Source organism: Segatella copri DSM 18205 (assembly GCF_025151535.1).
In the GTDB taxonomy this organism is placed as follows: Bacteria; Bacteroidota; Bacteroidia; order Bacteroidales; family Bacteroidaceae; genus Prevotella; species Prevotella copri.
Map to the genome: position 1 here is coordinate 1740858 of NZ_CP102288.1, position 115343 is coordinate 1856200.

Annotated in this window: 95 protein-coding genes, 1 tRNA gene and 1 pseudogene (2 of these 97 cut by a window edge); 59 read left to right on the plus strand and 38 right to left on the minus strand. The window is 47.3% G+C overall.

Going from position 1 to position 115343, the window contains the following annotated elements; genetic code table 11:
• The 3 genes from NQ544_RS07425 to NQ544_RS07435 all read left to right on the plus strand — a co-directional run.
• On the plus strand, positions 1 to 207 hold the 3' portion of the coding sequence (locus NQ544_RS07425; protein WP_006847278.1) for a DUF308 domain-containing protein. The gene continues 444 nt to the left of window position 1, outside the view; only the last 207 of its 651 coding nucleotides appear in the window; the start codon falls outside the window, past its left edge; the stop codon is at positions 205 to 207.
• Between the two features lie 27 nt (positions 208 to 234).
• On the plus strand, positions 235 to 2784 hold the full coding sequence (locus tag NQ544_RS07430; protein WP_006847277.1) for a transglycosylase domain-containing protein: 2550 nt from the start codon (positions 235 to 237) through the stop codon (positions 2782 to 2784).
• A gap of 115 nt (positions 2785 to 2899) precedes the next feature.
• Positions 2900 to 4639 carry an AAA family ATPase gene (locus NQ544_RS07435; RefSeq protein ID WP_006847276.1) on the plus strand — a complete coding sequence of 580 codons (1740 nt, stop codon included), beginning with the start codon at positions 2900 to 2902 and terminating at the stop codon, positions 4637 to 4639.
• Between the two features lie 240 nt (positions 4640 to 4879).
• Here the strand turns inward: NQ544_RS07435 and NQ544_RS07440 are convergent, their stop codons facing one another.
• From NQ544_RS07440 to NQ544_RS07455, 4 genes are all read right to left on the minus strand, one after another.
• A complete protein-coding gene (locus tag NQ544_RS07440) occupies positions 4880 to 7744 on the minus strand; it encodes a putative LPS assembly protein LptD (protein ID WP_006847275.1) in 2865 nt (954 codons plus the stop codon).
• A 16-nt stretch (positions 7745 to 7760) separates the two neighbouring features.
• A complete protein-coding gene (locus tag NQ544_RS07445) occupies positions 7761 to 8297 on the minus strand; it encodes an HDIG domain-containing metalloprotein (protein ID WP_006847274.1) in 537 nt (178 codons plus the stop codon).
• 11 nt (positions 8298 to 8308) lie between these two features.
• Positions 8309 to 10084 carry a hydroxymethylglutaryl-CoA lyase-like TIM-barrel protein gene (locus tag NQ544_RS07450; protein ID WP_006847273.1) on the minus strand — a complete coding sequence of 592 codons (1776 nt, stop codon included), beginning with the start codon at positions 10082 to 10084 and terminating at the stop codon, positions 8309 to 8311.
• A 116-nt stretch (positions 10085 to 10200) separates the two neighbouring features.
• Positions 10201 to 11049: a hypothetical protein gene (locus NQ544_RS07455; protein ID WP_040552990.1), complete on the minus strand. Its 849-nt coding sequence runs from the start codon at positions 11047 to 11049 to the stop codon at positions 10201 to 10203.
• 224 nt (positions 11050 to 11273) lie between these two features.
• On the opposite strand from NQ544_RS07455, the gene NQ544_RS07460 reads away from it, so the two are divergent.
• Positions 11274 to 12548 (plus strand): hypothetical protein, encoded by a 1275-nt coding sequence (locus tag NQ544_RS07460; RefSeq protein ID WP_050758593.1) that lies wholly within the window; start codon positions 11274 to 11276, stop codon positions 12546 to 12548.
• 653 nt (positions 12549 to 13201) lie between these two features.
• Here NQ544_RS07460 and udk read toward each other — a convergent pair.
• The 3 genes from udk to NQ544_RS07475 are packed head-to-tail and all read right to left on the minus strand — an operon-like array spanning position 13202 to position 15483.
• Positions 13202 to 13825: a uridine kinase gene (gene udk, locus NQ544_RS07465; RefSeq protein WP_006847270.1), complete on the minus strand. Its 624-nt coding sequence runs from the start codon at positions 13823 to 13825 to the stop codon at positions 13202 to 13204.
• A gap of 14 nt (positions 13826 to 13839) precedes the next feature.
• A complete protein-coding gene (locus tag NQ544_RS07470; RefSeq protein WP_006847269.1) occupies positions 13840 to 14409 on the minus strand; it encodes a uracil-DNA glycosylase family protein in 570 nt (189 codons plus the stop codon).
• A 3-nt stretch (positions 14410 to 14412) separates the two neighbouring features.
• Positions 14413 to 15483, minus strand: a complete 1071-nt coding sequence (locus NQ544_RS07475; RefSeq protein ID WP_006847268.1) for an endonuclease/exonuclease/phosphatase family protein — start codon at positions 15481 to 15483, stop codon at positions 14413 to 14415.
• A 342-nt stretch (positions 15484 to 15825) separates the two neighbouring features.
• On the opposite strand from NQ544_RS07475, the gene NQ544_RS07480 reads away from it, so the two are divergent.
• From NQ544_RS07480 to NQ544_RS07490, 3 genes are all read left to right on the plus strand, one after another.
• Positions 15826 to 16137, plus strand: a complete 312-nt coding sequence (locus tag NQ544_RS07480; RefSeq protein ID WP_006847267.1) for a hypothetical protein — start codon at positions 15826 to 15828, stop codon at positions 16135 to 16137.
• A gap of 321 nt (positions 16138 to 16458) precedes the next feature.
• Complete coding sequence (locus NQ544_RS07485) at positions 16459 to 16710, plus strand: type B 50S ribosomal protein L31 (RefSeq protein WP_006847266.1); 252 nt, start codon at positions 16459 to 16461, stop codon at positions 16708 to 16710.
• A gap of 188 nt (positions 16711 to 16898) precedes the next feature.
• Positions 16899 to 17933, plus strand: a complete 1035-nt coding sequence (locus NQ544_RS07490) for a DNA/RNA non-specific endonuclease (protein WP_006847264.1) — start codon at positions 16899 to 16901, stop codon at positions 17931 to 17933.
• Between the two features lie 72 nt (positions 17934 to 18005).
• On the opposite strand, the gene NQ544_RS07495 is transcribed toward NQ544_RS07490, so the two are convergent.
• Positions 18006 to 18722: a hypothetical protein gene (locus NQ544_RS07495; protein WP_006847263.1), complete on the minus strand. Its 717-nt coding sequence runs from the start codon at positions 18720 to 18722 to the stop codon at positions 18006 to 18008.
• A 38-nt stretch (positions 18723 to 18760) separates the two neighbouring features.
• Positions 18761 to 19357, minus strand: a complete 597-nt coding sequence (locus tag NQ544_RS07500; RefSeq protein ID WP_006847262.1) for a lipocalin family protein — start codon at positions 19355 to 19357, stop codon at positions 18761 to 18763.
• A 371-nt stretch (positions 19358 to 19728) separates the two neighbouring features.
• Here NQ544_RS07500 and NQ544_RS07505 point away from each other — a divergent pair, with 371 nt between their 5' ends.
• Both NQ544_RS07505 and NQ544_RS07510 read left to right on the plus strand, forming a co-directional pair.
• Positions 19729 to 23727, plus strand: coding sequence for a hybrid sensor histidine kinase/response regulator transcription factor (locus NQ544_RS07505; RefSeq protein ID WP_167529922.1), 3999 nt, complete (start codon positions 19729 to 19731; stop codon positions 23725 to 23727).
• A gap of 964 nt (positions 23728 to 24691) precedes the next feature.
• Entirely contained in the window at positions 24692 to 25246 is a 555-nt protein-coding gene (locus NQ544_RS07510; RefSeq protein ID WP_006847257.1) for a glutathione peroxidase, read from the plus strand.
• A 204-nt stretch (positions 25247 to 25450) separates the two neighbouring features.
• On the opposite strand, the gene NQ544_RS07515 is transcribed toward NQ544_RS07510, so the two are convergent.
• The 10 genes from NQ544_RS07515 to NQ544_RS07560 form a co-directional block, all read right to left on the minus strand.
• The gene (locus NQ544_RS07515) at positions 25451 to 26812 is read right to left on the minus strand and encodes a TrpB-like pyridoxal phosphate-dependent enzyme (protein ID WP_006847255.1); all 1362 of its coding nucleotides are present in this window, start codon (positions 26810 to 26812) and stop codon (positions 25451 to 25453) included.
• A gap of 526 nt (positions 26813 to 27338) precedes the next feature.
• On the minus strand, positions 27339 to 30752 hold the full coding sequence (gene mfd, locus NQ544_RS07520; protein ID WP_006847254.1) for a transcription-repair coupling factor: 3414 nt from the start codon (positions 30750 to 30752) through the stop codon (positions 27339 to 27341).
• Positions 30753 to 30780: 28 nt separating this feature from the next.
• Entirely contained in the window at positions 30781 to 31521 is a 741-nt protein-coding gene (locus NQ544_RS07525; RefSeq protein ID WP_006847253.1) for a polyprenol monophosphomannose synthase, read from the minus strand.
• Positions 31522 to 31615: 94 nt separating this feature from the next.
• Positions 31616 to 32374 (minus strand): lysophospholipid acyltransferase family protein, encoded by a 759-nt coding sequence (locus NQ544_RS07530; RefSeq protein WP_040552878.1) that lies wholly within the window; start codon positions 32372 to 32374, stop codon positions 31616 to 31618.
• Positions 32375 to 32427: 53 nt separating this feature from the next.
• Entirely contained in the window at positions 32428 to 33645 is a 1218-nt protein-coding gene (locus NQ544_RS07535) for a metallophosphoesterase (protein ID WP_006847251.1), read from the minus strand.
• Positions 33642 to 34463, minus strand: a complete 822-nt coding sequence (locus NQ544_RS07540; RefSeq protein ID WP_006847250.1) for a vitamin B12 dependent-methionine synthase activation domain-containing protein — start codon at positions 34461 to 34463, stop codon at positions 33642 to 33644. Before NQ544_RS07540 ends, NQ544_RS07535 begins: the two co-directional genes overlap by 4 nt.
• 45 nt (positions 34464 to 34508) lie before the next feature.
• Positions 34509 to 35843 (minus strand): dihydroorotase, encoded by a 1335-nt coding sequence (locus tag NQ544_RS07545; protein ID WP_006847249.1) that lies wholly within the window; start codon positions 35841 to 35843, stop codon positions 34509 to 34511.
• Positions 35844 to 35912: 69 nt separating this feature from the next.
• Positions 35913 to 36737, minus strand: coding sequence for a DUF4369 domain-containing protein (locus tag NQ544_RS07550; protein ID WP_006847248.1), 825 nt, complete (start codon positions 36735 to 36737; stop codon positions 35913 to 35915).
• Positions 36738 to 36887: 150 nt separating this feature from the next.
• Positions 36888 to 37313: a hypothetical protein gene (locus NQ544_RS07555; RefSeq protein ID WP_006847247.1), complete on the minus strand. Its 426-nt coding sequence runs from the start codon at positions 37311 to 37313 to the stop codon at positions 36888 to 36890.
• Positions 37297 to 37644 (minus strand): FtsB family cell division protein, encoded by a 348-nt coding sequence (locus NQ544_RS07560; protein WP_006847246.1) that lies wholly within the window; start codon positions 37642 to 37644, stop codon positions 37297 to 37299. Before NQ544_RS07560 ends, NQ544_RS07555 begins: the two co-directional genes overlap by 17 nt.
• A 68-nt stretch (positions 37645 to 37712) precedes the next feature.
• Between NQ544_RS07560 and NQ544_RS07565 the strand changes: the two genes are divergently transcribed.
• The gene (locus NQ544_RS07565) at positions 37713 to 39629 is read left to right on the plus strand and encodes a DNA polymerase III subunit gamma/tau (RefSeq protein ID WP_006847245.1); all 1917 of its coding nucleotides are present in this window, start codon (positions 37713 to 37715) and stop codon (positions 39627 to 39629) included.
• A gap of 792 nt (positions 39630 to 40421) precedes the next feature.
• Here the strand turns inward: NQ544_RS07565 and asnA are convergent.
• Positions 40422 to 41459 (minus strand): aspartate--ammonia ligase, encoded by a 1038-nt coding sequence (gene asnA / locus NQ544_RS07570; protein WP_040552876.1) that lies wholly within the window; start codon positions 41457 to 41459, stop codon positions 40422 to 40424.
• A gap of 258 nt (positions 41460 to 41717) precedes the next feature.
• Here asnA and NQ544_RS07575 point away from each other — a divergent pair.
• The 3 genes from NQ544_RS07575 (at position 41718) to NQ544_RS07585 (ending at position 45451) form a co-directional block, all read left to right on the plus strand.
• Positions 41718 to 41791, plus strand: a tRNA-Arg gene (locus tag NQ544_RS07575).
• A gap of 34 nt (positions 41792 to 41825) precedes the next feature.
• Positions 41826 to 43049, plus strand: a complete 1224-nt coding sequence (gene pepT / locus NQ544_RS07580) for a peptidase T (RefSeq protein WP_006847242.1) — start codon at positions 41826 to 41828, stop codon at positions 43047 to 43049.
• Positions 43050 to 43195: 146 nt separating this feature from the next.
• Complete coding sequence (locus tag NQ544_RS07585; RefSeq protein ID WP_006847241.1) at positions 43196 to 45451, plus strand: cation:proton antiporter; 2256 nt, start codon at positions 43196 to 43198, stop codon at positions 45449 to 45451.
• Positions 45452 to 45518: 67 nt separating this feature from the next.
• Here NQ544_RS07585 and NQ544_RS07590 read toward each other — a convergent pair whose 3' ends face one another.
• Positions 45519 to 46394: a DUF5715 family protein gene (locus tag NQ544_RS07590; RefSeq protein ID WP_040552874.1), complete on the minus strand. Its 876-nt coding sequence runs from the start codon at positions 46392 to 46394 to the stop codon at positions 45519 to 45521.
• A 232-nt stretch (positions 46395 to 46626) separates the two neighbouring features.
• On the opposite strand from NQ544_RS07590, the gene NQ544_RS07595 reads away from it, so the two are divergent.
• The 12 genes from NQ544_RS07595 (at position 46627) to miaA (ending at position 58450) form a co-directional block, all read left to right on the plus strand.
• Positions 46627 to 47613: a PhoH family protein gene (locus NQ544_RS07595; RefSeq protein WP_022120453.1), complete on the plus strand. Its 987-nt coding sequence runs from the start codon at positions 46627 to 46629 to the stop codon at positions 47611 to 47613.
• Positions 47614 to 47692: 79 nt separating this feature from the next.
• Entirely contained in the window at positions 47693 to 48643 is a 951-nt protein-coding gene (locus NQ544_RS07600; RefSeq protein WP_006847238.1) for a phosphoribosylaminoimidazolesuccinocarboxamide synthase, read from the plus strand.
• Positions 48644 to 48654: 11 nt separating this feature from the next.
• Positions 48655 to 49389 carry a bifunctional demethylmenaquinone methyltransferase/2-methoxy-6-polyprenyl-1,4-benzoquinol methylase UbiE gene (gene ubiE / locus NQ544_RS07605; protein WP_006847237.1) on the plus strand — a complete coding sequence of 245 codons (735 nt, stop codon included), beginning with the start codon at positions 48655 to 48657 and terminating at the stop codon, positions 49387 to 49389.
• Positions 49390 to 49401: 12 nt separating this feature from the next.
• Positions 49402 to 50148 (plus strand): shikimate dehydrogenase family protein, encoded by a 747-nt coding sequence (locus NQ544_RS07610; protein WP_006847236.1) that lies wholly within the window; start codon positions 49402 to 49404, stop codon positions 50146 to 50148.
• A gap of 59 nt (positions 50149 to 50207) precedes the next feature.
• Positions 50208 to 51356, plus strand: coding sequence for an AIR synthase-related protein (locus tag NQ544_RS07615; protein ID WP_006847235.1), 1149 nt, complete (start codon positions 50208 to 50210; stop codon positions 51354 to 51356).
• Positions 51357 to 51426: 70 nt separating this feature from the next.
• Entirely contained in the window at positions 51427 to 51828 is a 402-nt protein-coding gene (locus tag NQ544_RS07620) for a GxxExxY protein (protein ID WP_006847234.1), read from the plus strand.
• A gap of 30 nt (positions 51829 to 51858) precedes the next feature.
• Positions 51859 to 52968, plus strand: coding sequence for a peptide chain release factor 1 (gene prfA / locus NQ544_RS07625; RefSeq protein ID WP_006847233.1), 1110 nt, complete (start codon positions 51859 to 51861; stop codon positions 52966 to 52968).
• 55 nt (positions 52969 to 53023) lie between these two features.
• Entirely contained in the window at positions 53024 to 53866 is an 843-nt protein-coding gene (gene pyrF, locus NQ544_RS07630) for an orotidine-5'-phosphate decarboxylase (RefSeq protein ID WP_006847232.1), read from the plus strand.
• 202 nt (positions 53867 to 54068) lie between these two features.
• Positions 54069 to 55100: a UDP-3-O-(3-hydroxymyristoyl)glucosamine N-acyltransferase gene (gene lpxD, locus NQ544_RS07635; RefSeq protein WP_006847231.1), complete on the plus strand. Its 1032-nt coding sequence runs from the start codon at positions 54069 to 54071 to the stop codon at positions 55098 to 55100.
• Between the two features lie 100 nt (positions 55101 to 55200).
• Positions 55201 to 56583 carry a bifunctional UDP-3-O-[3-hydroxymyristoyl] N-acetylglucosamine deacetylase/3-hydroxyacyl-ACP dehydratase gene (locus NQ544_RS07640; RefSeq protein ID WP_006847230.1) on the plus strand — a complete coding sequence of 461 codons (1383 nt, stop codon included), beginning with the start codon at positions 55201 to 55203 and terminating at the stop codon, positions 56581 to 56583.
• Positions 56584 to 56688: 105 nt separating this feature from the next.
• Positions 56689 to 57459: an acyl-ACP--UDP-N-acetylglucosamine O-acyltransferase gene (gene lpxA / locus NQ544_RS07645; RefSeq protein ID WP_006847229.1), complete on the plus strand. Its 771-nt coding sequence runs from the start codon at positions 56689 to 56691 to the stop codon at positions 57457 to 57459.
• A gap of 91 nt (positions 57460 to 57550) precedes the next feature.
• Positions 57551 to 58450, plus strand: a complete 900-nt coding sequence (miaA, locus tag NQ544_RS07650; protein WP_006847227.1) for a tRNA (adenosine(37)-N6)-dimethylallyltransferase MiaA — start codon at positions 57551 to 57553, stop codon at positions 58448 to 58450.
• Here miaA and NQ544_RS07655 read toward each other — a convergent pair.
• Positions 58431 to 58607 (minus strand): hypothetical protein, encoded by a 177-nt coding sequence (locus NQ544_RS07655; protein WP_006847226.1) that lies wholly within the window; start codon positions 58605 to 58607, stop codon positions 58431 to 58433. The two genes, miaA and NQ544_RS07655, sit on opposite strands and share 20 nt — an antisense overlap.
• A gap of 671 nt (positions 58608 to 59278) precedes the next feature.
• The gene (locus NQ544_RS07660; RefSeq protein ID WP_006847224.1) at positions 59279 to 60187 is read right to left on the minus strand and encodes an Abi family protein; all 909 of its coding nucleotides are present in this window, start codon (positions 60185 to 60187) and stop codon (positions 59279 to 59281) included.
• A 6-nt stretch (positions 60188 to 60193) separates the two neighbouring features.
• Here NQ544_RS07660 and NQ544_RS07665 point away from each other — a divergent pair, with 6 nt between their 5' ends.
• On the plus strand, positions 60194 to 60370 hold the full coding sequence (locus tag NQ544_RS07665; RefSeq protein WP_153134126.1) for a hypothetical protein: 177 nt from the start codon (positions 60194 to 60196) through the stop codon (positions 60368 to 60370).
• A 193-nt stretch (positions 60371 to 60563) separates the two neighbouring features.
• Here the strand turns inward: NQ544_RS07665 and NQ544_RS07670 are convergent, their stop codons facing one another.
• The gene (locus NQ544_RS07670; protein WP_040552872.1) at positions 60564 to 61262 is read right to left on the minus strand and encodes an HAD family hydrolase; all 699 of its coding nucleotides are present in this window, start codon (positions 61260 to 61262) and stop codon (positions 60564 to 60566) included.
• 245 nt (positions 61263 to 61507) lie between these two features.
• Here NQ544_RS07670 and NQ544_RS07675 point away from each other — a divergent pair, with 245 nt between their 5' ends.
• The 3 genes from NQ544_RS07675 to queF all read left to right on the plus strand — a co-directional run bounded on the left by NQ544_RS07675 (position 61508) and on the right by queF (position 65281).
• A complete protein-coding gene (locus NQ544_RS07675; protein ID WP_006847221.1) occupies positions 61508 to 63754 on the plus strand; it encodes an inorganic phosphate transporter in 2247 nt (748 codons plus the stop codon).
• A gap of 338 nt (positions 63755 to 64092) precedes the next feature.
• Positions 64093 to 64785: a queuosine precursor transporter gene (locus NQ544_RS07680; protein ID WP_006847220.1), complete on the plus strand. Its 693-nt coding sequence runs from the start codon at positions 64093 to 64095 to the stop codon at positions 64783 to 64785.
• Positions 64786 to 64825: 40 nt separating this feature from the next.
• A complete protein-coding gene (gene queF / locus NQ544_RS07685; protein WP_006847219.1) occupies positions 64826 to 65281 on the plus strand; it encodes a preQ(1) synthase in 456 nt (151 codons plus the stop codon).
• 72 nt (positions 65282 to 65353) lie between these two features.
• On the opposite strand, the gene menB is transcribed toward queF, so the two are convergent.
• From menB to NQ544_RS07705, 4 genes are all read right to left on the minus strand, one after another.
• Positions 65354 to 66175 carry a 1,4-dihydroxy-2-naphthoyl-CoA synthase gene (menB, locus tag NQ544_RS07690; protein WP_006847218.1) on the minus strand — a complete coding sequence of 274 codons (822 nt, stop codon included), beginning with the start codon at positions 66173 to 66175 and terminating at the stop codon, positions 65354 to 65356.
• Between the two features lie 79 nt (positions 66176 to 66254).
• Positions 66255 to 68063, minus strand: coding sequence for a 2-succinyl-5-enolpyruvyl-6-hydroxy-3-cyclohexene-1-carboxylic-acid synthase (menD, locus tag NQ544_RS07695; protein WP_006847217.1), 1809 nt, complete (start codon positions 68061 to 68063; stop codon positions 66255 to 66257).
• Positions 68064 to 68170: 107 nt separating this feature from the next.
• Complete coding sequence (locus NQ544_RS07700; RefSeq protein WP_006847216.1) at positions 68171 to 69349, minus strand: chorismate-binding protein; 1179 nt, start codon at positions 69347 to 69349, stop codon at positions 68171 to 68173.
• A complete protein-coding gene (locus NQ544_RS07705; RefSeq protein ID WP_006847215.1) occupies positions 69346 to 69792 on the minus strand; it encodes a PaaI family thioesterase in 447 nt (148 codons plus the stop codon). Before NQ544_RS07705 ends, NQ544_RS07700 begins: the two co-directional genes overlap by 4 nt.
• A 272-nt stretch (positions 69793 to 70064) precedes the next feature.
• Between NQ544_RS07705 and lysS the strand changes: the two genes are divergently transcribed.
• From lysS to NQ544_RS07735, 6 genes are all read left to right on the plus strand, one after another.
• Positions 70065 to 71795: a lysine--tRNA ligase gene (lysS, locus tag NQ544_RS07710; RefSeq protein WP_006847213.1), complete on the plus strand. Its 1731-nt coding sequence runs from the start codon at positions 70065 to 70067 to the stop codon at positions 71793 to 71795.
• A 124-nt stretch (positions 71796 to 71919) separates the two neighbouring features.
• Positions 71920 to 72918, plus strand: coding sequence for an NAD(P)H-dependent glycerol-3-phosphate dehydrogenase (locus NQ544_RS07715; protein WP_006847212.1), 999 nt, complete (start codon positions 71920 to 71922; stop codon positions 72916 to 72918).
• A gap of 82 nt (positions 72919 to 73000) precedes the next feature.
• Complete coding sequence (locus NQ544_RS07720) at positions 73001 to 74356, plus strand: glucose-6-phosphate isomerase (protein ID WP_006847211.1); 1356 nt, start codon at positions 73001 to 73003, stop codon at positions 74354 to 74356.
• 123 nt (positions 74357 to 74479) lie between these two features.
• The gene (locus tag NQ544_RS07725; RefSeq protein WP_006847210.1) at positions 74480 to 75205 is read left to right on the plus strand and encodes an inorganic diphosphatase; all 726 of its coding nucleotides are present in this window, start codon (positions 74480 to 74482) and stop codon (positions 75203 to 75205) included.
• Between the two features lie 65 nt (positions 75206 to 75270).
• Entirely contained in the window at positions 75271 to 76380 is a 1110-nt protein-coding gene (gene gmd, locus NQ544_RS07730) for a GDP-mannose 4,6-dehydratase (RefSeq protein WP_006847209.1), read from the plus strand.
• 47 nt (positions 76381 to 76427) lie between these two features.
• On the plus strand, positions 76428 to 77636 hold the full coding sequence (locus tag NQ544_RS07735) for a GDP-L-fucose synthase family protein (protein WP_006847208.1): 1209 nt from the start codon (positions 76428 to 76430) through the stop codon (positions 77634 to 77636).
• A gap of 556 nt (positions 77637 to 78192) precedes the next feature.
• On the opposite strand, the gene NQ544_RS07740 is transcribed toward NQ544_RS07735, so the two are convergent.
• The 3 genes from NQ544_RS07740 to NQ544_RS07750 form a co-directional block, all read right to left on the minus strand.
• On the minus strand, positions 78193 to 79587 hold the full coding sequence (locus tag NQ544_RS07740; protein WP_006847207.1) for a beta-helix domain-containing protein: 1395 nt from the start codon (positions 79585 to 79587) through the stop codon (positions 78193 to 78195).
• A gap of 100 nt (positions 79588 to 79687) precedes the next feature.
• The gene (locus NQ544_RS07745) at positions 79688 to 82489 is read right to left on the minus strand and encodes a TonB-dependent receptor (protein WP_006847206.1); all 2802 of its coding nucleotides are present in this window, start codon (positions 82487 to 82489) and stop codon (positions 79688 to 79690) included.
• A 59-nt stretch (positions 82490 to 82548) separates the two neighbouring features.
• Entirely contained in the window at positions 82549 to 83622 is a 1074-nt protein-coding gene (locus NQ544_RS07750) for a metallophosphoesterase (RefSeq protein ID WP_006847205.1), read from the minus strand.
• A gap of 361 nt (positions 83623 to 83983) precedes the next feature.
• Here NQ544_RS07750 and NQ544_RS07755 point away from each other — a divergent pair, with 361 nt between their 5' ends.
• A complete protein-coding gene (locus tag NQ544_RS07755) occupies positions 83984 to 84532 on the plus strand; it encodes a hypothetical protein (RefSeq protein ID WP_006847204.1) in 549 nt (182 codons plus the stop codon).
• A 108-nt stretch (positions 84533 to 84640) separates the two neighbouring features.
• Here the strand turns inward: NQ544_RS07755 and NQ544_RS07760 are convergent, their stop codons facing one another.
• Positions 84641 to 86431: a 1-deoxy-D-xylulose-5-phosphate synthase gene (locus NQ544_RS07760; protein WP_006847203.1), complete on the minus strand. Its 1791-nt coding sequence runs from the start codon at positions 86429 to 86431 to the stop codon at positions 84641 to 84643.
• 16 nt (positions 86432 to 86447) lie between these two features.
• Positions 86448 to 86714 carry an MmcQ/YjbR family DNA-binding protein gene (locus NQ544_RS07765; RefSeq protein WP_040552866.1) on the minus strand — a complete coding sequence of 89 codons (267 nt, stop codon included), beginning with the start codon at positions 86712 to 86714 and terminating at the stop codon, positions 86448 to 86450.
• A 227-nt stretch (positions 86715 to 86941) separates the two neighbouring features.
• On the opposite strand from NQ544_RS07765, the gene NQ544_RS07770 reads away from it, so the two are divergent.
• The 5 genes and pseudogenes from NQ544_RS07770 (at position 86942) to NQ544_RS07790 (ending at position 92091) form a co-directional block, all read left to right on the plus strand.
• Positions 86942 to 87202 (plus strand): DUF4492 domain-containing protein, encoded by a 261-nt coding sequence (locus NQ544_RS07770; RefSeq protein WP_006847201.1) that lies wholly within the window; start codon positions 86942 to 86944, stop codon positions 87200 to 87202.
• 80 nt (positions 87203 to 87282) lie between these two features.
• A complete protein-coding gene (locus NQ544_RS07775; RefSeq protein WP_040552975.1) occupies positions 87283 to 88818 on the plus strand; it encodes a cytochrome ubiquinol oxidase subunit I in 1536 nt (511 codons plus the stop codon).
• Positions 88819 to 88871: 53 nt separating this feature from the next.
• On the plus strand, positions 88872 to 90008 hold the full coding sequence (gene cydB, locus NQ544_RS07780; RefSeq protein ID WP_006847199.1) for a cytochrome d ubiquinol oxidase subunit II: 1137 nt from the start codon (positions 88872 to 88874) through the stop codon (positions 90006 to 90008).
• 331 nt (positions 90009 to 90339) lie between these two features.
• A pseudogene (locus NQ544_RS07785) lies at positions 90340 to 91444 on the plus strand (aminodeoxychorismate synthase component I).
• A gap of 35 nt (positions 91445 to 91479) precedes the next feature.
• Positions 91480 to 92091, plus strand: a complete 612-nt coding sequence (locus tag NQ544_RS07790) for an aminotransferase class IV family protein (protein ID WP_006847194.1) — start codon at positions 91480 to 91482, stop codon at positions 92089 to 92091.
• A 175-nt stretch (positions 92092 to 92266) separates the two neighbouring features.
• Here the strand turns inward: NQ544_RS07790 and NQ544_RS07795 are convergent, their stop codons facing one another.
• Together NQ544_RS07795 and NQ544_RS07800 are read right to left on the minus strand one after the other, a co-directional pair.
• A complete protein-coding gene (locus NQ544_RS07795; protein ID WP_006847193.1) occupies positions 92267 to 93091 on the minus strand; it encodes an MBL fold metallo-hydrolase in 825 nt (274 codons plus the stop codon).
• Positions 93092 to 93320: 229 nt separating this feature from the next.
• The gene (locus NQ544_RS07800) at positions 93321 to 93554 is read right to left on the minus strand and encodes a hypothetical protein (protein ID WP_006847192.1); all 234 of its coding nucleotides are present in this window, start codon (positions 93552 to 93554) and stop codon (positions 93321 to 93323) included.
• A 175-nt stretch (positions 93555 to 93729) separates the two neighbouring features.
• Between NQ544_RS07800 and NQ544_RS07805 the strand changes: the two genes are divergently transcribed.
• The 13 genes from NQ544_RS07805 (at position 93730) to NQ544_RS07865 (ending at position 105758) form a co-directional block, all read left to right on the plus strand.
• On the plus strand, positions 93730 to 94926 hold the full coding sequence (locus NQ544_RS07805) for an AAA family ATPase (RefSeq protein ID WP_006847191.1): 1197 nt from the start codon (positions 93730 to 93732) through the stop codon (positions 94924 to 94926).
• Position 94927: 1 nt separating this feature from the next.
• Positions 94928 to 96022 (plus strand): 5-methylcytosine restriction system specificity protein McrC, encoded by a 1095-nt coding sequence (locus NQ544_RS07810; RefSeq protein WP_006847190.1) that lies wholly within the window; start codon positions 94928 to 94930, stop codon positions 96020 to 96022.
• Positions 96023 to 96193: 171 nt separating this feature from the next.
• Positions 96194 to 97417, plus strand: a complete 1224-nt coding sequence (locus NQ544_RS07815; RefSeq protein ID WP_153134127.1) for a hypothetical protein — start codon at positions 96194 to 96196, stop codon at positions 97415 to 97417.
• The gene (locus NQ544_RS07820; protein ID WP_006847188.1) at positions 97408 to 97536 is read left to right on the plus strand and encodes a hypothetical protein; all 129 of its coding nucleotides are present in this window, start codon (positions 97408 to 97410) and stop codon (positions 97534 to 97536) included. Before NQ544_RS07815 ends, NQ544_RS07820 begins: the two co-directional genes overlap by 10 nt.
• A gap of 190 nt (positions 97537 to 97726) precedes the next feature.
• Positions 97727 to 98719, plus strand: a complete 993-nt coding sequence (locus tag NQ544_RS07825; protein ID WP_006847187.1) for a hypothetical protein — start codon at positions 97727 to 97729, stop codon at positions 98717 to 98719.
• Positions 98720 to 98834: 115 nt separating this feature from the next.
• Complete coding sequence (locus NQ544_RS07830; RefSeq protein WP_260113648.1) at positions 98835 to 99485, plus strand: hypothetical protein; 651 nt, start codon at positions 98835 to 98837, stop codon at positions 99483 to 99485.
• A 436-nt stretch (positions 99486 to 99921) separates the two neighbouring features.
• Positions 99922 to 100317 (plus strand): hypothetical protein, encoded by a 396-nt coding sequence (locus tag NQ544_RS07835; RefSeq protein WP_153134128.1) that lies wholly within the window; start codon positions 99922 to 99924, stop codon positions 100315 to 100317.
• Positions 100318 to 100596: 279 nt separating this feature from the next.
• Positions 100597 to 102042, plus strand: coding sequence for a hypothetical protein (locus NQ544_RS07840; protein ID WP_006847183.1), 1446 nt, complete (start codon positions 100597 to 100599; stop codon positions 102040 to 102042).
• A complete protein-coding gene (locus NQ544_RS07845; RefSeq protein WP_006847182.1) occupies positions 102039 to 103133 on the plus strand; it encodes a CHC2 zinc finger domain-containing protein in 1095 nt (364 codons plus the stop codon). The genes NQ544_RS07840 and NQ544_RS07845 overlap by 4 nt, the downstream gene beginning before the upstream one ends.
• Positions 103134 to 103329: 196 nt before the next feature.
• Positions 103330 to 103554: a DUF4248 domain-containing protein gene (locus NQ544_RS07850; protein WP_006847181.1), complete on the plus strand. Its 225-nt coding sequence runs from the start codon at positions 103330 to 103332 to the stop codon at positions 103552 to 103554.
• Positions 103555 to 103814: 260 nt separating this feature from the next.
• On the plus strand, positions 103815 to 104075 hold the full coding sequence (locus tag NQ544_RS07855) for a hypothetical protein (RefSeq protein WP_153133869.1): 261 nt from the start codon (positions 103815 to 103817) through the stop codon (positions 104073 to 104075).
• A gap of 50 nt (positions 104076 to 104125) precedes the next feature.
• Entirely contained in the window at positions 104126 to 104680 is a 555-nt protein-coding gene (locus tag NQ544_RS07860; RefSeq protein ID WP_006847179.1) for an HU family DNA-binding protein, read from the plus strand.
• Positions 104681 to 104840: 160 nt separating this feature from the next.
• Entirely contained in the window at positions 104841 to 105758 is a 918-nt protein-coding gene (locus NQ544_RS07865; protein ID WP_006848425.1) for an IS982 family transposase, read from the plus strand.
• A 151-nt stretch (positions 105759 to 105909) separates the two neighbouring features.
• Here the strand turns inward: NQ544_RS07865 and NQ544_RS07870 are convergent, their stop codons facing one another.
• The gene (locus NQ544_RS07870) at positions 105910 to 107772 is read right to left on the minus strand and encodes an SLC13 family permease (RefSeq protein ID WP_006847177.1); all 1863 of its coding nucleotides are present in this window, start codon (positions 107770 to 107772) and stop codon (positions 105910 to 105912) included.
• A 129-nt stretch (positions 107773 to 107901) separates the two neighbouring features.
• Between NQ544_RS07870 and NQ544_RS07875 the strand changes: the two genes are divergently transcribed.
• Positions 107902 to 108390, plus strand: coding sequence for a low molecular weight protein-tyrosine-phosphatase (locus NQ544_RS07875; protein ID WP_040552861.1), 489 nt, complete (start codon positions 107902 to 107904; stop codon positions 108388 to 108390).
• Positions 108391 to 108466: 76 nt separating this feature from the next.
• Here NQ544_RS07875 and mnmA read toward each other — a convergent pair whose 3' ends face one another.
• Positions 108467 to 109546, minus strand: coding sequence for a tRNA 2-thiouridine(34) synthase MnmA (mnmA, locus tag NQ544_RS07880; RefSeq protein WP_040552972.1), 1080 nt, complete (start codon positions 109544 to 109546; stop codon positions 108467 to 108469).
• A 275-nt stretch (positions 109547 to 109821) separates the two neighbouring features.
• On the opposite strand from mnmA, the gene NQ544_RS07885 reads away from it, so the two are divergent.
• The 3 genes from NQ544_RS07885 to NQ544_RS07895 all read left to right on the plus strand — a co-directional run bounded on the left by NQ544_RS07885 (position 109822) and on the right by NQ544_RS07895 (position 114052).
• Positions 109822 to 111510, plus strand: coding sequence for a putative transporter (locus NQ544_RS07885; protein WP_006847174.1), 1689 nt, complete (start codon positions 109822 to 109824; stop codon positions 111508 to 111510).
• 6 nt (positions 111511 to 111516) lie between these two features.
• Positions 111517 to 112962 carry a threonine/serine exporter family protein gene (locus tag NQ544_RS07890; protein ID WP_006847173.1) on the plus strand — a complete coding sequence of 482 codons (1446 nt, stop codon included), beginning with the start codon at positions 111517 to 111519 and terminating at the stop codon, positions 112960 to 112962.
• Positions 112963 to 113140: 178 nt separating this feature from the next.
• On the plus strand, positions 113141 to 114052 hold the full coding sequence (locus tag NQ544_RS07895; protein WP_006847172.1) for a LysR family transcriptional regulator: 912 nt from the start codon (positions 113141 to 113143) through the stop codon (positions 114050 to 114052).
• A 111-nt stretch (positions 114053 to 114163) separates the two neighbouring features.
• Here the strand turns inward: NQ544_RS07895 and NQ544_RS07900 are convergent, their stop codons facing one another.
• Positions 114164 to 115045, minus strand: coding sequence for a DMT family transporter (locus tag NQ544_RS07900; RefSeq protein ID WP_006847171.1), 882 nt, complete (start codon positions 115043 to 115045; stop codon positions 114164 to 114166).
• A 229-nt stretch (positions 115046 to 115274) separates the two neighbouring features.
• Between NQ544_RS07900 and NQ544_RS07905 the strand changes: the two genes are divergently transcribed.
• Positions 115275 to 115343, plus strand: the 5' end (the start) of a protein-coding gene (locus NQ544_RS07905; protein WP_006847169.1) for an aldose 1-epimerase family protein. 804 nt of this gene lie beyond the right edge of the window; only the first 69 of its 873 coding nucleotides appear in the window; its start codon is at positions 115275 to 115277; its stop codon lies off the right edge, out of view.

The window sequence follows — 115343 nt, forward strand, 5'->3', positions numbered from 1 at the left end:
GGTCTGCTCGCCATCATCAAGCCTTCAGCCATCGCCTCTGCTCCTCTTTTCATCATCGGTTGGGGTATGCTCATCTATGGAGTAGTAGAGCTTCTCAACGCCTTTAAAGTCTCCAACAACAAGAGAATCTGGCTGAAGAACCAACAGCAGAAACAGGATTCAAAGGAGATTTATGTGGATGTAGAGGAAGTGAAGAACGAAGAGTAAAACAACGAAATCATTATATCATCATATATGAATAAAATTAAGTCTCTCTTTGCCTGGTTATGGCAAAAGTTTCGCGCATTCTGTACCTGGTACAAAGGATTGTATCAGGGCAGAGCGTGGTATACCAAGACCCTCGTTGCCTTGGCAAGTTGTATAGTCGCCTTCATCTTGTATCTGGGCGCAGTAGATATCAACTTCTTATGGCTCTTCGGCAAGTCACCTGGCTATTTCTCAGGCATTCTGGACCCACAGACCTCAGAGGCCTCTGAAATCTATTCGGCTGACGGAAAGCTCATCGGCAAGTATTTCAACGAAAACCGTACTCCGGTAGAATATGATGAGGTAACACCTGATTTCTTCAAGGCACTGGTAGATACCGAGGATGAACGATTCTACAAGCATATCGGTATCGACCCTATCGGTGTGTTTGCTGCTGCCAAGGATGCACTCCTCCATCATAACGGGCGCGGTGCTTCTACTATCACACAGCAGCTGGCGAAGAACATGTTCCGTGTACGTTCGCAATATTCTACCGGTTTGCTGGGTAAGATTCCTGTACTCCGCCTGCTCATCATCAAGAGCAAGGAGTGGATCATCGCGGTAAAACTAGAAACGGTGTTCAGCAAGAAGGAAATCATCACCATGTATGCCAATACGGTAGATTTCGGTAGCAATTCGTATGGTATCAAAACCGCTGCGAAGACCTACTTCAACACCACCCCTAAGGAGTTGACCACCGGTCAGGCTGCCGTGCTCGTGGGCATGCTCAAAGCTACCACCTACTACAACCCACGCACCAACCCGGAGAACAGTCTTGCACGCCGCAACACCGTATTATATAATATGGTGACACATGGCGATCTCTCAAAAGACAGATACAATGAACTGAAAGATGAGCCTATCAAGCTCGATTTCAAGGTAGAAGAAAACTACGACGGACAGGCTAAATACTTCCGTGAGGCAGTAGCCAACTACCTGAAAGACTGGTGTAAAAACGAAGGTTACGACCTCTATACCAGCGGTTTGAAGATTTATACCACCATCGATACCCGCATGCAGAAGTATGCAGAAGATGCAGCCCGCAAGCAGATGAAACAGGTACAGCAAAACTTCAACAACCACTGGAGCATCCGCCGTACCCAGGCAGGCAAAGGCAACTGGATGGGTCAGGATCCTTGGCAGGATGAGAACCACAACGTGATACCAAACTTCATCCAGGGCATCGCCGAGCGCCAGCCATTCTACAAGGCATTGGTAGCCCGCTTCCCTGATAATCCCGACTCAGTAAACTATTACTATAAGGAGTGGGTTCACCCGGTTAAGGTGTTCGATTATGACAAGGGCAGCATCACGATGAACATGACATCAGAAGACTCCATCAAGTATATGACCACCTTCATGCACTGCGCCTTTGTAGCCATGGAGCCACAGACCGGAGCAGTAAAGGCATGGGTGGGCGATATCGACTTCGACCACTGGAAGTATGACAAGGTAACAGCCGAGCGCCAGCCTGGTTCTACCTTCAAGCTCTTTGTTTATACCGAGGCGATGAATCAGGGTTTAACCCCTTGTGACAAGCGTCGCGACGAATATATCTCTATGGAGGTATACGATAAGAAGAAGCACGAAATGACCATCTGGCGTCCATCCAATGCCAACGGTTCGTTCTCGGGCGACAGCATCCCATTGAAGAGTGCCTTTGCCAAGAGTATCAACTCTGTGGCTGTAAGATTAGGACAGGAGATGGGCATCAAGCGCATCATCGAGACAGCCAAGAAGATGGGTATCAACAGTCCGCTGGATGACACCCCTTCTCTCGCCCTCGGTTCCAGCGATGTCAACCTCCTGGAGATGGCATGCGCCTACAGCACCATTGCCAACAATGGCAAGCACCACGACCCGGTATTGGTTACCAAGATTGTAGACCACGACGGTAAGGTGGTTTACGAGGGCCCTACCGATTCCGAGCAGGTAATACCTTACAAGAGTGCCTTCCTCATGCAGCAGCTTTTACAGGGCGGTATGAAGGAGCCGGGAGGTACATCCCAGAGTCTCTGGGGTTATGTAGGCAACTACCGTGATACCGAGTTCGGTGGCAAGACAGGTACCACCAACAACCACTCCGATGCCTGGTTCATGTGTGTGAGCCCTAAGCTCGTAGTTGGTGCCTGGGTAGGAGGCGAATACCGCTGTCTCCACTTCCGCACCGGAGCCTTGGGTCAGGGTTCGAGAACCGCTCTTCCTGTGTGCGGTTACTTCCTCCAGAGTGTCTTTGGCGACCCAGCCTTCCAGCAGTATCACGGCAAGTTTGACAAGCCACAGGACAGCGATATCACCCGCGATATGTACATCTGTGCAAGCTATGCACCAAAGCCAAAGGTAGATACCACCAAGGTAGACAGTACCGCCTTCCAGGAAGAGATCGTTCTCGATGACGAAGGCAACCCTATCATCCGCGAGGTTCCTGCCAAGAAGGCTGAAAGCGAATCTGCCAACGGTACAGCCACCACAGAAGAAAAGAAAGAGAAGAAGAAGGCTAAGCCAACGGAGCAGCCTGTCAACTTCGATGACCTTTAGAATTATAATGTTAAGTGTTGAATGTTAAGTGTTAAGTTTTCATTCTTGCTTACTCGTAGCGCAAGGACGCAAGCCTAATTTAACATTTAACACTTAACACTTAACATTACTCAATATGAACATAGATTTAGACAACCCGGAGTTGCAGAATGCACTCCAAATCATACAGTTTACCCGTCGTTCGCTTTTCCTTACCGGAAAGGCGGGGACGGGTAAATCTACTTTCTTACGTTATATAGCCGCCAATACCAAGAAGAAACATATCATTCTTGCCCCAACAGGCATTGCGGCCATCAACGCCGGAGGAAGCACGCTCCACAGCTTTTTCAAGCTTCCTTTCCACCCGCTGCTACCCAACGACAGCATGTATTCCGTCCGCAACATCCGCAATACCCTGAAGTATAATTCAGAGAAGATAAAGATTATCCGCGAGGTAGAGCTCATCATCATCGATGAGATCAGTATGGTTCGTGCCGATATCATCGATTTCCTGGACAAGATATTGCGGGTATATTGCCGCAACATGCGAGAGCCTTTCGGGGGCAAGCAGCTGCTTCTGGTGGGCGATATCTTCCAGCTGGAGCCTGTGGTGAGGGAAGACGACCGTCGTCTGCTCAGTCCCTTCTACCGCAGCAGTTTCTTCTTCGATGCCAAGGTGTTCGAATACTTCAAGCTCGTGAGCATCGAACTCAAGAAGGTATACCGTCAGAGCGATCCCGTTTTCATCAGCATCCTCGACCATATCCGCACGTCTCAGGTATCTATGCAGGATCTCCAGCGCCTCAACCAGCGCGTGGGAGCCCAGCTCGATGAGAGCGATTCCAAACTTGCCATCACCCTCTCTACACGCCGCGATACGGTAGATTACATCAACGACAGCCAGCTTCAGTGTCTTCCGGGAGAGCCTTGCCTCTTCCGTGGCCACATACAGGGCGAGTTTCCGGAGAGTAGTCTCCCTACCCCTATCGAGCTTTACCTCAAGACGGGGGCTCAGGTTATCTTCATCAAGAATGATATCGAGCATCAGTGGGTGAATGGCACGCTGGGCACCATCATCGGTTTTGATGAGGATGAGGATGCCAAGATTTATGTGCGCACCGAGGAAGGCAAGGATGTGATGGTGGAGCCTGCGGCATGGAGCAACATGAGATACCATTTCAATGAGGTTGAGAAAAAGATTGAGGAGGAAGAGATTGGCAGATACGAGCAGTACCCCATCCGTCTGGCTTGGGCGATAACGGTTCATAAGAGCCAGGGCCTCACCTTCAACCAGGTGAAGATTGATTTCACGGGTGGTGTCTTTGCGGGCGGACAGACGTATGTTGCCTTGTCCCGCTGCACCAGTCTCGAGGGCATCAGTCTTCAGGAGCCGTTGCGTCAGAGTGATGTTTTCGTGCGCAATGATGTCAAGCAGTTTGCCCGTCATTACAACGACCAGAGCACCATCAACACAGCGCTTACTCAGAGTAAGGCCGACAAGCAGTATCATGATGCCGTCAAGGCCTTTGACAGGGGCGATATGCAGTCGGCTCTCGATAACTTCTTCCTTGCCATCCACAGTCGTTATGACATCGAGCAGCCGCTTGCCAAGCGTTTCATCCGCAAAAAGCTGAACAGGGTGAACGAGCTTCAGGCAGAGAACGAGCGGTTGCGTGAAGAAATAAGAAAGAAGGATGAAGAGAAGGAGAAGCAGCAGAAGTTCCTCAAGCGCCTTGCCACGGAGTATGTGATTATGGGGAAGGAGTGCGAAAAAGAGGGCATGAAAGAGGCTGCTATCATGAATTACCGCAAGGCCCTCACCCTTTATCCTGAGCACCCGGAGGCAAAAAAAAGGCTTTTAAAAGTAAAAAGGTAAAAAGAGGCTTTTAAATAGGGGACCAGCGATGGAATCGCTGGGAACGGGGGGTGCAAAGAGGCTTTTCTCCTTCCTGTCCCCGTTCCCAGCGATTCCATCGCTGGTCCCCCGAGCCTTTTTTAAAGGTAAAAAGCAATATAGATAATAAAAAAACAGGCAAAATGATTTTGCCTGTTTTTTTGTTTTATCTATAAGCTGAAAAGCTCTATTAACTATAAACTTTCAACTATAAACTATCACCTAGTACCATTGTACAGCGTTCGAATAACCGCTGCGCTTGTCGTATTTCAGCGCATCTGTCAGGGTGGCTGCGTTACAACGGAAGGTGAAGTTGTAGCTCGTATATGGAGCGAGAACCACAGAACAGCTCATGTTAAAACAGTGAAGATCACGAGCCAGACTGGCGGTGGTCATACTGATCTTGTGGTTGTCAAAATCATAACCGGATGAGAAACTGATGTTCCAGCCATCACTGATTCTTACGTTACCACTCATGTTCAGAGTCTGGGTAAACTTGTATGCATAGCGCATCGTCTTCTCATTGAACTTCTCTCTTCGCGTATCCTCGCGCATCGTTACACCATAACCGAAGGTCAGCGACCATGGCATCTTAAACGCCATATAACCATCTGAATCCGTTTCAGCCTTACCGCCCTTCTTGGCTGCCGTCTTACCCTTCTCCATGCTGTCGTCTACGTTGCTTTCGATGTCGGTATCCAGACCTTCATCGTCATCATCATTGCGCTGGCTGTCCTTCTTGTCGTCCTCATCATCGCCCCCGCCAAAGAGTTTCTTCAACTTCTCCGGGTTCAGTGTGAACGAGAAGTTCTGCGACATACCCTGGAATCGTCCGAACCTGCCCTTGCCCCACTCCGTATGGGTACCGACATAAACATTGTTCTGGTCGTCCAGCTCGTAGGCATAGGTGGCAAACACAGCGTTCATGTTGAAGGTATAGTTCTTCCACCACTTCAGTCTGAGGTTGATGTTCATATCGCTCCAAGGGCGAACCTTGGCTGCGGTATTGTAACTCATGTTGATGTCGAACGCATCGATGATACTGAGTTTCTTGTATCCGGTAGAATCCTTATCGCTCTTCACCTTCATCTCGATGTTGTTGCCCAGGGTAAACGAGATATTACCGCTCTTACCCTTGCCCGGCGCACCGTAGAGGGCATTGGCATACTTCGAGTAGCTCACCAGCGATACGTTTCCGTCGGCATCGGTCTTCTGGTAGGTGTCCCAGTAGCCGTAGCGTGAAGCTCCGAAGTCTGGGGCATAACTGAAGCTCACCGTAGGCGTAAACACGTGGCGCACAGCCTGTATCTTATCTCCGAAGAGCTTGCGGCTTGGTATGTAGAAACCATAGAGTTTGGTAGAGAGACCTACGCTCATGTTCCAGTTATACACGTTGTTGAAACCGTAGATAGTATCACATTTCTCCGTTTGGCTGGCTTCATCCCATGATCTCTCCACCTTGTTGGTATACATACGGTCGGTGAAATTGAACGATGGGTTCACGTTGAGATATTTGAAGAGCGTGAATGTAGCGCTCACCGGTATCTGATGCTGCCATCCGTTGCGCCAGTCCTTGATGAGTGAACTGTGCATCAGCTTATCCTCTTTGGTATTGATGCTGTTAGAGATGTGTCCCGTATAGCTCATGGCTATCTTCTCGTACCATTTCTCATCGCCCACCATCTTCTTTCTTCTGAACGGATAGAAGCGGGAGATGCTGATGTTGAGGTCGGGCAGCGTCATGGCGATGGATGAATCGCGCATGTTCTGCGAGAGGTTGGCGGTGGAACTGAGCGTCATACCGATGCTTGAGAACGAGGTGCTCCAGTTAACAGATGAGGTTCGCGTACTCTGCGTCATCGTCTGCGGATTGTAGAGCGAATTGAGGTTGTTGCGTTCGTAGCTCGATGTGGCGAAGTTCACACTTGCCGAAAGCGAACTGTATGGGTTTGCCTTGCTGTCCTGGCGGTGGCTCCATTGCAGTTTGAAGCTCTCCTGCTCGGTAAAGTCTGGCATTCCCTTGTCGCCGTTCTTCGTATCCTGGTAACTGAAGAAGAAGGAACCCGAGTATTTGTATCTCTTTCGGTAGTTGCTGGCTGCCGAGAGTCCCCACGATCCCTTGGTATAAATCTCGCCCAGCAGCTTCAGGTCCCATTTATCATTCATGGCGAAATAATATCCGCCATCTCTTAGATAGAATCCTCGTGCCGTTTCATCGCCGTAGGTTGGCATGATGAAACCGCTGCTGTAGCTCTTGGTAAACGGGAAGAAGCCGTAAGGGATGGCAAGCGGCATAGGCACATCGCACACCACGAGATAGGCTGGTCCGAATACCACATCCTTGCCCGGCCTTACCTTGGCTCGGGAGAGCGAGATGTAGAAGTCGGGATGCGGATCATCGCAGGTGGTATACCTTCCGTGCTGCAGATAGATGACTCCCGATGAGTCGCGTTTCGACTTCATACCGGTCAGGAATCCGTCTTGCTGTTCTGTATATACATTATTAATAAGGGCCTTCTTGCTCTTGAAGTTGAATTTGATGGTGTCGGTATCATAGGTATCGCTACCCATCTTGAAGACAGGTTTGCCCTTGATGCCTCCCTCCGCCGTACTGTCGGGTGTACCCATCGCCTTCACGTTGCTCTTGTCCATATCCATGGAGATGCGGTCGGAACTGAGGTCCATGTTGGTATACTTCACGTTGGAGTTTCCGTAGAGATATGCCACCTTGTTCTTGGCATCGTATACGAGAGAGTCGTCCGCCTGATAGTTAACCGGTGCATCTACTCCACCCTGTTTCTTTCTGGCGATACTATCGAGGCGGATACTGTCATCCACCACTTTATTATGTTTCCATATAGCTTTCTGCAGCGAGTCCATCTGCGTGGTGTCGTCAGCCTGTTTCAGCTTGGGCTTTATTTCGTTGCCCAACGAGTCTACGAACACACTGTCACCCACGCTGTCCACGGTTTCCGTCTTCTCCGTTTTCTTCTTTTTCTTTTTCGAATCGGGCGTACCTGGGTTAGCCACCATCATACACGAGATGGCAGCGAGCAGCAGCATAGCTATCGTCGATTGTTTTCTCATTCAATAAATTAGAATTCTATTCAAACATGCGTTCCCATTGCTGGAAGCGTTTTACTCCTTCCTCTCCGAACTTCATGAGACTTTTTTCTGCTTTCTCAATTGTTTTTTCCCGGTCGAGGTGAGTTTTGCTGAAGAATTTATCAGCGTAGCAAATCACCTTCTCCTCCATGGTTTCCGGCAGGAAATCCTGATGTGGCAGGGGGAGGTTCTGTGCTATGATCTGTGCCTCTGTGATGCCTGCACCGGTATGGCGCTCACATACGCGGGCATGTCGCTCATATCCTTCCTTGCGCAGGATTTCTGCTCCCAGTCGTCCATGGCAGATGTAGGGCTGCGAGCCGAAACACTGTATGCCTGGGGCATCGGTCATGAAGATGCCGAGGTCATGGAGCATAGCTGCTTCTTCGATAAACTGGGCATCGAGTTGCAATTCGGGATGATACGAAACAATCTGTAGCGCTTTTCGCGCTACAGATTGGCTATGTGTGATGAGGATATGCCGAAGCTCATTATCCTCAGGATAATACTTATCAATAATAGCTTGATAATTCATTTCTATTATATTTACTCAGCGTTGCGCTCGATGTAAGCGATAACATCGCCCTTGCGCACCTTGCTGCCCTGCTTGGCATTGATTTCTACGAGTTTGCCGCCCAATGCAGCTGGGATGGTTTCAAACTCGCCCCAAGGAGCCTGGATATAGCAGAAGGCATCACCTTCTTTATATTCCTTGCCGATGTATGGCTCTACAGCTGGCTGGCACTCGCCCTCGCCCTGGAATTCCCAGAAGAGCTGGCCGGCTACTGGTGCCACGATGGCATCTGCCTTGGCATGCTTGAACTCTGCAAGCTGTGCAGGAGTAAGGGTTGTACCGAGCTTGGCATCCTTTGCCTTCTGAAGGTCGGCCAGGAAGTTCTTCTTTGCCTGTCCGCTCTTGTAGTTGCGATACTGCTCTGGGTGCATAGCGAGCTCGAAGAGTTCCTCGTCGTCCTGACCGTAATCCCAACCGTTCTCGTCCATCTCCTTCTTGAAGTCGTCGAGGGCGTTGGTGAGCAATGTGTGTGCATCAACATCTGTAAACTCGCGGCCCTGCTTCTTGGCGAGCTCTACGAGTTCTGGGTCGATAGTTCCAGGAATCTTACCGCTCTTACCGAGAATCATACCCCACATAGAGTCGTCCATCATTACGAAGCGACCCTTGCCCTGCTCCATGGTGAGGAGGTTCATCAGTGAGATGTTCTTTACATACTGGCTGAATGGGGTTACCAATGGAGGATAACCTACGCGTGGCCATACATACTCTACCTCGTCGAAGAGCTTGATGAGCAGGTCGTCCATAGATAACTCTTCCTCACCCTTCTTCTTGCGGATGTTGTTGATGGTCTGACGCATACCGCCGAGGTCTGCCATCATAGAACCCATCATACCGCCAGGGAGACCGCAACCGAGCAACAATGAAGACATGATCTTGTTACCTGGGTTGATGAAGTAGCCGAGCCACTCGTCGATGAACTCCTGAGTCATAGCACGAGCCTTCATATAAGCGCTCATGTTGATTTCAGGCACCTCGAAGCCCTCGTTCTTCAGCATGCTGATAACTGAGATTACGTCTGGGTGAACCTTACCCCATGACAATGGCTCGATGGCTGTATCGATGATGTCGGCACCATTGTTGCAGACTTCGAGGATAGAAGCCATAGAGAGACCAGGACCTGAGTGACCGTGATACTGGATGATGATCTGTGGATACTTGTCCTTGATCATCTTGGTGAGCTTGCCGAGGAATGCTGGCTGGCCGATACCTGCCATATCCTTCAAACAGATTTCCTCTGCACCGGCAGCGATGAGCTGGTCGGCGATGTTCATGTAATATTCCAGGGTATGAACAGGAGAGTTGGTGATACAGAGTGCACACTGTGGAGTCATGCCACCCTCCTTTGCCCACTTGATAGAAGGAATGATGTTGCGCACATCGTTCAGTCCGTCGAAGATACGTGTGATGTTGGTACCCTGCTTAGCCTTTACCTTATACATAAGGGCGCGCACGTCGTCAGGCACAGGATACATACGAAGAGCGTTCAATCCGCGGTCGAGCATGTGAGTCTTGATGCCCACCTCGTTGAAAGGTTTGCAGAATGCGCGTACGGCATCGTTAGGGTTTTCACCTGCCAGGAGGTTAACCTGTTCGAAGGCACCGCCGTTAGTCTCTACACGGCTAAAGCATCCCATTTCGATGATAACTGGGGCAATTTTAGCCAACTGATCCTTGCGTGGCTGGAACTTACCAGAGCTCTGCCACATGTCTCGATAAACGAGACTGAACTGAATTTTCTTCTTCATTATTCTTGTTCTTTTTCTTTATGTTCGATGTATGAATTAAATTCCAAGGTGCAAAATTAGACAAAAAAATTGAGAAATCGTCCTATTCGCCTCTTTTTTTATATTTATTATGTAATTTACTTCAATATTTCCTTCTTCATCTTGCTGTTCAGCTTCTCGGCTGCAGCATGGGCCTTGGCGTTGGCCTTCATCGCATTGAGCGAGCGGTGGAAACCCTGGATGCGACCCTCACGATCAGAGAGGGCCAGACTGTCGCCCTTCATATATACAAAGGTGAAGGTATCGCGCTTCGTCTTTCCGTTGATCACCACGCCCTCCAACTCGCGGCGGCCCTGCACAAGAATCAGTTTGCCGTTATAGGCATGCCATTCCGTATACTGAGGCACATCAGGATATTCTACCGGGCTGTCGTCGTCCACATCTTTGTTTATCATCACCCTGCCCACGGCCATCGCCTCGCTCATGCGCTTCAGGGTGAAGCCATACTGGCGCGGCACCATATAGGTTTCTACGATGCTGTCGGGCATATTGGCAAGGATTCTCGCCTGCTGGCGCTTGCTCAGATGCGATACATCGCGCAGCTTCGGCATCACCGGATAGGTCCAGGTGGCCTTCAGCTGGTCCAGGTCTATCACCATGTCGGCACGGTTCTTCTCATCCTTCTCCTCGCATGGAATCACGCAAACCCAGTCGCCCACCTCTATATCTCCAAACACCTGATGGTTGCGAGTGGCATCCAGAATGTTGTATCTTACGGGGTCGCCGCCTCCGTTGGGCAGCAGTACCAGCGCGGTATCCGAGCAGCCCAGGCAGGCAAGTCCGTAGATAGCCCTGTCGCCCTTAGCCGGTTTCGAAAGGCTGATGGCGAGTTTCGAATTGTCCATACGTGGTGGTTTCTTTCCCCTATGACATGCTGCGAGGGTTGTGGCGGCTAGCGCCAGTGTGAGTATTGTCTTGACTTTCATCTTTCTATTCATTATTTCAGATGCAAAACTACAACTATTTTTTGGAAGCACCAAATATTGAATCGTAAAATAATTAAAAAAATAGGTGATATATTTTGTAGTGTCTCGATTTTGCATTACCTTTGCAACCGTTTTTTGGGATCAACATCCCCCTCGTCCTGCCACACACGCCGGATGATGAAAAGAAATAGGACCAACTCAAGAATTATATGCAACAAGAGAATATGACAGACAAGACAAATACACACGCTCTCCCGGCATGGACCGAGGTAGAGTATACCGCATTATGCAAAAACCCGTACCTGTTAACCCCATTCTTCATCCCTAAGGAGGCGAAGTGCTTCACGTGCCGCGAAGATGGCACGAGGGAAGAAGAAAGAATGGTTTTCCTCGTTTTCAAATCTACTGCAGCCCCTGCTGATGCCGAATGGGAAGATGATCCTGTTCCGGGCGAGATGTGGGTGCGAGCGCTGGGCGATGACGATGAGGAGATTGAGCCTGCCAAGGTGATTTACCTGGGTCAGGACATCGAGGATTTCATCCGTGTAGCCGCTGAGGACGACCAGACCATCACCTTCGATTTCTGGTGGCGCCACGGCGAGGTGAAGGTGGAGAAGGCTGAGAAGACGGATGACGGATTCGTATGCCGCAAGGATGATTTCGGCGATGACGGACTGGCTGTTACCCTGATTCCTGAGGACGGCGGCAATCCGGTTGTCCTCCGCCTTCAGATTCCTTACATCGGTTTCTCGCTCTACGATGCCGAGGGCAACAAGGTGCATGGCGAGCTGAGCATTCCGCAGGATAAGGTGGATGACTACACCTACGAATTTGTGGGCGATGACAACAACGACCGTTTCACCCTTCAGCTCGACAGCAATAGGCTGGTTTACATGTGTGTTTTGCGCCATGAGGACCATCAGCTGGTGGTTCGCAACCAGCGCGACCGTCTTTCGGTAGTAGATCAGATTCCTACCGAGGGCAAACTTTCTGAGTTGCTGATGAACACGAATTCTGCGCTCATCAAGAACAGGAATCACCGTTGGCGCATTCAGGTTGAGGGCACCACGCTGTCTCACGAGGTTGAGTTGAATGTAGATGCGGCATCTCTGGTAGCTTTTGCTGAGGAGCAGATGCAGAAGGGCATGGAGATTGACGAGCTGGGGCAGCATCTGATGGCACTGGAGCAGAAGTATCATTTCCAGTGGTTCTGGCTGAGTGAGGACGACTGGAGTCATGACAATCCGGTGTTCGACATGTTCATGAAGCAGCTTTGTGCCTTTTCATATGTCAGTCAGAATCCTGTTCAGGCAGATGCGTTGATGGCAAGGAACTACAAGCGTAAGATTCGCCGTTACAGCAGTATGCTGAAGGCTCACAAGCGTGGCGAGTTGAATCTTTTTGAGGAGAGTGATGAGGTGCGAGCCGAGTATCTCCGCATCTTCCAGAGTTTCCACCAGCCTTTCGTAGAGGCTTTTGAGAAGGAGGAAGAGGAATAATCTTTTCAGTTTTATCCCTCACATCCCTCACTTTTTCTCTTTTCAAAATGTTAATCACCTGATAATAAGAGAATTATCTATTTAGAAAAGCGTGATGGATGGACAAAATATTTACAATATCCATCACGCTATCCATCACTAATAGCCTTCATCTATCACGTTTTTCAGCTTATCTTCTTGCAAAATGCAAGAAGATAAGCTGAAAATGGTTATGGGACCTGGCGAAAACGGACCACACGTTGTGCTGCGCTGGCTCACGGATATTACTGCATCGGGATACAGATATTACTGCGTCGGGATACAGATATTACTGCGTCGGGATACAGATATTACTGCGTCGGGATACAGATATTACTGCGTCGGGTTACAGATATTACTGCGTCGGGGTACAGATATTACTGCGTCGGGGTACGGATATTACTGCGTCGGCTAGCGCAGACGTATCCGTAGGCTTATTGAGACGGCTGAATCAGCTAACTGAGACGGCTGAATTCGCTGACAGAACTACTTGAGTTAGCAAACTGAACTACTTGAATAGCCCGACCGGGATAAAAACAAAGCGGGCGGACCTCTTTTCACGAAGAAGGCCGCCCTGTTTCCTAATTAAACTTTGTTTTGCATTAAAGAAATGCAATGCTTGAGCAAAAATATTTTTATTTCTCTATCAGTCCCTCTACATACTTGCAGAGGATACCGATGCCCTTGAGGTTTTCGCCACCCTGTGGAATGATGATGTCAGCATAGCGCTTGGTGGGTTCGATAAACTGCTCGTGCATCGGCTTCAGGACCTTGAGGTATCGGTCTACCACCATCGATACGGTGCGACCCCTGTCGATGGTATCACGCTGAATGTTGCGTATCAGGCGCTCATCAGCATCGGTATCCACGAACACCTTCAGGTCCATCAGGTCTCTCAACTTCTTGTCCACCAGCGTCATGATGCCTTCGATGATCACAACCGGCTTGGGGGCAACGTGAATCGTTTCCGGTTCACGGTTGCATTTGATATAACTATAGGTAGGTTGCTCTATCGCCTTGCCAGCACGCAGATCAGCGAGCTGCTGGTGCAAAAGCTTCCAATCGAATGCCGACGGGTGGTCGAAGTTGATCTGATGACGTTCTTCCTCGGTCATCTGCGAGGTATCGTTATAATATGAATCGAGGGGCACCACAGCCACATAATGAGGCGGCAGCACTTCTACGAGTTTCTTCACCACAGTGGTCTTGCCGGAGCCTGTGCCTCCCGCAATGCCAATAACGGTCACTTTATCTTTCATATTCTATTATTCTTCTATAAGATTTCATCAAACATCTTGCGGTAGAATTCAGCCTTCTTCTCCACTGCCATGGGATAGGCACGGGAACTGGAGGGCATGCGGTACAGACGGAGACTGCGTCCCTCGAACTGGAATTCTGCATAACCTCCCATTTCAGGCTTTTCCTTGATGCCGAAGTGTTCTGAAAATACCTTCGTGGCAAGCTGGCCGGCTGTGAGCACCGCCCTGCAATGGGGCAGCTGGCGGAGCATGCCGTCAAGATCGGCGGGCTGCACGATCTGCAGGTCCTTGTCGGATGCCGTATTCTTGGTGCGTATCACCTGCTGTGCGGTATCATAGATGGCGACGCCCTTCTCCCTGAGAAATTCCTTAATAGCATCGAGGCGGTAGGTCTTCTTCTCTACATCCACGAAATGGAACTTATCCTGGAAGTAGATAATCCCGAATATCCTCCACATATCATTCTGGAAGTTGGGATAATACCAGGGCATGCACCACCGCTTCTCTGCAGGCGGAAACGTGCCGAGCATCAGCAGCCGCGCATTATCGGGCAGCCACGGCTCAAAAGGATGATTCTCTACCATTTTCTACTTCTTTTCCTTCACCAGGTACATTACTACCGGCAGGTGATCGCTGTAGCCGTTGAGCCATCTGCCGCCTGCCTTGGTACGCAAAGGAGCACCCTTGTACTGACCTTCCTGCTGGATGAGGTAATCGCGGCGGAAGATGTGGTTCTTCCAGAACTTCAGAGAACTGTAGTCCTTGTTCTTACTATCCCTGTTCAGGAGATTAGGCGTGATGACAATCTGGTCGAAGAGATTCCATGAACCGCTGTAGAACAGGGTTCCCTTGCCCTCCTTAGCCAGGATGTTATACCATGGGTTATACATATCATCGGCACCTACCTCGCTGATTTCAGCCTTCGCCTTCAGCACCTTGTGCATGCTGGCGTCGGTAGGATCATCGTTCATATCACCCATCACGAACACTTTCATCGCCGGGTTCAGACGGAGCAGACTGTCTTTTACCACCTTAGTCTGGCGCGCTCCGCTCTCGCGATAGAACGGACCGGAGAAACGGCTTGGCCAGTGGCATACGATTACCGCCACATCCTCGCCCGCCAGCTCACCACGTACGGTGAAGAAACCACGGGTCTTGTAGGCAGAATCCTTGGCAAGTTCCTGTACGTAAGGCACCAATCGGGTGTTCTTCACCGTGAAGAGTGCCGGATTATAGAGCAGCGCACAATCGATGCCTCGCTTATCGGGACCCTCGATATGGCAGAACTGCATATTTCTTGCCTTGAGAGGCGGCTGCGCGGTGAGATCTTTCAGCACGTTGGCATTCTCAACCTCAGACAGACCGATGAAGGCACAGCCCACGTTAGGCAGCACATCGGTACCCATGTCGGCAAGTGCACGCGACATATTCTTGAGTTTATTGGTATATTTCATACCATTCCATCCCTTAGCAGGGAGATACTCGTAATCATTCTTACCGGCATCATGGCAGGTATCGAAGAGGTTCTCCTGGTTATAGAAACCCACAGCATACACCTGATACTGCTTGTTACCGGAAGTCTGCGACTTCTTTTTCTGTGCTGTAGCGCCCAGCCCTATCATGAGGAGGGCAGCCAGCAAGAGCAATTGTTTTCTCATACAATATTAATTATTAATGTATACCTTATTATATATGTATTTCTAAACTTCATAAGGAAATACGCAGCAAAGATACCTAAAAAACCGGAAATATCTCCATAAAAACGAATATTTTTTCAGATTTCATGCATTTTTAACATAAATAACTTCTCTTTTAAAAAAAATTTTTGTTACTTTGCAGCACTTATAATTATTTTTGATCGAGACAGAAGACACAAGACCAGAAAGCATGATAAGTCCCCCTTACAGTTTACCTAAACATAATCCAACGGGACTATAAATATATCATCACTGCGAAAGAAGACTGCTGTCACCGACAGTTAAACTTAATACATATAAACTATGCAGAAGAAAGTAAACTTAGCAATGTTAGCGCTCTTCTCGTGTTCATTGGCTATGGCTCAGAACGAAAAGACTGACCAGAACATAGCCCAGGGACTCGACGAAAATGCTTTTACCTTCTCCGAGGCACAGTTGGGCGAGGACGATGACATGTCATCCAATGTCACCATCTACACCACAGAGACAGGCAGCACCCTCAATTCGTTCACTTTTACCTACGACTTCAGCAGCGTAAACAGCAAGTACTTTACCATTTGGAACAATACTGTTGGTGCTCTCTACATCGAGAAGATCATCATCACATTGAAGTAATTCCCCTAGTAGATATTATGTATTAGAAAAAATACTGTTCCCCATCGTCCTCTACACAAACAGAGACGATGAGGATTTCTTTTCATCCATTAAAAACATAGGTGTCAGGAGGGAACACGAACCTACGTATTATGCTCATTTCTAAAATATTTCTTAAAAAGAAGAAGAAATATTTGGTGGTTTCAGGAAAAAAGCGTAACTTTGCAGCCTGAAATTGATAACAGGCTATAATGGGCATGCCCCGATAAGGGACACGAAATGATGCAACGAGCATCCCCATGACGTCTAATTTTAATAACCCAATAAAAATAAAAAAGAAAAATGAAAAAAGGTATTCATCCAGAGAATTATCGTCCTGTAGTATTCAAGGATATGTCTAACGGCGATATGTTCCTCTCTCAGTCTACATGCAAGACTAACGACACTGTTGAGTTCGAAGGCGAGACTTATCCAGTTGTTAAGATTGAAATCTCTAGCACATCTCACCCATTCTACACAGGTAAGAGCAAGCTCGTTGATACAGCGGGTCGCGTAGACCGCTTTATGAACCGTTACGGCAAATTGAAGAAGTAATAATATACCTTTTTTATAAGGATATATTTATTATCGCAAAGATACTGAGTGCATTCCAGCGTAGTTGCATATACGTAGGAATGCACTTTTTTTCTCTCACTACTATTCTTCATACAATCGATTTTCTACATATCTCTCTATATATAGAAAGCACTAAACCTTTAACTTAATAAACATTATCGAGAATTATGAAGCATACTAAGTTTTTTATCTTAGCACTCGTAGCTGCGATGACGTTCTCTGCCTGCGGTACTGATGATTCGCTGCAGTTCTATTTTCCTGATAAAGATGGTAATACCGGAGGTAGCACAGGAGGTGATAATACTCCTGGAATATCTACCAACAAGGCTAACCAAAATATGAACATGCCTACAGCCATTATGCCTGAAGTTGTAAAGAATGCTATCAATGGCCTGGAATTCCCTAAGATTAAAGGCGGTTCAAGCTATGTGGTTACTCACATGGCAGATAATGCTGTTAACTTCAGTTCTGAATGGGATGACAATATCCAATCACAGCGCTGGACTTGCTACTTCTATTGTGAAAGCAACATTAAGAATAACAACATAGGTCGTACTGACAATTTTATCAACGACCCAGACATGGCTAAGTATTACCCTGGTATTACAGAGTTTGCATCAACTCCATACCAAAATTCTGGTTATGACTGTGGACACCTGATAGCATCTAACGAGCGCCAAGTTTCTGTTGCATCAAACAAACAGACTTTCTATTTCACCAATATGCAGCCACAATATTCTACCTTTAATCAGAACAAAGGTATCTGGTATGCTATGGAACAGCAGAACTTAAAGAAAAATATCTCAGGAAGAGATACTCTTTTCGTAGTGAAGGGTGGCACTATCGAAAACGGAAACGTAATAGAATATGTTAAAAACAGAAGCCATATTAAACCATCGGAGTACGTAAAGCAACCTCATGATGGATATATCCCTGTGCCAAAGTATTTCTTTGTAGCATTCCTTGAAAAGAAATATAATAAAGAAACTGACAGCTTTAAATACAGCGCTTTCGGCTATTGGTTCCCTCACGAGAACAAGGCATTTGAAAATGGCGATAAGCTCGGCAACTATGTCGTAAACATCAAGACGCTGGAAGACAAAACCGGCATCTACTTCTTCTGTAATCTCCCTGATGAAATAGAGAAGAATGTTGAAAACCAAGATGCAGAAGTTCTCAAGAAACTTTGGGGCTTTAAATAAATCAGGCTATATACAAACAAAGAATCCGCTCTCTCAAATCAATGAGTGAGCGGATTTCTTTTGTTTATATCATCATCTTCCCGGCAACTTCTTGATTGCATGTGGCATGAATGCCCTGCCGGTAGCCTTACCGAAGCTAGGAGCTACGGAATCGGTTGCAGCAGAACGGGTCTTCTTACGGGCTCCACTCGGATCGTAGCGCACTAAATCGATTTGCATCACATCACCCTTAGCCTTACCTGTTCCTATCATATAACCATAGAACACATCACGGCCCTTTTCATCACCCAGATAGAAACCATACTGCTTAGCACCTGCATCCATCACATAGGTAGCACCCGTTTCATTATAACGGATATAAATATCACCATTCTTATCGATGTACCAGGTAAACTTCAGGGTCTGGGATTCATTGCTTCCATCATCGGCATAATCCACTTCTACACCATTACCACTGAGCGAATTAACCTTATCACCCGCCTGATAGAACGTCATCTCGGCATGGAAACTGTAGTTATTGCGAGACTGGCCGTCCTCAGCAAGTTCAGAGAGCATCACAGAGCCTCTCCAGTCGCCTGTAAGAGTCTGAGCCTCCGACAGCAGGTAATCATTCTGAGAGCCGTTAGAACCATTGTTCCAGTCGCCCTGGTTCCATCCCCAGCCACCATGATTATAGTCATCATACCAGTAATAATCATCATGCCAATAATAATCATCATCACATGAGGTAAATGAGAAAGATGCTGCAGCTATCGCCATCCACATCCATATCCGATTAAACTTTTTCATATCTTGTTTCCTTTCTTCAAACTAAATTCCTTATTGCCTTACTTCACTACAAAACGGCGAACAGGCTTCTGATTATCATCTGCTACCTTAACATACTCTACAGAATCCTTAGCTCCGCGAGAAACAATTTGGGTGTTCTCCAAGCCCGAATGCTGCTTGCTGTAGCCCCAACCGTCATCGTAACCCCAGTCATAATCATCGCGCCAGTTGTAAGAATCGCGATACAGCTCGAAATAAGCACGGTTGCCGTTATCAGCCTCTACATATCCAGAGAACTTGCGGTCGCCCAGAGCATAGTCGTAAATCACAACATCACTATTCTCATCAAGAAGAGTGATATAGATGTTTCTGTTGCGTACTGTCCAGGTAATACGGTTTGCTATATAATTGTTGCCATGCCAGTAATTTCTATCAAAGTAATCGATCCAATAGCCTGTACCGGAATAGATGCCATCATTCTGGTCGAATCGGATTACCGAATAGGTAGCATCGACATTGCCATATTGTACATACATATTACCCCTCCATGTACCATCAAGGGTGTATGCGATATCAGAATCCTCATCACATGAGGTGAGAGAAATACTCATCAAAGCTATGAAAGCCATTGTGAGAAGAGTAGTAAACTTTTTCATATCAATTTATCAGTTAAGTTATTTATATTCTTATATCTTCTAATTATTGAGCTCTCGAAGAACAGCATTCTTTCTTGAACTCGATGCAAAGGTAGTGGATTTTTCGTCTGCATCAAAGGGGAAAAGGATACAAACTGAGGGGGAAATCCCTATTCTTTCAAAAACATGAAGAAAATTCAGAAATAACCAGTAGCGAAACAACAAACGCTAAACAAAAGAAAAACAGGGAGATAACAACCAAATATTACCCCTATAACATGAAAAGTGGAATAATTTAATGCAATAACATAAAAAAATACACCTAAAACTACGATATCTCATTTATTTTCACTACCTTTGTTGCGATTAATAAACGTATACGAATAAAAATGATGAAAAGAAAATTATATATCACCCTATTAGGACTGCTCTCTACCATTATGACAGCAGCTGTACCCTACTGCGATGTGAGAAAATTCTCTATCACAGACGGACTCGCTGCCAATACCATCTCAGACCTCAAACAAGGTAAAGACAACCTCATGTGGTTCAGTACATGGAACGGACTGTCGTTCTATGACGGCTACAAGTTTCATACTTTCAGAGACAACCCCGATGATATTGACGTCCTGTCAACCAACCGTATACTGAAAATAGAACCATCCTATAACAACAACGTGTGGTGTATCACATACGACCACCAGCTCTACGTATACGATACCCACTTCTGCCAGTTCTTTGCTGTTGGACAGAAATTCAACGAACTGTTCAACATCGACCTGCGCGTAAGCCAGGTATACTCTATGAAAAACGGAGCTACATGGTTTACTTCAGAAGATGGAAAATACATCATCCGATCAACAGGAAAAACCTTTGATGAGCGGAACATAGAACTCATCAAAGTAGGAGAAAAGGGACTCAGAAGCGGAAATGTATGGTACATCCATCAAGATATACACGGAAGAGAATGGGTGCTTACCGACAAAGGCGCATACATATATCATTCGAAAATTCCAAGCAAACTGCCTTTCAAATGGCTCAGAGGGGTGGGAGAAGATGAGTTCCTGGCAACTGAAGACGGTAAACTGGCAAAATATGACCTGCAGAACCGACTCACCATGATACCAATGCCAGAAGGCGTAACCCGTATCAACCAACTGAAAAATACAGGTTACCAACTCCTGCTGGCAACCAACCTGGGTGTGGTCATCTACAACCCGCGCACCTTCAAGTTTGATATCATCAACGTACAGAGCCCGAGTCAGCCTTTGGCAGAGGTAAAGAAGATTTATACCGATGATTTCGGTATGGTATGGGCATTCACTGACGGCATGGGAGTAACCCTCGTCAATCCGAAGACCGGAGAGAAACAGTGGCTCTTTGCCGACCAGGACGACCCGATGGACCGTACAACCTGCGAAAGCAATTTCATCACACAAGATGAACACAAGACCCTCTGGGTTGTGCCTAGAGGAGGAACCTTCAGTTATTTTGACCGCAAGGCAGGCAAACTGGTGCCTTATCTGCTGAGAAGCAATTCATCGGGCAACTACCGCATACAGAAGATTACGAAATATGTACTCTCAGACCAGGGAATCCTCTGGCTGACAGGCTCTCACGACCTGACACAGGTAGTCTTCAAATATCACCCTTATATTATCAACAAGCTGGATGTGGGCGAAGACGAAGTGTTCTCGGTGAATGCATCGCCAGACGGACATATCTGGGCTGGTTATTACAATGGTATAATCCAGGTGCTCAACGCATCCTACCAAAGCATCGGATACCTGTCGCCAAGCGGACAGATTGTGCCACAGCAAGTAAACTTCGACGAGAAGGGCATCATGTCTATCCACTTCGATATCAAGGGAAGAGCATGGATAGGAACCAACGGAAATGGTGTCTATCTGATAGATAAAATGCAGGTAAGACACTTTGTTTATGATGCCAACAACCCGTCATCGCTGCCGTTCGACAAGATACAAGACATTGTAGCCGACCGCACCGGACGCATCTGGATAGGTACCTACGGAGGTGGGCTGGCACTTGTTAACGAGGCGGCAGACGGCAGTATCAGCTTCATCAGTAAACGAAACGGACTGCCTTGGGAGAAACAGCACTACGACCGCATACGCCGCATCTGCTGCACCACTACGGGAACCATTCTTGTAGGAACTACAGATGGTCTCATCACCTTCAGTGATGCCTTTACAAACGCAAGAAAGATCAATTACCACAAGACCTACTACATACCGAACGATACAACTAGTCTGGCTGCAAACGATATGAACAATATCATGGAGCACACCAGCGGCAAGATGTATATCTCGCAACAGGGCGGTGTGATGGAAGAGATTGTGAGCAAATCGCTCCTGCAAGACAACCTGAAGATGAAATACTTCCATGCCATCGATGTTAACGAAGGCATCGTACAGGGCATGGTAGAAGACAACCAGGGAAGAATCTGGGTAATCAGAGAATCGAGTATCGACTGCGTAAACCCGAAAACGGGCCAGTGCAACGTGTTCGGACCTAACGATTTCGACTTCAACATGTCGTTCTCGCAAAGCCGTCCTTACTACGATCCGGCAAGCAACAACATCTCGGTAGGTACCCCGATGGGACTGATTACCTTCAATCCGGCTACGCTGAAGAAGAGCAACTACCAGCCTAAAGTCATCTTCTGTTCCCTCCACTATAGCGGAGAGAAGGAGTCGGAACCTATCCTGCACAAGGAAAAAGTGGTGATTCCTGCCAACAAGCGAAATCTGACCATCACCTTCGCATCACTCGACTATCAGCGCAAGTATCAGACCAAATACCTCTATCGCATAGATGGTTATACAGCTCCAGGCGAGTGGATATCGAACGGAAGCAGCAATGTCATCGGCTTCAACCGTATCAGTCATGGCGATTACGTACTCAAGGTGAGAGCCACCAACTCTCAAGGTGTATGGAGCAAGTATGTGGCAGAACTGCCTATCGAAGTGCGCCCTACCTTCTGGGAAAGCATCTGGTGCAAATTTCTGATGCTGCTTCTGCTCTTCGGTATCGTAGGCGCAATCTTCTATACCTACAACCAGCGCCAGCGCGAGAACGTAACCCACGAGATGAGCGTGATGAAGAACGAGTTCTACAACGATGCAGCCAACCGTCTGAGAACCCCTCTAACGCTCATCGGAGCTCCGGTAAAAACCGTTTTGGATACCGAACCGGGTATCACCCGAAAGGGCAAGGAACTGCTGAGAATGGTAGTAGACAATGCCAACGAAATGCTGGTAATGCTGGACAAGGTTCAGAGATACGGCAACACGGCAGGCTTCCATACGAACAGTGGTCTGACCGAGGAAGATTACGACCTGGCAGAAAGAGAAAAAGCGAATGGCCAGATTGACGACCGCAATGCATCTGACTATCTGGAAGAAGTAAATAAACAGAAAGAAGAAAAGGATGCAGAGGCTGAACGCCTGGAAGAAATGGGCAAGGAACAGGAAACTGCACAGGAAGAAGCGGAACAAAAAGACCAGACGGTACTGGTAGTAGAAGACAATGCCGACCTGCGCAAGTTCCTCTACAGCATCCTCTCGCCTACCTACAACGTGCTGCTTGCAGAAAACGGAAAGACTGGCTTGGTGATGGCGCGCAAGGAAACGCCCGACTTTATCCTTACAGACGTTACCATGCCTGTGATGGATGGTTTGTCGATGATTCACGAGATTAAGCAGGATACCACCCTCAACAACATCCCAGTGATGATTCTCTCGGCCAAGGCAAGCGTAGAAGACCAGCAGCGAGGCTTTGATGAAGGTGTTGATGCCTATATCACCAAGCCATTCTCTACCCCTTATCTGCTCGGCCGAATAGAGGCTATCCTCACCCAGCGCCGCAACATTCAGATGGATGTCATCAGAAAGCTGAAGGAAACTGGCGATAAAGATGCCATAGCAGCCCTGCGAATACTGCCTGCAGCAGCTCCTCAGCCTGCTCTTAACCAGGCTGAAACTAGTGCCGAGAATGAAGCGGTTGACCCAAACAGCGAGTTGGCATTTATGGCGGCACAGATTCAAGACAGAACCATGTTGCGTGTCTTCAGGTTTGTTGTTGAAAATGCAGGCAACCCGGAGCTCAAGATTGATGACATCTCGAACGAAATCGGTATGAGCCGAAGCGTACTATATAATAAGGTGAAAGCAACGACCGGAATGACACCGGTAGACTTCGTTCGCCATATACGTATCAAGAAGGCATGCGAGATATTGCGCAATACAGACGATACACTGACCAGTATCGCCTTCGCAGTAGGTTTTACTGACCCTAAGTATTTCTCGAAGGTATTCAAGAAAGAAACGGGTATCGTGCCTACTGAATACCGAAACAGAACGCAGGGATAGCCCGCATCATTACAGATGAAAGCAGTCATCATTACTGATGGCTGCTTTTATCTGTATTGACAAAAAAGTAATACATATTATAGGACATATCTTCAGTTGTTGTCGGGCACAGTCTTCTTCGTTATCGCACACAGCAAAACGTTCAAACAAGGAAAAAAGCAGAATAGTCATAAAATTGAGACGTTTTGCTTTGTTTTTTGACCGGATATTGCAAAAAAGTACAAAAACAGGAGGGTATTTGATTATTTTTCCCTTTTTACTGAAAAAAAACTGAGAAAAAGTTTGGTGTTACAAGAAAATGTAGTATCTTTGCAACAAGTTCTTAGAAAAGTTAAATGATAGATTAATCGTAAACCTCTTTTTCTTTGTTTTTTTGAGGAAAAAGAGGTTAAGAAAAAGAAATGCAGGGTTTGTGAAAATCCTGCATTTTTTATTTTTATAACTTTCATGCAGGCCGTTATGTAGTCTTATAATCTACACACCTTTCTATTCACAAACCCAATTATCTACGGAATCTATATACTCTTAACTGCGATACTATCTACATTATATATATTACGCACAGAACTTTCGCATGTGGTTCAAGTACGGGCTGAAGGCCCAAAAGCTCCTAGCCCAGGGCAACGCCCTGGGTATGATGGCAATCAGCAAGACGCCCTGTAAGGGCAAAAGCTTTATGTTTTGTCTGGAGTTTTAAAGCTTTTGCCCTTACAGGGCGACAGGTTTGAGTCCGTAATTACCCAGGGTGATGCCCTGGGCTAGGGGCTTCTGCCCTTTCAGGGCGTATGGGACAAAACTTGCAAAAGTTCTGTTACGCTTATTCGTTCATCTATGATTTTGTTCGATTTTTAGAATTTTTAAAAAAACTCTTGAAGTATTCTAAGAGAAAAGTAGTATCTTTGCACTCTAGATCATATAAGTTGAGATCGGAAATATAGATAACACATACATAAAGATAAAAAAAATGAGAACTGTTTACGAATTTTCTGTTAAAGACAGAAAGGGAAAGGATGTTTCCCTCAAGGAGTATGCCAACGAAGTGCTGCTCATCGTTAACACCGCTACAAAGTGTGGTTTCACCCCTCAGTATGAGGAACTGGAGAAACTTTATGAGACCTATCATTCTCAAGGTTTCGAAATACTTGATTTTCCTTGCAACCAGTTTGGTCAGCAAGCCCCTGGTACAGATGAAAGCATTCATCAGTTTTGCAAGCTTACATACGGCACAGAGTTCCAGCGCTACAAGAAGATCAAGGTAAACGGAGACGATGCTGCCCCTCTCTTCAAATTTCTGAAAGAATGTAAGGGCTTTGCTGGTTGGGACGAGAGCCACCCTCTCTACCCTGTTCTCGACAAGATGTTGAGCGAGGCTGATCCTAACTACAAGGAGAGTGCCGATATCAAGTGGAACTTCACCAAGTTCCTCGTTAACAAGAAGGGTCAGGTTGTAGCCCGCTTCGAGCCTACCACAAGCTTCGATGTCATCGCTAAGGCTATCGAAGAGTGGTTGAACTTCTAATGAAAGATTGAAGTCTCGAACTGAGAATAGAATTTCTAAAAAAAAGAATAGAATTTCTAAATAAAAGAGAACAGAATCTCTAAATAAAAAGCCAGGTTGCTTTTCGCAGCCTGGCTTCTTTTATAATGTGATATTGTTATTTCAATATATCTCAAAGAATAATTGTCAACTGTTTGCCATAAAGTATAAACTGTTAACTGAAAATTAGTCAACCTTTGGCACATCCTTGAGGAACTGCTGGATTTCTTCATCACTCACAGAATAATCGTGCAAATCGCCATTGATAAAGCTATCGTAAGACGGCATATCGATAAGACCATGACCTGAGAGACAGAACAGGATAACCTTCTCCTTGCCCTCTTCCTTAGCCTTCAGAGCCTCACGTATAGTGGCTGCAATCGCATGACAGCTCTCTGGAGCAGGAATGATACCCTCGGTCTGAGCGAAGAGCATACCTGACTTGAATGACTCCAGCTGAGGGATATCTACACCATGCAGATAACCATCCTTCAGAAGTTGGGAGATAATCATACCAGCACCATGATAACGGAGACCACCTGCATGAATGTTGGCAGGCTTGAAATCATGACCCAGAGTAAACATTGGCAGCAATGGAGTGTAACCTGCCTCATCACCGAAATCATACTCGAACTTACCGCGAGTCAGCTTAGGACAGCTCTCCGGCTCTGCAGCAATAAACTCAGTATGGCGCTCGCCTGTGAAGTTGTGACGGAGGAATGGGAAGGCAATACCACCAAAGTTACTACCACCACCGAAACAAGCAATCACCTGATCAGGATACTCACCTGCCATCGCCATCTGCTTCTCTGCCTCTAGACCGATAATGGTCTGGTGAAGTGCCACATGATTGAGCACAGAACCCAGCGTATACTTACAGCCCGGTGTGGTTGTAGCCAGTTCAACAGCCTCACTGATGGCAGTACCGAGGGAACCAGGATGATGAGGATCACGTGTGATAATGTTCTTACCTGCGCGTGTACTCATGGAAGGAGAACCCTCTACTGTGGCTCCAAACGTACGCATGATACTGGAACGGTATGGTTTCTGCTGCATGGTAATCTTTACCTGATAAACTGCAGCCTCCAGGCCGTAGAGTTTTGCTGCATAAGAGAGGGCTGCACCCCACTGGCCTGCACCAGTCTCTGTAGTGACATTGGTATCACCCTCCTGCTTACAGTAGTAGCACTGAGGAATGGCTGAATTGATTTTATGAGAGCCTAACGGATTGATACTCTCATTCTTGAAATAGATATGCGCCGGAGTACCGAGTGCCTCCTCAAGGGCGTAAGCACGTACAAGAGGGGTTGAACGGTAGAAGGTGTACTTCTCCAGCACATCTTCCGGAATATCAATCCAAGCGTGCTCTGTATCAAGTTCCTGCTTTGAGCACTCCTTATTAAATACGTGTGACAAATCATCAGCATTCATTGGCTGGTGTGTCTGAGGGTTCAACGGTGGCAATGGCTTGTTAGGCATATCTGCCTGAATGTTGTACCACTGAGTAGGAAGTTCCTGCTCGCTTAAGATGTACTTTTTCTGTCTCATGTTTATATATATATTTAAAATTGTTGTATGCCTGAACAAAGGTACAAATAAAAAATGAAATAAAGAACTTTTTTATGTGTTTTTCCACTATTTTTTATTTTTATCCAATAAAATAGTTCATTCTACAGGTATTATTTGTTATATAAATGTGTTTTCAGTTTCATTTTCATAAATTTAATCAAATATTACCCCATAAAATACAAAATATTACCCCTATATTATAATGAAAAATAGTATCTTTGCAACAGAAAAATTCTAAATGCGTTGTGAAACGCTTATCATCATCTTTTACTTATACAAAAAAATAAAACATTGGAGTTCAATAGGGATATTGAGATTCCAATGTTTTTTTTATACACTAAACTGAAACATATTATCATGTAAAGTTGACATATTATCATGTAAAGTTGACATATCATCATGTAACGTTGTCTGATTTATAACCTTTCAGTATAAATCAATAGTCTATTTTATTGTCTACTTCCACAATTGATAGAGGATTTTACCCATAGACTGTAGACACAGATTATTTCTTTTCATTACCTAAATCTATCTGCGATATCTGATTCAACAGATTTACAGCCTGACCTACAGTCTTCACATCATTGATGCGAAGCATTCGCTTGTTGAATTTTTCCTTCAGAACACAATCTTGAATATGACTGGTAACGTAAGCGAGTATGCGGTTAAACATCTGACTTCTGTAGAACGGACTGTTTACATTGCTCACAAACTGCATCTGCATATAGCCCTGCTTGAGAATAATTTTCTCGCAACCTAGCTTCTTGCCTACCCTACGCAGACCTACCACATGCATCAGTTCGTCTGCTTCATGAGGCACAGGACCAAAGCGGTCTATCATACGCTTGCGGTAATCCTCTACTTCCTCATCGCTCTCCAGACGGTCCAGTTCACGATAAAGGAGCATGCGCTCACTGTCACCCGGCACATAAGTCTGTGGAAAATACATCTCCAGATCGCTCTCTATGCCACAATCGTCAACGAAATCATCACCCGTAAGCTGGGCACCTTCATCCATCTTCTCCTGATAAAGATCACAGAACTCCTCGTTCTTCAACTCTGTGACAGCCTGAGAGAGAATTTTCTGGTAGGTTTCATAACCCAAATCTTCCATAAAACCGCTCTGCTCAGAGCCCAGCAGATTACCCGCACCGCGGATATCCAGGTCCTGCATGGCGAGATTGAAGCCGCTACCCAGTTCGCTGAACGTCTCCAGAGCCTCCAGACGGCGACGCGCCTCAGGAGTAAGTGCACTCTTAGGTGGCGCCATCAGATAGCAGAAAGCCTTCTTGTTGCTTCTTCCTACGCGTCCACGCATCTGATGCAGGTCACTCAATCCGAAGTGATGAGCATCGCTCACGATAATCGTATTGGCATTGGAAATGTCGATACCGTTCTCTACAATAGTGGTAGAAAGCAGTACATCATAATCGTAATTGATAAAGCCCATGATGATTTTCTCCAAATCCTCAGGCTTCATCTGTCCGTGACCGATTGCTACCCTACAGTCTGGAATATGCTTCTCGATGAGCATCTTAAGTTCCGGAAGCTTGGATATTCTGTCGCATACGAAATAAACCTGTCCGTTTCGGCTCATCTCGAAATTGATGGCATCGCAGATAACTTCACTACTAAACGTTACCAGTTCGGTATGAATCGGATAACGGTTAGGTGGCGGAGTGCGCATGATACTCATATCCCGGGCGCCCATCAGAGAGAACTGGAGGGTTCGCGGAATCGGAGTGGCACTCATCGTGAGTGTATCGACATTTACCTTGAGCTGACGGAGTTTCTCTTTGGTAGACACACCGAACTTCTGCTCTTCATCGATGACGAGCAGTCCCAGGTCATGCCATTTCACGGTCTTTGATATCAGCTTATGCGTACCTATGAGGATATCAATCTTACCCTCTTTCAGGGCGTCAAGCACCTCTCTGGTTTCCTTCGTTGTACGGGCTCTACTGAGATAGTCTACCCTTACAGGCATGCCTTCCAGACGCTTTTTGAAAGTCTGATAGTGCTGGAAAGCCAGAACGGTAGTAGGCACCAGCACCGCAACCTGCTTGCTGTCGCACGCTGCCTTGAAGGCTGCACGGATGGCAACCTCAGTCTTGCCGAAGCCCACATCGCCACAAACCAGACGGTCCATCGGTCTGCCGCTCTCCATATCCTTCTTCACCTCCTGAGTAGCCTTATTCTGGTCTGGCGTATCTTCATACAGGAAGGAAGCCTCCAGCGTATGCTGCAGATAATTGTCGGCACTGAAGGCGAATCCCTTCTCCCGTCGGCGCTGGGCATAGAGTTTGATCAGGTCGCGCGCAATGTCCTTGATTCGCTTCTTAGCTTTGTCCTTGAGTTTATCCCAGGCACCTGTACCCAGTGTAGACAGGCGAGGCGGAGTACCGGTATCGCTACGGCGATATTTGCTGATTTTATAAAGCGAGTGGATAGAAACATCCACCTTGTCATTGTTCGTATAGACGATGCGGATCATTTCCTGATAGCTGTTGCCCGCAGGAATCCTAACAAGACCGCCGAACTTGCCGATACCGAAGTCTACATGCACGATAAAATCTCCCACTTCCATCTCCTGCAGTTCCTTCATGGTGAGTGCCATCTTGCCGGCTCTCGCTTTATCTGAGCGCAGGTTATATTTATGAAAACGGTCAAAAATCTGATGATCGGTAAAGAAACAGCACTTCTTGTCATGGTCAGTAAAGCCTTCATGAAGCGTCTTGTCTACCGGTGTAAAACGGATGGCGTAGCGCTTCAGCTCTTCGCTTTCAAAGATATCCTTCAGGCGCTGTTGCTGCTTCTGGCTATCTGCCAATATATATAAGGTGTAACCCTGGAGCAGGAAATCCTCCAGAGTTTGACAAAGCAAATTGAAATTCTTATGGAAAAGAGGCTGTGGAGCGATATTGAAAGGTATCACAGCCGAACTCTCTGACGGAGCGACCTTGCCGAACTCGATACGGAGATGAGCCGCTACTGCCTTCTTGAAATCGAGCGGAGAAACGAGATTGAGCTCGGTCTTCATGTCATGTCTGATGCGCTCAGCCTCTACCTCAGTAGCCCCCTCCAGCTGCTCGGTAAGGCTCTGCGATGAGAAGCCTTCGGTATAGATCTGACCAATGCGGTCGCAAACGAAAGAAAGGTCTTTCGCAATGACTGGCGTACTTTCGGAGAGAAAATTGAGGAAACACTGCTTGTTGCTCTCGATATGGGCGAGTTCGGGCACGATTTCTATCTCTGTGCGCTTCGCCTGCGAGAGCTGGGTCTCAACATCAAAGGTACGGATAGTGTCAATCTCATCGCCGAAGAAGTCGATACGGAACGGATATTCGCAGCTGTAGGAATAGACATCGAGGATACTTCCACGCACGGCAAACTGGCCCGGTTCATAAACATAATCGGTTTCTTTGAGTTCGAAATCGCGCAGGGTATGAACCACATCGGTCTGAGCAATCTGCTGGCCTACAGTCAGTTTCAGAATCCGTTCATCCAGATTCTGCTTAGCCACAACGAGTTCTGCCAGTGCATCGGGATAAGTGACTACCAGGAAATGTCCTCCCGAAGAGAGGCGCGCCAGCACCTCTGTACGTAGGATTTCGTTCGCTGCATCACGCTGCCCGTATTTCACGGCACGCCGATAGCTGGAAGGAAAGAAGAAGACCTTCTCCTGCCCCATCATCTGAGTGAGATCGTGATAAAAATAGCCTGCTTCATCGGCATCATCCAGTACGAAGAGTACCGAACGCCTCATCTTCCCCTGCAGAGAAGCAAAGAACATCGGAGCCGAAGAGCACAGCAAACCCTGGAGAAAAATGGAATGAACCGACTTCTTCCCCATCAAATCAAAGAGGGCATCCGCCTGTGGCGAACGCCCGTATGTTTTTTCTATCTTTTGGATTTCCATCCAAGTACTGATTACTGATTACTGAGTATTAATCCTTCTTCGGATATTTCTTGAACCAGCCATCCAGGCGCAGTCGCATCACGCCAAAGAAAGCCTCACCAAAGATGCCACCACTCATCTTGCTCACACCTTCACGACGGTTAACAAAGATGACAGGCACCTCCTTGATCTTGAAACCTATTCGATGAGCCGTATATTTCATCTCTATCTGGAAAGCATAGCCCTTGAAGCGGATAGCATCCAAATCTATGGTTTCCAATACCTTACGTCGGTAGCAGACGAATCCAGCTGTGGTATCATTCACCTTAAATCCGGTTACGATACGTACGTATTTAGAAGCGAAATAGCTCATCAATACGCGTCCGATAGGCCAGTTGACCACGTTCACACCCGAAATATATCTTGAGCCTACAGCCACATCATACCCCTCATCGTGAGTTGCCGCATAGAGACGAGGCAAATCATTAGGATCATGACTGAAGTCGGCATCCATCTCGAAGATGAAGTCATAGCCCTGCTTCAATGACCATTTGAAGCCCATGATATAGGCAGTACCCAAACCGAGTTTACCCGAACGCTCCAGGATATGCAGACGACCGGCAAACTCATTAGCCATCAAGCCCTTAACAATGGCAGCAGTACCGTCAGGACTTCCGTCATCGATAACGAGGATATCAAACTGCTTTTCGAGACCGAAGACAGCACGGATGATTTTCTCGATGTTTTCCTTCTCATTATATGTAGGAATGATTACTATGCTATCACTCATAACTTCTTCTAATTTTAATGATTCTGATTCTATATAATGTAATACAGATGCAAAATTACAACTTATTTTTGAAATAACAAGCAAAAACCCGAAATTATTGGTCCGGATTCTCTACAAACCCCTGATATTTCTTGTCAAGTCCGTTCATGATCGCCTCATAGCTCTTGTTCATCAGGTTCTTGATATTGTCAGCTCCCTTGCCTATCGGCTCGATAGGCTCATGGATGGTGAGCTTCAGAGGATGCCAGAAAGCCCAGTAGATGTCCTTCATGCGAGGCTTCACATCAAAACTGCCATTGATAGTAAGCGGACATACCGGCAACTGCAGTTCATCGGCAAGCATGAAAGCACCGCGGCGGAACATGCCCATGTGCCCCGTAAACGAACGGGCACCCTCTGGGAATACCACCAGCGACATGCCCTCTTTAAGCACCTCGCGAGCACGGTCATAAGAAGCACGGATCTTAGAAGGTCCGCTCTTGTCTACAAAGATGTGGTGCGCATACTCACAGGCGATACCGATGAGAGGTACTTTGCGCAAGCCCTTCTTCATCATCCACTTGAAGTTTCTGCCCAGGAAACCGTATATCAGGAAAATATCGAAAGCGCCCTGATGATTGGCCACGAAAACATAACTCTGGTTCTTCTTGAGATGCTCACGTCCCTCCACCTTTACAGGCAGGAGGAGGATGCGGACCCAAAGCCAGGACCAATACTTGCCGGGATAATAGCCCCAGAAATGACCATTGCCCAGCATACATCCCAAAACGGTAGATAGACTGGTTAAAACGCTAGCTACCAAAAGGATAGGCAAGCATATTACAAGCTGATACAGACGATATAAGTACTTCATTTTTTATTTAAGAATGAATAATTTAACACTCAACATTTAACATTCAACACTCCTCATTTTCTTTTGAGTGTGATGACCACGATTTCTGCCGTAGCCCCTATGCGGATTGGAACGGTACCGCCCAGACCCGATGTGGTATAGAGCTGGCAACCCTCCTCCTCGAAGAGGCCGTAATCATAGGGAGTAAACATCGACGGACGCAAGCCCAGGATACTGATCTGCCCCGCATGCGTATGACCGCTCAATGTAAGCTGCGGTGCTACAACCAGCGAATCCTTCCTGTCAGGTCCTATCACATCGCCATCCTCATCCTTCTCCTTATTAATAGTAGAAGGCCAGGTCTCGCGCCATTGCTTCGGAATATGCTGCAGCATCAGCACGAAAGAGCCTGGTCTGATGCCATACAGCGCCTTCCTTACGTTGGTTCGCTTTGGTTTGTCATAGTTCTCTGTACCAGCTACATAGATGCTGTCAGCGCCTCTATGCACCGCCACATGCTCATTCATCAGCAGGCGCCATCCGCAACTCCGCTGGAAGTCCTGCATCCGCTTCTCGAACGCAGCTATCTCCTGCTCATCATCTACATCCATATAATAGGTGTAATCGTGATTGCCCAGCACACTCATCACGCCATCTCTGGCTTTCAGACTGCTGAGCAGCGCCTGATACTCAGGCAGTTCATCGGGCGTAACATTCTGTAAATCACCCGTAAAGCAAATCAGATCAGGTTTTTCGGCATTAATGCTGTCGATATCGCGCTGAGGCAGATGACCACGCCAGCCATAGTATGACCCGAGATGGATATCGCTGAACTGAACGATGCGATAGCCCTCGAAAGACTTCGGCAGATTAGGTACATAGATGGTGATACGCTTGACTTGCATCTTAGGAAAACCTTCGGTAAATCCGTAGATAAAGCAGAAGAACGCCACCGCTCCCACTACCAGTCCGAGGAGCTTGCCCCAGTTGCGATGGCCGTGAAGGAGCCGCATACAGCACCAACCGAAGACACTGAACAGGCTGAAGACAAACTGCGGAACCGCACATACTGCCATCATCATAAACCAGATGTCGATGAGCACCGGATTGCGTGGCAGGAAGTTGGGCAGCATCGTGATATACGCGCTGTAGGCGATAACCACGAAAGCCGGCAACCAGAAGAGCACCCGCTGCCAGAGACTCTTCAGCCGTAACTTGCCATACCTTTTATATATCCACAGATACGGCAACAGGGTGAACACCACTACGGGTATCAATATTCTTGCTATCATTTCTTGATCAAACTTGATTGAAGATACGTTTTCATTGCCTGCACGGGCACTCCTCTGCGCTGTGCATAGTCGCGAAGCTGGTCGTCTCCTATCCGTCCCAGTTCGAAATACCGCGACTTGGGATGTGCAAACATCAGCCCCGAGACACTGGCATGAGGCGTCATCATTCCGCTTGTGGTGAGCCGGATGCCCACCTGACTCATATCGATGAGCTGGTCGATGATGAAGTTGGCACTGGTATCGGGCAGCGAAGGATATCCTATAGCCGGACGGATGCCCTGATAGCGCTCCAGATGCTGGTCTTCGATGCTCAGCTGCTCGTCGGGAGCATAGCCCCAGATGCTGCGTCTCACCTCTTCGTGCAACTTCTCTGCCGTGGCTTCAGCCAACCGGTCGCAGAGTGTCTGTGCCATCATATTGAGGTAGTCGTCCGAGCGATATTTCTTCTCCAGACCGCCATCTACCGTCGTGCAGAAGATACCCAGCCGGTCTGTTATTCCACTGCCCAGAGGACGGATGAAATCAGCCAGACAGAGATTGGGTTCTCCCTGAGCCGCCGGATGCTGCTGACGGAGCATCGGGAAGCGGACTTTCTGCCCTTCCAGCCAGATATCATCCCCCTTGCTGTTCGCCTCGAAGAGTCCGAAGAGGGCATAGGTATGATATTCGCCTTCCCATGAATGGAGCATATCGAGCGCCTCTGCCTTCAGTTTTTCCTTTTCCTCTCGAGGTTTGCCGCTCAATCCCCAGGCATGATAAAAGTATAGCCAGTTGATATATGGCTCAATTTCGCTTATATTGTATACTATTCTTCGCATCCGATACGATATTTTATTTTACAATCCTCGTAAGATTTTCCTTTTTCAGGAATTGTTTCTGAACTCCAGTTCTTCTCCTCTGCTGGCGGCATCAAACACGCCTTTGTCGTAGATAAGACTACCGTTACAGAAAGTCTGTTCCACTTTCCATGCAAACTCATCACCCTCTACAGGGCTCCATTTACACTTGCTCTGAATCACCTCTGCAGTCACCTTCCAAGGCTCTCCCTTGCGCACCACAACGACATCTGCCTTATAACCCGGACGCAGGAAGCCGCGCTGACTGATATGGAACAGACGGGCTGGATTATGGCACATCAGTTCAACCAGGCGCTCGATACTGATTACCTTTTCGTCAACAAGTTTCAGCATGCTTACCAGCGAGAACTGTACCATTGGCATACCTGATGCAGCCTTGGCACAACCGCCCTGTTTATCCTTCAACTGATGAGGAGCATGATCGGTACCTACTACCGTTATCTTTCCATTACCCAGCGCCTTACGCAAAGCTTCGCGGTCAGCATCGGTCTTTACTGCAGGGTTGCATTTGATGCGTGCGCCCTTCACAGCGTAATCTTTATCCGAGAACATGAGATGAGCCACAACCGCCTCGCCTGTAATATTTTCATCCTTACCAAAGAACTCCAATTCCTTAGCCGTAGTAACGTGGGCGATATGGAGATGCGCCCCGCTTTCCTTAGCCAGCTGCACCGCCAGACGGCTGCTTTCATAGCAAGCCTCCTCGCTGCGTATTTCCGGATGATGTTCTACGGCAGGGTCCTCACCCCATTTCTGCTTAGCCAGCTGCATGTTGCGGTTAATGATTTCGGTATCCTCACAGTGGGTCATCACCGGCAAATCCAGCTCTTTCGCCTTCTTGAAGATAGCCTGCAGCGCCTCATATTTATCCACCAGCATATTGCCTGTACTGGAGCCCATAAAGAGCTTGACGCCCGGTACACGATGCGTATCGAGCTGCTCAAAATCATTTACATTACCATTGGTAGCACCAAAGAAGAAACTGTAGTTCACATGACTCTTCTCAGCGCCCAGCTGCCGCTTTGCCTGCCAGGCCTCCAGAGTGGTAGTCTGAGGTACCGTGTTGGGCATCTCAAAATAACTGGTCACACCACCAAAGGCAGCAGCGCGGCTTTCGCTCTCGATGTCAGCCTTCTGCGTAAGTCCCGGCTCACGGAAGTGAACATGATCATCAATCACACCCGGCAAAACAAAACACCCCGAGGCATCGATGACTTCATCGTAATTGCCACGGGGTGCCTCGCCTTCATATATCTCCTTGATAAATTCACCATCCAACAAGAGGTCGCCCACAAAAGAGCGACCCTCATTTATAATGGTTCCATTCTTGATTAATTTCATATTACTAAACTTATAAAATGAAGAGTTTTACAAGATGTTAATGCCCAAGACCTTGAAAGAGTCCTGTTTTTATTCCTGACCTTCCTGTTTTTCAGGAATCGTAGGCGCAGCCAGTTCGTTGGCTGTAGGTGCCGGAGCCGCATCAGGATTTACCTGTGGAGCCGCTTCCATCTCTGGCAGCATGCCGCTCTGCGCATCTCGTGTACCGTTCATAATCTCCTGATTCTCTTGAGCTTTCTTATAATAGTCCTTTACATAAGGATCATTCTTGAAATAGTCGGTAGCCTTGCTCATGATATCCTCAATCCAAGGAGAGAGCATCGGATACTGGTTGCCCATTGTAACGAGGAAGAAGACGCCCGGTCCCAGCACATTGTTGAAGTTGTCGGTAACAAACGAAGTGATGAGCTTGTCTTCCTGCTCAGAGAGGCGGATGGATTCCTCGTTCAGCCGCTTGTTGACAGCCACCATATCGCTACCGTTCATGATAGCCTGGTCGTGCTTGTGCACCAGTTCGCGCAACTGATTCTGAATCTGCTGGTATTTCTTGAAGAATCCGAAGAGTTTATCGTTCATAGGCGTACCGCTTACCACCTGCTGTGTATCATCGAGCTTCACCGTAATGCTTCCACTCTCCAGCACCAGCGGCAGCACAGGGTCATCATCCATGAAGATATTCGCCATCTTCATAGAGTCGACAGAACCCTGAAAATGGAACTGTCCGTGCACTACATCGCAAGAATCCACGTTCTTGAAATCGTTGTTTTCCAGTATCTTAAGGTACAGCATGCGTCCGTCCAGAGTACTTACATTAGAAGTACCCGAGATTTCGTAACTGTTGGCACAAGATGCAAGTGCCATCAAGGCAATGAATGCGTAAAATATTCTATTCATAAGCTATCTATATCACTTTCGGTGAACAAAAGTACAATCTTAATTTGAACTGACGAAATAAATTGCTGCAATTTAATTCATTCTTACAAGATTTATGTTTTGTTTGCACTCCTATTGGCCACCGAAAGCTTTTTACTCGTCCTTTCTATATTACTGATTGTTTTCCTTCTTCAGTTCATGAGAGATGCGATGCGTGGTATACAGTTCCAGCAGGGCTGCGATGAGGAGGAAGACTACCCACTTATTATAGAAATAGGTGATATAGGTCTCATAATTCTCAAACCAGCGGCGCAGGAAAGCATACACCGTATCTACCATCGAGATGCCTGAGAGCACGAAAAAGATGTCTGCTACATACTGCATGCGCTTCAGGCGGTGGATAACCAGCGAAGGTCCCTCATAGAACTGCATCGCCTGCATTACACTGAAGAGTATGGTGCCCAGCAGGAACCCCCAGCTCGTTACCTGCACCAGCTGCGGATGTGAAAAACCAAATGCGAAGCAAGCCGCACCGACAACCATCAGCACGCCGCCCAGCAAGAAAATAGCACTTTCCAGTTTACTCAATTGTTTCATTTTCGTCTTGTTCGTTAGTTTTTTCCGGAATATCCGAACTCAATACAAAGATGTCTTCATCATCAGTCTTCATGAAATAACGCTGGCGGGCTATCTTCTCAAATGCCCGCGCACCATGCTGCATATCGCGCAGGGTATGCTTGTCGTTTTCATACTGCTCACGATACTTTTCTATCTCCGAACGGAGCGTAGCTATCTCTATCTGGTACTTAATGTGCTGTCTTACACTGTTGTCGTCAACTACACCAACTACCAGAACACCCGCTACAATCACTATAAGATACTTATAATGAGCGAGATAATTCCATATAATACCAAGTTTTTTACTCATTTCTTCCGAATTTGTTTGCAAAGATAATATTTTTTTGTTATCTTTGCATCATCAATTAAGAAAAAATAATGGAAGAGTATATAGTTTCTGCAAGAAAGTACCGTCCGATGACCTTCGATTCGGTTGTCGGACAGAGTGCATTGACCACCACTTTGAAGAATGCAGTGAAGAGCGGCAAGCTGGCGCACGCCTATCTTTTCTGCGGTCCGAGAGGTGTGGGCAAAACCACTTGTGCCCGCATTTTTGCGAAGGCAATCAACTGCGAGCACCCTCGTGAAGACGGCGAGGCATGCAACGAATGTGAGAGCTGCCGTGCCTTCAATGAGCAGCGTTCCTACAACATCTTCGAGCTGGATGCCGCCAGCAACAACGGTGTTGACCAGATTAAGGTTCTGATGGAGCAGACCCGCATTCCGCCTCAGGTGGGCAAGTATAAAGTGTTTATCATCGATGAGGTCCACATGCTCTCTACAGCTGCCTTCAACGCCTTTCTCAAGACGCTGGAAGAGCCACCTCAGCATGTCATCTTCATCCTCGCCACTACCGAGAAGCATAAGATTCTGCCTACCATCCTGAGCCGATGCCAGATTTACGACTTCGAGCGAATGACGGTAGCCAACACCATCAACCACCTGAAGATGGTGGCTGAGAAGGAAGGCATACAATATGAAGAGCAGGCGCTCGCCGTGATAGCCGAAAAGGCTGACGGAGGTATGCGCGATGCCCTCTCTATCTTCGACCAGGCTGCCAGCTTCTGCATGGGCAACATCACTTACCAGAAGGTGATCGAGGACCTGAACGTGCTCGACAGCGACAACTATTTCCGTCTGGTAGACCTGGCTCTGGAGAATAAGGTGGCCGAGATGATGGTAACACTCGACGGCATTCTGAACCGCGGTTTCGATGGCGGCAACATGATACAGGGTCTTGCCCAGCATGTGCGCAATGTGATGATGGCGAAGGATCCTCAGACCCTGCCTCTGCTCGAAACCAGCGACGACCAGAAAGCCAAGTTCCAGGCTCAGGCCCAGAAGGCACCTACACCTTTCTTATATAAGGCGCTGGAACTGATGAACCAGTGCGATATCCATTACCGCGCCAGCAGCAACAAGCGATTACTGGTAGAGCTCACCCTGATACAGATAGGCCAGATTACGCAGCCCGAGGATCAGGATGTGCCTAGTGCGGGGCGTACGCCCAATAGATTAAAATCCCTGTTTCAGAAACTCCTGGCTCAGTCTAAGCTTGCCTCTCAGGGTGCAGGTTCTGAGCCTTCTGGCAGCAGCGAAAACCGGTCATCACAGCCGGGAGCGTCTGCTGCTACAGCTACTGCTGTGCCTTCGTCAGGGGCACCGACAGCCGCTTCTGCAGCATCCAATGCTGCATCTTATTCTGCATCTGCCACCGCAGCCGCATCTGCCTCTCCAGAAGGCTCAGCCGCTGCCGGAGCTGCTACTGATGCTGCATCGCCTCACAAGCCACGACTCAAGAATATCAAGCTGGGAGGCATAGGCATGACTTTCTCTAACCTGAAGAAGAAGGAGGAGAACCAGCGCCGCCTGCACAGTCCGTATGATGATACCAATGAGGAAAAAGCGACCATCACGGGCGACCAGAACGAGTTCACCCAGGAGCAGGTGGAAGCAACATGGTTCAGTATGTGCATGAGAATGCAGAACAAGCTGGATTTCATAGGATTAGCCAACCGCATGAAGAGTATCGTACCGAAGATAACCAACTATCCGCAGATAGAGGTTATCATCAACAACCAGCTCTTACTAGACGACATTTTGAACATCAAGAACCGCATTCTCAAGACTTTCGTCTTAAGTCTTCACAACAGCGAACTGAGCATCAGTTACCGCCTTGCCGACCAGGAAGAGGTAGGCAAGGTTCTGACCAAGAATGAAGTTCTGGAACTTCTTATGGAGAAGAACCCTGCAATGAAAAAACTCACAAAGGACCTGGATCTGGTCATGACATAGAAGATACTCCACACGATACGAAATTCTCCACTCCATGTAGAACAACCTATACGGAGTGGAGAAACTAGTACTATCTTCCCCCAAATGCTGCCATTATACCCGGGCGTATGATGCCCCAAGAGGTTATTCAGTATTCAGTATTCAGTTTTTTTCGCGATAGTTACCTTTTATACGGTTACAAATTGTAAGTAATTATTTTATATTATATATATATATTATTATATATATATAATATACTATCTATACAGAGAGTGGTAACAACAGCGAAAAAAACTGAATACTGAATACTGAATACGTTCCACGTAATCGGTTATTACTTTGTAATATACTGGTTTATAGCGCAAAACATAGTTTTCTACACCGCAAAACATAGAGATGCGTCCCATGAAACATAGAGTTATTTCTCTTTACTAAGTTTCAAATCGTAAGCTGCTGAAAATCGCTCCTTATCACATGTCTAAATTTGGTAGATACCAGAAATCTTCATATCTTTGCACCGGCAATCGAAAGAACAGTCTTTTGTGCCTCGCTCGAGTCTTCTATTAAGACCAACACGGGTTATAAATGATGGCAGACGCCGGTCATCAATGAAGACCCCGAAAACGGCAGAAACGGGGCGTTCTGGGGAATTTGAACCAACTAGGCTAGTGTCATACCCGACACACAACAAAAAAAAGCCCCCGATGCAGAAACGCACCGGGAGCCTTCGTAAGCAAATTATTATTATCTTAAAAAGATCAACTGAATATGCAGCACATCAAAGTATACACCATGACGCACCGTCAGAAAGCCTTAGATAAGGTTCATGCCCGCTTCCTCAGCCTCCTTGCGCATCTCCTCAGACCAGATGCTAGCCTGGATCTCACCAATGTGAGCCTTATGCAGCAATACCATACACAGACGGCTCTGGCCGATACCGCCACCAATGCTCAGAGGCAACTTGTCGTTCAGGAGCTGCTGATGGAAGTAAAGCTTCTCTCTATCCTCCTTGCCCTCCAGCTTAAGCTGACGCAGCAGACTCTCCTTGTCAACACGGATACCCATAGAACTGAGCTCGAAACTGCGACCCAGAACAGGATACCAGATGAGGATATCACCATTCAGTCCCATCTTGCCGTTCTCAGCCACGGTGCTCCAGTCATCATAGTCAGGAGCTCGGCCATCATGCTTCTTGCCATCGCTCAACTTGCCTCCGATGCCCTCTACAAATACAGCGCCATACTTCTTGCAGATAGCATCCTCACGCTCCTTAGGAGAAAGGTCTGGATACATATCGAGCAAATCCTGCGCATGAATAAAATGAATATCCTTAGGCAGGAAAGGCTTCAGCTGAGGATAATGCTCGCAAGCCAGGAACTCGGTACGCAAGATGGCACCATAGATGCGGCGCACGATATTCTCGAGGAAGGCGATGGTACGGTCTTCCTTGGTAATCACAGCCTCCCAGTCCCACTGGTCAACATAGAGCGAATGAAGATTATCCAGCTCCTCGTCAGCACGGATGGCGTTCATATCTGTATATACGCCATAAGCAGGCTCAATCTCATACTCAGCAAGCGTCAGTCGCTTCCATTTGGCAAGAGAATGAACCACCTCAGCCTGGGCTTCGCCCAAATCCTTGATAGGGAAACTTACAGGGCGCTCTACGCCGTTCAGGTCATCATTGATACCAAGACCCTTCAATACGAAGAGTGGAGCGGTAACGCGACGCAGACGGAGCTCGGTGCTCAGGTTTTGCTGGAAGAATTCTTTGATCATTTTAATACCCATTTCGGTCTGGCGCATATCCAGCAGCGCCTTGTACCCTTCAGGTTTTATCAAATTGCTCATTTTTATTTCATATTTAGTATTTGCGCTGCAAAGGTACAAAATAATAATTAATCTGCAAGCATTTTTCCGTATTTTTTCGCAAAATGATAGCATTTTTAAGTTTTTTAGTAGCATTTTGTAGAACAATTTGCAAATACACATTATATATATGAAAAAATCTGCCCCAAATATTTGGTTATTTCAAATAAAAGCAGTAATTTTGCAGTCGACTTCCCGTTTCGATGTCATACAACCGGAGAAACGGGCAGCAGAAAAGAAGGTCTCGTAGCTTAGCTGAATAGAGCGTCAGATTCCGGTTCTGAAGGTCGTGGGTTTGAATCCCACCGAGATCACCCGAAACAACAGAAATGATTAATAATTGAAAACATGGATTTAGTAGAACGATTTATAAACTATACGAAATTCGACACACAGTCGAGCGAAGAATCGACCAGCGTGCCTAGTACGGCAAAACAGCTCGAATTTGCCAAGTACCTGAAGAAGGAACTTGAGGACGAAGGACTGAGCGATGTCGAATTGGATGACATGGGCTATATCTATGCCACTCTGAAGAGCAATACCAAGAAAAAGACTCCTACCATCGGATTTATTTCACACATGGATACATCGCCTGATGCCAGCGGAAAGGATGTAAAGGCGCGCGTCATCAAGAACTATGACGGCAACGACATCGAGCTGAGCCCGGGCATCATCTCAAGCGTTGAGACTTTCCCAGAGCTGAAGGCTCACAAGGGAGAGGATATCATCGTGACAGACGGTACTACCCTGCTGGGTGCTGACGACAAGGCGGGCATCGCTGAAATCGTACAGGCTATGTGCTATCTGCGCGACCACGACGAAATCAAGCACGGCGACATCCGAGTAGGCTTCAATCCTGACGAGGAAATCGGTATGGGTGCACATCATTTCGACGTAGAGAAGTTTGGCTGCGACTGGGCTTACACCGTAGATGGCGGCGACCTGGGCGACCTGGAATACGAGAACTTCAATGCTGCCGGAGCTAAAATCATCATCAAGGGCGTGAGCGTTCATACAGGCTATGCCAAGGGAAAGATGGTGAATGCAAGCCGACTGGCTGTGGAATTCCAGAACATGATTCCTGAGAACGAGACTCCTGAGCAGACTGAAGGCTACCAGGGTTTCTACCACCTCATCGGCATCGAGAGTCGCTGCGAGGAGGCAAAGCTCAGCTACATCATCCGAGATCACGACCGCAACAGGTTTGAAAGCCGCAAGGATTTCATCGAGGACTGCGTAAACAAGATGAACGAGAAGTATGGCGACGGAACCGTAAAGGCGGTTATCTACGACCAGTACTATAACATGAAGGAGAAGATTGATCCTAACATGCACGTCATCGACATCGTGCTCAGAGCGATGCAGGAGAGCGGCGTTTCACCTCGCGTAGAACCTATCCGCGGCGGTACCGACGGAGCCCAGCTGAGCTTCAAGGGTCTGCCTTGTCCTAACATCTTCGCCGGCGGTGTCAACTTCCACGGCCCTCACGAGTTTGTGAGCATCCAGGTAATGGAGAAGGTAGTGAAGACCATCGTGAAGATAGCGGAAATCACAGAAGAATTTAATGATTAGTTTATAGTTAATAGTTTATAGTTAATAGGGCATTCTTGCTGCAAAGAAGAATTTCTATTTACTATAAACTATTATTTTTATCAGCTTCCCCCTACTTTAAGCGATGTCGCTATAAACTATAAATTATAAACTATAAACTATAACTAATGGCAGAAATTCCATTTTTAGTAAAAGACCTTGCCCTCATCCTGATGGTGGCAGGCATCGTAACCCTCATTTTCAAGAGGCTCAAGCAGCCGCTGGTGCTGGGATACATCATGGCGGGATTCCTGGTTTCGCCACACATGCCCTACACCATGTCGGTAGTCGACGAGACGGATATCCAGACCTGGGCCGACATCGGTGTCATCTTCACCCTCTTCTCGCTCGGTCTCGACTTCTCGTTCAAGAAAATCGTGAAGATGGGCGCTTCTCCCATCATCGCCACCGTGGTTATCGTGTTCTGCATGATGATGCTGGGCATCAGCGTAGGCCACGGCTTCGGCTGGGGAAGGATGGACTGCATCTTCCTGGGCGGTATGCTCGCCATGAGCTCCACCACTATTATATATAAGGCATTCGATGATATGCGGCTGCGCACCCAGAAGTTTGCCTCGATGGTGATGAGCGTACTGATACTGGAAGATATCCTGGCTATCGTGATGATGGTGATGCTGTCGGCGATAGCGAGCGGAAGCAGTCCCGACGGCGGGCAGATGCTTGCCTCTATCGTGAAGATAGGCTTCTTCCTGGGCGTGTGGTTTATCGTGGGCATCTTCGCCATTCCGTGGTTCCTGCGTTCGGTGAGGAAACTCATCAATGCCGAAACCCTGCTCATCGTTTCGCTGGGTCTGTGCTGCGGCATGGCGGTACTGAGCACCAAGGTGGGGTTCAGCAGCGCCTTCGGAGCCTTCGTTATGGGCAGCATACTGGCAGAAACCATTGAGGCAGAGAAAATTATCAAACTCGTAGAACCGGTAAAGAATCTCTTCGGAGCCATCTTCTTCGTATCGGTAGGTATGCTGGTAGACCCGAAGATTCTGGTAGAATATGCCGTTCCTATCCTCGCCCTGGTCGGTACGATACTGGTAGGTCAGGCGATATTCGGCACCTTCGGCTTCATGCTCGGAGGCGAGTCGCTGAAGTCGGCGATGCGCTGCGGTTTCTCGATGGCCCAGATTGGTGAGTTCTCTTTCATCATCGCCTCGCTGGGTCTGTCGCTCGGCGTCATCAGCAAGTTCCTCTATCCGGTAGTGGTAGCAGTGAGCGTCATCACCACCTTCCTCACCCCTTATATGATCCGTCTTGCCACACCTACCTATCAGGTGATGGAGAAACATCTGCCCGACAAGCTCATCCATATTCTGAACCATTTCGCGATGAGTCATCCCCAGACGCAGCAGCAGAGCAAGTGGAAATCGCTGATCCGCCAGATGCTGGTCAACACCACCGCCTACTCTATCCTCTCGGCAGCCGTCATCGCCCTGATGTTCACCTTCGTGCTGCCACTGATGCGCAATCTGCTGCCCGGCTGGCATCTCCACTGGTATGCCAACGCTATCACCGGTCTGCTCACCATCCTATTCATCTCACCGTTCCTGCGCGCCATCGTGATGAAGAAGAACCACAGTGCCGAGTGGAAACGCCTCTGGGTGGAGAGCAGCATCAACCGCGTGCCGCTGCTCTTTACGGTGTTCGTGCGCTTTATGATAGCACTGGCTTTCATCTTCTACATCATCAATTTCCTCTCGCGCTTTACCAATGCGCTGATTGTCTGCATCGGTGCAGCAGTAGTGATGCTGATGATAACCTCCCGCCGCATCAAGAAGCGTAGCATCGTGATGGAGCGCGTCTTCGTTCACAACCTCCGCTCGCGCGATATTGCGGCTCAGGTGAATGGCGAAAAGCGGCCGCTCTACGAGGGCAGACTGCTGGACCGAGATATCCACATCAGCGAATTTGAAGTGCCTGAAGATAGCAGTTGGACTGGCAAATCGCTGAGAGAGTTGCATCTGCGCCAGCGTTTCGGTGTAGACCTGAGCAGCATTCACCGCGGCTCTCACCGGCTGAACATCCCGAACGGCGACATGATCATCTTCCCGGGCGACAAACTGCAGGTAATCGGAAACGACGACCAGCTGCAGAAATTCAACACCGCCCTGCAGAGCGACCTGCTGCCTGAGGAGGCTGAAATAGAAAAGCGCGAGATGAAACTCAGCCAGCTCATCATCTCTTCTTCCAGCGAATTCCTGGGCAAGACGCTCATCGAAAGCGGTATCAGAGACCGGTACAACTGCATGGTTGTAGGACTGGAAGAAGGCCAGGAGAATCTGACGCACGTATCCCCTACCCGAGTCTTCAAGAAGGGAGACATTATCTGGATAGTGGGAGAAGAAGCAGATTTGAAGAGAATCAAGAATTAAACAAAAGAACTTTCGTAAGTAAGCTCCATACGCCCTGAAAGGGCGTGTGGAGACATTTTCCAGGGATTTACTTCACGGTGATATGGAAGCAGCCCTGCTTCACCTCATATTTAATATAGCAGCGGTTCTTGTTGCGGAAATCGCGGAGCACCTCGGAGAACACCCATTTCAGGGTATCATTCTGCACCTGGCGGCGAGGCTGTTCACGGGTCTGAATCTGCTTGTAGCGGTTGTAACAGATATCGAAGGTAGTACCATAGAGATGACACGAATTCTCAGTAGCATTGCCGTTTCGGGTACGCAGTTTCGCCACATCATCCTTGGTGCGCAGAATACTCGTCACGATAATCTTATGCAGCGGAATGCCCTTGATCTGCAGCGAATCAAAATAGGCACGGCCGATATCCTGGAGCAGCACAGAGGCACGAGGCACCAGGTAAGGAATACTGTTGTTCAGCTTGTCGACATAAAAGAAAGGATTGCTACCCACATACACCAGCTTGCCCTTGCTGTTCTCCGCCTCCAGACGGTTCTGTACCGGTTTCACACCATGCTTAGTAGCCGCCAGAATCTGCACATCCTGCTGGTCGGGGAAAGTATTGCCGAAATGAGGCACCGAGAAGATGCGATGCTTCACCTCCTTGCCATCCTTGTCGAAGAAGATAGAAGGCTTTCCGCTCTGTGCCGTATCAGGCGTAACGGAGAGTTCATCCTTCTTCAGGTCCTCAGCCACATTCCCTTCAGCATCAGCCGATGCATCAGAAATCTCAGCAGAAGAAGCATCAGAAGCAGCCGAATCCTTCGCAGCCACTAATGTAGAATCAGCCGCACCAGCAGCCGCAACCTTCGGTTTTGCTACTCCCGGGAAGATGACTCTTACCAGTGCCAGAAGCAAAACCACAATACCAAAACCTTGTAAATATCTGTTCTTACTAATCTTCATAATTATCTTATTTTCACGAAATAATATTCTATATTCTTCAGGCAAAACGGGAACCGCATCGCCAAATTTAGCTGCAAAGGTAACAAAATCTCTCGAAAAAATAGCTTTTTTAATATTTAAAGAATGTTTTATTCGCCGAAATTTGCTCATTTCATGGAAAAGTAGTAATTTTGCAGCGTTATATAACAAAATATTAGATAGGATAGTTTAAACTTTATAGAATTAAGACATGTTGATAGAGAAACATATTGTACTCGAAGATATCGATCCAGTGATGTTCTACGGTGTGAACAATGCCCACCTGCAGATGATTAAATCGCTGTATCCTAAGTTGCGTATCGTAGCACGCGACAACGTGATTCGTGTGCTCGGCGACGAGGAGGAAATGGCAAAGGTGGAAGAGGATATTGAGCAGATGCGCAAGCACTTGCTTAAATACAACATGCTCAATGATGAAGACATCCTGGACATCGTGAAAGGAAAACAGACCAAGGCGGACAGCGTGAAAGGCGTGCTGGTATACAGCATCAGCGGCCGACCTATCAAGAGCCGCAGCGAAAACCAGCAGCAGCTGATAGATGCTTACGAGAAGAACGACATGGTATTTGCCGTGGGACCAGCCGGTACCGGCAAGACCTATCTCAGCATCGCCCTTGCCGTAAAGGCCCTCAAGGAGAAAGCCATCAAGAAAATCATCCTCTCACGACCAGCCGTAGAAGCCGGCGAAAAGCTCGGTTTCCTGCCTGGCGATATGAAAGACAAAATTGACCCATACCTCCAGCCGCTCTACGATGCGCTGGAAGACATGATACCTGCCGTAAAGCTGCAGGATATGATGGAAAAGCACATTATCCAGATTGCTCCGCTCGCCTTTATGCGCGGACGCACACTCAGCGATGCCGTCGTCATCCTCGACGAGGCGCAGAACACTACCTCCCAACAGATTCGCATGTTCCTAACCCGTATGGGTATGAACACCAAGATGATTATCACCGGCGACCTGACACAGATTGACCTGCCACGTGAACAGCGAAGTGGACTGAAAGAGGCGCTCAAGATTCTGGACGGCGTGGAAGGTATCGGAGTGGTGAAGCTGGGACAGAAGGATATCGTGCGCCACAAACTCGTAACCCGCATCGTCAACGCATACGACAAGTATGACAAGGAGAGAGCGGAAGCACGGGAAGCTCAGAAAGCAGAAAAAGATAATTCAAAATAATAAGAATTAAGAATGAACAGAATGATTACTCAAGGCATATCATAAAGTTCAAAGTTCAAAATTCAAAGTTCAAAGTAAAATGAAAGCATTAACAAAGACAGATTTCCATTTTGATGGACAGAAGAGTGTTTACCACGGTAAAGTACGTGATGTGTATGACATTAACGACGACCTCCTCGTGATGGTCGCTACCGACAGAATCTCAGCGTTCGACGTTGTTCTGCCTAAGGGTATCCCTTTCAAAGGACAGGTGCTCAATCAGATTGCAGCTAAGTTCCTGGACACAACTACAGACATCTGTCCAAACTGGAAGTTGGCTACTCCAGACCCAATGGTTACTGTAGGCTTGAAGTGCGAAGGTTTCCGCGTGGAGATGATCATCCGTTCTATCCTCACCGGTAGTGCATGGCGCGAGTATCAGAAGGGCTGCCGCGAGATCTGCGGTGTGAAGTTGCCAGACGGTATGCGCGAGAACCAGCGTTTCCCAGAGCCTATCATCACCCCTACTACAAAGGCTGACGAGGGTCACGACATGAATATCTCTAAGGAAGAGATCATCGCCCAGGGTATTGTTAGTGCAGAGGATTACGCTGTGATGGAGGACTACACACGCCGCATCTTCGCCCGTGGTCAGGAAATCGCTGCCAAGCAGGGCTTGATCCTCGTAGATACCAAGTACGAGTTCGGCAAGCGCGACGGCAAGGTTTATCTCATCGATGAGATCCACACTCCAGACTCTAGCCGCTACTTCTATGCTGACGGTTACGAGGAGAAGTTTGAGAAGGGTGAACCACAGCGCCAGCTCTCTAAGGAGTTCGTTCGCCAGTGGCTTATCGAGCACAACTTCATGAACGAACCAGGCCAGACCATGCCAGAGATTACCGACGAGTATGCAGAGAGCGTATCCGACCGCTACATCGAACTCTACGAGCACATCACCGGCGAGAAGTTTGACAAGGCTGCAGAGGAAGGCGACATCGCTGCCCGCATCGAGAAGAACGTAAGCGAGTGGCTTGCTGCACACAAGTAAACTATATATAAATGTATAAGCAAGAACAGATAAAGCCCTACGAGGGCACAGGAGACAAGGGCAAGCTGGTAGAGGAGATGTTCGACAACATCGCCCCTACCTACGATACCCTGAACCACCGTCTCTCGTGGGATATCGATAAGGGATGGCGCAAGAAGGCAATCAGGCGTCTTGCGCCCTTCTCTCCTAAAAAGATGCTCGACATCGCTACCGGTACCGGCGATTTCGCCATCCTAGCCGCACAGATGCTACATCCCGACCAGCTGATCGGAGCAGACATCTCGGAAGGCATGATGGAGATAGGCAGACAGAAGGTAAAGCAGCTGGGACTGGAAAACACCATCTCCTTTGCCAAGGAAGACTGCCTCAACCTCTCGTTCCAGGACGAGAGCTTCGACGCTGTAACCGCAGCCTTCGGTATCAGGAACTTCCAGAACCTGGACCAGGGACTGAAGGAAATGTGCCGGGTACTGAAAAAGGGCGGACATCTCTGCATCGTAGAACTCACCACACCGGTCAGCTTCCCGATGAAGCAGCTGTTCAGCATCTACAGCAACACTGTCTTGCCGATGTATGGCAAACTCATCAGCAAAGACCAGAGCGCCTACAGTTATCTCAACAAGACCATCGAGGCATTCCCTCAGGGCGAGGTCATGATGGAGGTGTTCAAAAAGGCAGGATTCGCAAAGGCAGAGTTCAAGCGACTCACCTTCGGAATCTGCACACTCTATTTCGCAACCAAATAAAACAAAAATATTATGGACAAGTATGGACTCATAGGTTACCCTCTGGGGCATTCGTTCTCAAAAAACTATTTCAACGAAAAGTTTGAGAACGAGGGCATCGATGCCCAATACATCAACTTCGAGATACCTTCTATCGAAAATCTTACCGAGATTCTCGACTCAAATCCTGAACTAAAGGGTCTCAATGTCACAATACCTTATAAGGAGAAAGTGATCAGCTATCTCGACGTGGTAAGCCCTGAGGCGAATGCTATCGGAGCCGTCAACGTGATCAAGGTGGAGCACAGAGGCGAAGATGTTTATCTGAAAGGATATAACAGCGATGTAATCGGTTTTACCAAGAGCATCGAACCTTATATCGAGCCTTATCACAAGAAGGCTCTCATCCTGGGTACAGGCGGAGCTTCAAAGGCTATCAACTTCGGTCTGAAATCGCTCGGACTGGAAACAGCCTTCGTGAGTCGATACGAGCGTCCGGGTACTATCCAGTACGAAAAAATCACCCCTGAGGTTATCAAGGAGTATAATGTCATCGTAAACTGTACCCCAGTGGGCATGTACCCACACGTAGACGAGTGTCCTGCGCTGCCTTACGAGGCAATGGACAGCCACACCCTGCTCTACGACCTCATCTACAATCCCGACGAAACCCTCTTCATGAAGAAGGGCAAAGAACACGGAGCCACAGTAAAGAATGGCTTGGAAATGCTCTTGTTGCAAGCCTTTGCATCATGGGATTTCTGGCACCAGGAAAAATAAGCATATCATAAAGTTCAAAGATCAAAGTTCAAAGTAAGAATATGAGTAACAATAGATATATGATGCGCGGTGTTAGCGCAGCAAAGGAAGATGTTCACAACGCTATCAAGAACATCGACAAGGGTATCTTCCCACAGGCTTTCTGCAAGATCATACCTGATATCTTGGGCGGCGACCCAGAGTATTGTAACATTATGCATGCCGACGGTGCAGGTACCAAGTCGAGCTTGGCTTACATGTACTGGAAGGAGACGGGCGACCTCTCTGTATGGAAAGGTATCGCTCAAGATGCTATCGTGATGAATACCGACGACCTGCTCTGCGTAGGCGCCGTAGACAACATCCTCGTAAGCTCTACCATCGGACGCAACAAGATGCTCATCCCAGGCGAGGTAATCTCAGCTATCATCAACGGTACTGACGACCTGCTCCACGAGATGCGTGAGATGGGTATCGGCATCTATCCTACCGGCGGTGAGACTGCTGACGTAGGCGACCTGGTTCGTACTATCATCGTTGACTCTACTGTTACCTGCCGCATGAAGCGCAGCGACGTCATCAACAATGCCAACATCCGTCCAGGCGATGTCATCGTAGGTCTTTCTTCTACAGGTCAGGCTACTTACGAGAAGAAGTATAACGGCGGTATGGGCAGCAACGGTTTGACTTCAGCCCGCCACGATGTATTCGCCAAGTATCTCGCAGAGAACTATCCTGAGAGCTACGACCACGCCGTGCCAGACGAGTTGGTTTACAGCGGTAAGTATAAGTTGACTGATGAGGTAGAGGGTTCACCTATCAATGCCGGAGAACTGGTACTCTCTCCTACCCGTACCTACGCTCCTGTCATCAAGAAGATTCTCGACGAGCTCCGCCCAGAGGTTCACGGTATGGTTCACTGCACCGGTGGTGCCCAGACCAAGGTTCTTCACTTCGTAGGCGAGAACTGCAAGGTAGTGAAGGACAACATGTTCCCAGTACCTCCACTCTTCAAGGCGATCCACGACTGCTCAGAGACCGACTGGAAGGAAATGTATCAGGTATTCAACATGGGTCACCGCATGGAGATCTACGTACGTCCTGAGGTTGCCGAAAAGGTTATCGCCATCAGCAAGAGCTTCAACATCGATGCCCAGATTGTGGGTCACATCGAAGAAGGCAAGCGCAGCCTGACCATCAAGAGCGAATTCGGAACATTCGAATACTAATTGTTTTAGGCACGGATTACACGGATTACACGGATTTTTATTCTTTCATTTCTTAATTTATAGTATTGTTATGCTGGAAGAAGATTTAACTAAACAGATAATTGGTGCAGCTCAAGAAGTACACAAAGTCTTAGGATTTGGTTTTCTAGAGGCTGTATATGGAAATGCTCTGTATAAAGAATTGAAATCACGTGGTTTGAAGTGTGAGTGCCAAAAACACTTAGATGTTTTTTACAAAGGTGAATGCGTTGGTCACTACATTCCCGACATGGTCGTAGAAGACAAGGTGATCATTGAATTAAAAGCCGTTAAAGATTTGCACCCCGAACATGAATGGCAGTTAGTAAACTATCTCTCTGCCTGCCAGGCAGAAGTAGGATTGCTCATCAATTTCGGCCTATCCTTACAAGTAAAAAGAAAGATATTTACAAACGAGCGCAAGGGAACACAACACAAGGAAAAATCCGTGTAATCCGTGTAATCCGTGCCAAAAAATAATTCGATGGATAATAACAACATATTACAGAAGCTAGAAGGCTTAGAGAGCCGATACGAGGAAGTAAGCACCCTCATTACCGACCCAGATGTCATCGCCGACCAGCCACGCTACGTGAAGCTCACCAAGGAATGGAAAGACCTGGGTGACATCATGGACGCACGCAAGCGATACATCAACTGCCTGAACAGCATCAAGGAGGCAAAGGACATCCTTGCCAACGAGAGCGATCCGGAAATGAAGGAGATGGCTCGCGAAGAACTCAACGAGAACGAGGCGCTGCAGCCTAAACTCGAAGAAGAAATCAAGATTGCGCTGGTACCTAAGGACCCAGAAGACGCCAAGAACGTACAGATGGAAATCCGAGGCGGTGCCGGAGGCGACGAGGCTGCCCTCTTTGCAGGCGACCTATTTAATATGTATAAGAAATACTGCGAATCGAAGGGATGGACCGTCAGCGTGACTTCTGTTTCTGAAGGCGCAGTAGGTGGATATAAGGAAATCGACTTCGCTGTAAGCGGTACTGACGTTTACGGTACATTGAAGTACGAATCAGGTGTTCACCGTGTTCAGCGTGTGCCTGCTACTGAAACACAGGGCCGTATGCACACCTCAGCTGCTACCGTGGCCGTATTGCCAGAGGCAGACAAGTTTGAGGTGAACATCAACGAAGGAGACATCAAGTGGGATACCTTCCGAAGTTCAGGTGCCGGTGGTCAGAACGTGAACAAGGTGGAGTCTGGTGTACGTCTCCGCTACCCTTGGAAAAACCCTAACACAGGCGAGGTTGAGGAAATCCTCATCGAGTGTACCGAAACTCGTGACCAGCCAAAGAACAAGGAGCGTGCCTTGAGCCGCCTCTATACATTCATCCACGACCGTGAGCACCAGAAGTATGTTGACGATATCGCCAGCCGCCGCAAGAGCCTCGTTTCTACCGGCGACCGTAGTGCGAAGATCCGTACCTACAACTTCCCGCAGGGCCGTGTTACCGACCACCGTATCGGTTACACCACTCACGATCTCAACGGTTTCCTGGCAGGTGATATTCAGGACATGATTGATGCCCTGACCGTAGCCGAGAACGCAGAAAAACTGAAAGAAACAGAATTGTAAAACCCCGATTCATCGTTCCGTACTTCGGGGCGATGAATCATCATATCAATCCATTATGAACAGAAAAGAACTCGTAGAGCAGATTTTCGCCAAGAAGAGTTTCTTGTGCGTAGGTCTTGACACAGATATCAACAAGTTGCCTAAGTGCATCACCGAGAGTGAAGACATCCAGGGCGCAGAAGCCGAAATGATATTCAGATTCAACAAGGCTATCATCGACGCAACAGCCCCATACTGTGTGGCTTACAAGCCAAACCTGGCTTTCTATGAGAGCCGCGGAATCGATGGCATGATTGCCTTCGAAAACACCATCAAGTATCTCCACAGCCACTATCCAAACCACTTCATCATCGCTGATGCCAAGCGCGGTGATATCGGCAACACCAGCAAGATGTATGCCCAGACATTCTTCGAGGAGTACAATATCGACTCAGTAACCGTAGCTCCTTATATGGGTGAGGATTCTGTCAAGCCATTCCTCGAGTATGACGGCAAGTGGGTTATCCTCCTGGCACTGACCAGCAACAAGGGTAGCCACGACTTCCAGCTCACCGAGGATAAGGAGGGCGAGCGTCTCTTCGAGAAGGTTCTCAAGAAGAGCCAGGAATGGGGCAACGATGAGAACATGATGTATGTAGTAGGCGCTACACAGGGCAAGATGTTCGAAGACATCCGCAAGGTGGCTCCTAACCACTTCCTCCTCGTACCGGGCGTAGGTGCACAGGGTGGCAGCCTGCAGGAGGTTTGCAAGTATGGCATCATCAAGGACTGCGGCTTGCTCGTCAACTCTTCCCGCGGCATCATCTATGCCAGCAACGGCGATGACTTTGCTGAGGTAGCAGGTCAGAAAGCTAAGGAGTTGCAGGCTGAAATGGCAGCAGAACTTGCTAAGTTATAAAAACTCGATTTAGGCGCAAAGTATCTTGAAAAAGAGGCTTTGCGCCTAAAAAATACCTTTTTATGGGGCGAAAAAGCAAAATATTACAAAATAAAGTCGAGAATCTAAATCTTTTTTGCTATTTTTGCAAACAAATTGCGGTTACCTAAAGGTAATGATGCCTTGGGAACCTAAATAAAACCAACTAGAAGTCAGATAAATTATGGAATTTACCGCTCAACAAATAGCCCAGTTCGTTCAGGGCCGTGTGGAAGGTGATGAGAACGCAACAGTCAACACCTTCGCAAAAATCGAAGAAGGTAAGGAAGGCGCTATCTCGTTCCTTTCTAACCCTAAATACACTCATTATGTTTACGAAACCAAGTCAAGCATCGTACTCATTGATGAGAACGTAGAATTGGAACACCCTGTCAGCACAACCCTCATCCGTGTGAAGAATGCATACGAGTGTGTGGCTAAGCTCCTGCAGATGTACGAATCCATGAAGCCTAAGAAGACCGGCATCGATCCGCTGGCTTTCGTATCTCTAAAGGCTAAGGTGGCTGAAGGCGTATATGTAGGTGCTTTCGCATATATCAGCGAGGGTGCAGAGGTAGGCGAAGGTAGCCAGATTTATCCTCATGCCTACATCGGAGAGGGTGTAAAGATTGGTAAGAATGCACTCATCTATCCGAACGTTACCGTATATCACGGCTGTAAATTAGGCAATAACGTTACGCTTCATGCCGGTTGTGTAATCGGTGCCGACGGATTCGGATTCGCTCCAGGTCCTGAAGGTTACGACAAGATTCCTCAGATTGGTATCGTTACCATCGAAGACGATGTAGAGATTGGTGCCAACACTTGTGTAGACCGTTCTACAATGGGTTCTACCTATGTTCGCAAGGGCGTAAAGCTCGACAACCTCGTACAGATTGCCCACAATACCGACATCGGCGCCAACACCGTGATGTCTTCTCAGGTAGGTGTAGCAGGCAGTACAAAGGTAGGCGAATGGTGTATGTTTGGCGGTCAGGTGGGTATTGCCGGCCACATCACTATCGGCGACAAGGTGTTCCTCGGTGCCCAGAGTGGTGTTCCGGGCAGCCTCAAGAGCGGCCAGCAGCTCATCGGAACTCCTCCTATGGAGCAGCGCGCTTACTTCAAGTCTCAGGCTATCTTCCGTCGTTTGCCTGACATGTACAAGGAACTCAACGACCTGAAGAAGCAGATTGAAGAATTAAAGAAAAAGTAATTTTTTTCAATGTTAAATGTGAAGTGTTAAATGTTAAATGAGCGAATGCCCCAACAAGTTAACACTTAACATTTAACACCTAACATTAAAATAAATCGTTATGTCAAAACAGAAGACACTGAAAGGTAGTTTCTCTCTTTGCGGAAAGGGTTTGCATACAGGCTTGAGCCTCACCGTAACTTTCAATCCTGCACCAGAGAACACCGGTTATAAAATACAGCGCATCGACCTCGAAGGCGAGCCTGTTATCCAGGCTGTAGCTGAGAACGTTGTTGAAACACAGCGCGGTACCGTACTCGGTAAGGGCGATATCCGCGTTTCTACCATCGAGCATGGTATGTCAGCACTCTATGCCCTCGGCATCGACAACTGTCTCATTCAGGTAAACGGTCCTGAGTTCCCTATCCTCGACGGTTCTGCAGCTCCGTATGTAGAGAAGATCCAGAGCATAGGCATCCAGGAGCAGAATGCTGAGAAAGACTACTACATCATCCGTCATAAGATTGAGGTGAAAGATGATAATGGGTCTGTCATCACCATCCTTCCTGACGAGGACTTCAGCATCACAGCCATGTGTTCTTTCGAGAGCAAATTCATCAACAGCCAGTTTGCTACCCTCGAAAAGATGGAGACATACGCAGAGGAGATTGCATCAGCCCGTACCTTCGTTTTCGTACGCGACATCATGCCTCTGCTCCAGGCTAACCTCATTAAGGGTGGTGACCTGGACAATGCCATCGTTATCTACGAGCGCCAGGTAGAACAGGCTCAGCTCGACCAGCTCGCCGACCATCTCAAGGTGCCTCACATGGATGCCAACAAGTTGGGTTACATCCAGCACCGTCCATTGCAGTGGGAGAACGAGTGTACACGTCATAAGCTGCTCGATATCATCGGCGATATGGCACTCATCGGCAAGCCTATCAAGGGTCGCATCATCGCTACCCGTCCTGGCCATACCGTAAACAACAAGTTCGCCCGCCTCATGCGCAAGGAGATTCGCAAGCACGAGATTCAGGCTCCTATCTACGATCCTAACGAGGAGCCAATCATGGATAATATCCGCATCCGTCAGCTCCTGCCTCACCGCTACCCTATGCAGCTGGTCGATAAGGTCATTGCTATGGGTCCTAACAGCATCGTGGGCGTAAAGAATGTAACCAGCAACGAGCCTTTCTTCACCGGTCACTTCCCTGAAGAGCCAGTAATGCCAGGCGTTCTCCAGGTAGAGGCGATGGCACAGTGTGGCGGTCTGCTCGTATTGAACCAGTTGGAAGAGCCTGAGCGCTGGAGTACTTACTTCATGAAGCTCGATGATGTGAAGTTCCGCAAGAAGGTGGTTCCGGGCGATACCCTCCTCTTCCGTGTAGAACTGCTCGCACCTGTACGCCATGGCATCAGTTCTATGAAGGGCTATATGTTCGTAGGCGACCAGGTGGTGGCAGAGGCTACTTTCACTGCACAGATTGTTAAGAACAAGTAAAAATCAGTTAATAGTTAATAGTTTATAGCGGCTGCGCCGTTTAGCAAGATTGCTTAGGTGGTTCAGGCTATAAACTATAAATTATAAACTTTAAACTTAATAGGAATGAATCAGATTAGTCCATTAGCGTTTGTTCATCCAGAGGCAAAACTCGGTGACAACAACATTATCGGTCCTTTCTGCTATATCGACAAGGACACCGTTTTGGGCGATAACAACGTATTGCAGAACAGCGTTACCATTCACGTGGGCGCTCGCATCGGCAACAATAATGAATTTTTCCCAGGCGCCAGCATCTCTACCAAGCCTCAGGATTTGAAGTTCAAGGGCGAGCAGACAACATGCGAGGTTGGCGATAACAACAGCATCCGTGAGAACGTTACTATCTCTCGTGGTACAGCCTCTAAGGGCAAGACCGTAGTAGGCAGCAACAACCTCCTGATGGAGACCGTTCACGTGGCTCACGACTGCGAGCTCGGCAGCGGCTTGATTATCGGCAACTCTACCAAGTTTGCCGGTGAGGTGGTAGTAGACGACAACGCCATCGTCAGCGCCAACGTTCTCGTTCACCAGTTCTGCCATATCGCAGGTTACGTGATGATCCAGGGCGGTTGCCGTTTCTCTCAGGATATTCCTCCATACATCATTGCCGGCAAGGAGCCAACCCGCTACTGCAGCATCAACCTCATCGGTCTGCGCCGTCGCGGTTTCAGCAATGAGACCATCCAGAACATCCACGAGGCTTACCGCCTGCTCTACAGCAAGGGTGTATTGAAAGAAGGTATCGAGGAAATCAAGAAGAATCTTGAGGTTACCAAGGAGATTCAGTATATTATCGACTTCGTAGAGAGTTCTCAGCGAGGCATTATCCGATAAAAGTAAAAGGGTAAAAAAGTAAAAAGAGCATCCTTGCATAGGTTTATGAAACGAGCAAGGATGCTTTTTTCTTGAATATAAAGAATGATATATGAAAACATTGATTGTGGTCTTAGGTCCTACCGGTGTAGGTAAAACGGAGCTTTGCCTTTCACTGGCAGAGCATCTCGCTATACCAATTATCAATGCCGACTCCCGCCAGATTTTCGCCGAACTCCCTATAGGAACCGCAGCCCCTACTGCCGAACAGCAGCAGCGGGTAAAGCATTATTTCGTAGGAAACCACCACATCGAAGATTATTACAGCGCTGCCCAATATGAGGCTGATGTGATGAATCTCCTGCAGGAAGACATCTTCAAGAATCACGATGTGGCGCTGCTTACAGGCGGCAGCATGATGTATATCGATGCTGTATGCAAAGGAATCGACGACATCCCTACTGTTCGTGACGACATCCGCACTTGGATGAAACAGCGTCTGGAAGAGGAAGGGCTGGAGGCACTGGTAGAAGAACTCCACAAGATGGATCCGGAGCACTGGGCGATAGTAGACAGGAAGAATCCACGCCGCGTGGTTCATGCCCTGGAAATCTGTCATCAGACCGGCAAGACTTATACTTCTTTCCGCACAGCCGAAAAGAAGCAGCGCCCTTTCCGCATCATCAAGATAGGTCTGAACCGCGACAGAGCTGAACTCTACGACCGCATCAACCAGCGTGTACTGATGATGATGGACGAAGGTCTGGAGGCAGAAGCACGCAGCGTATACCCACAGAAGGGCCTCACTGCCTTGAGAACCGTGGGCTACAAGGAAATGTTTGCCTATTTCGATGGCGAGATAGATAAGGATGAAGCCATCCGCCAGATACAGTCGCATAGCCGTGAATACATGCGCAAGCAGCTCACCTGGTTTAAGCGGGATACCACTATCCAATGGTTCCATCCCGACCAGCAAGATGAAATCATCCGATTTATCGATGAAGAGATATAAGCGTAAATCGCCCGATAGCATATTCATTTTTGTTGTTAGAAATATAGTTGAGATTCCATAATATTACATGGAATTCTCCTGAATCAGATTTGAATTCTGGTGCTTTATAGCCCATGAACTTTTCAAAATGCTCGTGTTCTTTGATGATTTTCTTCATACCTTATAAAATCAGCGTCTTGTTTGATGCAGAATTCTAAATAATTGGAGGTAAAAATGAAATAAGCTTCATGCGCTATCGAAACAGGCTTCATGTGCGATTGAAATAAGCTTCATTCGCCATTGAAGCCTATTTCATTTAGAGCAGAAGTAATCTTCCCCTGCCAAAAAGGGTATTTCTGTCAATATTTATAACCAAATTTTGCATACTGGTAAACTTGGAATCTAGCAACGAAAATAGGGAGTTTTGGGCATCTCGAATTCTCTATTTTTTGTTTCTAATTAAGCGAATACCCTATAGTTGTACAACTATAAAGTTGTAGTCGTACGACTATATAGGCTATAGTCGTACAACTGTAGAGTTATAGTTGTACAACTATAGGGGTTATAGTCGTACAACTATAGAATTTCTATTTTGACGCCATTCATCTACAAAACAATAATTAACTGATTATCAACATCTTACCTTTTTCTCCCATATTTTCAATATTCACAAAGAAATAAGAATCGTTTGAAAATACGAGAATCTCAGCAAGGGAAATGTATAAAAATAAAACGACCCGCACATTTGAGCATCGTTGAGAGGCTTGGCGGGTACTAGTGCTGCAAAGGTACGAAGATTTTTCGAAACCAGCAAATTTTTGGGGATAAATTTTAATCTTTTGCTTAACTTTACCCGATTTTCCACAATTCCTCGTTCTCCCAACCCTCAGGAAATCCCATTGGTGCAGGATCAACAAGAGGGAAAGCCGATAACAAATCACGTAACTTCTTCCCCATATCATTATTGGGCGAAATTGTATCCAAGAAATACTTAATGATACAAAGATTATAATAAACTCGCAAAGGATTGGAAGGTAATATTATCCAAGCATGGGTGGTTCGATGTGGAACCATAGGCAACATTGTATTCTGCTTATTCCATACTCTTGCATGATGACAGCAAGAATTTCTTGTTAAAGTTATAATTGTCATCCATGAATTAAACACCTTTAATTGCAATCCAAAACGTAAAGCTATCCGCTTTTTTACTTGCGCATTCTTGAGATTATTAAAGATGTTTACCATTACACCCAAAGGAATGAGTTCTGCCAGTATCCAAGCTGGTGGATATGGATCAGAATACGTTTGCTTAAAATGCGCAATAAATTCTTCACGAGACTTTTCTACTTCATGTTTTAGCAAAACCAAAGTCTTCAGAAACTTATTTGAATCTATAAAATAAGAAGCATTCGTCATCCAGAAGCTATCTCCAAACGCTGATGTACACTCATCAACGATAGCTGTACGAACGGCTATCTCGATTTTCTCGATTTCATTAAACATAAACAGACGAAGCTTCTTGTCAAAACGATACAACATCATGACCTGTCGGAAACTTGCATCTGTCTTGAACCGATGCTCTGACTTGGGAACTAAAAGCAATGGATACATATATGCTGAAAGGCGATAATAATTTATCGTCTTTAGGTACTGTTCTGCTTTACCGGGATTATCAATAGCAAGTCCTCTTGACAAGAGTAATTGAACAAGAGCATCTGCATGTTGGTATTCCTTTTGAAATGGGATAAGACTATTCATAAAGGAATGAGTTTAGAAGGTTCAAAATGTATAAAAAATAAAACGACCCGCACATTTGAGTATTGTCGAGAGGCTTGGCGGGTACTGGTGCTGCAAAGGTACGAAGATTCTTCGAAACCAGCAATTTTTTGGGGAGAAATTTTAATTTCGCATGCAGAAAAGTATAAAGCATTTACAAATTAAGCTACTCCGCCCCCATGCGGTAATTCTTTGGCGATAATCCGGTATGCTTCTTGAAGAAGGTGCCGAAGGATGAGGCATTCGGCACAGTCCATTCGTTGAGACTTTGGTATCACTGAAAGATGAAGAAGGAGAAGAATAAAAGTATTATATGAGTATTTTATAAGTTTTTTTTAGACCCTTATAAAATATCGAGTTATAAGATATCGAGAAGTTCCTCGAATCTTGAAATACGACGGAGCTTGGGATGTTCAAATTCCTCTGTCTTTTCATGCGCCCATGTGGTATGAAAAGGGATATGGACAGCCGAAGCTCCGATTTTTAATGCCGGAGCAATATCACTCTTGAAACTGTTACCCACCATCACCAGCTCGTCGGAAGTTACATCCAGTTCCCTGCAGAGACGATGATAAGCCTTGGGCGTCTTGTCGCTCACGATAGTCACCACATCAAAATACCGCTGCAGACCCGAACGCCACAACTTATTCTCCTGATCCATCAACTCACCCTTGGTGAAGACTGCCAGCTTATATTTCTTCATCTCACGGAAACAAGCCAAGGTTTTCTCTACCCCTTCCAAAGGCTTGGCATCAAGATGCAGGAGACTCTTACCCAAGTCCACAATTTGGGCGATGACATTCGCCTCCACCTTACCCTTACTTACCTTCACGGCATTCTCTACCAGGGATATGGTGAAAGCCTTGCAACCATAACCCAAATCAGCCATATTTTTACTCTCCGTCTCGAAGAGAGCAGCAGAAATATCCTTTTCCTTTCCATATTCCGCAAGCAGCTCGCAATACTCATGCTCCACGTCCTCGAAATAGTTTTGTAATGCCCAGAGCGTATCATCGGCATCGAAAGCTATCGCCTTGATATCTTTAAATCTATCCATTTTCATGTTTGTTATGTTTTACACCTTATTATATATAGGCGTTCTGACTGCAAAGATACTACTTTCTTTCAGAAAAACAGAAGAAAAATCGTTTTTAACAAGAATGTAACATCTGTTTAAATAGCCTGTAATATTTCCTACGTACTTTTGCAGCCGAAAAGAAGGAGAAAATGGATAACTCCCGCAAATAAGGAAAAGAAATGTCCCCCACAAAGTAAATAATAACAAATAACATTAAGATAATAATGGGTACAATTTATTTATGTATTGTGATCTTCCTGCTCTGTTTAGCAGTGTTCGATCTCTTCGTAGGAGTCAGCAACGATGCTGTCAACTTCCTGCAATCTGCCATCGGAGCTAAGGTGGCTAAATTTCGCACGGTGCTGATTATCGCATCCTGCGGTGTGGTTCTCGGAGCCATCATGTCATCGGGAATGATGGATATCGCCCGCCATGGTATCATGAGTCCTGACCACTTTACATTCGAAGAGGTAATGACGCTCTTCCTGGCGGTCATGGTGACTGACATTATCGTCCTGGATGTGTTCAATACCTTAGGTATGCCGACATCTACTACCGTCTCTCTGGTATTTGAGTTGCTGGGTGGTGCTTTCATCCTCGCTACATTGAAGATGTATGGCGACGACAGCCTCAACTATGGCGTATTGCTCAACAGCAACAAGGCTTTGGAGGTAATCATGGGTATCTTCTCATCTGTCATCATCGCCTTCGTATTCGGTGCCTTTGTAATGTGGCTTTCACGTATCGTTTTCACCTTCAACTACCGCAAGCACAGCCGCTACAGCATCGCTATCTTCGGCGGTATCGCCTTTACAGCCCTCTCTTACTTCATCTTCATGAAGGGTTTGGGCAAGAGTCCTTACCTGCCTGCTGAGGTGCGCGATTACATCGACCAGAATCTCGGTTTCCTCATCTGCATCACCTTCGTGGTGTCTGCTGTTGTGATGGAATTCCTGCACCTCTGCCGTGTCAACATCTTCAAGTTTACGGTGCTGATGGGTACTTTCGCCCTGGCTATGGCTTTCGCTGGTAACGACCTGGTGAACTTCATCGGTGTGCCTCTGGCTGGTCTTTCTTCTTATCAGGACTATATGGCAAATGCCAACGGTGCAGCGCCAGACCAGTTTATGATGACTTCATTGATGGAGAGCGCCAAGACCACTCCTGGCTTCCTGCTTGCTGCCGGTGCCGTGATGATTATCGCCATGGCGACATCCAAGAAAGCACAGAACGTAATCAAGACTTCTGTTGACTTGAGCCGTCAGGATGAGGGCGATGAGATGTTCGGCAGTTCTTCTGCAGCCCGCGTGATTGTACGCAACTGCCAGGCTACAGATTCATGGTTGAAGCAGTTTATGCCAAAGGCGCTGATGAACTGGATCAACAGCCGTTTCGACAAGAATAATGTTGAACTCGAGGAGAGTGCTGCTTTCGACGTGGTTCGTGCAGCCGTTAACCTGGTACTTGCTTCCATGCTGATCACCATCGGTACCAACCTGAAGTTGCCTCTCTCTACCACCTACGTTACCTTCATGGTAGCTATGGGTTCTTCACTTGCTGATAGAGCATGGAGCCGCGAGAGTGCCGTATTCCGTGTAACAGGTGTATTGAGTGTAATCGGTGGTTGGTTCATCACAGCCGGTGTAGCTTTCGCAGCCTGTGCCATTGTTTGTATCATCATGCACTTCGGTGGTGTGGGCATCCAGGCTTGCTTCATGGGGTTGGTTATCTACCTGCTCATCCGCAGCAACATCAAGTATAACAAGAAGGCTAAGGAAGAGGGCAAGAGTAGTACCTTCCAGCTGATGATGCGTTCCCGCGACCCAGAGATTGTATGGGATTTGCTTCGCCGTCAGGTTTCACGCACCCAGTCTTACGTCTGCCACTTTGCCCTGAACGAGTTCAACCAGATTATGGATGGTCTTACTAACGAGAATACCCGCAACCTTCGTCATGCCAACAAGGATCTGAAGAAGGAACAGGATATGCTGAAGAAGTTCCGCCGTCAGGAAATGCTCGGTTTGAAGAAATCGCCTATCGAGATTGCCATCGAGCGCAACACCTGGTTCCATCTGGGTGCCAACAGCAACCAGCAATTTATCTACTCTCTGCGCCGTATGCTCGAACCAATCAAGGAACATGTTGACAACAACTTCAATCCGCTTCCTGCTGAATACATCAAGGAGTTTGCTCCTGTACGCCAGAAGATCAACGACCTGATGCGCATGAGCTGCGAACTGATAGAGACCGGCAGATATGACAGCTATCGCGAGATTCTTGCCGAGGCAGATGCCTGCAAAGACGAGCTTTCAGTTCTCCGCAAGAAGCATATCGACCGCATCCAGCACATGACTGACAATACGCTGATGCAGATTTCTCTGGTTTATCTCAACGTACTGCAGGAGAGTCAGGAATTCCTGAGTGTGATGAGACATCAGTTAAGAGCTGCAAAGAAGTTTATGGAAAAGTAAAAATTCACTGACATCTTGTCACGAAACTACTTTTTGGTATATCTGTTGCTTGATGACAGATGACAGCGGATAACAAGAATATTATTTCGCTATCACAATATAATCTGAAAAGGTTAGTTTCTCATAGGTTAAGATTGTTAGGTTTAGTTTTTAGAAAAAAGTTTTAGGTTTTTAGTTAGATAAGGGCTCCAAGTGCTAGTGATTAGTATTTGGAGCCATTTTTTTGCCCATATATTTGGCTATTAAGAAGAAATGTTGTAATTTTGCAGCCGATTTCTGAAAAGAATCATCATATTCAATAACCCGAGTGCTTGGTAAACCTCGTAAAAAACAAGAAAATGGACAAGAAAAAAACTCAAGTGAGCGTGCTGTTTATGCTTTTCAGCATCCTCTTCTGCGTTTGCCTGATTGCAGCAAACGTACTCGAAACAAAGCAAATCGCCTTCGGGCCAGTTTCCCTTACCGGTGGACTCATCGTATTCCCTGTAAGCTACATCATCAACGATGTGGTATGTGAAGTATGGGGCTATCAGAAAGCGCGTCTGTTGATATGGACCGGCTTTGCGATGAACTTCTTCTTCGTGGCACTGGGTGCTATCTGCGATGTGATTCCAGCAGCACCTTATTGGACCAACGATGCCGGTTTTCATGCCATCTTCGGTCTGGCACCCCGCATTGCAGCAGCCTCTTTCGTAGCCTTCATCATCGGTTCATTTGCCAATGCCTATGTAATGAGCGTAATGAAAATCCGCGATGGTGGCAAGCATTTCTCTGCCCGTGCCATCCTCAGTACCATTGCAGGTGAGAGTTGCGACAGCCTTATCTTCTTCCCACTTGCCCTGGGCGGTGTGGTGCCTGCATCAGAATTGCCTTGGCTCATGCTCTGGCAGGTAATACTGAAGACTGCCTACGAGATTGTGGTATTGCCTCTGACCATCCGTGTAGTGAAATACGTGAAGAAGCATGAAGGTGAAGATGTATACGACAATAACATCTCCTACAATGTATTCAAGATCTTCAGCCTCGGCTAAAAGACATCAGTAAATATCAAACATTAAAACATTACCAAGCGTGGATAGAAAAGAAGACGGTCTTCAGGCATTAGGTGCCAAGACTACATATAGAATGGATTATGCGCCAGAGGTGCTCGAAACTTTCGTGAACAAGCATCCTGGCAATGATTACTGGGTACGTTTCAACTGCCCTGAGTTTACATCGCTCTGCCCTATTACGGGTCAGCCAGATTTCGCAGAGATTCGCATCAGCTATATTCCTGACGTAAAGATGGTAGAGAGCAAGAGTCTGAAACTTTATCTCTTCAGTTTCCGCAATCATGGCGATTTCCATGAAGACTGCGTAAACATCATCATGAAGGATCTCATCAAACTGATGGACCCTAAATACATTGAGGTAACAGGCATCTTTACTCCTCGTGGCGGCATCAGTATCTGGCCGTATGCCAACTATGGCAAGCCAGGCACCAAATACGAGAAACTGGCAGAGCAGAGATTCGCTACTCACGAATAAAAAACAAGAAACCTCGGAAGATTGGCAGATTGCTTTTCTTCCGAGGTTTTTTATTGTTTATTGCTGATGAAATTATGGGAACTGAGGATAATCCTCGAAGCGAGGCTTGCGCTTCTCAAGGAACGCCTTGCCACCTTCCTGAGCCTCATCCATCGTATAATAGAGCATCGTGGCATCGCCAGCCAACTCCTGAATACCAGCCTGACCATCCAGTTCGGCATTCAAGCCAGCCTTGATCATACGGAGTGCCAGAGGCGAACGCTCCATCATGATTTCAGCCCACTCTACACAGGTATCTTCCAACTTTTCGAGAGGCACCACCTTGTTCACCATTCCCATCTGTTCAGCCTCCTTGGCAGAATACTGCTTGCAGAGGAACCAAATTTCACGAGCCTTCTTCTGACCCACCATTCTTGCCAAATAAGAAGAACCGAAACCGGCATCGAAGCTTCCTACCTTAGGACCAGTCTGTCCAAAGATGGCATTCTCTGAAGCGATGGTCAGGTCGCACATCACATGAAGCACATGACCGCCACCGATGGCATAACCATTCACCATAGCGATAACCGGCTTTGGCAAACGACGAATCTGCATCTGTACATCGAGCACATTCAGGCGAGGTACACCGTCATTACCTACATAACCGCCTCGGCCCTTCACATGCATGTCGCCACCTGCACAGAATGCCTTATCGCCGGCACCCGTCAGAATGACCACACGGATATCCAGACAGTCGCGGCAATAGTTGAATGCCTGCGCCATCTCCCAAGTGGTCAACGGCGTGAAGGCATTACGGTAGCGCTCACGGTTGATGGTAATCTTAGCGATATGATTATACTCCTCGAAGATGATTTCCTTGAAATCAAAACCTTCTATCTTCTTCCATTCTCTCATTTTACTTTGAACTTTATGATTACTATTTATCTTATTCTTTTGACAGAACTATCAGCTATAGTTCCTTACAGGTCCTCTATCAGCACTTCTGAACGGCTTCCAGCATCTCATTATCTACATCCATATCTGTGAAAACCTCCAGAAGCATCGGGCGCTCGCTCTCGGCATGAATCAATTGGCTGATGCCCTGTTCCATCTCTTCCTTTGTATGAGCTGCGAAATATTTTATGTCATTCTGACTACAGATTCCTTCAGCCGTTGCATGATGCTTTGCCATTATCATTTCTTCACGAGCCTGACTCGCCTTTAATCCCTGGAACTTGCCAAAGATGGCACCGCCACCATTATTGAGCACGATGATACGGAGCTTGCCGTTCAGATTTCTATTCCAGAGCGCATTCTGGTCATAGAAGAAACTCAGGTCGCCGAGAACGCAGTATACATGCTTATCAGCCCCATTCTTGCACATCGAGAAGCCAACAGCCGTAGAAAGAGAACCTTCTATACCGTTCACTCCACGATTGCAGTAAACATGGCGGTCGGCATACTGATTCATCAACCGGATGGCAGAACTGTTGCCCGAGAAGACGCTGCTCATCATACCAGGAAGGAAAGTATCGAATTTGCGGTCATAGATACCATCGTCCTGAGCATCTTTACCGCCTAAGGTGAACGCTTTGAAATCCTGAGGCTCAACCTTCTGAAGCTGGCTGAAGAATTCCTTTACGGTAGCCAGACTGCTGAACTCAGGCTTGAAGTTCTCTTTGCGTTCATAGCTTTTAGCCAACGCATCCATCCACAATTTGCGATAATCCTCCCAGTGGTTGTGCCAGCCAAAATTATCCAACCATGACATAGCATCACTGTTTGGCAAATCCATCACTTTAGTAAGATGCATGAACGTATCTTCGATATCAGTCTCTTGCGAGATTCTTATCTGCTCAACTCCTTTAAGCGAACGCAGATAAGATTTCAGCTTCTTGCTCACAATATGTCCACCTATATAAACCACCAGGTCAGGACGGAATCTTTCATCGTCCTTTATTTCATCCAGCAAATTCTCGAAAGCGCCATACAAGGTGGTTTTATTCCAATCTTCTCCCAGTTCTTCCTGAACCTTATATAGATAAGGTGGCATTGCCAGAGATTCCCATAATATAGGCATCCGGTCAATATAAGCCAACAAGTCTACATATTTTTCGGTATTGTCCAACTGGCCTATTACCACCAATGGACGTTTGGCTTTTAACACACATTCAAAAGGGGTCTCTTCAAATGTGTCAATATTTTCCCTGCAGTAAGCAACCTCTATCTTGCGCTCTACGGGCAAAGCTTCTTTCGTAAACGAATAGAAAGGCTCAGAGATAGGTACATTGATGTGTACAGGTCCCTTTACCCGCCCCATGCTTTTCAACAGCGCTTCGTTGACCAGCCGGTTGCAATACCAATGCATCTCTTCCTGCTGCTCACCTTCGAACACTTCTGGCAGAGATACCGCTTTTCTTACCATCTGCCCCAAAGCATCAGGCTGAGGAAGCGTCTGACCATCCAGCTGGTTAATCCACTGTGCCGGTCTGTCGGCAGAAATCACTATGAGCGGGATTTGCTGATAATAAGCCTCAGCTACTGCCGGATAAAGATTGAGCAATGCAGAACCCGAAGTCACACACACTACGACAGGCTGATAACCTTCAGCCATAGAAAGTCCAAGAGCTTGGAAGCCGGCGCTACGTTCGTCGGTTACAGGATAGCAAGTGATGTCTTCACACTCGTTGAGATTATGAACTATGGCTGCATTTCTGCTGCCCGGACACACTACAGCATGGCGAACACCATGCGCTACCAGTAAACTTGTCAAAATATTGACGTTTTCTTTATTGCTATACATTTCACCTTATTTTTTAGGTTATTTTTATGTTTTCAGATTCTTGAAGACCCTTTGTCTTTTAGCATTATAAAATCAGAATGAATCCCTATCATTTCTCTGCAAGACCTTTACAGGACCGACAGGATGGTCTGCATCTTAGCTTCAGTTTCCTTCCACTCCTTCTCCATCTCGCTCTCCTTCAGCAATCCGCCTCCTGCATAGAGTTCGCAGGAGCCGTCATCCAGAATGTTCATGCAGCGCAGGGAAACATAGAGATGCGTCTTTCCTTTCGGCGAAATCGGTCCCACAAAACCACTGTAGTATTTGCGCGACTGATGTTCATGCTGCAGGATAAACCGGCGAGCTTCATCCTTCGGTATTCCGCAGACGGCAGGCGTAGGATATAAGGCATCGAGCACATCGCCCAGACGCCCCGTATCATGCAGACGGAAAGCAATGTCTGTACGGAGATGATAGAGATTGGCAGCCATCGTGGTATAAGGTCCCTTCTTCTGATAATCATCCGAAAAGACCTTGATGCAATCCTCGATATAATCGGTTACATACTGCTGTTCCTCTCTGTTCTTCTCCGACCATTCTATCCCTTCTACCGGATAATCGGCTACGGTCTTGGAAGGTTCAGCCTTTTGGGTGCCTGCCAGCGACATGGTTGCCATCTGATTCTGTTCACCTTTAAGCAGAATTTCAGGTGTAGCCATCAGCCATAAACCCGATTGGGGTGTATAAACCAAGGCTACAAAAAGACGGGGATACATCCGGCAGGTCTTCAGAAACAGAGCCTTTAAAGAGTCTGCATCCTGCACAACTGAAGCATTGGCTGTATTCTGCACAGCTGAAGTCTTGCCGGCATCTTGCACTGCTGAAGTCTGGACAGATTCTAAAGGCTGCCGATGACTCAGAATACGCAGTTTTCTTGCCAGAACAATCTTGCTGAATTTACCTTCAGAGATCTGCCGGTGAAAGCATTCAAACTCCCTTGCATAGGCTTTAAAATTACGTCCCGACGTAGATTCTGCTACGTCACGACGTAATTTCTGCTGCGTCACGACGTAGGAAGTGCCGCATCGCGATGCATTTTCAGTCCCCTCGGCAGAGAGAAGTTTGCTTTCATCCGGATGCATTAACACCACGGGACATTCGCTGGATGGCGCGAAAGGAGCTATCACGAAACCTTCCTTGCCATTCAGTTCTGCCACAGAAGAGAGTACCTCAGGTTCTCCCTCATGTTGAGCCACATAGGTAGCATGGTGCAGATAAGGCAGACGATAATACGCAAAAGCTATCATACCTTTGTTTCTGCCCCCTTTTTCTGATTGTCTTTCTTTGGAGTGAACACATAGTTGGTTACCTGTACAGTACAGATTACCTCACCAGCCGTATTCTTGATATCCACCTGCCAGGTATGCAAGGTTCTGCCCTTGTGCACAATCTTGGCAAAGGCAGTAACTATATCGCCCTCGCTGACCGCCTGAACATGAGTACCGCTCACGTTGATACCCACGGCAATCTGTCCCGGACAGAGCGCCAGGGAACCGATACCCGCCACATTCTCGGCAAGAGCCAGAGAAGCTCCTCCACTCAAGAAGCCGAAAGGTTGGCGATTACGCTCATCTACCATCATCGTTGCCTGAAGCGTATCAGGCTCAGGGGTAGAAATGAAATGCATTCCGAGGGTCTTGGATAATCCATCAGTCTTGCTGATTCTTTTTACTAATTCATCTATGTTCATCTTATGATCTTCTATTTTTCGTATTTTGTTATTGATTCAGAGCTATTCGTTTCCTCTTCGCTCCAAAGTATGTTTCTGATAAACTCAACGCAAAGGTAAGACTTTCTTTAGAGAAAACAAAATTTATCTCACTTTTTATTTGATGAAGGGCAAACTTTACATTCCTTTTCCTTTCTTTAATAATAAAAAACATAAAAAACGGCATATAGTTCAGATTTATTTTGTATTTTTGCACCAAAAATAAGAAAATAAAAGATATATCTGAATAGAATATGAACATTTTAGAGCTAAGCGAACAGGAAATCGTTCGCAGACAGAGTCTTCAGACATTGCGCGAGATGGGTATCGACCCATACCCAGCAGCAGAGTTTCCAACCAATGCATTCAGCACAGATATCAAAGCTGAATTCAAGGACGAGGACGAGCCACGCCAGGTAGTTATCGCCGGACGTATGATGGGTCGCCGCGTAATGGGTAAAGCTAGCTTCGCTGAGTTGCAGGACTCAAAGGGAAGAATCCAGGTTTATATCGCCCGCGACGAGATTTGTCCAGACGAGAACAAGGACCTTTATAATACTGTATTCAAGAAACTCCTCGATATCGGTGACTTCATCGGTGTAAAGGGTTTCGTATTCCGCACACAGACTGGCGAGATTTCTGTTCACGCCAAGGAACTGTGCCTGCTCTCTAAGAGCTTGAAGCCACTCCCTATCGTGAAGTATAAGGATGGCGTGGCTTACGACAAGTTCGATGATCCAGAGTTGCGTTACCGCCAGCGCTACGTTGACCTCATCGTTAATGATGGCGTAAAGGATACTTTCCTGCAGCGTGCTACCGTACTCCGCACTCTGCGCAGCGTACTCGACAACGCAGGTTATACTGAGGTAGAGACTCCTACCCTGCAGAGCATTGCCGGTGGTGCTTCAGCCCGCCCATTCATCACCCACTTCAATGCGCTCGATCAGGATATGTACATGCGTATCGCTACCGAGCTCTACCTGAAGCGCCTCATCGTAGGTGGTTTCGAGGGTGTTTATGAAATCGGCAAGAACTTCCGCAACGAGGGTATGGACCGTAACCACAACCCTGAGTTCACCTGTATGGAGCTTTATGTTCAGTACAAGGACTACAACTGGATGATGGCTTTCACAGAGAAGTTGCTCGAAACGATCTGTATCGCAGTAAACGGCAAGCCAGAGCGCGAGATTGATGGCAACATCATCAGTTTCAAGGCTCCATATCGCCGTCTTCCTATCCTCGATGCCATCAAGGAAAAGACCGGTTTCGACTGCAACGGCAAGACCGAGGAAGAGATCCGCGCATTCTGCAAGGAGAAGGGCATGGACGTAGATGAGACCATGGGTAAGGGTAAGTTGATTGATGAGCTCTTCGGTGAGTTCTGCGAGGGCACCTTCCTCCAGCCAACCTTCATCACCGACTATCCGGTAGAGATGTCTCCATTGACCAAGATGCACCGTTCTAAGCCAGGCTTGACCGAGCGTTTCGAGTTGATGGTTAACGGTAAAGAACTTGCCAATGCATACTCTGAGCTCAACGACCCAATTGATCAGGAAGAGCGTTTCATCGACCAGATGAAGCTTGCTGACAAGGGTGATGACGAGGCAATGATCATCGATCAGGACTTCCTCCGTGCCCTCCAGTACGGTATGCCTCCAACATCAGGTATCGGTATCGGTATCGACCGCTTGGTCATGTTGATGACAGGCAAGACCTTCATCCAGGAGGTACTGTTCTTCCCACAGATGAAGCCAGAGAAGAAGATGCCACAGAGCACCATCAAGGAATGGGCAGAGATTGGCGTGCCAGAGGATTGGGCATACGTGCTCCGCAAGGCAGGCTTCAATCTCATCTCTGATATCCGTGAAGAAAAAGCACAAGGCTTGCAGCAGAAGATTGGAGAAATCAACAAGAAGTACAAGCTTGGCTACGAGAAGCCTTCTGTTGACGACATCCAGGGCTGGATTAATGCAGCAAATGCTTAATTGATAATGCATAATTAATAATGTATAATTAATAAAGAGTTCCGGCTTTTTATTGGTTATACATTATATCTACAAACAAAGGCGAAAGCCTCATTATTAATTATTAATTATAAATTCATTCGAAGTGTTCAACTGCGGTAAAATAGCGATAATTGGCGGCGGTAGCTGGGCTACGGCAATAGCCAAGATTGTGGTGGGTCATACTCATCATATAGGCTGGTATATGCGTCGCGATGACCGCATCGAGGACTTCAAGCGCATGGGGCACAACCCTGCCTATCTGATGTCGGCACGATTCAATGTAGATGAGATTTTCTTCTCTTCCGACATCAACAAGATAGTGCAGAACTACGATACACTCGTGTTCGTCACCCCGTCGCCTTATCTGAAGAATCATCTCAAGAAGCTCAAGACGCGACTCAGCGACAAGTTCATCATCACAGCCATCAAAGGTATTGTACCAGATGAAAACCTCGTTTGCTCAGAGTATTTCCATCAGGTTTACGATGTGCCTTACGAGAACCTCGCCTGCATCGGAGGTCCTTCTCATGCCGAGGAGGTGGCACTGGAGCGACTGAGCTATCTCACCGTGGGCTGTAGCGATACCGAAAAGGCGCGTGCCTTCGCCAACGATTGTCTGGCGAGTGAATTCATCAAGACCAAGACTTCGAGCGATGTCATCGGTATCGAATACTCTTCGGTTCTGAAGAACGTATACGCCATCGCAGCAGGTATCTGTGGCGGTCTGAAGTATGGTGACAACTTCCAGGCGGTACTCATGTCAAATGCCGTTCAGGAGATGCACCGCTTCCTGACAGCCGTCCACCCTATCGACCGAAGCATGTACGACTCAGTTTATCTGGGCGACCTGCTCGTAACAGGTTACAGCAACTTTTCCCGCAACCGCACCTTCGGAACCATGATAGGCAAGGGCTACAGCGTGAAGAGTGCGCAGATAGAGATGGAGATGATTGCAGAAGGATATTTCGGCACCAAGTGTATGAAGGAAATCAATCGCCACATGCACGTCAACATGCCGATTCTCGATGCTGTATATAATATATTGTACGAGCGCATCAGTCCGCAAATCGAAATCAAACTCTTGACCGACTCGTTCAGATAGGCACATCCTATCCTTTGGTTTCGGCAGAAGAGTTTGTCTTCAAGTAGTAACATTAACACATTCATTTAGATATTAAAAGAAAATGAAAAGTATCAGCTTAAACATTACAAAGGCTGCATCATTCCTTGCAGAAGGTGCAGTAAAGGCTTACGAGCCTAAGGTTAAGGCCGCTCAGGAAGCTCTTGAGAACGGCACTTGTGAAGGTAACGATTTCTTGGGATGGTTGCATTTGCCTTCTTCTATCACTCCTGAGTTCCTCAATGAGATTCAGGCTGTTGCCAATACTTTGCGCGAGAAGTGTGAGGTGGTTGTTGTAGCAGGTATCGGTGGTAGCTACCTCGGTGCACGCGCCGTTATCGAAGGCCTCGGCAACTCTTTCGCTTGGCTCGTAAACGACAAGAAGAACCCTACTATCCTCTTCGCAGGTAACAATATCGGTGAGGACTACCTCTTCGAGTTGACCTCTTTCTTGAAGGACAAGAAGTTTGGTGTCATCAATATCTCTAAGTCTGGTACCACTACTGAGACTGCTCTCGCTTTCCGTCTTTTGAAGAAGCAATGCGAGGATCAGCGCGGTAAGGAAGAGGCTAAGGATGTTATCGTAGCTGTAACCGACGCCAAGAAGGGTGCTGCACGTACTTGTGCTGACAAGGAGGGTTACAAGAGCTTCATCATCCCTGATAATGTAGGTGGCCGCTTCTCTGTTTTGACCCCAGTAGGTTTGTTGCCTATCGCAGTAGCAGGTTTCGATGTAAAGCAGCTCGTAGCTGGTGCGGCTGACATGGAGAAGGCTTGTGGCAAGGACGTAGCTTTCGAGGAGAATCCTGCAGCTATCTATGCAGCTACACGTCAGGCTCTCTATACTCAGGCTGGCAAGAAGATTGAGATCGTATGCAACTTCCAGCCTAAACTTCACTACTTCGCTGAGTGGTGGAAGCAGCTCTATGGTGAGAGCGAGGGTAAGGACCAGAAGGGTATCTTCCCAGCTGCTTGCGACTTCACTACCGACCTTCACTCTATGGGCCAGTGGATTCAGCAGGGCGAGCGCTCTATCTTCGAGACTGTTATCAGCGTAGAGACTCCTAACGAGAAGTTGCTCTTCCCTCACGATGATGAGAACCTCGACGGTTTGAACTTCCTCGAGGGCAAGCGTGTTGACGAGGTGAACAAGATGGCAGAGCTCGGTACACGTCTGGCTCACGTTGACGGTGGTGTTCCTAACATCCTGGTTAACGTACCAGAGTTGAACGCTTACTACCTCGGTCAGCTGATCTACTTCTTCGAGAAGGCTTGCGGTATCAGCGGACTCTTGGAAGAGGTGAACCCATTCAACCAGCCTGGTGTTGAGGCATACAAGAAGAATATGTTCGCATTGCTCAACAAGCCAGGTTATGAGGCTGAGAGCAAAGCTATCCAGGAGCGCTTGAAGAATGAGTAAAGCTAAATGTTAAGTGTTAAATGTTAAATTAGGGCTAGCGCCATTAATACTGGGCAAAGAAATTGCTCCGTTAGACAACTTAACATTTAACATTAAACACTTAACATTAAAACACAAAGGTTGATGAAGGAAATTATTTTTAAATATATGAAAGAACACGGCTTTGGGGAATTCAACCCTAAAGCCGTGCTTTTTGATATGGACGGCGTGCTGTACAACAGTATGCCAAATCATGCTGTGGCATGGCAGGAATCGATGAAACAGTTTGATATCCACATGACAGCAGCCGATGCTTATGCCACCGAAGGAGCCCGAGGCATTGACACCATCCAGATAATGGTGAAGAAGCAGAAGGGCATCGACATTACGCTGGACGAAGCACAGAAGATGTATGATGTGAAGACCGAAATATTCCACTCGATGCCTACTGCCGAAATATTTCCTGGCGTAAAGGAAATCATGCAGAAGATTAAAGATGCCGGCATGCAAGTAGGAGTGGTAACAGGAAGCGGACAGCGCCCGCTCATCATGCGACTGCTCAACGACTTCGGCGATTTTCTGGATGAAGCTCATATCGTAACCGCCTATGATGTAAAGCGCGGCAAACCAAATCCTGACCCATATCTCATGGGATTGCAGAAGGCAGGAAACCTGAACCCCTGGGAAGGCATCGTGGTAGAGAATGCTCCTTTGGGCGTCCGTGCCGGCGTGGCAGCCAACATTTTTACGGTAGCAATTAACAGCGGTCCGCTACCAGATGAAGAATTATCCAATAAGGGTTGCAATCTACTCTATCACCAGATGACTGAATTCTGTGATGACTTTGAAAACCTGATTGCTAAGGCTTAATCCGGTTCACCCACAGATATTCTGACTTATTCAATAAAAAGACATCATTAAAAACATATAATGACATGAATAGAAAAGTAGCTTTAATTACAGGTATTACAGGCCAGGATGGTTCATACTTGGCTGAATTATTGTTGGAAAAAGGGTATGATGTTCACGGAACTATCCGCCGATCATCTACCGACTACCGCGAAAGAATTGCCCATTTGGAGGGTAGACCTAATTTCCATCTTCACTATGCTGACCTCGGTGACTCTATGAGTATCATCCAGGTAATGAACAAGGTGAAGCCAACAGAAGTTTATAATCTTGCAGCTCAGAGCCACGTACAGGTGAGCTTCGACTCCCCTGAGTTTACAGCAGATGTAGATGCTACCGGTGTGCTCCGTATCCTGGAGGCTATCCGCCAATGCGGTCTGGAGAAGACCTGCCGCATGTATCAGGCTTCAACATCTGAGCTCTACGGTAAGGTAGAAGAGGTTCCTCAGAACGAGAACACTCCATTCCACCCTTATTCTCCATACGCTGTTGCCAAGCAGTATGGTTTCTGGATTGTCAAGGAGTATCGTGAGGCTTATGATATGTTCTGCTGCTCTGGTATCCTCTTCAATCACGAGAGTGAGCGCCGTGGTGAGACTTTCGTAACCCGCAAGATTACTTTGGCTGCAGCCCGCATCAAGCAGGGCAAGCAAGACAAGCTCTATCTCGGTAACCTGGATTCGCTCCGCGACTGGGGTTATGCCAAGGATTATGTAGAGTGTATGTGGCTGATTCTCCAGGCTGAGAAACCAGAGGACTTTGTGATTGCAACAGGTAAGCAGCACTCTGTTCGTGAGTTCGCCCAGCTGGCATTCCACTATGTAGGAATCGAACTGAAATGGGAAGGCAAGGATGAGAACGAGAAGGGTATCTGCGTTGAGGGTCCTGAGGAACTCATCGGCAAGACACTCGTTGAGGTTTCTCCTGATTTCTACCGTCCTACCGACGTGGTGAACCTCTGGGGTGACCCAACAAAGGCTAAGGCTAAGCTCAACTGGAATCCTAACACCACCTCTTTCGAGGATCTCGTAAAGATTATGGTAGAGAACGATATGGCGAAGGTTGCTGCCGAGGATGCCGGTCAGAAGGTTCGCTGCAATCTCGCAGAATATCTCGAAAAAGGTATTGTTAAGTAATAGCTAACAGTTGATAGTTTACAGTTGATAGTTTACAATAATAATCAATGTTATCAAAAGATAGTAAGATTTATATAGCAGGACACCACGGACTCGTGGGTTCTGCTATCTGGAATAACCTCAAGAAGAGAGGTTATAACAACCTGGTAGGTCGTTCTCACAAAGAACTCGACTTGACCGACCAGTATGCAGTAGAGAAGTTCTTTGACGAGGAAAAGCCTGATGCAGTAGTATTAGCTGCTGCCTTCGTGGGCGGTATCATGGCGAATTCATTGTATCGTGCAGACTTCATCATGCAGAACATGAAGATGCAATGCAACGTAATCAGCAACGCTTATTCTCATGGCGTGAAGAAGCTCCTCTTCCTGGGCTCTACCTGCATCTATCCTAAGAATGCACCGCAGCCTATGAGCGAAGATGTGCTCCTTACTTCTCCGCTGGAATATACCAACGAGGAATATGCCATCGCCAAGATTGCCGGACTGAAGATGTGCGAGAGCTACAACCTTCAGTATGGTACCAACTATATCGCTGTGATGCCAACCAACCTCTATGGCCCTAACGATAACTTCCATCTGGAGAACAGCCACGTAATGCCTGCGATGATGCGCAAGATTTATCTTGCCAAACTCATCCACGATGGCGACTGGCACAGCATCGAGGTGGATATGAACAAGCGCCCTATCAACCCTACTGATAAGCTCCGCGAAATCATCGGCGAGGGTAACGTAGACGGCAGCAACTCTCACGAGCGCATTCTGAAGGCGCTGGAGTTCTATGGCATCTACGACAACAAGGTAGTGCTTTGGGGAACAGGCAAACCATTGCGTGAATTCCTCTGGAGCGAAGATATGGCAGATGCCAGCGTTCACGTGCTCCTGAATGTAGATTTCAAGGACATCATCGGTATCGAGAAGTACAGTTCTGTATTCTATGGTGCCAAGGTAGATGGTGCTGTGGATAGAAACAACTCTGAGGGCCGTGGTGGCGCTATCCCTTCTCTCGGTGAGATTCGCAACTGCCACATCAACGTGGGTACCGGCAAGGAGCTCACCATCCGTGAACTTTCTGAGCTTGTAGTAAAGGCAGTAGGTTTCGAAGGCGAGGTAGAGTTTGACGCCAGCAAGCCAGATGGAACTATGCGCAAGCTCATCTCTGTAGATAAGCTCCACAGCCTCGGCTGGACGCATAAGGTAGAGATTGAGGATGGTGTGAAGAAACTCTTCGACTGGTATCAGGAGAGTCTGAAAGACTAATAAAGAATATCGACAATGGATACAGAACAACTTTCTATGACCAAGATCGGTCTTTCCGCCGTCATCGGCGTTGTTCTCAACCTCGTTCTTCCTAAGACGAAGAAGAAAGAGGCATAAATAAGGAAAAAGCTTTGAAAACGAGATTGTTTTCAAAGCTTTTTCTTTTTTATTAGAACAAAAAGAGAGGTAAAACAAGGATTTTAACCTACTAAAACAGTTCTTTCAACTAAGAAAAAAAGCATTTATACTTAGATAAAATCTCCATTCATAGACGTTGAATGTCCGTTCAAAGACGTTGAACCGCGGTTCAACGTCTATGAACGGAGATTTCAATAGGGTTAAAGAACATTTTATCCTATAATCAACCAAGACTTTTCCTAGGATTAACACATTATTAATACAGGAAGAAGGAAGAAAGAAGGTAAGAGAGATGAAGAAAAGACGTTGTTTCTATCTCGAACTAAACCGATTGTACAAGAAAAGCGTGCAAGCTACATCTCTGTCGCCTGCACGCATCCTCTTTTATTTAATCGCGCTATGATATTATAATCGCTTTTTACAATCTCGCTCCGAATCTTGCGCTTGGCAATGGGGCGGTGAAGTAATAGTTCTGGTCGTTATTCTTATCCAGGAAATTCACCTGCTTCATGCCGAAGAATGGCAGACCTTGTGGGAAGAGGCGGGCAAAATCGGTTACACCTCCTGAGAGGGCAGGACTGCCTGCCTGATAATCGAAATTCCAACTCTTGTCGAATGCCAATGGAGCACCCTGGGCTACATCATCAATTTCGCAATTGATGTTCATCTTCTCGCTCTGCTTGAAACTCTTGAAGAGAGGGTTGAGCTGACCAGCCACGCTGCTCTTGATATCGGTATCAAACCAGATGCCGAGTTCTGCATCCTTCGCCATCTGCGCTACGCCTGTCTCTGTAGATGCAAAGTAGTAGTTTGGTGTAAGACGACTGTGCTCCATATCAGCACCATCCTTCTTTGGCTGCTTCAGTCCGAAACGGGAATCGTAGATGAGATTGTTCACGAAGACTGGCTTCGCTGCCTTCTCTACCCAGACAGAACCACCCTTTTTGTTTTTGGAACGGCGCCAGCCGCAGTTGACGATGGTGTTGTTATAGACGGTCATCTCAGAGAGAGGGATTACCTCGCTATTGCCGGCATTAGATAGCTTGAAGGCGTTGGTGCAGGCGTTGTAGATGATGTTGTTGGCTACATCGAGCTTGCAACCTGCCTTTACGTTGATGGCCTCGCCACCATCGGCTGCATTTCCGCTATCGGCAAAGATATTGTTGATAATCACGCCGTTACCACCTGTAAAGTAAGTCTGGTCGTTGTAGTTGTCATGGAAGAAACTGTTTGCCATCACAAACTTGCCGTTTACATTACAGAAGTGGAAGGCTGGCACACCGCCATCGATGGTGGTCTTGAAAAGCTTGTTCTGGAAAGAAGCTGAACTCTCGGTAGGAGTAGCACCGGCATAGGCCACATCTACATGGTTGAGCACCACCTCTTCTGAATTGTAGCCGCAGATGATGCCGCCCCAATCGGCTGGTTTCTTGGTATCAGAAGTAAAGACTACCGGTTTTTCGGCGGTTCCCAGGCAATAGAGATTGCCCAATACTACGATTTCTACCGGCACCTGAACCTCTGATTTGCAGGTAACGGTTACGCCCGGCTCGATGTAGAGCGATGCTCCTACTGGAATTTCAACGCTCTGGCTCAGGGTAGTATCCTTGGTCCAAACCACAGAACCTACGGGATATTCTGCCACCTTCGTTGTGATGACATCCTTAGAACCCTGGTTCTCATTGCCATCACTTCCATTACCGCCATTATTCACGTAATCGTATGGATTGATATTATCGTTCTCGCAAGATGTGGAGAACATTGCAGCTGCTGCCATCAACAGCAAAGCAGCAAAAGTATTTATCTTTTTCATTTCTTCTTTTTTCTTTTTTAACTTTAATATAAAGACTTGGGGACCAGCGATGGAATCGCTGGGAACGGGGGCGCAAAGGGGGGAAGGCTCTTTTTACCTTTTAAAGTCTGTATCTTACTCCCAGCAGGAAGGTTCTGCCATACTGATAAGTTCCCACGATGGTCTTATCGCTCTTCTGGCCCTCATACTCCAGGTTGCTCTTGTTCACGGTCTTCAAGTATCTCTCACGCTTGGCATCGAGCAGATTGTTTGCCTTGAAGAAGATGGAGATGCCGTTCTTGAATTGCTTCTCGGCACTCAGGTCGAGACCGAACATCGCCTTGTCCCACTGGTCGGCATCCTTGAAGGGAGAAACCAAGGCGAGCTTGGTGCCCGTGAAGGAAGAGGCCAGCTGCGCATTCCAGCCATGCTCCGTATCCTTATATAATAAGGAGATGTTGGCGGTATGAGGAGCCTGGTTAACCAGCGGACGGGTCTGGGTTACACCCGTCTTATACTCGGCACTACCCTCCTGGTACTCACGCTTCGAGGTGGTGATTTCAGAATGGGTGTAAGTATAATTCGCCTTTACTCCGAAGTGGCGGATGTACTTGATTACGTCGATTTCGAAGCCCATGTTCTTGGCATTACCCAAGTTATCAGGCATGTAATAGGCATCGGTTCCGGCTCCAATCTTGCCATCCGATGTTACGAACACCTGCTCTATAGGGTCTTTCAGATACTTATAGAATACGCCGGCAAGAATCTGTTCGGTCTTGCTTGGGAACCACTCCCAGCGCAGGTCGATGTTGTCGATGCGGGCACGCTTCAAGTTTGGATTACCCTTTTCCTGATACTCCTCGCCCTGAATCTGATAAGGCACTATCTCATAGAAGCCTGGACGGTTGATGGAGCGATAGTAAGAGAGACGCACGTTCATCTTCTTGGTTGGCGTCCACTTGATGGATGCCGATGGCAGATAATCCCAGTAGCTCTGCTCGCCCACCTGTCCCATATTGCGGAAGTGCTGGAGCATGGTGTAAATCTGGTTGGTGTGCTCGGCACGGAAACCGGCATTCAGTTCGCCCACCTCGCTCTTCATGGTTACCATGGCGTAGGCTCCGCCGATGTGCTCCTTGGAATCGTAGTTGAGCTGCGAAGCCTGAGAATAAGGAGTCTTGCAAACCCAATCGATGTGAGCAAACTGGTCTATTCCGTTGCCATCCAATCGCTGCGAGATGTCGGCAGGATTGAAGATGTAAGAATAATATCTATTGCTGCGTTCCTTTCTGCGATACTGTGCGCCCGCCTTCCAGATAGCCTCCACAGAGTTGGCGAAATGGGTATCGTAAGAGAGGTTGATGTAACCCGCCCAGTCGGTATCCTTGTTGTGCTGGAATCGGCGTTCAGCACTCTTAGGCAGGGTCTTGGTGATGTTCTTGTCGCCTTCCCAGATGGAACCCGAAACGGCATCGCCGCCATTCTCGGCTTTTCTGCTCACGGTATTCGTCAGGGTAACGTAAGTTCTGTCCGGATCTTCCTCCTTAGCCTGCGAGAATACGCCCGACCAATCTATGGTAAAATCCTTGGCAAGATGATGCGTACCCTTCAGGTTGGTGGCGAAGATGCTCTGGGTGGTTGAGAGAGAGCGCACCTCATCGTCCTGGGTGTAGCTGTCGGCTCCGATGTATTCGGTATTGACGCTATTATTGTATCTGGTGCCCTTGGAATTGGTGCGCACATACATGTTGTACCATTCCAGCTTGTGACCAGGCAGGGTTAAATCTATCTTGGCATGAGCACCCGCAGTAAGGTCGTGGATGCTGTAGTAGCGATGCTGCAGATTGGAAATGTACATGGCCTGCTCGCCCGAAGCCATCTTTACGGAATTGTAGGTGCGCTCGGTGCCGCGGAAAACATTCTGCACGCTTCCGGCAAGCATCACGCCCAGGCGGTCGCCCCAGAATCGGTTGCCGATGCTCAGACCTCCGATGAAATTAGGAGATGGCATGGAATGGCTCTTCAACAGAACAGGACCGTTCTTGAAATCGCTCATCTGTGCCTTATAGTCTTTTCCGAAAGCCTCGTAAGGAGATTTCTTTGTATAATCAGAGCGGTTGCTGGTAAGATAATCTCTGCCATCCTTCCAGAAATAATCACTTGCTCCGATGGCTGCATTCGCCTGAATCTGGAAACGGGATGGGGCATCCTTCATCACCATGTCCACCACGCCGCCGGCAGCATCGCCTTCCATATCAGCAGTAAGAGACTTGGAAACCACGAGGCGGTCCATCAGATCTGAAGGGAAGATATTCAAAGGGATGTAACGGTTTTTATCATCCGGACTAGGAATCTTCACACCGTTCACCAGGGTGTAGTTGTAGCGCTTGTCCATGCCTCGCAGGATGGCGTAGGAAGCCTCGCCCGATGCATCACGCTCCATGGTTACACCCGATACTCGCTGCAGAACGCTCGCCACGTTGACATCAGGCGAAAGCTGGATGCTCTGCTGGCTCATCACGTTGAGCACGTTGCCGGCATTCTTCACGGTTTCTATGGCACTTCGGTCGCTGCGGTATTCACGATGACCGGTAACCACCACTTCGCCCAACTGCTTCAAGTCTTCATCCATCGGAATATCCACCTTGTCTTTCTTAGCCACATCTACTACCATCTCCCTGGTCTTGTACGACATGTAGGAAACGATGATGGTCACCTTGCCCTTATCAGGCAATTCATGCAGGGTGAAAGTACCATCAAGTCCGGTGGTGGTACTCACGTTGGGCAGCTCCTTTACTCGGATTACGGTTCCGATGAGGGGTTCGCCCGTTTTGTTATCCTTGACTATACCATCCAGCGTATGTGCCTGGATGGTGGTAGTCGCTGCGGCAAGAAGCGCCGCACTCAGTAAAAATCTTTTCATCTATATCGCTATTGAAATCTTCATTCGTTTCTTTTCGCAAAAAAGCTTCTTTTACCTTTTTACTTTTTTACCTTTAAAACCGTGTGGATGATTTTTCCATCCTTGTCAATCATCGACATTCTGAGCTGCTTCTTATCTGCTGTAAATACAGAGAAACCATCGGCAGAACTGCAGAACACAGTACCATCGATAGGCTTCACAGGACGAGCCAGAGATGAAGAGGAATTGACTACGTAGTCGATGTTGTCGCCCTTCTTCTGGATATGCTGGAAGTTGTGGATGTGGCCGCAGGCATAAATCGCCACATTATTATATTTATGGAGGATAGGAAGAAGGCGCTTCTGCATGTCGAGGCGCTCATTCTCCTTCTTCGTGGTGTAGGCGTAGATAGGATGATGGCCTACCACGATGACCCAGTCTTCCTTGGCATTCTTCAGGGTTTCGTCGAGCCATGAAAGCTGAGCCTCTGCATCCTGCTTGCAGGCATCAGGATAGATTTCTGAATTCTTGCGGTAAGAATCGATAAGAGGTGTGGTGTCGAGGAAGATGACACGGATGGCAGTTCCCTTGTGGTCAAACACCTTGGTGTAATATTTGGCTGACATCATCCAGCGGCGGCTCACCTTGCCGTAGTCCATAAAAGCCTGAGTATTACCACGATACTCATGGTTGCCACAAACCGGGAACCAGTCGAGCATCAGGTCGGGATGAGAATAAACATATTCGTAATTGGTAAGCCACAGAGGGTCCTGGGTGGAAGCCACGCCATTGAAATGGTGGATGTCGCCTACGGCAAGTACGCATTCCGGATCTACCGTGCCCGCCATCTCGCCCATCAGTTCGGCGATAGGCTTCTGGTCGTAGTATCCGTTGCGGCCCATGTCATTGGTCATGTAGAGGGTGATTTCGCCCTTCAGTTTCTGCCATTCGGCAGCATTCGCCTTCCAGTTAGGATTCTGCGGAATGGCGGTTGCTGCACTCTGAGAACAGGTTGTTAATGCTGCGTTTTGAGCCTGTGCAGTCAAGCCTCCGCCCAACAATAAAGCCGAAGCCAAAACTACTGTAACTACTCTACCTTTCATCATAGCAAAGCCATTCATGCTGCTATGCTTACCCGATACTTTCTTTTCCATTTTTTCTTTATCTAACAATAATACCTTTATTAAAGATTTCCCCTTTCGGGGTAATACCTGTTAAATTTCGGGTGCAAAGGTAGGGGTATTTTGTGTCAAAGAGGTTACAAGGATTTTAATTTGCAGATAAAAGATACTACAATTTTATTACGGGAGTTTCCCCCGATGCTTTTAGGGAAAATCATACGCTGGTTTATGGTTTTCCCCTTGTTGTTTTCAGCTATTCTCCCTATCTTTGCACTACGTTAGAAGAAAGGCTGCACTCGACAATTTGAAAGCAAGCTTTCATTGTGCTCGTTTGCACCTTCTTTGCACCAGAAATAAATAAATGCAGTAATAACCCTTTAAAGAGAAGATAGTTATGAAAAGAATGATTATGACATTGGTAGCAGTATGGATGATGATTACATCTATGAATGCTCAGAGACTGACAAATATTCAGGCAGAAGCCCGTTTTATCACAGATAAGATGGTGGTGGAACTGGGATTGAGCAGCGCCCAGCGCAACAGCATCCTGAACATCAATCTCAATTATCTCAATGGCATCCGCAGCTATCGCGACATCGATGCCTACGGCTGGCATTACCGCAACAAGCAGCTCAAGCGCATGATGACCGCCAGACAATGGAAGAAATTTAAGAACTCATACTATTTCTATCGCCCTATCGGCTGGCAGAATCATGTGTATGTTCACCATATTTACACCAAGTATCCAAAGCATAACTGGGGACACGACAAGCGCCGCCCTCGCCCTGAGTGCAGCTACGGAAGACCAGGATGCCCAGGCGGAACCCATGTAACTTATGGACCAGGAAAGCCGTGCAAGCATCACAAGCATCACAAGCACGATAAGAAGTGGAAGCACGACAAGAAGAAGTGGAAGCACGATAGAGATTGGGATGATGACTAAGATTAAGACAAACATCCGATGATAAAACAGAAGAAATCCAAGCTAGAGATGATTCTCCGGCTTGGATTTCTCGTTAAATAAAAACTAACTATGCCGACTAACTAATCATTAATCATTAATAACTAACAAAACGTCTTCCACAATCTGCTCATCGAGCAGGCGATTATCCGAAAGCAACTTCTTCACATCGTATCTGTCATAGAGTCCCTTCCTGATGCCGCCCACCATCACCTTCATATCCGAAGTGCCATAGTAAGAGGCGATACGCTCGCCGAATCCGCCATCCTTCGATCCATCCTCCAGAGTTACCACCAGCTGATGGTTTGCCTTCAGGCTATCCAGCACTTCGGCATCCACCTCGTTCAGATAACGTGGATTGATGAGCGTAGCATCGATGCCCTTATCAGCCAACAGGCGGACTACATTCTCGCCCTTCTGATAGAACGAACCGGCGGCGATGACTGCCACCTTCTCGCCCTGGTGCATCACCTTGTACTTTGCCTCGTAACCATATTCAGCATCAACGGCTTCTGACGTATGAACCACGCCATTGCTTGGCACGCGGATGGCGATAGGTTTCTTATCCTGCAGAATGCTCCAGCGGAGCATGGCGAAATACTCCTCACAGGTGGTTGGAGCCAGATAGATGAGCCCCGGAATGCTGCAGAGCATCGGAATATCGAAAAGGCAGATGTGGGTGATGTCGTTCATCGAGTTCACTCCGCCTCCTACCACGTTGATTACGGCTGGGTTGGAATTGATGCAGAGGTCTTGCGCTATCTGGTCGTAGGTACGTTGGATAAAGGTGCTGTAAACGGTCCAGACAGGATGCAATCCGCCCTTCGCCATTCCCGAAATCATGGCCACCGCCTGCTCTTCGGCGATTCCCATATCGATGTGCTGCTTGCCAGCCAGTTGGCGCTTATCGGCAGTAAAGCCACCTGCGGTAGGAGTACCGGCGGTTACGGCGATGAGGGTCTTATCCTGCTTCATCGCGCAGAGCATCCAGTCGGCAAATAATGTACCATAATCCTCTGTTGGAGCAACCTCCGGGAGGGTTCCATCGGCATTCCTTCTTGGTCGCGAACCGTCTTCCAGATTGAAAGGCATTCCCCAATGCCAAGCCTCCTTGTTGGCTACGGCTGGCGCAAATCCATGACCTTTCTCTGTGTGAATGTGAACCACGGTAGGCTTATCCGTATCCTTCACGCTCTCGAAAACCTGGATGAGTTTTCCGATGTCGTTACCCTCTTCCAGGTACTTGTATTCAAAGCCCCACGCCTTGAACCAGTTGTGCTCGCAGGTGCCATTGCTCTCGCGCAAGGCACGCAGGTTCTTATAGATTCCGCCATGATTTTCGGCGATAGACATTTCGTTGTCGTTCACCACGATGATGATGCCCGTACCGAGTTCCGAAGCCTCATCCAGTCCCTCGAAAGCCTCGCCGCCAGAAAGGGATCCGTCGCCGATAATGGCGATGATGTTCTCATCGGTTCCCTTGATGTCGCGCGCCTTCTGCAAACCGGTGGCAAGACTCACGGAAGTGGAAGTATGCCCCACCTCAAAATTGTCATACTCCGGACATTCGGCAGGAGAAGAATAGCCCGAAATGGCATTCATGTCATCCACATCGCCGAGGAATCCCGCAGCTCGTCCGGTGAGCACCTTATGCGGATAACATTGGTGGCTTACGTCAAACACGAGTTTATCCTTTGGCGCATCAAAAACGTAGTGAAGCGCCACGGTTGCCTCCACGAATCCCAGGTTCGGTCCCACATGACCGCCATGCTTGCTCACACGGTTCAGCACAGCTTGTCTGGTTTCATCAGCCACCACCTGCAGTTCCTTCAAATCCAGCTTCTTCAAGTCGGCTGGCGACTTTATTTTCTCAATATACATTTTCTTATAGTTTTAATTATGATTTCTGGGTGCAAAGATACGAAGAATCCTGGAAACACGCATTACCCAAACTACAGAAAAAATGAATAATTCTCCCTATTCCTTCACATCCAGCATTATCGGCATTACATTTCATCGTAACCCACTCGGGGCGCTCCAGGTCAACACAGGCAAAGATCTTGCCCAAAATGCGAAACACCAAGGTCCGCTCATCAAAAGGAAAAGCTTCGGTTACGAGGGGAAGCGAGAGGCAATACTCTCTAACAGATTCTATATTCATCATTTCTTCTGATTATTTCTAATTAAAATGTTTCTATGTTTGAGGGGACAAAGATAATAAATTCTGATGAAACGGCAAGACTTATTCCATAAAAAAAAAAGAAAAACTTTAAAATAACTCCCTTATGGGATACCTGAAAGCAACCTTTTTGTATCTTTTTCAATAAAATGTTTGGTAGTTACAATTATTTATTGTAGATTTGCAGCAGTTTTTTTTAAGAAGGAGTGCTTATGCAGAAGAAAAAGGATAAAAACCTGATGAAAACCGATGTAAAACCGATGAAGCAAGGACTGCTATCCCGGATTTTCCATCTCTATTACGATGGTTTCAGGACGATGACCCTGGGCAAGACGCTCTGGACCATCATCCTCATCAAGCTTGCCATCATCTTCCTGGTGCTCAAGCTCTTTTTCTTTCCAGATTTTATCAATACGAATGCCAAGAACGGAGATAAGGCGGGCTTCGTATCCAAGGAAATTCTGAACAGATAAGGCTCAGAATCCCGCAACCTTCACATCGAAAGAAATACAAAAACATTATATAATAACAATTATAAAACCATTCAACTATGATGACAAATTTATTGTTAGACATTACATCAGCCACCATCGACTGGTCGAGGGCGCAATTTGCACTCACGGCCATCTACCATTGGCTGTTCGTGCCACTCACCCTGGGACTGGCAGTAATCATGGGCATCGCCGAAACATGCTACTACCGCACCAACAAACCGTTCTGGAAGCACGTAACCCGTTTCTGGCAAAAACTCTTTGGCGTGAACTTCGCCATGGGCGTTGCCACGGGAATCATTCTGGAGTTTGAATTCGGAACCAACTGGAGCAACTACTCCTGGTTCGTGGGCGACGTATTCGGCGCTCCCCTAGCCATCGAAGGCATCCTGGCATTCTTCATGGAGAGCACCTTCGTAGCCGTAATGTTCTTCGGCTGGGATAAGGTGAGCCGGGGCTTCCACCTTGCCTCCACCTGGCTCACGGGACTTGGCGCCACCATTTCTGCCTGGTGGATTCTAGTAGCCAACGCCTGGATGCAATATCCTGTAGGGCAGGAATTTAATCCCGACACCATGCGCTTCGAGATGACCTCGTTTATGGATGTGGCACTCTCGCCATTCGCCATCAACAAGTTCACCCATACCGTTACTTCCTCCTGGATCATCGGCGCCACCTTCGTAGTAGCCGTAAGCTGCTGGTATCTACTGAAAAAGAGAGAAACCCAGCTGGCGAAGGCGAGCATCAAGATGGGTGCCGGAGTAGGACTCATCGCCACCCTGCTGGCTGCGATGACCGGCGACAACTCCGCCTATCGGGTGGCACAGGTGCAGCCGATGAAACTGGCAGCGATGGAAGCATTATATAATGGTGGAAACGGCGAAAGCCTCACGGCGATAGCAGCCGTTCACCCCTTCCAGCAGCCTGATTACGAAAACGAGCAGGAGCCAGCCATGCGCATCGCCATCCCTAACATGCTCTCGTTCTTAGCCACCCGCACAGCCGATGGCTACGTGCCAGGCGTGAACGATATCCTCAAGGGTTACACTAAAGAGGATGGCACCCGGGAACCATCCGTGCAGGAAAAGATAGCCCGGGGCAAGAAGGCGATTGTTGCCCTGAAAACCTATCGCGAGACGAAGGCGAAAGACCAGCTCCCTATCCTCAGGGAGAACATGAAATACTTCGGATATGGTTACATCAAGGACGCCAAGGAACTGGTACCGAGCATCCCGATCTGCTTCTACGCCTTCCGCCTGATGGTGGGAGTAGGCTGCCTGCTCATCCTCTTCTTCGCCCTCAGCCTATTCTTGGTCTATAAAAAGGAAATCGCCCAATACCGATGGTTCCTCATTTTCGCCATCATCATGATTCCGCTGGCTTACATCGCCTCAGAATCGGGCTGGATAGTAGCAGAAATCGGTCGCCAGCCTTGGACCATCCAAGACCTGCTGCCAGTAAGTGCCGCCATCTCCGACATCGAGGCAGGCAGCGTGGCCACCACCTTCTTCATCTTCCTGGCACTCTTCACCACCATGCTTGCCGTAGAAATCAGCATCCTGGTAAAGCAGATCAAGAAAGGACCGGAATATGAATAAAAACTTAAGATGATAAACTTAAGATTATGAATTAACTTTATGACATTAGCATTATGACATACGAATTTTTGCAATCATACTGGTGGTTCCTCGTATCATTATTAGGAGCCCTGCTGGTGTTTCTCATGTTTGTACAGGGAGCCAACACCTTGATATTCTGTTTGGGAAAAACGGAAGAAGAGCGTCGCCTCATCATCAACTCAACGGGACGAAAATGGGAGTTCACCTTCACCACGCTCGTCACCTTCGGCGGAGCCTTCTTCGCCTCATTCCCGCTGTTCTACAGCACCAGTTTCGGCGGAGCCTACTGGCTGTGGATGATCATCCTGTTCTCGTTTGTGATTCAAGCCGTGAGCTATGAATTCCAGAACAAGATAGGTAATTTTCTTGGACCGAAGACCTTTCAGATCTGCCTCATTATCAACGGCATCGTGGGTCCGCTGCTTCTTGGCGGAGCCGTAGCCACCTTCTTCAACGGCAGCAATTTCCTGATAGACAAGGGCAATATTACCAACAGTCTGCAACCCGTCATCAGCCGCTGGGCAAACGCCAGTCATGGTCTCGATGCCCTGCTCGACCCATGGAATGTGGTGCTGGGACTTGCCGTACTGATGCTAGCCCGCATCCTGGGCATGCTCTACATCAAGAACAACATCGAGCACCAGCAGATTCAGGAGCGCTGCACCCGCCAGTTGCCATGGAATGCCCTGCTCTTCCTATTGTTCTTCCTGCCATTCCTCATCAGATTGCTGGTAAAGGATGGATTCAGCACTTCTTCTTCCGGCATTACGATAGAGAGCATGAAGTATCTTCACAATCTCCTGGAGATGCCAATCTTGCCTGTAATATTATTAATAGGTGTAGTACTCGTTCTTTTCGGCATTTTCAAGTCATCGAGGAGCGTGCAGTATAGAAAGGGAATCTGGTTTACGGGCATCGGAACCGTGCTTACCGTGCTGGTTCTGTTGCTGATAGCCGGTTGGAACAATACCGCCTACTATCCATCCAACATCGACCTTCAGAGTTCGCTCACTCTCGCCAACAGCTGTAGCAGCGAGTTCACGCTCCGAACCATGGCGATAGCCTCCCTCCTCATCCCGTTCGTGCTCGCCTACATCGTCTTTGCCTGGCGCGCCATGGACCGCAAGCGCATTACGCAGGAAGAAATAGAACAGGGTGAAGCGTATTAAAAAAAGCTGGGAAAGCCTATTGAAAAGGCTGGAAAAGCCTATTAAATATGCTCCACACGCCCTGAAAGGGCAGAAGCTCCTAGCCCAGGGCAACACCCTGGGTAAACATGCAAGCAACAACGTCGCCCTGTAAGGGCAAAAGCTTTATCATCGCCGCATTTTAAAGCTTTTGCCCTTACAGGGCGCATTGCTGAAATCTTGCTAAAACCCAGGGTGTTGCCCTGGGCTAGGAGCTTCTGCCCTTTCAGGGCGTGTGGAGAAGACGTCCCATCAAACAAAAATCTGTAACCAATCTTTTGCCCATCCAAATAAAAGCAGTATCTTTGCAGACATGAAACAGGAAATCATAGATAAAATCAATCGATTGGCAAGCCAGGATGAGTCTTTTCTCTTTGTTATCAACTATCAGGGAGACAAGGCTTTCATCCGCCAGCTATCAGATATAAATCCCGAAGAATGCCTCTTCGATTTTGAAGGAAGAGACTTCGGAGACCACCTGGCAGATAGAGCCCCCACTTTACGAGGATTATGAGCGAAGCTTCAACATCGTGAAGAGCAACATTATGGCGGGCAACAGCTATCTTACGAATCTCACCAACCGGGTTCCCGTGAGCTGCAATCTTTCATTAGAAGAAATTTTCCATCGTGCAAAAGGGAAGTATAAACTGCTGCTCAGAAGAAAGAGAACTCAAGCAGAAGATAAAGCTCATCTGAAAGAAGAAGCACAGAATAAAGCTCATCTGAAATAAGAGAACATAGAAGAGAATCTCACCCCCTTCGTCTGCTTTTCGCCCGAAACCTTCGTCAGAATCAAGGGCGGAAGAATCTACTCCTATCCCATGAAGGGAACCCTGGATGCATCCCTCCCCAATGCCGAAAAGCTGCTGATGGAAGACCGGAAAGAGGCGGCAGAACACGCCACCATCGTAGATCTGATAAGAAACGACCTGAGCCGGGTGGCAGAAGATGTAAGGGTAGATAAATACCGTTACGTCGACGTGCTGCACACCAACAAGGGCGACATCCTGCAAACCAGTTCAGAAATCAGCGGTCGCCTGCCCGAAGATTACCCGCACCATCTGGGCGAAATCCTCGATGCCCAGCTCCCAGCCGGTTCCATCACGGGTGCCCCGAAAGATAAAACCATGCAGATTATCCAAGAGGCAGAAGGCTACGACCGCGGCTTCTACACGGGCATCATGGGAATCTACGACCAGGGCGAACTCAACTCTGCCGTCATGATAAGATTCATAGAAGAAGAAACTTCGCCGGTTGATTTTGAAGCCGACGGAAAAAAGAATTTCAAGGCAAACGCAGGAAAGAAGCCGAAGGAAAGCCGAAAATTGTATTTCAAGGCAGGCGGCGGCATCACTTCGAAGAGCGATTGCCGGAGGGAATACGAGGAAGTGATTCAGAAAATCTACCTTCCGATTTAAATCCACCTTTCATCTTAGAAAAAATAAAAGAGATTATGAAACAGCAATTTGTAGAAACAATAAAGATCAAGAACGGCAAGGCTCTGGCCCTTCCCTATCATCAGGCAAGAATGGAGAGAACCATCCGCAGGTTCTTTCCAGCCCTCGCATCTGAAGAAATAAAACTCTCATCCCTCATTTCCCCAAAAGAGGAAATGAACCTTTACAAGGCACGAGTGGTTTATGGCATCCTGGGCGTGGAAACCATCGAGTACGCCCCCTACAAGATGAAGGAGATTCATTCCCTCAAGGTGGTAGAGGATAATAATATCGACTACACCTATAAGAGCACAGACCGAAGTGCGCTCAACGCCCTGGTAGCCCAGAAGGACGATTGCGATGAAATCATCATTGTAAAGAACGGGCTCATTACCGATACCTCCTTCACCAATCTCGCCCTTTTTGATGGCAACAGATGGCTCACCCCCAAGCATCCCCTGCTCCTGGGAACCAAACGAGCCCAGCTCCTGGAAGCTGGCATCATCCAGGAAGCCGACCTCACACTAGAAGACCTCAGAAAGGCAGAAAAAGTGAGTCTCTTCAACGCCATGATAGATTTCGGAGAGCGGGAAGTAACCAAGATTTTCCTACCGGATTCAGCCGATTAAGTTGATAAAACTCACCATTAAAAAGTCCCACAGATTCCACAGATTTACACAGATTCATTCTTGTCATAATCGGGAGGAAAACTCCCCAAATATCCAAACAAAAAAATCTGCGAAATCCCCGACCGTACAGGTCAAAAATCTGTGTAAATCTATGAAATCTGTAGGATATAAAAAACTACAGCTCTATCACCTCCAAATCATCCGGAACAAAGATTCTACCCTTGAAGTTCTCGGCAGCTTCACGGGTATAATTTTCTTTACGATTAGCGAGCGTTTTCTCCTCCGTATGATACAGGATAAGATTCTTCACGCCCAGTTCCTCCGCCAGTTTTCCGGCATCAAGCGCCGTACTGTGGCATTTCTCATAAGGCTTGAACGTATCGCGGTCGGCATAGAGGCAGAACGCCTCACACATCATCCAGTCAGCCCCCACTATGTAGCGTCGGTTCTGCTCGTTATAAGGTTCATCGCCCAGGCACGCCAAGACCAAAGGCTTACCCGATTCATCAGAAGAAGGCAGCTCAGCTCGGAATCCGAACTGTTTTTCCTTAGTAGACTGAATATCAAAGCATTCCAGCTTCATATCCCCCACTTCGAAACACTCCCCATCTTCCAGCTGATGGAACACCACCCTTTCAGCCACCTTAGCCAGTTGCTTCTTGGCAAGAATCATGTCGATGATGGTCTTGATTACCTTCATCACCTTATCGTTTCCATACACATGCAGCAATCCCTCGTAACCCTTACATTGTGCCACCATTCGGATTACCCAGATCACACCCAACACATGGTCGGTATGGGCATGGGTAACGAAGAGGTGATGAATGTCAGAAATCTGAACATTTACTTTCTTCAGCTGCGCCAGTATTCCGTTTCCTCCTCCCGCATCCACCAGCATCAGGGTGCTGGGAGTCTTGAGCAGAAAGCAGGTATTATAAATCTGGGAAACCGTAGCATTTCCCGTTCCGAGCATCGTAATTTGATTCGTAATCTTATCCATTATCGTTATCTATTTGATTCACGTCCGCAAAACTACTCATTTTCTGATAAACCACCAAGAAAAAGCCCCGAAAACTTTGCGTATTCCAAATAATAATCTTAACTTTGCGGCATAAAACAAAAAGTAGGTTTCGATTATGGGAAAAATAGAAAGAACATATAATCTGGATACAGTTCTCTTTAGCAATACGAACAAGGGGATGAACTATCCGTTCACCCCCACTATCAAATTATTGCTCAATCTTCCATTTGCCTTCCCCGTACCATTTAACCACTTGACTTGCGGTATAAGGCTCAAAATCCCAATCGCGGGAGTGCATGAACATGTTTGTCTCGGGGTCCCAATACCAATAATGGGTGGAACCTAGGCTATAGCCCAAACTGAGTCTGCATTCTTGCTCCTTATTAGGATGTTCCTTCAGATAGTTAAGCAGCTCAATAGTTGAAATCCATTGTTTTTCCATAATTTTCGTTGTTAAATTCTACAATATAATTATCAAACACGTTGCAAAGATAGAAGATCCTATCGAAATGAACAAATCAATTAGATCTTCTTAGATCGATACCCATGGGATTTAGATCTTCTTAGATCCAACTAAAAATATAATTACAAAACAACTTATAAATAAGACAATAAATATGGCAGATAAGAATATTTTTAAATTAGAAGGGAAAAGCCAGGAACAGGTAAAGGAAGCCTTTCTGGAATTTCTGAAAATAGACAAAACCAAGCCCGGTGGCTATGCCAGCGTAGGCTCAAACAAGGTTATCTGCAAGGTCGCTAAAGAGGCCTGCGGGGTAAACTCAGTATTGGAAATCAAGAATGCAGAGGATGCTACAGAAGTGAGCAAACTCCTAACAGGCAGAATAGACGAAGAACTGGACTACAGCAAGAGGCACCAAATGACAAGCCTGAGATGCCACGTAAGAAAATACATCGAATTTCTGAACTTCTGCGAAGGTCTGAAAGGCAAACCTGTTTACGAGTTTGACAAAGACCCAGATAAGCCATTCATCGGCGCTAGCCAATTCAAGAAGATTGTTTCCCTGCTGAAGGCAAAGAAGAACATCATCCTAGAGGGAGCACCTGGTGTGGGCAAAACCTTTCTGGCCAGAAAGATAGCCTATCAGCTGATTGGCTTTGTGAAGGATGAGAATATCGAGATGGTACAGTTTCATCAATCCTACAGCTATGAGGATTTCGTGCAGGGCATCCGTCCTTCTGAGGAGGGCGGCTTTGAACGGAGGAATGGCATTTTCTTTGACTTCTGCAACAAGGCTAGACGTTCGCCGGACCAGCAGTTTGTCTTCATCATCGACGAGATAAACCGAGGAAACATCAGCAAGATTCTGGGTGAGCTGATGATGCTGATAGAGGCCGACAAACGCAAGAAGCAATACGCCATTAAGCTGACCTACAGCAACGAGGATGATGAGCGTTTCTTTGTACCCGAGAATGTTTATCTGATAGGCTGCATGAACACGGCCGACCGCTCTCTGGCCATCGTAGATTACGCCCTGCGGCGCCGGTTCCGCTTCTGCCCTATCAAGCCGGAATTCAACGAAGCCTTCATCAATTTTTTGGAAGAAAAAGGCATCAGTCAGAAGAATGCGGAGCTGGTAGTGAGCAAGGTAAAATCTGCCAACGAGGTAATCTCTACCATCGACCGAGGGCTGGAAATCGGGCACAGTTATTTCTGTCAGGCAGAGGGTTGTGAAGATTTTTCTGTCTGGTGGAACGATATCTGTGAGTATGAATTGTTTCCGTATCTTCGTGAAATCTGCTTCGATGATGAGGATAAATATGAGTTAATCTGCAACAAACTGAAGTTCTGAAATGCAACAGAAAATTCCAATTGAGAATCTGTATTATCTGCTCTGTTATGCCTGGGGCGTAAGCGACCAGCTTGACAAGGTAAAGGTGGATGGCGAGAAATGCCATTCGCTGGAGAACCTATTGTCAACTATTTTGCTCAACGCCTGCGATAGGCTTTTGCGCCAAGGACTTTTGAGAGCGTATCGGTTTGAGGAGCAGGAAGTGGAGGGCGTTCGCGGCAAGCTGAATCTTGCTGAGACTTTGAAAAGCGGTAAGCATCTGAACGGCAGAACCATCTGCCAGGTAGATGAGCTTACGCAGGATGTAGTCATCAACCGGGTTATCTTTTCTACCTTGAAAAGACTGATGAGGATAGAGGGAATTGATGAGAATATCAGAGCCAGGTTGCGAAAGACTTTGGCAAAATTTCCTCATATTGAGGAGATTCGGGTTACAGAAGGTTTGCTGGGGCGGCTTCGTCAGCATAGGCTTAGCGGGTTTTATAAGCTGGTTCTTAATATCTGCCGGTTGATTTGGGACTCTACCCTTCCCTGCAAGGATAAGGATGGCAGACTGGAGTTTTTGGATTTCACGGAGGATGATTTCCGGATGAACTGCATCTTTGAGCGATTCCTCATGAATTTCTGCAAGCAGAATTGCCGGGATGAGTATCCTGAGGTGCATCGGGAATATATTGATTTCCAGCTTTCACCTTTCGGGATGATGTTTAAGGAGGCTGGCGAGGCTTTACCGGTGATGGAAACCGACGTGACGCTTTTTAATCCGAATACGCAGGAGAAGCTTATTCTTGATGCCAAGTTTTACAGAGAGGCGCTGGTTTCGAAGTTTGGCGGCAGGGAGAAGGTTCGCAGGGACCATCTCTCGCAGATTCTTTCTTACGTGATGAACCAGGAAGACCGGAGCAAGCCGCATACTATGAATGCTTACGGAGCTTTGGTCTACCCTACCGTGGATGAGGATTTCGACTTTTCTTATAGGTATAAGGAGACGGGGCATCGCATCATTGTGAGGACGGTAAACCTGGGGCAACCTTGGAGGAAAATAGAGGAACGGGTGAAGGAGATTGTGAAGAGAGAAGGCAGGGATGAATGGTGATGATTGGCGATGAAGGACAAGCGATGAGGGACAAGCGATAGAATCGCTTGGAACGGGGGTGAGAGGGGGACTGCTCCCCTCTTTGCTTCTATGCTTCTTTGCTGGAGTGGCGGGCTTGCAGGCGAAACGGGGGCTGGAGCTTTAATTATTTACTTTTTTACTTATTTTATTATGGATAGAGATGAAGCTATAGCTAGAGGATTGAGGGTGCATGAAACCCAGCACTCCATGAAACGCAGAAGCCCATGGCATGATTACCATGGAAGGGGTACTTATATGCTGACGCTTGTGGTGGAGGGACGCATGCCTCTGCTGGGGAAACTGTGGGGACGGGTGGATGCCCGTCCTGGGGATGGTGATGCGCCGAAAGTGATGCTTTCTGAACTTGGAATTGCCATCGCGAAGGAGGAGATTCCGAAGATTCATAAATATTATCCCCAGGTGGAGGTTTGGAGGGTTTGCATCATGCCTGATCATATTCACCTGATTGTGAGGGTGAAGGAGGACTTGAGAGGAGGACAAGCGATGGAATCGCTTGGAACGGAGGCTCGAGGGGGACAGGCTTCGGCTTTGACCAAAGAAGCTAACTTAGCTCAAACTGAAGGGGCTAACCAGGCTCAAACAGAAGGGGCTAACTTGGCTTCGGCTGGAGGGGCTAACTTGGCTTCGGCTGGAGGGGCTAACCAGGCTCAGACTGGAGAGAATGAAGCGAGCTCGATTGGGATGACGGCGAAAAGAGAGAAAGAGATGGGGTCGCTGGGAATGGTGATAAAGGGGTTTAAGATGGGATGCAACAAGGCTTACTGGAGGATTTATGGGATGAATACGGCTCCAAGGAAGGGGCTCTTTGAATTGGGGTATAATGACAAGGTTCTGCTACATGAGAGACAACTGGAGGGATGGAAGAAATACTTGGATGATAACCCGAGAAGACTGATGGTGAAGAGGATGAACCCGGGACTTTTTACCGTGATGCAGAATAAAGAGGTGGTGGGTCGCAGATGCCAGATGGTGGGCAACTGTTTCTTGCTCGATATTCCTGATAAGGTGGCGGTCGTTGTACATCGCCGGTATTCTGAGGGGGATTTGAGGCGCTTGCGCGAGGAATGGCTGGCTTGCGGAGAACGTGGTGGCGTGCTGGTGAGTGCTGCCATCTCGACTAAGGAGAAGGAGGTTTTGCGCGAGGCTATGAACCGGGGGTACCGTATTGTGCTCTTGAGGGAGAACGGGTTCCCAAGGTTGTATAAGCCTTGTGGGGAGAGTTTTTATGCCTGTTCTGAGGGGCTGCTGCTTCAGATTAGCCCCTGGGATTACCATATGGAGAAGAAGACTATTACCAGGGAGCAATGCCTGGAACTGAATGAGATGGCGGAAAGGATTGCGGAATGGAGATAGGGAAAATGGAGGCGCTTGGAGAGGAGGCTGGGTGGAGGGACAAGGGACAAGCGATGGAATCGCTTGGAACGGAGGCGAGAGGGGGAATCAGGATGCGACTTAGGCTAAACCAGACGTAAAAAATACGAAGAAACTGACAAGAAATAAAATGTTTTTTTTTATTTTTCACCAAATAAAAACAAAATCTCTCTCTTTTTTATATCCATTCCTTATTATTTTACAATAATATTTTGTTAATTAAGATGTTTTTATTACTTTTGTATCTGTAAAGCATCGTTTACCCTTGCTAACTATAAAATAATAACAAAAATGAAGCAACAGAAATTTGTTTTTTATAGATATAGCTTCCAGGAAGATCCTGATACTATACCTGAAAAGAGAGTAGCTGAAGAAAAAATCAGCACACATTTTGGTAACCTATTTCATGTCGGAGAGAAGTTAACCATGTATATGAAAAAAGGTAAGGCTGACGTCAGTTTGCGGAATGATACCTTTGCCGTATGCAAAGATATTATCGTGTTTAGACTCAACGATGACAAAGATCTGAAAAGAACCTTGCCTACAGGTACCACAACCAACGCTGTTGATGACTATGCTGAAACTATAGAACAATCATTTCCCCATTGCCTAATCATCTTTATCAATCAGCCAGGATTGCATTATGTAGCCATAGAGAAAAAAGCAGGTGCGTTCTATGGAAAAATAGACAAGATAACCAAGATTTTAAAGCAGAACTTCGATCGTATGATCAAGCATCTTGGCTATATGGTCAACTTTGAAGAAATATATATGCAAGCAAAAGCATGGGATGTTGTAAAAAGAAAATGCAGAGAAAACAACGACTATGTAATCCAAGTTTGCCTGACGGCTAAACGTGATAAAGAAAACACTAATCATTCAGATTATACCCGCAACAGCAATATCAATGGCTTTATAGAAGATGGCATGGAGAATGATGCAAAAGAGGTGTTTGCCGGATACAAATACGATAAAAATGCTAGCGACCAGAGCATAAGAAATACTATAGATAAAGTGTTCTATATCAATCAGTTTATAGAAAACAATGAGTGTGAGATAAAAGTAAAGTTGAGCAAAAGCGGTATCATATGCCTCAACGAAGAAGTAGTGCCTATGTACTTTCTCCCAGAGAGAGCTATAGAGAATTTCCAGATAGGTTCTTCTATAAGTGAAACCGAAGATGTATCCACTCTAGAAGAATGGCTCAAGAATAGTATAAATGACATAAAGAGAACTACAGATGCAACAACGCCTCCTAAAAAACTCTCAAGACCTCGTAAGTAATTCGTTCAGGGATCATATCATCTTAAAAGTGATTGAGAAGAGTTGTAAGCAATATGAGAGCCGCATGAATACCATGCGGTTCTCAACCATCGAATTTTTCGTAGAAGTAGTAAATATGATAGACGATATCAGGGAGCACTCTGTAGATTATGACTTTGAGAATGCTTTCGACAATCTTTTCTGTCGCCTACGTGAATACGACTCTAGCGCAAATAATGCCGATGCAAAAATAGCCACGAGTGTAAGTATAACATGGGTAGCCTATCTGCTTTTCCTATGTTATGACAAAAAAGACGACTACGACCATTGGGCACATCGTCTAACTGGGAATCTTAAATCACATGATATAAATTATCGTCAGATTCTCGAAGATATTAATTCAAAACTTCCAGAACATCAGCACGAAGAAATCAAAATCTACATACTGGGCTATATAGATAACCCCGACAAATGGTTGTCGCAACTGATTGAAGATACCATTAAGTATGAGGGTATGAACAGAAAACTCATCCAAGACTTGAAACCATTTTTCTATACAGGCGAAGACCAACTGGCTCATATCATTGCCTATATAAAAGAGGTAAAAGCCACCAGTTCTGATCCTGCAATAGCCAGAATTACTGCAAAATATATCCAAGGAAAAAAGATTTCTGACAATAATAAATCCATCAAAGGGCCTCTGTGGGAGATACTTCACGAACATGAATTGTATAAGACCAAGAAAGACAATTGGAACAAGGCAATAAACAATGCTATGAAACTATAACCTTTCATCTTGCTTGTTGGAGCCGATTATATTCCAAGTATTTCCGCCAAAATCTCCCAATTTTCCGCACAATTTCCCCGTTTTTCCGCTCATTTTCCTCGATAAGATAGAAAATCTGAGCGGAAAAACGATGTTTTCTCCTATAAAAACTGAAAAACACAAATTCATCAGAGTTCATTCCCCTTATTTTCCTCGATTCTTTCCTTTTCCATTCCTTTTCATTCCTTTTCATTCCTCAGCCTGGCGAAAGAAGATTTTTTCGGCCATGAGCATTTCCTTTTTTCCTATCTTTGCACCCGTCATCTGATAACAGGATGACTACCCATCAGGCGAGTTGCAAATCACAAAATGGGGAATGATGGTACTAGAAAAGATGGCGGGGAAACCTCTTCGAACGTCATCGTACCAGAGAGGCTTATTTAATACTCAAGTAAAAATGAATATAGTATTAAATGACAATATGAACGAAAGTTCAAGTAAGGCAGGAAAGGGATTCTACCCAAACACAGAATTGGGTATCGACCTCAAGTTGATGACTAAGGAGCCAGGGCGCATGGCCGTTGGCGAGTATCTGGATGGAGCCATTACGCACGATGGAGAAGACCACTTCACCTTTGTGCAGAATGACCAGGAGAAGAAACTGCAGAAGGTGGTGCAGAGAAATCCGCACGTGTATGAAGGAAAGTACATCAACGTGAACCGGAAGAAAGACGGTACGCTCTACCCTACCTTCAACCGCCCGCAGTTCTCAGAGCGCTTCACCTTCCAGGACTTCTGCCAGGGAGCCGCCGACGAGCTGCGTATCATTAGCGGCAAGAGTGATGACAGATAAACGGAGTTGAGGCTTTCTAGAGGAAATGGGGACTTCGGGGAGGCTGGTAACAGGCTCAACTAAAATCTTCCAATATTCCAGTTCTTCCAATATTCCAAAAAGGGTGTTTTAAGACAAATTCCCTTTTTATAGATTTTATAACTACTTAATATATAGATAGTTATATATATAATATAAGGAAATGGAATCCTCGAAAAATTAATTGGAAGAACTGGAATTGGAAGATTCTGGAAGTCCCCATTTTCCCTAATAGGCTCATTATCAAAACATTAATAAAAAATGAAGAAGACAAATTTAAAGTACGACATTACAAAAAACGCCGCTCCGAAGATGCCCAAACTGGGAAAAGGCACCGAATGTGTGCAACTTTTGCTCTCTCAGGTATCAAAAGACATGCACGAACCCCTTGTTCCAATGCTCTTCCCTATTCTTGGAGCGCAGGTCAGCGGCACGGAATTTCAATATCCCGACCTCAGTTGGAAGGAATCATGTGGCATGATGGCCAATCTCGTTGCCGATTCTGGCTGCAATAAAGGCCAATTGGGAAACTTAGTGGAAGCCATCTGCCGAAACTTCCGAGAACACGATGAAGAGGAATTGGAGAAACTTGTAGAGTGGCAAAAACAGATAAAATCCAAGTCGGCAAACAAGGAAAAGCCTGTAAGACCCGACGTGAGTTTCTGGTTTCCACCTGCCGATGTAACCAATGCGGCCTTTATTCTGAACGCCATGGGATGCGAGAACCTGGGCGAAAGAACGCAATACCTCAATCTGCCCGAGGTGGAGATGGCCGACAGGATGTGCGGCGGACACAAGCAGATTTCGCAGATGCTGCGCAATATCTACGACCGCCAGCGCTCGGGAGCATTAAGAGCTACAGCCGATGGCGTGACCGGTAATCCGGTACTCCGTGCCAACCTCACCATCTCCTCCACTCCGTATGCAACCCGCAAGTTCTATAAGAACGAGCTCTTCAATGGTACATTCGGGCGAATGGTGTTCTCATATAAGCCTCGAATGGGGCGTGATGGAAAAATCCCGAGACAGGGAAAATATGATGAGGCTTTCTATAAGAAGCTGGATGAGTATATTGTGAAGCTAAGCATCTGCAAGGGCAGGTTCATCATCAAGCCGCTGAATAAACTTACTGACCAGCTGGCTCAGGATATGGCTACGCTTGCCGACCTGACAGACGACGATGTATTTTGGGACATTTCGAAGCGTTCCATCGTATCGGCATGGAAGGCGGGCTGCCTGCTCTGGGTGCTGAATAACCAGACTTGGACGAAGTCGATGGGCGATCTGGTGGAGTGGCTGGTGTATCATGACCTTTGGAGTAAGGCGCAGCTTTTCTCAGATTTGCTGAACCAGGATGCTGACTCGGTAAACGAGGCGCAACGAAGGGGACCGAAGAACCTGCTCGATGATCTGCCTAATCCTTTCAACGAGGCGCAACTGGAAGCACTCCGCATTTCGCAAGGAAAGACAAAGGAGGGCACGAAAAACCAACTCTACAAATGGGTGTTTCGCAAGTTTATCACCTTTTCGGCAGAAACGGGGCTTTATACTAAGACTGAGGAGTACTTGACAGGAAGCGGGACGAGCGATGGAATCGCTCGGAACGGGGGCAAGAGTGGCGGCTCTGGAAGAAAGAAGAAAGAGGCTGATGACGGGCAGAAGGAGATGGCTGCTGATGCTAAGAAAAAGAAAGGGAAAGGGATATGATGGAGAAATATGAGATACAGAAACTGCGCGAACTTCCGATAGAGAAGGTTGCGAAAGAGATGGGGATGAAGGTGGAGCACCATAAGGCGCTCTGCCCCTTCCATGACGACCACCACGCCAGCCTTACGTTCAACAAGACCAAGAACAGCTGTAGATGCTATGTCTGCATGAGGAGTTCCATCGGCACCATCGACCTGGCGATGAGATACCTGGGTAAGGATTTCCCGTCGGCTTGCCGATGGCTCGCCGAGGAACATCAGATCCAGCTGGAGGAGGATTCTTCCTCGGGGAAAAGCTCTTCCTTTGGGGGGTCTTCGGGCAGAGGGGCTTCTTCGGGCTCTTCATCCGATGGTTCTTCTTCGGGTGATGATTCGGGGAAATCTTCCTTCGATGCAAGCAGGTATGCTAGGTTCTTCGAACATCCCTGGCTCAACCAGGCAGCTCGGAGATTTCTCTTCGAGGAGAGGAAGATTGACTGGAGAGTGGTGAACTGGTGCAGACTTACTTCCTGGACGGATAAGAAGGGCATCAACTGGCTGCAGATTCCTTACTTCGATACCGATGGGCGGCTTATCGGTATTCAGAACCGAAACCTGGATTACACGAAGAAAAAATCTTCATCGGGAGGTTGTTCTTCTGACGAGAATGTTTCTTCTGAAGAAAAAAGGCCGGGCGAAGAAAAGGAGCAGGATGCTCCCCGCTTCCGGTTCCCTTACGGCGCAAGATGCAGCATCTATAACCTGCCGGTTGTGAAGAGACTGAAGCCGGGCGAGAGGCTGTTTATTACGGAGGGATGTAGCGACTGCTGGGCGATGCTTTCTGCCGGACATAAGGCGATAGCCATCCCTTCTGCCACGCTTCTCAAGCCCGAGGATAAGCAGCTGCTGACGGATATCGGAAAACTGTATCAGGTGGAATTCCACATGTTTCCCGATCAGGATGTGCCGGGCGAAAGCCTCTTCATGCAACTCAGGGAGATGCTCCCCCAGCTGGTTCACCACCAGTTGCCACCGGGCTGCAAGGATTTTAGCGAATACTATCTTTTAGGGGCTGCTGCAACTTCCGGGAGCAAGGAGCCGATAAACAAATGATTAAAAAATTAACTGAACTTTCGCATATCAGGAAGTTAAAGGAGTTAAGGAAGTTAAGGAGTTAAGACGTATGTCTTGCTGCTTAAAAAACTACGCCAAAAAGACTATTGTCTTAACTCCTCAGCGACCGTAGGGAGCGATAACTTCTTTAACTCCTTTAACTCCTGAACTTGCGAAACTTGAAAAAATTGAGATTATGGAAGATTTTATAAACCGTTCGTATACGAAGAAGGAACTGGGACTGATGTACTTTCCCGAGAGTATGCCACGCACGGCCGTGAATCATCTCATGAGTTGGATTCGGCGTTGCCAGCCGCTCTGGGATGAATTGCAGGAGATGGGATATGAAAAGACTTGCAAGTCGTTCACGCCCAAGCAGGTAAAGGCTATTATCGATAACCTCGGGGAACCGGGATATTAGTTATTAGTGATTAATGTTAACTTGGCGGGTGACGGACCAGCGATAGAATCGCTGGGAACGGAGGCTTTTTCTATGTTGAACGTTAAGTGTTAAATGGTGAGTGTTTTGAAGAAAATGTTCCGCTATCGCATGGTATCGCACGCTATCGCACACCTGATAAATCGGGATTTCGTATCTTTGCATCGTGATTCAGAAAGCGCGCAAAATCACTTGCCCAGTTGGAGAAAAATATTTCCCTAATTGGGAAAATAAAAAAGAAAATGAAACCAAGACTCCAAGCCTCGAAACGAGTCGTTTCGCTAGCGAAACTTAGCAGGGGGCAGAAAAAAATCATGAACCAGAACATGAAGGCATTCATCCGGTATCTCATCGTGGCGATTTGCTCAGCCATCGTCACCTTCCTATCCAGCTCCTGCACGGCAGGACTCGTAATCGGAAAGAACCAGCGGCAACATCAGGAGAACAACATCTCCACCAAAGTAGATTCTACCTACTACGTGCCAACCATTACCATCAGGTAGTTTTAGAGTGAACAGTTGATAGTTTATAACAATTAAAAAATCAAAAGATTATGGCAATTAATTTGAAAGCAAAGGAGACCCTTATCCAAGTAGGCGAAATGAAGGGTCAGTACAGATTCATCCTCGGTACCGAACTTTACAACAAGCTCTCTGAGAGCAAGGTTATCAAGGAGGCTGCTATCAGAAGCGGTGTTAGCGTGGGCGTGATGCAGGTTTGCTGGGATGCAGCAGGCGAGGTTATCAAGGCGTGGTGTACCGAAGGTCATTCCGTAGCCGTTCCGGGATTGGGAACCATGCGATTCGGCGTAAGAGCCAAGAGTGTGCCTACCGTAGGCGAAGTGGCTACCAGTCTGATTACCAACCGCCGTGTTATCTTCACCCCAAGCGTTGACATCAAGCGCGAGCTGCAGGAAACCTCCATCCAGATTACCTGTTACGACCGCAACGGCAAGGTGGTGAAAAACGTTACTTCCGACGATAAGGGCGATGTGGAAGACCCAGACAACACCCCAGGTGGTGGCGGCGGTTCGGATAACACCCCGGGCGGCGGAAATACCGAAGGCGGCGGAACCACCGGCGGTAATGAAGGAGACGGTTTGGAGTAAGAAAAGAGCCCCTGATGCAAGAAAACGAGCATCGGGGGCTTTTATTTTGATACCTCAGTTCGGGATAAGAAATAGTGCCTAAAAAAGTTGGTAATCTCCGATATTTTTTGTATCTTTGTAGTTGAAATCCAATTAGTTACAAACATAAAAAGATATCATTATGGAGATTACCAAGGACAAAGTTACAGAATTATTTTGTATTATTGATGAATTTTACAAAGTTTTTGATGCTGAAAATGCAGGAAAATTGCTTTTGAGTGAAGATGGAGTAAAGCGCAGACGACGTAAAGCCTCTTTATCTGATAGTGAAATCATGACGATTTTGCTGTATTTCCATTTCGGCTCGTTCCGAAACTTCAAGCATTATTACCTATTCTTTATTAGAGGAACTTTGAAGTCATATTTTCCAAATGCGGTGTCTTATAACCGTTTTGTAGAACTTGAAAGTCGCGTATTCTTCCCTCTCATGTTCTTCCTGAATCTCCGTGCTTTTGGCAGATGTACAGGTATAACCTTTGTTGATTCAACCATGATACCAATATGCCACAATCTCAGGCGTTATGCCAACAAAGTGTTCAAAGGCATTGCCACAGACGGAAAGGGAACAATGGGATGGTGTCATGGGTTCAAGCTACATCTGGCTTGTAATGATAGAGGTGAGATAATTGCTTTTGTTCTCACTGGTGCAAACGTTAGCGACAAAGATCCAGCGGTATTCGATGTGTTGGCTAAACGTCTGTATGGTAAGCTGTTTGCAGATAAAGGCTATATCTCGCAAAAACTTTTCGATTCGCTTTTTGAGGAAGGCATCCAGTTGGTAACAGGACTGAGAGTGAACATGAAGAACAAACTAATGCCGTTCTATGACAAGATGATGCTACGCAAAAGATACATCATTGAAACGATTAATGACCTGTTGAAAAATACGGCTCAGATAGTACATTCACGTCACAGGTCTGTTGCGAATTTCATCATAAATATTATTTCTGCATTAGGGGCATACTGTTTCTTTGACAACAAGCCCAAGGCACTTACTGGATACGTTATCGAAGATACGAAACAGCTTAGTCTTTTCTAACATTGCATATTTTACAGGAGGATTTTGTCTCAGCAACCATCCAAGATATATAGATGGTTGCCAAGCCTCTGTGTCCCTTATATAAAAACATTATAAAGCCTTTAGATAGAGCTCGTTATCCCGAACTGAGGTATTTTGATATCAAAAATCTTTAGTAAGGGAACAGAAGTGGAAGAACGAAGGTCATCACAACGCCGATGATAATCTGCAGAGGCAAACCTACCTTCACGTAATCCATAAACGTATAGCCACCCGCCTTCATCACCAGCGCATTAGGAGGCGTGGAGAACGGAGAGGCAAAGCACATGCTGGCGCCCAACGTAACCGCAAAGAGGAAGGAATAAGGACTCACACCTACCTGCTGGGCCGCCACCAGGGCAATAGGAGCCATCAGCACAGCCGTGGCAGTATTGCTGATAAACATCGTCATCAGAGAAGTGGTGAAGTAGATACCTGCCAAGAGCGCCGTAGGTCCCATCGAACCCAAACTCTCTACCAGCCCCAGAGAAACCAAGGCTGAAGCACCCGTCTTCTCAAGCGCCGTAGACATCGGCATCATGGCGGCTATCAGCACGATGCTCTCCCAGTTGATGGTCTTGTAAGCCGCCTCTACATTCCGGAAACATCCGGCAAAGACGGTCAGCAGTCCGGCGATGATGACCGCCGTGACCGGAGCCACAGGAATGAAATCGAATACCATCATCGCAATCATCAGCAGCATGATGGCAGCCGCCACAGGCGCCTTATAATCTAAGAGCACCTTGTCGGCAGTCTTCTCTGGCTGGTCGATAACCACCCAGTTGCTCGTATCGGCAGCCAGATGAGCCAGATTGGTCCATTCGCCCTGCACCAGGAGCATATCGCCCACATGCAGCTTGGTGGCTATCAGATTTTCGGTAATATATTCATCGCCACGCTTTACGCCCAGCACGTTGATGCCGAAACGCTTGCGCAGGTTGGCATCGCCTATGCGCAGACCGGCAAAATTAGACGTAGGCATCACCACGATTTCGGTCAGTCCCAGGTCGTAGAAATCAATCTTCACATCCTTCATCTTCCTGAGGCCGTAATCGCTGGCAAAGCGTTTCATCTTCTCCTCCTCACCTATTATATATAAGGTATCGTGAACCTGAATGGTGCTGCTGCTCTTCGCCATGTTCTGGCTCACATCCTTCACCAGTCCCAGTCGTGATTTCTTCTCGTTTCTTATCTCGATGATACTCACGCCATATTTCTTCTGGATGCTCAGATCCTTCAGGGTTTTGCCCACGATATCCATCTGCTCGCCATTCTCGTCGAGGGCGGCAGAAGGGCGGCGGCTAGGCACGATGTAGCGATGCAGATTATCGAGCAGCTGATATTCGTCTACCAGGTCATCAAGCGATTTGCCCTGCTTCTTTTTCTTACCGTTCTGCTTTTTGCTGAGGAAGATTTTGCTGAGCGGCATGAGCACGATGATGCCGATGGCGATGACGATGATGCCCACAGGGAAGAAGCTGAAGAAAGCAAGCGGCTGATAACCGCCCTCGGTCAATACTTCATCGATAACCAGGTTGGGCGGCGTACCGATGAGGGTGAGCATTCCGCCCAGACTTCCGGCAAAGGCGAGCGGCATGAGAAAACGCGACGACTGCATGCCCGAGCCCGCAGCTATGCTCATGATGATAGGCATCATGAGGGCCACCGTTCCGGTATTGCTCACGAAGGCGCCGATAAAGGAGGTTACGAGCATTACGAGCAGGAAGGTGATGGTTTCGTTGCCGCGCGAGAGCGCCATGAGTTTATTGCCCGTAAGCTTGGCAAGTCCGGTCTGCATGATAGCTCCACCCACCACGAAGAGTCCTATCATCATGATGACGATGGGCGAAGAGAAGCCCGCCAGCGCCTCGGCAGGTGTCAGGATACCCAGAAGCAGGAGTGCAGCCAGGGCGGTAAGCGCCACGATGTCGGCCCTCACCCTGCCCCAGATGAACAGGGCTACCGTAATAACCAATATGATAAGTGTTGTTGTCATGTGCTTTTTTTGGCTGCAAATATACGGAAATAAAGTGAGAATTAAGAACTTTGTGGGAAGAAAAATGAAGAAAAATCTTGCATAATACAGAGATTTATGCTAACTTTGCAAACAAAAAAAGTTAGCAACATGACAAAGAAAGGTAAACATACCGTATTATTTATCTGCCTGGGCAACATCTGCCGCTCTCCGGCAGCCGAGGGAATCATGAAGAGTCTTGTAGAAAAAGCGGGGCTTCAGGATGAGTTTGAAATCGATTCTGCGGGCATCGGGGGCTGGCACATAGGTCAGTTGCCCGACAGCCGCATGCGTAAATGTGGCGCCGAGCATGGCTACAATTTCAACAGCCATGCCCGCCAGTTCCAGAAGTCAGACTTCGCCCGTTTCGAAACCATCGTGGTAATGGACAACGAAAACTACCGTGCCATTACCTCCATGGCTTCTTCAGAGTCTGATAGGAAGAAGGTTGTGCGCATGGCCGATTTCCTGACCCACCATCGCGAATACACCACCGTTCCCGATCCGTATTATGGCGACTATAGCGACTTCGAGCTCGTCATCACGCTTCTCGAAGATGCCTGCCAGGGATTGCTGGACAGCATTATCGGGGAAGGGTAAAAACAGATAAAACAAAAAGGGATGAATCATCAAAATATCAGATTGATGACTCATCCCTTTTTTCATTTTAAAATATTTATACCGTAATCTCGCCCGAGCCATAGCAACGATGATGATGCTCATCATAAACTACACAGAACTGGCCGGGAGCCACACCATGAATCGCTTCTTCTGAATGAATCATCCAGCGGCCGTCTTCCAGCTTTTCTATCGTAGCAGGATGATACTCCGGCGTATGACGAATCTTGAAAGTTACCTTCTGCATCGCAACCTCGCGTGTGAGGAAATGGAAATCGTGAAGAGGAAAATCCTTCTTGTAGGCCGACTGCGGATCATAACCATGACTCACATACAGGATGTTGTTCTCTACATCCTTCTTAATCACGAACCAGGGACCGCCGCCAAAGCCCAAGCCCTTGCGCTGGCCGATGGTATGAAACCACAACCCCTTGTGCTCGCCTATGCGCTTGCCCGTTTCCATCTCTATGACATCGCCCGGTTTTTCGCCCAGATAACGGCGGATATAATCATTATAATTAATCTGTCCCAGGAAGCAGATTCCCTGGCTGTCCTTGCGCTTGGCATTTATCAGATGCTCCTCTTCGGCTATCTCGCGAACCTCATTCTTGATATGATGGCCGATAGGGAAAATCGCTTTTTTCAATTGCCAGCTCTCTATCTGAGCCAGAAAATCGGTCTGGTCTTTTACAGGATCAGGACTCGTGACAAGCCATTTGTCGCCATTTTCATCCGTTTCGGTCTGCGCATAATGCCCCGTGGCGATGAGGTCGTAGTTGTGACCCATCTTCTCATCGAAGGCGCCAAACTTAATCAGGCGGTTGCACATCACGTCCGGATTAGGCGTAAAACCAGCCTTCACCTTCTCCATCGTATAACGGGTTACCTCGTTCCAATATTCATGATGGCAGTCAACCACTTGCAGCTTGCACCCATACTTTCTAGCCACAGCCGTAGCCATCTCCAGGTCCTCCTCCGAAGAGCAGTCCCACTCCTCTTTCTCCTCAGGACCAATCTTGATGTAGAAGCAATCAGGATGCAGGCCCAGCTGGGCAAACTCCCAAACCACAACCGAACTGTCGACGCCACCCGAAAGGAGCACGGCAATTCTCTTATCCTTTATTTCGTCAATATTCAGCATATTCTTTCCTGTTTATAATAATCCGGTTGCAAAATTACGAAAAAAAACTGATATAATGAGCAAAGAAAGGGCTAGAAATGCATGAGAAAGAGAAAAGAAAAGCCCGCAAAGCCTATTATCGCTATAGAAAACACTTATAGCCGCATTCTTAGCTTTTAAACATAAAACGAGTTTTGCTTTCGTTTTTATCTATACCTTTGCAATCGATTTCAGAAATCGATAAGAAAGAATGTTTTTGAAAATTCAGTATTTACATTAATAGATAAAGAAAAATGGAGATTTTAAAAAATCTATTTTATGGCTTCCCAGACCTTTGGGGAGGCGGAGTAGCCCACTCTGTGATGATTCTTTCGCTGGTCATCGCCTTGGGTTTGTGTTTAGGTAAGCTCAGAGTAAAAGGTGTTTCCCTGGGCTTGGCTTGGATTCTGTTCATCGGTCTTATCTTTGGACATTTCTCTCTCAACCTTGACGAGCATCTGCTCCACTTTCTCAAGGAATTTGGCTTGATTCTCTTTGTCTACTCTATCGGTCTGGAGGTAGGTCCGGGCTTCTTCGCTTCGTTCAAGAACGGCGGCAAGAGTCTCAACCTGCTCAGCATGATCGTAGTGGCCCTGAGTATCATTACTACCTTAGTCATCTTCTTATGTTCGGGAACATCCATCACCTCTATGGCCGGTATCCTTTCGGGTGCTGTAACCAATACTCCTGGATTGGGTGCAGCCCAGCAGGCATTCAGCGACCTGCGCCACATCGACGCCCCATCCATCGCAGCCGGCTATGCCATCGCCTATCCTATGGGTGTGCTCGGCGTTATCCTCAGCTTCATTATATTAAGGTTCGCGCTACGTATAGACAAGCAGAAGGAAGAGGATGAAGCTAAGCGAGGCAAGGGCCATCTTGAAGCGATGACCCTGAACACCTTCGCCGTAAAGGTTTCTAACCAGATGGTTTTCAAAGATACCGTCAAGCAGATCCGCTATCTGCTGAAGCGCGACTTCATGGTTTCCAAGATTATCCGTAACAACGGCGAACGCCAGGACGAGGTGGTTAACGGACAGACCGTGATAGAAGAGGGCGACATTCTGCAGATTGTGGCTCATCCTACCGTAGAAGAACCTATCATCGCCCTGCTCGGCGAGAAGGTTGACGTAAAGGACGAGGAATTCAGCAGCGAGCTCATCAACCGCCGAATCCTGATTACCAAACCGGGCATCAACGGCAAGAGCATCAGCCAGTTGCAGATTAGAAGCAACCTTGGCGCCAACATTACCCGCGTGAACAGAAATGGTGTAGACCTCATCGCGACCCCAGACCTGAAACTCCAGTTGGGGGACCGCGTAACCGTAGTGGGCAAGGAACTAGCCATCGCTCATACCGAGAAGGTGCTGGGTAACCAGATGAAGCGTCTGAACTACCCTAACCTCATCCCAATCTTCCTGGGCATCATGCTGGGTTGTATCGTAGCCAACATTCCGTTCTTCATCCCAGGCATCAACGAGAATCTGCGTCTCGGACTTACCGGCGGCCCATTGGTAGTAGCCATTCTGATAGGTTATTTCGGACCGAAATACAACCTCGTTACCTACAATACCATTTCAGCCAACCTGATGCTTCGCGAAATCGGCATCTGCATCTTCCTGGCTTGCGTGGGTCTCGGCACAGGCGAACAGTTTATCCAGACCGTAGCATCAGAAAGCGGACTGACCTGGATACTCTACGGCATCGCCATCACCATGATACCAATCATTCTGGGCGGCATCATCGGCAAGCTCGTGTTCCACATCAATTATTATACATTACTCGGCGTATTGGCAGGTACCAACACCAACCCTTCTGCCCTGGCTTACGTACGTGAGCAGACTTCGGCAGATGCGCCAACAGTAGGCTATGCGAATGTATATCCATTCGCCATGTTCCTCAGAATTGTAACCATTCAGATTATTATTTTTGTATTTGGATAAACATATATGACAGAAAAAGAATTGAAAACCTGCGCTTGCGTAGAGGACAACTGCAAGGAAATAGCAGAATCAGAACTCAGAAGAAAACTCGACTTATTATTACGTACCGGTAGCATTCTCATGGAGAGTGCTGCCGACACATCCCGCATCATGCGAACCATGAAGCGTGCAGCAGCTTTCCTCGGGCTCGACGAGCGATACATGCACCTTTACATCAACTGGAACGTGCTGATGGTAAACTATAGCGACGAGGAGCATTCCTTCTCCAAGTTCCAGAGATGCGAGAAGCACGGCATCAACCTCACCTCTATTTCCCAGGTAAGTAAGCTCACCTGGAAGGCCATCAAGGATAACTATTCGCTCGAACAGTATGAGCAGGCCCTGAACGACATCAAGGCCACCCCACGCAGCTTTACCCCTTGGCAGGTAGCCATCGGCGGCGGTTTTGCCTGCGGCGGATTCTGCATCCAGTTCGGTTGCGACTGGCCAGCCTTCTTCTTCTGTTCGCTTGCAGCCATATTGGGTTTCCGCCTGAGAATGTTCTTGCCAACCAAGGGCTGCAACAACTATGTAGCCATCGGCATTTCGGCTTTCGTAGCCACTCTGATAGCCTGGTTGACCTCATTTCTTTCGCTCAACCCATCGATTGCCGAAGCGCTTCCAGCCTTCATGCATTCAGATACCCCTTGGCATCCGCTGATGGCGTGTGCCCTCTTCATCGTGCCGGGAGTTCCACTCATCAACTTTGTAAGCGATATGCTCGACGGATATATTGAGGTGGGAATGGTTCGTGCCCTGAACACCCTGCTGATGATCTTCGCGATGGCGTTCGGTATCGCCTTCGCCATCCAGGTTTGCCATATCGACAACTTTGTGAAGGATCTTACGATGACTCCTCATCACGAATACTGGGAGTTTGCCATCGCAGCTGCCGTATCGGCCATGGGCTTCTCTACCATCTTCAGCATACCTCGCCGTCTGTTGCCGGTTGTAGCTGTGGGCGGTATCATCGCCGTTTGCTTCCGCAATTTCGTCAACCTGGGTCCATCTAACGGCAACATCGGTCTCGACATGGGTCTGAGCATCGGTTCGCTTGCCGGTTCTGCGCTCATCAGCATCATCGTGATCAAGGCGCGCCATTGGTTCCATACCCCTCACCAATGCATCACCATTCCTAGCGTTATCCCAATGGTACCGGGAGTTCTGATGTATCGTGCCCTCTTTGCCTTCATCGACATGCATGGCGTAGTAGGCGAAGTAACCGTAGGTATGAACAACCTCATCAAGGCCTCGCTCGCCATCATCTGCATCGCCCTGGGTGTTGCAATTCCAAACGTATTCTTCCGCCGCTTCATCGCCGACAACCGCAAGCGCAAGCTGCTTGCCATGCTGGTTGAAAGAAAGAAGAAGAATGGCGAATTCGTAGATTTGCACGAAGTAGAAATCAAATAATCATCTGGTTGGTAATCTGATTTTCATCGGATGATAACCGGATAAAAAGAAGTAGAGATGCGATAAAACATCATTTTATTCTTCAAAAAAAGAGGATATTAAAATAAATGTTTTATCTTTGCACCCAAATTTAGCTATCGGTTATTTCTATAGCCGATAGCTTCAACAAAGGAACAATATGGAAATACGACAACTGAAATATTTCTTGAAGGTAGCCGAGACGCTCAACTTCTCAGAAGCTTCGCGCAAGTTATACATCACCCAGAGCACCCTCTCACAGCAGATTTCGCATCTGGAACAGGAGATTGGTATGCCTCTCTTCGAGCGCAATTCTCATGAGGTTTACCTCACAGAGGCGGGCAAGGAATTGAGACCTTACGCCCAAAACGCGGTCAATTCTGCCGAAGCCTGTGTAGACCACATGAACGATCTGAAGGAAATGCTTACAGGCGAACTGAACATCGGCGTAACGTTCTCCTTCAGCAACATCATGTCCGAGACGCTCATCGCCTTTCTCCACGCCTATCCTCATGTAAAGCTCAACATCCAATACCGCACCATGCAGGAACTGATGGACGGACTGAAGAAGCGCGAACTCGACCTCGTTCTGGCTTTCAAGCCTCTGAAGAACGAGAAAGCGGTAGACAGCCGAGCTATTTTCAGCAACCGTCTTGCCGCCATCGTGAACGTGAATCATCCGCTGGCGCGCCTTTCATCGGTCAAGCTTTCCGATCTGGAGCGTTACGACCTCATCCTTCCTTGCAAGGGTCTGCAGGCACGCAACGCCTTTGATCACATGGTAGAGGGCAAAGATTTGAACTACAAGATTATGGTAGAGGTGAATAATGTAAACATCATCTTCGACCTTCTGAGCCGCAGCAATCTGGTGACCATTCTCTCCGAATCGACCACCATTCTGCAGAACGGCATGAAGGCGATTCCTATCGATGCTGCCGACAACGAAATGGATGGCTGCATCCACATTCTGAAAGATGCTTACATGAAAAACTCAGCCCAGGAGTTCATCAGCATGCTGAGCCAGAACACCAGCATCCTCGCCAACTTTGCGCTGAAGGATATTCTGAGATAATCATCTTAACGCCTGGCGGCTCGCGAGCCTATTTGCTTGCGGCTAGAACAGATAAAAAAATCCTCGTTCGAGTTCTTTTTCGAGCAAGGATTTTTTCTTCTTTTTACCCTTTTACCCTTTCTTTCTTGCGATGATAATCGTTACGCCAGCCAGGATAGCGAGGATACCTATCGCCAGCTGCAGAGAGAAACTCTCGCCGAAGACGCATACGCCGATGATGACGGCTGTTACCGGCTCCAAGGCTCCCATGATGGCGGCTGGAGTACTGCCGATAAGATTGATGGAAACCGTCATGAAGAAGAGCGACAATACCGTTGGCAACAAAGCCAGCTGGGCAGCACAGAGCCATTGTTTAGGCGTTTGAAGCATCAGTATCGGCTCGCCTGCAATAAACGAATAGACAAACATCGTAAGCAGTCCGAAGACTAATATATAAAAGGTAAACTTGATGTTCGACATGCCCGGATTCTTCCATTGGTTGATGGAGATGATGTAAAGGGCGTAGAGCAGGGATGAACACATGACGAGGGCAAAACCCGCCGTGCTCAACTTATCGTTTCCATCGCCCTGATAGAGCAATCCTACTCCCGATACCGCCAGAAGAATGGCAAGCGAGGTAGAGCACGTTACCTTCTCGTGGAAGAAGACCGTCATCAGGATGGCTGTCATAATAGGATAAACGAAGAGGATGGTGCTGGCAATACCTGCCGCCATATAATGGAAACTGACATAAAGCGTAGCTGATGAGAGCGAAAACATGCAGCCCAGCACGCCAAGACGAATCAGATGTCCCCACTTCACCTTGAAACTCTCCTTGCGGAACAGCATCACCACGGCAAACATCAGTACCGCCAAGAGATAACGATAGATAAGTACAGAACTGGAATTGAATCCGTCGCCATAGAGTTCGAGCGTGCCCAAAGGATTGGTACCATAACATACTGCGGCAACAACACCCGCCGCAAAGCCTTTAACTTTATTACTGCTTGTCATTAGATTAAATACTATTTTTTTCTTATACTTCTTGTTATCTATCTATTTCGGGCTACAAAGTTACAGCAAATATTCGAGATAAGCTAACAAAATCGTATAAATATATTGTAATATCTGAGAAAAAACGCTCTTTTCTTGTGCTTTAAGAAAATAAATTGTACCTTTGCAATATCTTTGAAAAAAGATAATCTGATGAAACATTAAAAACTAAACACAAGAATTAATAACAATGGAACAGATTAAGAATGATCAGCTCACACTTGAGATTTCATCTCTCGGAGCAGAACTTCAGAGCATC

What these genes read in the sequence shown, in the direction of transcription:
- NQ544_RS07865 (WP_006848425.1), top strand. Translation starts at nt 104,841, where the DNA reads ATGGAGATTACCAAGGACAAAGTTACAGAATTATTTTGTATTATTGAT.
- NQ544_RS07815 (WP_153134127.1), top strand. Translation starts at nt 96,194, where the DNA reads ATGGATAGAGATGAAGCTATAGCTAGAGGATTGAGGGTGCATGAAACC.
- NQ544_RS07495 (WP_006847263.1), bottom strand. Translation starts at nt 18,722, where the DNA reads ATGAAAAAGTTTAATCGGATATGGATGTGGATGGCGATAGCTGCAGCA.
- NQ544_RS07850 (WP_006847181.1), top strand. Translation starts at nt 103,330, where the DNA reads ATGGAAGATTTTATAAACCGTTCGTATACGAAGAAGGAACTGGGACTG.
- NQ544_RS07830 (WP_260113648.1), top strand. Translation starts at nt 98,835, where the DNA reads ATGATAGACGATATCAGGGAGCACTCTGTAGATTATGACTTTGAGAAT.
- lysS (WP_006847213.1), top strand. Translation starts at nt 70,065, where the DNA reads ATGAACATTTTAGAGCTAAGCGAACAGGAAATCGTTCGCAGACAGAGT.
- NQ544_RS07835 (WP_153134128.1), top strand. Translation starts at nt 99,922, where the DNA reads ATGAATATAGTATTAAATGACAATATGAACGAAAGTTCAAGTAAGGCA.
- NQ544_RS07765 (WP_040552866.1), bottom strand. Translation starts at nt 86,714, where the DNA reads ATGATGAATATAGAATCTGTTAGAGAGTATTGCCTCTCGCTTCCCCTC.
- NQ544_RS07900 (WP_006847171.1), bottom strand. Translation starts at nt 115,045, where the DNA reads ATGACAAGCAGTAATAAAGTTAAAGGCTTTGCGGCGGGTGTTGTTGCC.
- NQ544_RS07825 (WP_006847187.1), top strand. Translation starts at nt 97,727, where the DNA reads ATGAAGCAACAGAAATTTGTTTTTTATAGATATAGCTTCCAGGAAGAT.
- NQ544_RS07485 (WP_006847266.1), top strand. Translation starts at nt 16,459, where the DNA reads ATGAAAAAAGGTATTCATCCAGAGAATTATCGTCCTGTAGTATTCAAG.
- NQ544_RS07680 (WP_006847220.1), top strand. Translation starts at nt 64,093, where the DNA reads ATGGACAAGAAAAAAACTCAAGTGAGCGTGCTGTTTATGCTTTTCAGC.
- NQ544_RS07665 (WP_153134126.1), top strand. Translation starts at nt 60,194, where the DNA reads ATGAGTTTAGAAGGTTCAAAATGTATAAAAAATAAAACGACCCGCACA.
- pepT (WP_006847242.1), top strand. Translation starts at nt 41,826, where the DNA reads ATGGATTTAGTAGAACGATTTATAAACTATACGAAATTCGACACACAG.
- NQ544_RS07435 (WP_006847276.1), top strand. Translation starts at nt 2,900, where the DNA reads ATGAACATAGATTTAGACAACCCGGAGTTGCAGAATGCACTCCAAATC.
- NQ544_RS07565 (WP_006847245.1), top strand. Translation starts at nt 37,713, where the DNA reads ATGGAAGAGTATATAGTTTCTGCAAGAAAGTACCGTCCGATGACCTTC.
- NQ544_RS07740 (WP_006847207.1), bottom strand. Translation starts at nt 79,587, where the DNA reads ATGAAAAAGATAAATACTTTTGCTGCTTTGCTGTTGATGGCAGCAGCT.
- NQ544_RS07510 (WP_006847257.1), top strand. Translation starts at nt 24,692, where the DNA reads ATGAGAACTGTTTACGAATTTTCTGTTAAAGACAGAAAGGGAAAGGAT.
- NQ544_RS07750 (WP_006847205.1), bottom strand. Translation starts at nt 83,622, where the DNA reads ATGGAAAAGAAAGTATCGGGTAAGCATAGCAGCATGAATGGCTTTGCT.
- mfd (WP_006847254.1), bottom strand. Translation starts at nt 30,752, where the DNA reads ATGGAAATCCAAAAGATAGAAAAAACATACGGGCGTTCGCCACAGGCG.
- NQ544_RS07515 (WP_006847255.1), bottom strand. Translation starts at nt 26,812, where the DNA reads ATGAGACAGAAAAAGTACATCTTAAGCGAGCAGGAACTTCCTACTCAG.
- NQ544_RS07745 (WP_006847206.1), bottom strand. Translation starts at nt 82,489, where the DNA reads ATGAAAAGATTTTTACTGAGTGCGGCGCTTCTTGCCGCAGCGACTACC.
- NQ544_RS07670 (WP_040552872.1), bottom strand. Translation starts at nt 61,262, where the DNA reads ATGGATAGATTTAAAGATATCAAGGCGATAGCTTTCGATGCCGATGAT.
- NQ544_RS07810 (WP_006847190.1), top strand. Translation starts at nt 94,928, where the DNA reads ATGCAACAGAAAATTCCAATTGAGAATCTGTATTATCTGCTCTGTTAT.
- asnA (WP_040552876.1), bottom strand. Translation starts at nt 41,459, where the DNA reads ATGAGCAATTTGATAAAACCTGAAGGGTACAAGGCGCTGCTGGATATG.
- NQ544_RS07540 (WP_006847250.1), bottom strand. Translation starts at nt 34,463, where the DNA reads ATGCGAAGAATAGTATACAATATAAGCGAAATTGAGCCATATATCAAC.
- NQ544_RS07720 (WP_006847211.1), top strand. Translation starts at nt 73,001, where the DNA reads ATGAAAAGTATCAGCTTAAACATTACAAAGGCTGCATCATTCCTTGCA.
- NQ544_RS07800 (WP_006847192.1), bottom strand. Translation starts at nt 93,554, where the DNA reads ATGGAAAAACAATGGATTTCAACTATTGAGCTGCTTAACTATCTGAAG.
- NQ544_RS07535 (WP_006847251.1), bottom strand. Translation starts at nt 33,645, where the DNA reads ATGATAGCAAGAATATTGATACCCGTAGTGGTGTTCACCCTGTTGCCG.
- NQ544_RS07615 (WP_006847235.1), top strand. Translation starts at nt 50,208, where the DNA reads ATGATGCGCGGTGTTAGCGCAGCAAAGGAAGATGTTCACAACGCTATC.
- NQ544_RS07675 (WP_006847221.1), top strand. Translation starts at nt 61,508, where the DNA reads ATGGGTACAATTTATTTATGTATTGTGATCTTCCTGCTCTGTTTAGCA.
- NQ544_RS07505 (WP_167529922.1), top strand. Translation starts at nt 19,729, where the DNA reads ATGAAAAGAAAATTATATATCACCCTATTAGGACTGCTCTCTACCATT.
- NQ544_RS07855 (WP_153133869.1), top strand. Translation starts at nt 103,815, where the DNA reads ATGAAACCAAGACTCCAAGCCTCGAAACGAGTCGTTTCGCTAGCGAAA.
- pyrF (WP_006847232.1), top strand. Translation starts at nt 53,024, where the DNA reads ATGAACAGAAAAGAACTCGTAGAGCAGATTTTCGCCAAGAAGAGTTTC.
- NQ544_RS07655 (WP_006847226.1), bottom strand. Translation starts at nt 58,607, where the DNA reads ATGAAGAAAATCATCAAAGAACACGAGCATTTTGAAAAGTTCATGGGC.
- NQ544_RS07760 (WP_006847203.1), bottom strand. Translation starts at nt 86,431, where the DNA reads ATGTATATTGAGAAAATAAAGTCGCCAGCCGACTTGAAGAAGCTGGAT.
- NQ544_RS07470 (WP_006847269.1), bottom strand. Translation starts at nt 14,409, where the DNA reads ATGGTAGAGAATCATCCTTTTGAGCCGTGGCTGCCCGATAATGCGCGG.
- NQ544_RS07875 (WP_040552861.1), top strand. Translation starts at nt 107,902, where the DNA reads ATGACAAAGAAAGGTAAACATACCGTATTATTTATCTGCCTGGGCAAC.
- NQ544_RS07450 (WP_006847273.1), bottom strand. Translation starts at nt 10,084, where the DNA reads ATGAAGAAGAAAATTCAGTTCAGTCTCGTTTATCGAGACATGTGGCAG.
- NQ544_RS07480 (WP_006847267.1), top strand. Translation starts at nt 15,826, where the DNA reads ATGCAGAAGAAAGTAAACTTAGCAATGTTAGCGCTCTTCTCGTGTTCA.
- NQ544_RS07660 (WP_006847224.1), bottom strand. Translation starts at nt 60,187, where the DNA reads ATGAATAGTCTTATCCCATTTCAAAAGGAATACCAACATGCAGATGCT.
- NQ544_RS07870 (WP_006847177.1), bottom strand. Translation starts at nt 107,772, where the DNA reads ATGACAACAACACTTATCATATTGGTTATTACGGTAGCCCTGTTCATC.
- miaA (WP_006847227.1), top strand. Translation starts at nt 57,551, where the DNA reads ATGAAAACATTGATTGTGGTCTTAGGTCCTACCGGTGTAGGTAAAACG.
- NQ544_RS07445 (WP_006847274.1), bottom strand. Translation starts at nt 8,297, where the DNA reads ATGAATTATCAAGCTATTATTGATAAGTATTATCCTGAGGATAATGAG.
- NQ544_RS07475 (WP_006847268.1), bottom strand. Translation starts at nt 15,483, where the DNA reads ATGAGAAAACAATTGCTCTTGCTGGCTGCCCTCCTCATGATAGGGCTG.
- NQ544_RS07525 (WP_006847253.1), bottom strand. Translation starts at nt 31,521, where the DNA reads ATGAGTGATAGCATAGTAATCATTCCTACATATAATGAGAAGGAAAAC.
- NQ544_RS07560 (WP_006847246.1), bottom strand. Translation starts at nt 37,644, where the DNA reads ATGAGTAAAAAACTTGGTATTATATGGAATTATCTCGCTCATTATAAG.
- ubiE (WP_006847237.1), top strand. Translation starts at nt 48,655, where the DNA reads ATGTATAAGCAAGAACAGATAAAGCCCTACGAGGGCACAGGAGACAAG.
- NQ544_RS07885 (WP_006847174.1), top strand. Translation starts at nt 109,822, where the DNA reads ATGGAGATTTTAAAAAATCTATTTTATGGCTTCCCAGACCTTTGGGGA.
- NQ544_RS07755 (WP_006847204.1), top strand. Translation starts at nt 83,984, where the DNA reads ATGAAAAGAATGATTATGACATTGGTAGCAGTATGGATGATGATTACA.
- NQ544_RS07840 (WP_006847183.1), top strand. Translation starts at nt 100,597, where the DNA reads ATGAAGAAGACAAATTTAAAGTACGACATTACAAAAAACGCCGCTCCG.
- NQ544_RS07860 (WP_006847179.1), top strand. Translation starts at nt 104,126, where the DNA reads ATGGCAATTAATTTGAAAGCAAAGGAGACCCTTATCCAAGTAGGCGAA.
- NQ544_RS07640 (WP_006847230.1), top strand. Translation starts at nt 55,201, where the DNA reads ATGTCAAAACAGAAGACACTGAAAGGTAGTTTCTCTCTTTGCGGAAAG.
- menB (WP_006847218.1), bottom strand. Translation starts at nt 66,175, where the DNA reads ATGAGAGAATGGAAGAAGATAGAAGGTTTTGATTTCAAGGAAATCATC.
- NQ544_RS07795 (WP_006847193.1), bottom strand. Translation starts at nt 93,091, where the DNA reads ATGGATAAGATTACGAATCAAATTACGATGCTCGGAACGGGAAATGCT.
- NQ544_RS07460 (WP_050758593.1), top strand. Translation starts at nt 11,274, where the DNA reads ATGACAGACAAGACAAATACACACGCTCTCCCGGCATGGACCGAGGTA.
- NQ544_RS07455 (WP_040552990.1), bottom strand. Translation starts at nt 11,049, where the DNA reads ATGAAAGTCAAGACAATACTCACACTGGCGCTAGCCGCCACAACCCTC.
- NQ544_RS07790 (WP_006847194.1), top strand. Translation starts at nt 91,480, where the DNA reads ATGAAACAGCAATTTGTAGAAACAATAAAGATCAAGAACGGCAAGGCT.
- NQ544_RS07805 (WP_006847191.1), top strand. Translation starts at nt 93,730, where the DNA reads ATGGCAGATAAGAATATTTTTAAATTAGAAGGGAAAAGCCAGGAACAG.
- cydB (WP_006847199.1), top strand. Translation starts at nt 88,872, where the DNA reads ATGACATACGAATTTTTGCAATCATACTGGTGGTTCCTCGTATCATTA.
- udk (WP_006847270.1), bottom strand. Translation starts at nt 13,825, where the DNA reads ATGAAAGATAAAGTGACCGTTATTGGCATTGCGGGAGGCACAGGCTCC.
- lpxA (WP_006847229.1), top strand. Translation starts at nt 56,689, where the DNA reads ATGAATCAGATTAGTCCATTAGCGTTTGTTCATCCAGAGGCAAAACTC.
- prfA (WP_006847233.1), top strand. Translation starts at nt 51,859, where the DNA reads ATGGATAATAACAACATATTACAGAAGCTAGAAGGCTTAGAGAGCCGA.
- NQ544_RS07735 (WP_006847208.1), top strand. Translation starts at nt 76,428, where the DNA reads ATGTTATCAAAAGATAGTAAGATTTATATAGCAGGACACCACGGACTC.
- NQ544_RS07610 (WP_006847236.1), top strand. Translation starts at nt 49,402, where the DNA reads ATGGACAAGTATGGACTCATAGGTTACCCTCTGGGGCATTCGTTCTCA.
- NQ544_RS07600 (WP_006847238.1), top strand. Translation starts at nt 47,693, where the DNA reads ATGAAAGCATTAACAAAGACAGATTTCCATTTTGATGGACAGAAGAGT.
- NQ544_RS07590 (WP_040552874.1), bottom strand. Translation starts at nt 46,394, where the DNA reads ATGAAGATTAGTAAGAACAGATATTTACAAGGTTTTGGTATTGTGGTT.
- NQ544_RS07725 (WP_006847210.1), top strand. Translation starts at nt 74,480, where the DNA reads ATGAAGGAAATTATTTTTAAATATATGAAAGAACACGGCTTTGGGGAA.
- NQ544_RS07430 (WP_006847277.1), top strand. Translation starts at nt 235, where the DNA reads ATGAATAAAATTAAGTCTCTCTTTGCCTGGTTATGGCAAAAGTTTCGC.
- NQ544_RS07545 (WP_006847249.1), bottom strand. Translation starts at nt 35,843, where the DNA reads ATGAAATTAATCAAGAATGGAACCATTATAAATGAGGGTCGCTCTTTT.
- NQ544_RS07585 (WP_006847241.1), top strand. Translation starts at nt 43,196, where the DNA reads ATGGCAGAAATTCCATTTTTAGTAAAAGACCTTGCCCTCATCCTGATG.
- NQ544_RS07530 (WP_040552878.1), bottom strand. Translation starts at nt 32,374, where the DNA reads ATGAAGTACTTATATCGTCTGTATCAGCTTGTAATATGCTTGCCTATC.
- NQ544_RS07500 (WP_006847262.1), bottom strand. Translation starts at nt 19,357, where the DNA reads ATGAAAAAGTTTACTACTCTTCTCACAATGGCTTTCATAGCTTTGATG.
- NQ544_RS07770 (WP_006847201.1), top strand. Translation starts at nt 86,942, where the DNA reads ATGCAGAAGAAAAAGGATAAAAACCTGATGAAAACCGATGTAAAACCG.
- NQ544_RS07490 (WP_006847264.1), top strand. Translation starts at nt 16,899, where the DNA reads ATGAAGCATACTAAGTTTTTTATCTTAGCACTCGTAGCTGCGATGACG.
- NQ544_RS07620 (WP_006847234.1), top strand. Translation starts at nt 51,427, where the DNA reads ATGCTGGAAGAAGATTTAACTAAACAGATAATTGGTGCAGCTCAAGAA.
- menD (WP_006847217.1), bottom strand. Translation starts at nt 68,063, where the DNA reads ATGTATAGCAATAAAGAAAACGTCAATATTTTGACAAGTTTACTGGTA.
- NQ544_RS07845 (WP_006847182.1), top strand. Translation starts at nt 102,039, where the DNA reads ATGATGGAGAAATATGAGATACAGAAACTGCGCGAACTTCCGATAGAG.
- NQ544_RS07700 (WP_006847216.1), bottom strand. Translation starts at nt 69,349, where the DNA reads ATGATAGCTTTTGCGTATTATCGTCTGCCTTATCTGCACCATGCTACC.
- NQ544_RS07550 (WP_006847248.1), bottom strand. Translation starts at nt 36,737, where the DNA reads ATGAATAGAATATTTTACGCATTCATTGCCTTGATGGCACTTGCATCT.
- NQ544_RS07555 (WP_006847247.1), bottom strand. Translation starts at nt 37,313, where the DNA reads ATGAAACAATTGAGTAAACTGGAAAGTGCTATTTTCTTGCTGGGCGGC.
- NQ544_RS07895 (WP_006847172.1), top strand. Translation starts at nt 113,141, where the DNA reads ATGGAAATACGACAACTGAAATATTTCTTGAAGGTAGCCGAGACGCTC.
- lpxD (WP_006847231.1), top strand. Translation starts at nt 54,069, where the DNA reads ATGGAATTTACCGCTCAACAAATAGCCCAGTTCGTTCAGGGCCGTGTG.
- NQ544_RS07820 (WP_006847188.1), top strand. Translation starts at nt 97,408, where the DNA reads ATGGAGATAGGGAAAATGGAGGCGCTTGGAGAGGAGGCTGGGTGGAGG.
- gmd (WP_006847209.1), top strand. Translation starts at nt 75,271, where the DNA reads ATGAATAGAAAAGTAGCTTTAATTACAGGTATTACAGGCCAGGATGGT.
- NQ544_RS07775 (WP_040552975.1), top strand. Translation starts at nt 87,283, where the DNA reads ATGACAAATTTATTGTTAGACATTACATCAGCCACCATCGACTGGTCG.
- NQ544_RS07440 (WP_006847275.1), bottom strand. Translation starts at nt 7,744, where the DNA reads ATGAGAAAACAATCGACGATAGCTATGCTGCTGCTCGCTGCCATCTCG.
- NQ544_RS07890 (WP_006847173.1), top strand. Translation starts at nt 111,517, where the DNA reads ATGACAGAAAAAGAATTGAAAACCTGCGCTTGCGTAGAGGACAACTGC.
- NQ544_RS07705 (WP_006847215.1), bottom strand. Translation starts at nt 69,792, where the DNA reads ATGAACATAGATGAATTAGTAAAAAGAATCAGCAAGACTGATGGATTA.